This is a genomic window from Shewanella electrodiphila, from assembly GCF_023283985.1.
Lineage (GTDB): Bacteria > Pseudomonadota > Gammaproteobacteria > Enterobacterales > Shewanellaceae > Shewanella > Shewanella electrodiphila.
In genome coordinates, this window is the sequence record NZ_JAKIKU010000012.1 from 1 (window position 1) to 115,343 (window position 115,343).

At 42.1% G+C, this 115,343-nt stretch carries 107 protein-coding genes, 1 tRNA gene, 1 pseudogene and 1 riboswitch (1 of these 110 running past the window's edge); of the genes and pseudogenes, 78 read left to right on the forward strand and 31 right to left on the reverse strand.

Annotated features, from left to right (window positions below):
* Nucleotides 1-28 precede the first annotated feature (28 nt).
* The 3 genes from L2737_RS17850 to L2737_RS17860 all read left to right on the forward strand — a co-directional run bounded on the left by L2737_RS17850 (nucleotide 29) and on the right by L2737_RS17860 (nucleotide 1,152).
* Nucleotides 29-105 (forward strand) — tRNA-Asp (locus L2737_RS17850).
* Between the two features lie 309 nt (nucleotides 106-414).
* Nucleotides 415-666, forward strand: a complete 252-nt coding sequence (locus L2737_RS17855) for a YkgJ family cysteine cluster protein (RefSeq protein ID WP_248956642.1) — start codon at nucleotides 415-417, stop codon at nucleotides 664-666.
* A gap of 30 nt (nucleotides 667-696) precedes the next feature.
* Entirely contained in the window at nucleotides 697-1,152 is a 456-nt protein-coding gene (locus tag L2737_RS17860) for an Rrf2 family transcriptional regulator (protein WP_248956643.1), read from the forward strand.
* Here L2737_RS17860 and L2737_RS17865 read toward each other — a convergent pair.
* From L2737_RS17865 to gpmM, 4 genes are all read right to left on the reverse strand, one after another.
* Nucleotides 1,127-1,879 carry a divergent polysaccharide deacetylase family protein gene (locus L2737_RS17865; RefSeq protein ID WP_248956644.1) on the reverse strand — a complete coding sequence of 251 codons (753 nt, stop codon included), beginning with the start codon at nucleotides 1,877-1,879 and terminating at the stop codon, nucleotides 1,127-1,129. The two genes, L2737_RS17860 and L2737_RS17865, sit on opposite strands and share 26 nt — an antisense overlap.
* A gap of 12 nt (nucleotides 1,880-1,891) precedes the next feature.
* Nucleotides 1,892-3,094, reverse strand: a complete 1,203-nt coding sequence (locus L2737_RS17870) for a S41 family peptidase (RefSeq protein ID WP_248956645.1) — start codon at nucleotides 3,092-3,094, stop codon at nucleotides 1,892-1,894.
* A 76-nt stretch (nucleotides 3,095-3,170) separates the two neighbouring features.
* Nucleotides 3,171-4,304: a murein hydrolase activator EnvC family protein gene (locus L2737_RS17875; RefSeq protein WP_102528885.1), complete on the reverse strand. Its 1,134-nt coding sequence runs from the start codon at nucleotides 4,302-4,304 to the stop codon at nucleotides 3,171-3,173.
* 10 nt (nucleotides 4,305-4,314) lie between these two features.
* Nucleotides 4,315-5,847, reverse strand: a complete 1,533-nt coding sequence (gene gpmM, locus L2737_RS17880) for a 2,3-bisphosphoglycerate-independent phosphoglycerate mutase (RefSeq protein WP_248956646.1) — start codon at nucleotides 5,845-5,847, stop codon at nucleotides 4,315-4,317.
* 363 nt (nucleotides 5,848-6,210) lie between these two features.
* Here gpmM and L2737_RS17885 point away from each other — a divergent pair, with 363 nt between their 5' ends.
* The 6 genes from L2737_RS17885 (at nucleotide 6,211) to L2737_RS17910 (ending at nucleotide 11,570) form a co-directional block, all read left to right on the forward strand.
* A complete protein-coding gene (locus tag L2737_RS17885) occupies nucleotides 6,211-6,645 on the forward strand; it encodes a rhodanese-like domain-containing protein (RefSeq protein WP_229370138.1) in 435 nt (144 codons plus the stop codon).
* 209 nt (nucleotides 6,646-6,854) lie between these two features.
* Nucleotides 6,855-7,343: a protein-export chaperone SecB gene (gene secB, locus L2737_RS17890; RefSeq protein WP_102528888.1), complete on the forward strand. Its 489-nt coding sequence runs from the start codon at nucleotides 6,855-6,857 to the stop codon at nucleotides 7,341-7,343.
* 5 nt (nucleotides 7,344-7,348) lie between these two features.
* Entirely contained in the window at nucleotides 7,349-8,365 is a 1,017-nt protein-coding gene (gpsA, locus tag L2737_RS17895; RefSeq protein ID WP_102528889.1) for an NAD(P)H-dependent glycerol-3-phosphate dehydrogenase, read from the forward strand.
* A gap of 125 nt (nucleotides 8,366-8,490) precedes the next feature.
* The gene (locus tag L2737_RS17900) at nucleotides 8,491-9,675 is read left to right on the forward strand and encodes a BaiN/RdsA family NAD(P)/FAD-dependent oxidoreductase (RefSeq protein ID WP_248956647.1); all 1,185 of its coding nucleotides are present in this window, start codon (nucleotides 8,491-8,493) and stop codon (nucleotides 9,673-9,675) included.
* 285 nt (nucleotides 9,676-9,960) lie between these two features.
* On the forward strand, nucleotides 9,961-10,761 hold the full coding sequence (locus L2737_RS17905; RefSeq protein ID WP_248956648.1) for a PhzF family phenazine biosynthesis protein: 801 nt from the start codon (nucleotides 9,961-9,963) through the stop codon (nucleotides 10,759-10,761).
* A 77-nt stretch (nucleotides 10,762-10,838) separates the two neighbouring features.
* Nucleotides 10,839-11,570, forward strand: a complete 732-nt coding sequence (locus L2737_RS17910) for an SDR family oxidoreductase (RefSeq protein WP_248956649.1) — start codon at nucleotides 10,839-10,841, stop codon at nucleotides 11,568-11,570.
* On the opposite strand, the gene L2737_RS17915 is transcribed toward L2737_RS17910, so the two are convergent.
* Both L2737_RS17915 and L2737_RS17920 read right to left on the reverse strand, forming a co-directional pair.
* The gene (locus tag L2737_RS17915) at nucleotides 11,528-14,578 is read right to left on the reverse strand and encodes an efflux RND transporter permease subunit (protein ID WP_248956650.1); all 3,051 of its coding nucleotides are present in this window, start codon (nucleotides 14,576-14,578) and stop codon (nucleotides 11,528-11,530) included. The genes L2737_RS17910 and L2737_RS17915 overlap by 43 nt on opposite strands.
* The gene (locus L2737_RS17920; protein WP_248956651.1) at nucleotides 14,575-15,342 is read right to left on the reverse strand and encodes an efflux RND transporter periplasmic adaptor subunit; all 768 of its coding nucleotides are present in this window, start codon (nucleotides 15,340-15,342) and stop codon (nucleotides 14,575-14,577) included. Before L2737_RS17920 ends, L2737_RS17915 begins: the two co-directional genes overlap by 4 nt.
* A gap of 402 nt (nucleotides 15,343-15,744) precedes the next feature.
* On the opposite strand from L2737_RS17920, the gene L2737_RS17925 reads away from it, so the two are divergent.
* Nucleotides 15,745-17,364, forward strand: coding sequence for a methyl-accepting chemotaxis protein (locus L2737_RS17925; RefSeq protein ID WP_248956652.1), 1,620 nt, complete (start codon nucleotides 15,745-15,747; stop codon nucleotides 17,362-17,364).
* 84 nt (nucleotides 17,365-17,448) lie between these two features.
* Here the strand turns inward: L2737_RS17925 and gltS are convergent, their stop codons facing one another.
* The 3 genes from gltS to L2737_RS17940 all read right to left on the reverse strand — a co-directional run bounded on the left by gltS (nucleotide 17,449) and on the right by L2737_RS17940 (nucleotide 21,663).
* On the reverse strand, nucleotides 17,449-18,678 hold the full coding sequence (gene gltS / locus L2737_RS17930) for a sodium/glutamate symporter (protein WP_248956653.1): 1,230 nt from the start codon (nucleotides 18,676-18,678) through the stop codon (nucleotides 17,449-17,451).
* A 329-nt stretch (nucleotides 18,679-19,007) separates the two neighbouring features.
* Nucleotides 19,008-20,021 carry a helix-turn-helix domain-containing protein gene (locus tag L2737_RS17935; RefSeq protein WP_248956654.1) on the reverse strand — a complete coding sequence of 338 codons (1,014 nt, stop codon included), beginning with the start codon at nucleotides 20,019-20,021 and terminating at the stop codon, nucleotides 19,008-19,010.
* A gap of 40 nt (nucleotides 20,022-20,061) precedes the next feature.
* Complete coding sequence (locus L2737_RS17940; protein ID WP_248956655.1) at nucleotides 20,062-21,663, reverse strand: SLC13 family permease; 1,602 nt, start codon at nucleotides 21,661-21,663, stop codon at nucleotides 20,062-20,064.
* 321 nt (nucleotides 21,664-21,984) lie between these two features.
* Between L2737_RS17940 and L2737_RS17945 the strand changes: the two genes are divergently transcribed.
* From L2737_RS17945 to L2737_RS17990, 10 genes are all read left to right on the forward strand, one after another.
* Nucleotides 21,985-22,620, forward strand: a complete 636-nt coding sequence (locus L2737_RS17945) for a hypothetical protein (protein ID WP_248956656.1) — start codon at nucleotides 21,985-21,987, stop codon at nucleotides 22,618-22,620.
* Between the two features lie 53 nt (nucleotides 22,621-22,673).
* The gene (locus tag L2737_RS17950; protein WP_102527542.1) at nucleotides 22,674-23,144 is read left to right on the forward strand and encodes a CYTH domain-containing protein; all 471 of its coding nucleotides are present in this window, start codon (nucleotides 22,674-22,676) and stop codon (nucleotides 23,142-23,144) included.
* A 9-nt stretch (nucleotides 23,145-23,153) separates the two neighbouring features.
* Nucleotides 23,154-24,476, forward strand: a complete 1,323-nt coding sequence (locus tag L2737_RS17955) for a hypothetical protein (RefSeq protein WP_102527543.1) — start codon at nucleotides 23,154-23,156, stop codon at nucleotides 24,474-24,476.
* Between the two features lie 329 nt (nucleotides 24,477-24,805).
* Nucleotides 24,806-26,152: an OprO/OprP family phosphate-selective porin gene (locus L2737_RS17960; protein ID WP_248956657.1), complete on the forward strand. Its 1,347-nt coding sequence runs from the start codon at nucleotides 24,806-24,808 to the stop codon at nucleotides 26,150-26,152.
* Nucleotides 26,153-26,168: 16 nt separating this feature from the next.
* The gene (locus L2737_RS17965) at nucleotides 26,169-26,996 is read left to right on the forward strand and encodes a hypothetical protein (RefSeq protein WP_248956658.1); all 828 of its coding nucleotides are present in this window, start codon (nucleotides 26,169-26,171) and stop codon (nucleotides 26,994-26,996) included.
* 115 nt (nucleotides 26,997-27,111) lie between these two features.
* Nucleotides 27,112-27,780 carry a DUF47 domain-containing protein gene (locus L2737_RS17970; protein WP_248956659.1) on the forward strand — a complete coding sequence of 223 codons (669 nt, stop codon included), beginning with the start codon at nucleotides 27,112-27,114 and terminating at the stop codon, nucleotides 27,778-27,780.
* An 11-nt stretch (nucleotides 27,781-27,791) separates the two neighbouring features.
* On the forward strand, nucleotides 27,792-28,835 hold the full coding sequence (locus L2737_RS17975) for an inorganic phosphate transporter (protein WP_248956660.1): 1,044 nt from the start codon (nucleotides 27,792-27,794) through the stop codon (nucleotides 28,833-28,835).
* Nucleotides 28,836-29,195: 360 nt separating this feature from the next.
* Nucleotides 29,196-29,678 (forward strand): C40 family peptidase, encoded by a 483-nt coding sequence (locus tag L2737_RS17980; protein WP_248956661.1) that lies wholly within the window; start codon nucleotides 29,196-29,198, stop codon nucleotides 29,676-29,678.
* Nucleotides 29,679-29,857: 179 nt separating this feature from the next.
* Nucleotides 29,858-30,391, forward strand: a complete 534-nt coding sequence (gene mog, locus L2737_RS17985; RefSeq protein WP_153912954.1) for a molybdopterin adenylyltransferase — start codon at nucleotides 29,858-29,860, stop codon at nucleotides 30,389-30,391.
* A 400-nt stretch (nucleotides 30,392-30,791) separates the two neighbouring features.
* Nucleotides 30,792-31,799: a GlxA family transcriptional regulator gene (locus L2737_RS17990; protein ID WP_248956662.1), complete on the forward strand. Its 1,008-nt coding sequence runs from the start codon at nucleotides 30,792-30,794 to the stop codon at nucleotides 31,797-31,799.
* Nucleotides 31,800-31,873: 74 nt separating this feature from the next.
* Here L2737_RS17990 and L2737_RS17995 read toward each other — a convergent pair whose 3' ends face one another.
* The 4 genes from L2737_RS17995 to L2737_RS18010 form a co-directional block, all read right to left on the reverse strand.
* The gene (locus tag L2737_RS17995) at nucleotides 31,874-32,110 is read right to left on the reverse strand and encodes a hypothetical protein (protein WP_102531649.1); all 237 of its coding nucleotides are present in this window, start codon (nucleotides 32,108-32,110) and stop codon (nucleotides 31,874-31,876) included.
* Between the two features lie 103 nt (nucleotides 32,111-32,213).
* Complete coding sequence (locus L2737_RS18000) at nucleotides 32,214-33,362, reverse strand: ABC transporter permease (RefSeq protein ID WP_102531648.1); 1,149 nt, start codon at nucleotides 33,360-33,362, stop codon at nucleotides 32,214-32,216.
* Nucleotides 33,362-34,096, reverse strand: coding sequence for an ABC transporter ATP-binding protein (locus L2737_RS18005; RefSeq protein ID WP_248956663.1), 735 nt, complete (start codon nucleotides 34,094-34,096; stop codon nucleotides 33,362-33,364). The genes L2737_RS18000 and L2737_RS18005 overlap by 1 nt, the downstream gene beginning before the upstream one ends.
* A gap of 2 nt (nucleotides 34,097-34,098) precedes the next feature.
* Nucleotides 34,099-35,643 carry an alpha/beta hydrolase gene (locus tag L2737_RS18010; RefSeq protein WP_428848407.1) on the reverse strand — a complete coding sequence of 515 codons (1,545 nt, stop codon included), beginning with the start codon at nucleotides 35,641-35,643 and terminating at the stop codon, nucleotides 34,099-34,101.
* Nucleotides 35,644-35,735: 92 nt separating this feature from the next.
* Between L2737_RS18010 and L2737_RS18015 the strand changes: the two genes are divergently transcribed.
* The 6 genes from L2737_RS18015 (at nucleotide 35,736) to L2737_RS18040 (ending at nucleotide 41,713) form a co-directional block, all read left to right on the forward strand.
* Nucleotides 35,736-36,110 (forward strand): GntR family transcriptional regulator, encoded by a 375-nt coding sequence (locus L2737_RS18015; RefSeq protein WP_229370157.1) that lies wholly within the window; start codon nucleotides 35,736-35,738, stop codon nucleotides 36,108-36,110.
* A gap of 73 nt (nucleotides 36,111-36,183) precedes the next feature.
* Nucleotides 36,184-37,026, forward strand: coding sequence for an ABC transporter ATP-binding protein (locus L2737_RS18020; RefSeq protein WP_229370160.1), 843 nt, complete (start codon nucleotides 36,184-36,186; stop codon nucleotides 37,024-37,026).
* The gene (locus L2737_RS18025) at nucleotides 37,023-38,348 is read left to right on the forward strand and encodes a hypothetical protein (RefSeq protein ID WP_248956664.1); all 1,326 of its coding nucleotides are present in this window, start codon (nucleotides 37,023-37,025) and stop codon (nucleotides 38,346-38,348) included. Before L2737_RS18020 ends, L2737_RS18025 begins: the two co-directional genes overlap by 4 nt.
* A gap of 117 nt (nucleotides 38,349-38,465) precedes the next feature.
* Nucleotides 38,466-40,259, forward strand: a complete 1,794-nt coding sequence (locus tag L2737_RS18030) for an AMP-dependent synthetase/ligase (RefSeq protein ID WP_248956665.1) — start codon at nucleotides 38,466-38,468, stop codon at nucleotides 40,257-40,259.
* A 150-nt stretch (nucleotides 40,260-40,409) separates the two neighbouring features.
* The gene (locus L2737_RS18035) at nucleotides 40,410-41,198 is read left to right on the forward strand and encodes a lipase family protein (protein ID WP_248956666.1); all 789 of its coding nucleotides are present in this window, start codon (nucleotides 40,410-40,412) and stop codon (nucleotides 41,196-41,198) included.
* Nucleotides 41,199-41,302: 104 nt separating this feature from the next.
* Nucleotides 41,303-41,713, forward strand: coding sequence for an acyl-CoA thioesterase (locus L2737_RS18040; protein WP_102527561.1), 411 nt, complete (start codon nucleotides 41,303-41,305; stop codon nucleotides 41,711-41,713).
* Nucleotides 41,714-41,790: 77 nt separating this feature from the next.
* On the opposite strand, the gene L2737_RS18045 is transcribed toward L2737_RS18040, so the two are convergent.
* Nucleotides 41,791-42,222, reverse strand: a complete 432-nt coding sequence (locus L2737_RS18045; protein WP_229370166.1) for an acyl-CoA thioesterase — start codon at nucleotides 42,220-42,222, stop codon at nucleotides 41,791-41,793.
* Between the two features lie 153 nt (nucleotides 42,223-42,375).
* Between L2737_RS18045 and L2737_RS18050 the strand changes: the two genes are divergently transcribed.
* Together L2737_RS18050 and L2737_RS18055 are read left to right on the forward strand one after the other, a co-directional pair.
* Nucleotides 42,376-43,623, forward strand: a complete 1,248-nt coding sequence (locus L2737_RS18050) for a hypothetical protein (protein WP_248956667.1) — start codon at nucleotides 42,376-42,378, stop codon at nucleotides 43,621-43,623.
* The gene (locus L2737_RS18055; protein WP_248956668.1) at nucleotides 43,620-44,603 is read left to right on the forward strand and encodes a Solitary outer membrane autotransporter beta-barrel domain; all 984 of its coding nucleotides are present in this window, start codon (nucleotides 43,620-43,622) and stop codon (nucleotides 44,601-44,603) included. Before L2737_RS18050 ends, L2737_RS18055 begins: the two co-directional genes overlap by 4 nt.
* Nucleotides 44,604-44,759: 156 nt before the next feature.
* On the opposite strand, the gene mtnC is transcribed toward L2737_RS18055, so the two are convergent.
* Nucleotides 44,760-45,443 (reverse strand): acireductone synthase, encoded by a 684-nt coding sequence (mtnC, locus tag L2737_RS18060; RefSeq protein ID WP_248956669.1) that lies wholly within the window; start codon nucleotides 45,441-45,443, stop codon nucleotides 44,760-44,762.
* Nucleotides 45,444-45,648: 205 nt separating this feature from the next.
* Here mtnC and L2737_RS18065 point away from each other — a divergent pair, with 205 nt between their 5' ends.
* Nucleotides 45,649-46,092: a dCMP deaminase family protein gene (locus tag L2737_RS18065; RefSeq protein ID WP_102527566.1), complete on the forward strand. Its 444-nt coding sequence runs from the start codon at nucleotides 45,649-45,651 to the stop codon at nucleotides 46,090-46,092.
* 114 nt (nucleotides 46,093-46,206) lie between these two features.
* Here L2737_RS18065 and hutI read toward each other — a convergent pair whose 3' ends face one another.
* A complete protein-coding gene (gene hutI, locus L2737_RS18070) occupies nucleotides 46,207-47,433 on the reverse strand; it encodes an imidazolonepropionase (protein WP_248956670.1) in 1,227 nt (408 codons plus the stop codon).
* 217 nt (nucleotides 47,434-47,650) lie between these two features.
* On the opposite strand from hutI, the gene hutC reads away from it, so the two are divergent.
* From hutC to hutH, 3 genes are all read left to right on the forward strand, one after another.
* Entirely contained in the window at nucleotides 47,651-48,358 is a 708-nt protein-coding gene (hutC, locus tag L2737_RS18075; RefSeq protein WP_229370170.1) for a histidine utilization transcriptional repressor HutC, read from the forward strand.
* Between the two features lie 68 nt (nucleotides 48,359-48,426).
* Nucleotides 48,427-50,100, forward strand: coding sequence for a urocanate hydratase (gene hutU / locus L2737_RS18080; RefSeq protein WP_248956671.1), 1,674 nt, complete (start codon nucleotides 48,427-48,429; stop codon nucleotides 50,098-50,100).
* Nucleotides 50,100-51,644, forward strand: a complete 1,545-nt coding sequence (hutH, locus tag L2737_RS18085; RefSeq protein ID WP_248956672.1) for a histidine ammonia-lyase — start codon at nucleotides 50,100-50,102, stop codon at nucleotides 51,642-51,644. The genes hutU and hutH overlap by 1 nt, the downstream gene beginning before the upstream one ends.
* Nucleotides 51,645-51,747: 103 nt before the next feature.
* On the opposite strand, the gene L2737_RS18090 is transcribed toward hutH, so the two are convergent.
* Complete coding sequence (locus L2737_RS18090) at nucleotides 51,748-52,290, reverse strand: TonB-dependent receptor (RefSeq protein WP_102527571.1); 543 nt, start codon at nucleotides 52,288-52,290, stop codon at nucleotides 51,748-51,750.
* 231 nt (nucleotides 52,291-52,521) lie between these two features.
* On the opposite strand from L2737_RS18090, the gene L2737_RS18095 reads away from it, so the two are divergent.
* On the forward strand, nucleotides 52,522-53,790 hold the full coding sequence (locus L2737_RS18095) for a mechanosensitive ion channel family protein (protein ID WP_102527572.1): 1,269 nt from the start codon (nucleotides 52,522-52,524) through the stop codon (nucleotides 53,788-53,790).
* A 59-nt stretch (nucleotides 53,791-53,849) separates the two neighbouring features.
* Here L2737_RS18095 and L2737_RS18100 read toward each other — a convergent pair whose 3' ends face one another.
* Nucleotides 53,850-54,422 (reverse strand): lysophospholipid acyltransferase family protein, encoded by a 573-nt coding sequence (locus tag L2737_RS18100; RefSeq protein ID WP_102527573.1) that lies wholly within the window; start codon nucleotides 54,420-54,422, stop codon nucleotides 53,850-53,852.
* A 666-nt stretch (nucleotides 54,423-55,088) separates the two neighbouring features.
* On the opposite strand from L2737_RS18100, the gene L2737_RS18105 reads away from it, so the two are divergent.
* Nucleotides 55,089-55,511 carry a YybH family protein gene (locus tag L2737_RS18105; RefSeq protein WP_229370270.1) on the forward strand — a complete coding sequence of 141 codons (423 nt, stop codon included), beginning with the start codon at nucleotides 55,089-55,091 and terminating at the stop codon, nucleotides 55,509-55,511.
* Nucleotides 55,512-55,536: 25 nt separating this feature from the next.
* Here L2737_RS18105 and L2737_RS18110 read toward each other — a convergent pair whose 3' ends face one another.
* Nucleotides 55,537-56,328: an NRDE family protein gene (locus L2737_RS18110; RefSeq protein WP_248956673.1), complete on the reverse strand. Its 792-nt coding sequence runs from the start codon at nucleotides 56,326-56,328 to the stop codon at nucleotides 55,537-55,539.
* Between the two features lie 177 nt (nucleotides 56,329-56,505).
* On the reverse strand, nucleotides 56,506-58,056 hold the full coding sequence (locus tag L2737_RS18115; RefSeq protein ID WP_248956674.1) for a metal transporter: 1,551 nt from the start codon (nucleotides 58,054-58,056) through the stop codon (nucleotides 56,506-56,508).
* A 225-nt stretch (nucleotides 58,057-58,281) separates the two neighbouring features.
* Between L2737_RS18115 and L2737_RS18120 the strand changes: the two genes are divergently transcribed.
* The 3 genes from L2737_RS18120 to L2737_RS18130 all read left to right on the forward strand — a co-directional run bounded on the left by L2737_RS18120 (nucleotide 58,282) and on the right by L2737_RS18130 (nucleotide 62,247).
* Nucleotides 58,282-58,875: a YhgN family NAAT transporter gene (locus L2737_RS18120; protein WP_102527576.1), complete on the forward strand. Its 594-nt coding sequence runs from the start codon at nucleotides 58,282-58,284 to the stop codon at nucleotides 58,873-58,875.
* A 235-nt stretch (nucleotides 58,876-59,110) separates the two neighbouring features.
* On the forward strand, nucleotides 59,111-59,380 hold the full coding sequence (locus L2737_RS18125) for a hypothetical protein (RefSeq protein ID WP_248956675.1): 270 nt from the start codon (nucleotides 59,111-59,113) through the stop codon (nucleotides 59,378-59,380).
* Between the two features lie 2 nt (nucleotides 59,381-59,382).
* Nucleotides 59,383-62,247, forward strand: coding sequence for an immune inhibitor A domain-containing protein (locus L2737_RS18130; protein ID WP_248956676.1), 2,865 nt, complete (start codon nucleotides 59,383-59,385; stop codon nucleotides 62,245-62,247).
* 81 nt (nucleotides 62,248-62,328) lie between these two features.
* Here L2737_RS18130 and L2737_RS18135 read toward each other — a convergent pair whose 3' ends face one another.
* Nucleotides 62,329-62,895, reverse strand: a complete 567-nt coding sequence (locus L2737_RS18135; RefSeq protein ID WP_248956677.1) for a chorismate--pyruvate lyase family protein — start codon at nucleotides 62,893-62,895, stop codon at nucleotides 62,329-62,331.
* A 78-nt stretch (nucleotides 62,896-62,973) separates the two neighbouring features.
* Here L2737_RS18135 and L2737_RS18140 point away from each other — a divergent pair, with 78 nt between their 5' ends.
* Complete coding sequence (locus tag L2737_RS18140) at nucleotides 62,974-63,375, forward strand: flagellar basal body-associated protein FliL (RefSeq protein WP_102527578.1); 402 nt, start codon at nucleotides 62,974-62,976, stop codon at nucleotides 63,373-63,375.
* Entirely contained in the window at nucleotides 63,375-64,514 is a 1,140-nt protein-coding gene (gene rlmF / locus L2737_RS18145) for a 23S rRNA (adenine(1618)-N(6))-methyltransferase RlmF (protein ID WP_248956678.1), read from the forward strand. Before L2737_RS18140 ends, rlmF begins: the two co-directional genes overlap by 1 nt.
* Nucleotides 64,515-64,594: 80 nt before the next feature.
* Here the strand turns inward: rlmF and L2737_RS18150 are convergent, their stop codons facing one another.
* Nucleotides 64,595-65,443 (reverse strand): formate dehydrogenase accessory sulfurtransferase FdhD, encoded by an 849-nt coding sequence (locus L2737_RS18150; protein WP_229370273.1) that lies wholly within the window; start codon nucleotides 65,441-65,443, stop codon nucleotides 64,595-64,597.
* Nucleotides 65,444-65,857: 414 nt separating this feature from the next.
* On the opposite strand from L2737_RS18150, the gene L2737_RS18155 reads away from it, so the two are divergent.
* The 16 genes from L2737_RS18155 (at nucleotide 65,858) to L2737_RS18230 (ending at nucleotide 85,272) form a co-directional block, all read left to right on the forward strand.
* Nucleotides 65,858-66,322, forward strand: coding sequence for a DUF3305 domain-containing protein (locus L2737_RS18155; protein ID WP_102527581.1), 465 nt, complete (start codon nucleotides 65,858-65,860; stop codon nucleotides 66,320-66,322).
* Nucleotides 66,322-66,951, forward strand: coding sequence for a DUF3306 domain-containing protein (locus L2737_RS18160; protein ID WP_229370185.1), 630 nt, complete (start codon nucleotides 66,322-66,324; stop codon nucleotides 66,949-66,951). The genes L2737_RS18155 and L2737_RS18160 overlap by 1 nt, the downstream gene beginning before the upstream one ends.
* A 160-nt stretch (nucleotides 66,952-67,111) precedes the next feature.
* A complete protein-coding gene (locus L2737_RS18165; protein ID WP_248956679.1) occupies nucleotides 67,112-68,785 on the forward strand; it encodes a 4Fe-4S binding protein in 1,674 nt (557 codons plus the stop codon).
* A 10-nt stretch (nucleotides 68,786-68,795) separates the two neighbouring features.
* Nucleotides 68,796-69,485 carry a TorD/DmsD family molecular chaperone gene (locus L2737_RS18170; protein ID WP_102527584.1) on the forward strand — a complete coding sequence of 230 codons (690 nt, stop codon included), beginning with the start codon at nucleotides 68,796-68,798 and terminating at the stop codon, nucleotides 69,483-69,485.
* A 138-nt stretch (nucleotides 69,486-69,623) separates the two neighbouring features.
* Nucleotides 69,624-69,824: a twin-arginine translocation signal domain-containing protein gene (locus L2737_RS18175; RefSeq protein WP_102527585.1), complete on the forward strand. Its 201-nt coding sequence runs from the start codon at nucleotides 69,624-69,626 to the stop codon at nucleotides 69,822-69,824.
* 17 nt (nucleotides 69,825-69,841) lie between these two features.
* Nucleotides 69,842-72,691 (forward strand): formate dehydrogenase subunit alpha, encoded by a 2,850-nt coding sequence (locus L2737_RS18180; RefSeq protein ID WP_102527586.1) that lies wholly within the window; start codon nucleotides 69,842-69,844, stop codon nucleotides 72,689-72,691.
* Nucleotides 72,692-72,717: 26 nt separating this feature from the next.
* A complete protein-coding gene (gene fdh3B, locus L2737_RS18185) occupies nucleotides 72,718-73,314 on the forward strand; it encodes a formate dehydrogenase FDH3 subunit beta (protein WP_102527587.1) in 597 nt (198 codons plus the stop codon).
* A gap of 50 nt (nucleotides 73,315-73,364) precedes the next feature.
* Nucleotides 73,365-74,375 carry a formate dehydrogenase subunit gamma gene (locus L2737_RS18190; RefSeq protein WP_102527588.1) on the forward strand — a complete coding sequence of 337 codons (1,011 nt, stop codon included), beginning with the start codon at nucleotides 73,365-73,367 and terminating at the stop codon, nucleotides 74,373-74,375.
* Between the two features lie 808 nt (nucleotides 74,376-75,183).
* On the forward strand, nucleotides 75,184-75,381 hold the full coding sequence (locus L2737_RS18195; protein WP_102527589.1) for a twin-arginine translocation signal domain-containing protein: 198 nt from the start codon (nucleotides 75,184-75,186) through the stop codon (nucleotides 75,379-75,381).
* Between the two features lie 17 nt (nucleotides 75,382-75,398).
* Nucleotides 75,399-78,254, forward strand: a complete 2,856-nt coding sequence (locus L2737_RS18200) for a molybdopterin-dependent oxidoreductase (RefSeq protein ID WP_102527590.1) — start codon at nucleotides 75,399-75,401, stop codon at nucleotides 78,252-78,254.
* 28 nt (nucleotides 78,255-78,282) lie between these two features.
* The gene (fdh3B, locus tag L2737_RS18205; RefSeq protein ID WP_102527591.1) at nucleotides 78,283-78,852 is read left to right on the forward strand and encodes a formate dehydrogenase FDH3 subunit beta; all 570 of its coding nucleotides are present in this window, start codon (nucleotides 78,283-78,285) and stop codon (nucleotides 78,850-78,852) included.
* Nucleotides 78,853-78,926: 74 nt separating this feature from the next.
* Nucleotides 78,927-79,916 (forward strand): formate dehydrogenase subunit gamma, encoded by a 990-nt coding sequence (locus tag L2737_RS18210; protein ID WP_102527592.1) that lies wholly within the window; start codon nucleotides 78,927-78,929, stop codon nucleotides 79,914-79,916.
* A gap of 310 nt (nucleotides 79,917-80,226) precedes the next feature.
* On the forward strand, nucleotides 80,227-81,564 hold the full coding sequence (locus L2737_RS18215) for a coproporphyrinogen III oxidase family protein (protein WP_102527593.1): 1,338 nt from the start codon (nucleotides 80,227-80,229) through the stop codon (nucleotides 81,562-81,564).
* A gap of 171 nt (nucleotides 81,565-81,735) precedes the next feature.
* Nucleotides 81,736-82,575, forward strand: a complete 840-nt coding sequence (locus tag L2737_RS18220) for a PfkB family carbohydrate kinase (protein ID WP_229370193.1) — start codon at nucleotides 81,736-81,738, stop codon at nucleotides 82,573-82,575.
* A gap of 483 nt (nucleotides 82,576-83,058) precedes the next feature.
* Nucleotides 83,059-84,516: a sensor domain-containing diguanylate cyclase gene (locus tag L2737_RS18225; protein ID WP_248956680.1), complete on the forward strand. Its 1,458-nt coding sequence runs from the start codon at nucleotides 83,059-83,061 to the stop codon at nucleotides 84,514-84,516.
* Between the two features lie 51 nt (nucleotides 84,517-84,567).
* The gene (locus L2737_RS18230) at nucleotides 84,568-85,272 is read left to right on the forward strand and encodes an MOSC domain-containing protein (protein WP_248956681.1); all 705 of its coding nucleotides are present in this window, start codon (nucleotides 84,568-84,570) and stop codon (nucleotides 85,270-85,272) included.
* An 83-nt stretch (nucleotides 85,273-85,355) separates the two neighbouring features.
* Here L2737_RS18230 and L2737_RS18235 read toward each other — a convergent pair whose 3' ends face one another.
* Nucleotides 85,356-87,005, reverse strand: a complete 1,650-nt coding sequence (locus L2737_RS18235; RefSeq protein WP_248956682.1) for an electron transfer flavoprotein-ubiquinone oxidoreductase — start codon at nucleotides 87,003-87,005, stop codon at nucleotides 85,356-85,358.
* A gap of 211 nt (nucleotides 87,006-87,216) precedes the next feature.
* Nucleotides 87,217-87,350: riboswitch (molybdenum cofactor riboswitch) on the forward strand.
* Here L2737_RS18235 and moaA point away from each other — a divergent pair.
* The 11 genes from moaA to L2737_RS18290 all read left to right on the forward strand — a co-directional run bounded on the left by moaA (nucleotide 87,338) and on the right by L2737_RS18290 (nucleotide 95,932).
* Nucleotides 87,338-88,318, forward strand: a complete 981-nt coding sequence (gene moaA, locus L2737_RS18240) for a GTP 3',8-cyclase MoaA (RefSeq protein WP_248956683.1) — start codon at nucleotides 87,338-87,340, stop codon at nucleotides 88,316-88,318. Its footprint overlaps the riboswitch before it by 13 nt.
* Nucleotides 88,319-88,414: 96 nt before the next feature.
* Nucleotides 88,415-88,897, forward strand: a complete 483-nt coding sequence (gene moaC, locus L2737_RS18245) for a cyclic pyranopterin monophosphate synthase MoaC (protein WP_229370206.1) — start codon at nucleotides 88,415-88,417, stop codon at nucleotides 88,895-88,897.
* A gap of 86 nt (nucleotides 88,898-88,983) precedes the next feature.
* Nucleotides 88,984-89,232, forward strand: a complete 249-nt coding sequence (gene moaD, locus L2737_RS18250) for a molybdopterin synthase sulfur carrier subunit (protein ID WP_102527601.1) — start codon at nucleotides 88,984-88,986, stop codon at nucleotides 89,230-89,232.
* A 1-nt stretch (nucleotide 89,233) separates the two neighbouring features.
* Complete coding sequence (gene moaE, locus L2737_RS18255; protein ID WP_102527602.1) at nucleotides 89,234-89,719, forward strand: molybdopterin synthase catalytic subunit MoaE; 486 nt, start codon at nucleotides 89,234-89,236, stop codon at nucleotides 89,717-89,719.
* 16 nt (nucleotides 89,720-89,735) lie between these two features.
* Complete coding sequence (gene modA / locus L2737_RS18260; protein ID WP_248956684.1) at nucleotides 89,736-90,611, forward strand: molybdate ABC transporter substrate-binding protein; 876 nt, start codon at nucleotides 89,736-89,738, stop codon at nucleotides 90,609-90,611.
* Nucleotides 90,612-90,614: 3 nt separating this feature from the next.
* A complete protein-coding gene (gene modB, locus L2737_RS18265; protein WP_102527604.1) occupies nucleotides 90,615-91,295 on the forward strand; it encodes a molybdate ABC transporter permease subunit in 681 nt (226 codons plus the stop codon).
* Nucleotides 91,276-92,394, forward strand: a complete 1,119-nt coding sequence (locus tag L2737_RS18270) for an ABC transporter ATP-binding protein (RefSeq protein ID WP_248956685.1) — start codon at nucleotides 91,276-91,278, stop codon at nucleotides 92,392-92,394. Before modB ends, L2737_RS18270 begins: the two co-directional genes overlap by 20 nt.
* Before the next feature lie 83 nt (nucleotides 92,395-92,477).
* On the forward strand, nucleotides 92,478-93,002 hold the full coding sequence (locus tag L2737_RS18275; protein WP_102527606.1) for a PepSY domain-containing protein: 525 nt from the start codon (nucleotides 92,478-92,480) through the stop codon (nucleotides 93,000-93,002).
* Between the two features lie 58 nt (nucleotides 93,003-93,060).
* Nucleotides 93,061-93,738: a response regulator transcription factor gene (locus tag L2737_RS18280; protein WP_102527607.1), complete on the forward strand. Its 678-nt coding sequence runs from the start codon at nucleotides 93,061-93,063 to the stop codon at nucleotides 93,736-93,738.
* Between the two features lie 67 nt (nucleotides 93,739-93,805).
* Nucleotides 93,806-95,044, forward strand: coding sequence for a sensor histidine kinase (locus L2737_RS18285; RefSeq protein WP_229370279.1), 1,239 nt, complete (start codon nucleotides 93,806-93,808; stop codon nucleotides 95,042-95,044).
* A gap of 210 nt (nucleotides 95,045-95,254) precedes the next feature.
* Nucleotides 95,255-95,932: a TIGR01621 family pseudouridine synthase gene (locus tag L2737_RS18290; protein WP_248956686.1), complete on the forward strand. Its 678-nt coding sequence runs from the start codon at nucleotides 95,255-95,257 to the stop codon at nucleotides 95,930-95,932.
* Nucleotides 95,933-95,953: 21 nt separating this feature from the next.
* Here the strand turns inward: L2737_RS18290 and L2737_RS18295 are convergent, their stop codons facing one another.
* A complete protein-coding gene (locus L2737_RS18295) occupies nucleotides 95,954-97,144 on the reverse strand; it encodes a GGDEF domain-containing protein (protein WP_248956687.1) in 1,191 nt (396 codons plus the stop codon).
* Between the two features lie 144 nt (nucleotides 97,145-97,288).
* Between L2737_RS18295 and L2737_RS18300 the strand changes: the two genes are divergently transcribed.
* Together L2737_RS18300 and L2737_RS18305 are read left to right on the forward strand one after the other, a co-directional pair.
* Nucleotides 97,289-97,456, forward strand: coding sequence for a YqaE/Pmp3 family membrane protein (locus L2737_RS18300; RefSeq protein WP_102527610.1), 168 nt, complete (start codon nucleotides 97,289-97,291; stop codon nucleotides 97,454-97,456).
* Nucleotides 97,457-97,619: 163 nt separating this feature from the next.
* Entirely contained in the window at nucleotides 97,620-97,820 is a 201-nt protein-coding gene (locus L2737_RS18305; RefSeq protein ID WP_248956689.1) for a DUF2986 domain-containing protein, read from the forward strand.
* Nucleotides 97,821-97,858: 38 nt separating this feature from the next.
* Here L2737_RS18305 and L2737_RS18310 read toward each other — a convergent pair whose 3' ends face one another.
* The 3 genes and pseudogenes from L2737_RS18310 to moeA form a co-directional block, all read right to left on the reverse strand.
* Complete coding sequence (locus L2737_RS18310) at nucleotides 97,859-98,206, reverse strand: putative hemolysin (protein WP_248956690.1); 348 nt, start codon at nucleotides 98,204-98,206, stop codon at nucleotides 97,859-97,861.
* Nucleotides 98,207-98,343: 137 nt separating this feature from the next.
* The gene (moeB, locus tag L2737_RS18315; protein WP_248956691.1) at nucleotides 98,344-99,132 is read right to left on the reverse strand and encodes a molybdopterin-synthase adenylyltransferase MoeB; all 789 of its coding nucleotides are present in this window, start codon (nucleotides 99,130-99,132) and stop codon (nucleotides 98,344-98,346) included.
* A gap of 16 nt (nucleotides 99,133-99,148) precedes the next feature.
* A pseudogene (moeA, locus tag L2737_RS18320) lies at nucleotides 99,149-100,400 on the reverse strand (molybdopterin molybdotransferase MoeA).
* 134 nt (nucleotides 100,401-100,534) lie between these two features.
* Between moeA and L2737_RS18325 the strand changes: the two are divergent.
* A complete protein-coding gene (locus tag L2737_RS18325) occupies nucleotides 100,535-100,888 on the forward strand; it encodes a GIY-YIG nuclease family protein (RefSeq protein WP_248956692.1) in 354 nt (117 codons plus the stop codon).
* 86 nt (nucleotides 100,889-100,974) lie between these two features.
* Here L2737_RS18325 and L2737_RS18330 read toward each other — a convergent pair whose 3' ends face one another.
* From L2737_RS18330 to hslR, 4 genes are all read right to left on the reverse strand, one after another.
* The gene (locus tag L2737_RS18330) at nucleotides 100,975-102,822 is read right to left on the reverse strand and encodes a M14 family metallopeptidase (protein ID WP_428848408.1); all 1,848 of its coding nucleotides are present in this window, start codon (nucleotides 102,820-102,822) and stop codon (nucleotides 100,975-100,977) included.
* Nucleotides 102,823-103,030: 208 nt separating this feature from the next.
* On the reverse strand, nucleotides 103,031-104,572 hold the full coding sequence (locus tag L2737_RS18335; RefSeq protein WP_248956693.1) for a phosphoenolpyruvate carboxykinase: 1,542 nt from the start codon (nucleotides 104,570-104,572) through the stop codon (nucleotides 103,031-103,033).
* 253 nt (nucleotides 104,573-104,825) lie between these two features.
* The gene (gene hslO, locus L2737_RS18340) at nucleotides 104,826-105,689 is read right to left on the reverse strand and encodes an Hsp33 family molecular chaperone HslO (protein WP_229370234.1); all 864 of its coding nucleotides are present in this window, start codon (nucleotides 105,687-105,689) and stop codon (nucleotides 104,826-104,828) included.
* A 32-nt stretch (nucleotides 105,690-105,721) separates the two neighbouring features.
* Nucleotides 105,722-106,120 (reverse strand): ribosome-associated heat shock protein Hsp15, encoded by a 399-nt coding sequence (gene hslR / locus L2737_RS18345; RefSeq protein ID WP_102527619.1) that lies wholly within the window; start codon nucleotides 106,118-106,120, stop codon nucleotides 105,722-105,724.
* A gap of 247 nt (nucleotides 106,121-106,367) precedes the next feature.
* On the opposite strand from hslR, the gene gspC reads away from it, so the two are divergent.
* From gspC to gspK, 9 genes are all read left to right on the forward strand, one after another.
* Nucleotides 106,368-107,288 carry a type II secretion system protein GspC gene (gspC, locus tag L2737_RS18350; protein WP_102527620.1) on the forward strand — a complete coding sequence of 307 codons (921 nt, stop codon included), beginning with the start codon at nucleotides 106,368-106,370 and terminating at the stop codon, nucleotides 107,286-107,288.
* Between the two features lie 24 nt (nucleotides 107,289-107,312).
* The gene (gene gspD / locus L2737_RS18355; RefSeq protein WP_248956694.1) at nucleotides 107,313-109,496 is read left to right on the forward strand and encodes a type II secretion system secretin GspD; all 2,184 of its coding nucleotides are present in this window, start codon (nucleotides 107,313-107,315) and stop codon (nucleotides 109,494-109,496) included.
* Between the two features lie 7 nt (nucleotides 109,497-109,503).
* Entirely contained in the window at nucleotides 109,504-111,051 is a 1,548-nt protein-coding gene (gene gspE / locus L2737_RS18360) for a type II secretion system ATPase GspE (protein ID WP_371997041.1), read from the forward strand.
* A gap of 3 nt (nucleotides 111,052-111,054) precedes the next feature.
* Nucleotides 111,055-112,278 carry a type II secretion system inner membrane protein GspF gene (gspF, locus tag L2737_RS18365; protein WP_102527623.1) on the forward strand — a complete coding sequence of 408 codons (1,224 nt, stop codon included), beginning with the start codon at nucleotides 111,055-111,057 and terminating at the stop codon, nucleotides 112,276-112,278.
* A gap of 64 nt (nucleotides 112,279-112,342) precedes the next feature.
* On the forward strand, nucleotides 112,343-112,777 hold the full coding sequence (gspG, locus tag L2737_RS18370; RefSeq protein ID WP_102527624.1) for a type II secretion system major pseudopilin GspG: 435 nt from the start codon (nucleotides 112,343-112,345) through the stop codon (nucleotides 112,775-112,777).
* Nucleotides 112,778-112,802: 25 nt separating this feature from the next.
* Complete coding sequence (gspH, locus tag L2737_RS18375) at nucleotides 112,803-113,378, forward strand: type II secretion system minor pseudopilin GspH (protein ID WP_102527625.1); 576 nt, start codon at nucleotides 112,803-112,805, stop codon at nucleotides 113,376-113,378.
* Nucleotides 113,365-113,733, forward strand: coding sequence for a type II secretion system minor pseudopilin GspI (gene gspI / locus L2737_RS18380; protein ID WP_102527626.1), 369 nt, complete (start codon nucleotides 113,365-113,367; stop codon nucleotides 113,731-113,733). The genes gspH and gspI overlap by 14 nt, the downstream gene beginning before the upstream one ends.
* Nucleotides 113,714-114,487, forward strand: coding sequence for a type II secretion system minor pseudopilin GspJ (gspJ, locus tag L2737_RS18385; RefSeq protein WP_248956695.1), 774 nt, complete (start codon nucleotides 113,714-113,716; stop codon nucleotides 114,485-114,487). The genes gspI and gspJ overlap by 20 nt, the downstream gene beginning before the upstream one ends.
* A protein-coding gene (gene gspK / locus L2737_RS18390; RefSeq protein WP_248956706.1) for a type II secretion system minor pseudopilin GspK crosses the window boundary here: on the forward strand, nucleotides 114,487-115,343 show its 5' portion. 145 nt of this gene lie beyond the right edge of the window; 857 of the gene's 1,002 nt are visible here — the first part of the coding sequence; it begins with the start codon at nucleotides 114,487-114,489; the stop codon falls past the right edge of the window. Before gspJ ends, gspK begins: the two co-directional genes overlap by 1 nt.

The window sequence follows — 115,343 nt, forward strand, 5'->3', positions numbered from 1 at the left end:
TAGTATACTGCGCAAGCAATTTACTAAAGGAGCGGTAGTTCAGTTGGTTAGAATACCGGCCTGTCACGCCGGGGGTCGCGGGTTCGAGTCCCGTCCGCTCCGCCAACATTAACGATAAGCCCTAACAGCAATGTTAGGGCTTTTTCGTGTCTGAAGTTTATAGCTCTGTGAACTTTTGATGATGTAGGTTAATGTAATTTACCTAACTAGATTGATAAAATGCATAAAAGTAGTGCGTTTATAAGCGATGAATGACTGAGCTCATAGCAATGATTGTCAGATGTTTATCAGATAAAATTGTACAGAACTCCCACTTTAAACTTAAAGATGTATTTTATGTGCTTTTTATACAAAAGATATTTTTATATTAGGCATTAGTAAGATATATTGCTGCTTTAACGCTTAGGTAGAATTATGGATTGTCGTCTCGGCTGCGGTGCTTGTTGCATTGCGCCCTCTATTACTAGTCCGATCCCTGGCATGCCAAAGGGTAAACCTGCTGGTGAGCGTTGTATTCAATTAAATAACGATAACTTATGTAAGCTGTTTGGCGACCCATCTAGGCCAAAGGTTTGTGCTGAGTTTACAGCCACAATTGACGTGTGCAGTACGACGAATGAACAAGCTTTATGGTTGATCACTGAACTTGAATCATCAACATCTTAAGCAGATAAATTTTAAGCCTGGAATTAACTTATGCAACTAACACGATATACAGACTATGGCATTCGTATTTTAATGTACGTCGCTGCCCAGCCACAAAGAGAAACGTTATTTCGTATTGCGGAAGTCACGACTGTCTTTGACCTGTCGTCGAATCACGTTGCAAAAATTATTCATCATCTAGGCAAGCTTGGCTATATCCAAACCATTAGAGGAAAAAGCGGTGGGTTTAAGTTGGCGGTAAAGCCTGCTGAGATAAATCTGGGTAAATTAGTGGGTGAACTTGAGCCATCATTAGCCCCAGTTAACTGTACTGAACCTTATTGCCGCTTTACGCCTGCTTGTAGCTTAAAGGGCATATTAGCTAAGGCTGTTGCTGCTTATATGGAAGTATTAAATCAGTGTACTCTAGCTGATATAGTAAAAAATTCAGACGAGTTAATGGAAACGCTGCCAGATCTGTCTATCTCAGTACTTGAGCTGAACTAGTTCCTTCGTTCTTAGCCATTGAAACTGGCAAAAGTTTTGAGGTATGGACTAAGTCGATACCTTTACCTTCCAATCTATGTAGATTTTTATTTAAAAAGCGCACTGTTTCCGGATAAGGGTGCGCAATTACAACAATACTCCCTTCGGTTTTTGCTTTCTTAATGATTTGAGTGAATTGTTTCTCTAACGCTTGTTCACTGACATCGTTATCTAAAAAGATTTCTCTTCTGAGTAACGGCACTCCATATTGCAGGGCTTTATCGCTCGCTTTGCTGTAACGAGTGGTGACGCTATCAACAAAATACAAATCCTTTTTCTTTAAGCTTTCCATTAACCAGTTCATTGGATTATCTAACTGAGTTAATAGGCTGCCCATATGGTTATTGGCACCTTTGGCGTAAGGGATATTTTCGAGAGATGCTTTAAGCTGACGCTTTAATTGCTGCTCATCCATATCATTAGTTAAACCACCGCTTCCCAATTTTTTACCATTTAATGCCTGCATTGGAATATGCAGCATGATTTCATTACCTTGATTATGCCCTTGTTGAGCCAATGTTTGGCCTAAAGGGGTATGAGGTAACACTGATAAGGTGACTGTATTAGGGAGCGTCAGCACAGCCTCATCTGATTGACGATAACCTATATCGTCAATGATGATAGCGATGTTTGCGGCTTGTACGTGTCCAGTAATGAGTAGAGCTAATCCAAAAAATATTTTGCGCACAGAGTCTGCTTTTTAGTTATGAGTAGTTATCCATGCAATAGCTGAAGAAATCTGACCATCCTGTGGTTCATCATATTGCGCAGTTGTTTGCTCAATTATATCCAGATAATCAGAATTTAGAATAGCTTCGTTTGAAATTTTAATATCGGGTTCAATACCTTTACTGTGAATGTCATTGCCATCAGGCGTGCTGTACTTTGCAATGGTTAGCTTTATCGCATTACCCATCTCTAACATGGGTATTAGGCTTTGTACTGTACCTTTACCAAAGCTTGTTTCGCCTACAAGTGTTGCTCGTTTGTTTTCTTGCAGTGCAGCTGCCAGCACTTCTGATGCTGAGGCTGAGCCTTTATTGATTAATACCACCATTGGGATATCTTCGAAAATAGTTGGTTGAGATGCGTAATAAACTTCATTGGCATCAAAAAAACGCCCTTCAGTTGAGACTATTAACCCTTTTTTCAAGAACAGATCCGCAATACTAATTGCTTGACCCAATAAGCCACCCGGATTGTTCCTAACATCCAAAATAATTCCACTTAATGATTCATTTTGCCAAAGCTTAGCTTGTTTGATAATGGCGCTAGTCGCATCATGTTGAAACGAATTTAACTGTATATAGCCGATATTACCTTTAATAATTTTAGCGTTGATAGACTCAATATGAATAAGCTCTGGATCTAATGAAAGCTTGAATGGTGAGTCAGTTTCACGTTCAATGGTTAAGTTAATTGTCTGTTTATTATTACTATTTTGTTTTATGTCCATCAGTACGTCAGTTAAGTTGCTGCTATCAATAATGGTATCGTTTAGCTGTAGTACTTTATCGCCTGGTTGTAAGTTTGCTCTTGCTGCAGGTGAATTGGGGTAAGGAGTAATGATAGTGATTTGATCGTCGTCGGTTGCCACTTCAAAACCATAGCCGAAATACTGCCCACTATTACTATCGTTAATGCTTTGGTAGTCTTCAGAATCCAAAAAGCCGGAATATGGGTCAAGGTTTGTAAAAATGCCATCGATGGCGAATTCGATTAAATCTTCGCGATCAACATCGTTGAAATAGTAGGTGTGAATTGTGTCGATAACATCTAATAGCAGCGTGTAACTGTATTCAGATTCATATTTATAATGTTGCTCTGAACTTGATAAGCTCATTGATAAAGCAACTGAAATACCCAATAGAAAACATAATAAATAGCGTGCAAATTGCATCATAATCGCCCCTTAATACCGTTTAGGTATATTCAGGGCGTCGGTTATTTCAGCGAGTTAGGCTTTTCTAGCCTGATGATTATCGACAATATTTCGCTGGGTTAACGGCTTGCCCTTTGTGTCGTATTTCAAAGTATAGGCCAGATTCTGTTTGTCCGCCTGAACTCCCGACAAGGGCAATTGATTCACCTTTCTGCACCGTTTCACCTGGTTGGATTAATAACGCCTGTGCGTGGCCATAAAGGCTCATATAACCTTCACCATGATCAACGACCATCACCATACCAAACCCGCGTAACCAATCGGCGTAAATTACAGTGCCTGGGGCAACGGCTGTGATGTTACGTCCTTCAGGTGCGGCTATTACCACTCCTTTCCAACGGATTTGACCTGAACGACGACTGCCAAACTTTGAGGCTAAGTGGCCTTTTGTTGGCCAATTTAATTGTCCACGTTTTTTAGCTAAGCCATCCATTTGAGGGTTGTCTTTAGCGGCAAGTAACGCTTGCTCAATGAGGCGCTTCAAGCTGGCCTCTTCAATTTGCATTTGTTCCAGTTCCGCACCTTTACTGGTAAGGGTGCGCTGGATCTGCGCTAAGGTTTGCTGACGTTGGCTTTGTTCTTTATTGAGTTGCTCAGCTTGTTGCTTTTGCTCAATGATTAATGCATTCAGCTTTTGCTGTTCTTCAACTTGTTGAGTCTTAACGGTATCTAATTGCTCTATGGTGCTCTTTAGATTTGTAATAGCGGCAATTCTGGCGTTATTTAGGTATTGATAATAAGCCAGCATTCTTTCAACTGTTGCGGGATTTTGCTGGTTCAGCATCATTTTTGAGTAGTCATGATTACCGGCTAAATAGGCACTTGAAAGTTGTTTAGATAAGGTTTTTTGTTGTGTTGTACGGCGTTTATCTAGTTGAATTTTTTCTACATCTAGCTCACTGAGTTTGCTATTAACTTGACTGAGAGACGCTTGAGTTAAATTTACTTTTTGTGCAGCACTAGAAATAGCTTGCTCATCTCGTTTGAGTAACGAAATGAGCTTTTCTCGTTGGCGGCTGCTGTCTTTCAAAGAGCTTTGTTGTTGGTTAATCTGTGCTTGAATAGCTTTAAGCTCAGACTGACGCTTGTTCAGATCGGCACTTTGAACTGATGATGAAAGTATCAGAAAGCCAGCAAGTATGCTGGCTTTAAACAATAGTCGTTTTTTCACGAGTGGCTATTTACTCTTTGAGTTTAATGATTGAGTGGCCTGTCATTTCTGATGGCACTTCTTGTTCCATCAAGGTTAACATAGTTGGCGCTATATCGCTCAATCGGCCGCCCTCTTCGATAGTGGCATCACGACCAACATAAATGAATGGGACTAATTCACTGGTATGGGCGGTATGTGCTTGACCTGTTTCTTCATTGGTCATTTGCTCAGCATTACCATGATCGGCGGTAATTAAACATTCGCCGCCCACTTTCTGTAACGCTTCAACCACACGGCCAATGCATGCATCCACAGCTTCACATGCTTTTACTGCGGCATCGAAGTTTCCTGTGTGACCAACCATATCACCGTTAGGGTAATTACAAATGATCACGTCATAGTCTGTTGACTCAATTGCAGCAACCAGCTTATCGGTTAGCTCTGTTGAGTTCATTTCAGGTTGAAGATCATAAGTTGCTACATCTGGAGATTTAATCAGTTCGCGGCTTTCACCTTCAAATGGTTGCTCTTTACCGCCATTAAAGAAGAAGGTTACGTGAGCATATTTTTCAGTTTCTGAAATGCGTAACTGAGTTTTACCTTGGTTTTGTAAAGTCTCACCTAAGGTATTAACCAAATCTGTTGATGGGAATGCCACAGGGACTTTAATGTCGTTGGCATAGTTTGTCAGCATCACAAAATTGACGTCAGGCGTCGCTTTACGCTCAAAGCCATCGAAGTCAGCATTTACAAAACTGCGAGTAATTTGGCGTGCACGGTCAGCGCGGAAGTTCATGAAAATAAGTGCATCACCGTCAGATAAATGAGCAGCTTCGCCAATAGTGGTTGCAGCAACAAACTCATCATTTTCATCACGGGCGTATGCAGCTTCTAATGCTTCAACGGCATTAGAGTAGTTAAATTCAGCTTCACCTTGAGTGATGAGGTTATAGGTTTTTTGTACGCGATCCCAACGGTTATCACGATCCATTGCGTAGTAACGGCCAATTAATGAAACGATTTTACCGTGCCCTAAACTGTTAAATAACTCATCAAAATGCGCTAGAGAGTTTTTTGCACTGCGAGGAGGTGTATCTCGGCCATCTAGGAAAGCGTGTAAGTACACTTTAGTTGCGCCACGTTCAACAGCCATACGACACATAGCTTCAATGTGATCTTCATGACTATGGACACCACCTGGAGACATCAGCCCCATGATGTGCACTGCGCCATTATTGCTAATTGCTTTGTCGATAGATTCACATAAAGCAGCGTTTTGAGTGAATTCATTATCTGCAATCGACTTAGTAATACGTGTCAGTTCTTGATAGACAATACGGCCAGAACCAATATTGATATGACCCACTTCAGAGTTACCCATCTGACCATCTGGTAAACCTACATCTAAACCTGAGCCTGAAATTAAACTGTGTGGATAAGTAGCATTCAATTTATCTAAAACGGGAGTGTTAGCGTGAAAAATAGCATTTTGATGCGTATTTTCGCGGTAACCCCAACCATCTAAGATAAGGAGTGCCAATGGACGCTTTTGAGTCGCCATGGAAATACCTCTATTTGAAAGTTAAAAGTTGATGAGAAAGTTAAAATTTTAATGGTATCGATATTACTACTTATGCAGGCGCTGAAAAAGTAATTTACTTACAGCTTTGCTCTAAGAGAGGTTATTTCAATAGCCATGGCGTTGTCTGAGTGGCTGGGAGGCTTGATGAATTATTTGCAATAAAAGCATAATTACTGCGGATTTGACCTTTGCTTGTTAACTAAATGCAATCTTTCTTAGGTAAAGTGGCACTAATAAATCATTGGAGTCGAGTAATAGGCTTGAACTTGCTGCATTATAAAGACGCAATCGGTATACTCTGTGGCTTATTAATTTTAGCCATTTTTAAAGTAGGCAGAGAAGATGCAAGAATATATTGAATTTTTTCAAGCAAACCCAGTATTGAGTATTGCGTGGGTTGGTTTGTTCATTGCGGTAGTCGTGACTACGATTAAAGCTGCAACCTCTAAAGTCGTTAATATCAATACGCAACAATTGACCATGTTAATGAACAAACAAGACGGTAAAGTCATTGATGTTCGTTCTCAAGAAGAGTTTCGTAAAGGCCACATCGTAGATGCGTTAAATGTGCCTTTGTCTGAAATTAAAAATAATAAAGCGACAAGCCTTGAAAAGTATAAAAGCAGTCCCATTATTACTGTATGTAATGCTGGTATGACTTCTGCGCAAGCAGCTCAACTTCTTGTTACGCAAGGCTTTGAAAATGTCAGTAACCTAAAAGGCGGTATGGGTGACTGGACTGCGGCTAACTTACCGACTGTTAAAGGTAAGAAGTAAAAGGTAACCAGCTACTCGCTGATGACAATATTAGCGAGTAGAACAAGATCCTACTTGTATAAAGGGCTTACAGGCGTTTTGTTAACTAGTTAGATCAACTTTAATCGGGATGGACTAAAATATGGCATCAGCTGCATTTTAGTAATAAAAGCCCAAATCTAAAATTAGCTTCATAGAAGAGCTAAAACACAATTTGAAGGTAGAAAATCATGGCTGAAGTAGCTAACAACGAAGAACAAGCACCACAATTCAACATTCAACGCGTATTCACTAAAGACGTTTCATTTGAAACGCCAAACAGCCCAGCTGTTTTCCAAAAAGAATGGAACCCAGAAGTTAAGCTAGACCTTGACACTCGTAGCAACAAACTTTCTGATGACGTGTATGAAGTGATTCTTTCTTTAACTGTTACAGCTCAAAACGGTGAAGAAACTGCATTCTTATGTGAAGTTCAACAAGCTGGTATTTTCTCTATCACTGGTTTAACTGAACAACAACTTGCTCATTCATTAGGTGCTTACTGCCCTAACGTACTATTCCCATACGCACGTGAAACTGTAGGCAACTTAGTTGCTCGTGGTACTTTCCCACAGCTTAACCTTGCACCTGTTAACTTTGATGCGTTATTTGCACAGTACGTTCAACAACGTCAGCAAGACGCTGCTGCAGCTCCTGCTGCTGAAGAAGCAAACGCTTAATCAATATGGATAATACTACCGAAATTACGGTATTAGGAGCAGGGTCTTACGGCACTGCTCTTGCCATTTCCCTCGCAAGCAGCGGTCATAAGACCTTGCTATGGGGCCATGAGCCTGAGCACATGGAAACCCTAGCCAAAGAACGCGCTAATAATGCATTTCTGCCAGGAATTACCTTTCCTGACACACTTGAATTAGAAACCGACTTAGGCAAAGCACTTGCTGCGAGTAAAAATGTTTTGGTTGTAGTACCAAGCCATGTATTTGGTTTAGTACTGAAACAGGCCAAACCTTTACTACGAGATGATGCGCGCATTGTCTGGGCCACTAAAGGATTAGAGCCTGAAACAGGTCGATTACTGCAAGATGTTGCTCGTGAGCAACTTGGTGAGAAATTTCCATTAGCAGTATTATCAGGACCAACGTTTGCCAAAGAACTTGCTGCCGGTATGCCGACAGCTATTTCGGTAGCGGGAACATGTACCGACTTTACTCATGATTTGGTAGAGTTATTACATAGCCCGAAACGTTTACGTGTTTACGCAAATGATGACTTTACTGGCTTACAATTGGGTGGCGCTGTTAAAAACGTTATCGCAATTGGCGCGGGTATGTCAGATGGCATTGGCTTTGGCGCTAATGCTCGTACTGCATTGATCACCCGTGGTTTAGTTGAACTAACACGTTTAGGCGTCGCATTAAATGCGGATGCTAATACCTTTATGGGTATGGCTGGCCTAGGTGATTTAGTGCTGACTTGTACAGATAATCAATCACGGAATCGTCGATTTGGCTTGGCACTAGGTAAAGGCAGCGATGTCGATACCGCCCAAGAAGAAATTGGCCAAGTGGTTGAAGGTTATCGCAATACCAAAGAGGTTTACACTTTAGCTAAACGTCTTGGTGTTGAAATGCCAATCACTGAGCAAATCTATCAAGTGCTTTATAAAGGTAAAGCCCCTGTAGATGCAGCCAAAGAGCTACTAGGACGCGAACAGAAGTCTGAAACACTCTCAAGCTAGTGCAAGTGTGAATACAACGAAAAGGGTGCTAATATAGCGCCCTTTTTTGTGGCTGATGAAAAATTCGCCACTAAAATATGCTAATCGATTGCCGTAAGGCGCTTAACGAATAAGAGAGTAAACCTGTGAAACATCACGACGTAATTATTATTGGCGCAGGCGCAGCAGGATTAATGTGTGCATCAACTGCAGGCTATCGAGGTCGTAATGTACTGGTGTTAGATAACGCCAAACAGGCAGGTAAAAAAATTCTTATCAGCGGTGGCGGTCGTTGTAACTTTACCAACCAAAAAGTAGAGCCGCATAACTTCTTATGTGGCAATAGCCATTTTGTTAAGTCTGCACTAGCCCGCTATCGTTCACAGGATTTTATCGAGTTAGTTGAACGTCATGGTATTAACTACCATGAACGTGACCACGGGCAGTTATTCTGTGACGATTCAGCCAAAGAGATCGTCACCATGTTGATGACTGAATGTGATTGGGCGGGCGCTACAGTACAGCTGCGCACTGAGATCATGAGTGTGGCGAAAAATGCCCAAGGACAGTTTGAAGTGCAAACCTCCAATGGTGAATTTAGCTGTGATTCATTAGTGATTGCTACAGGCGGCTTATCCATGCCAAAACTTGGCGCATCACCTTACGGTTACAAACTTGCAGAACAATTTGGACTCAAGGTGTTACCTACCACAGCTGGCTTAGTGCCATTTACATGGCATAGTGAACAAAAAGCGCGTTTTGAGCCGCTGTCAGGCATTGCAGTGCCGTCAACCATAACCGCTGAAGATGGTACCCAATTTAGTGAAGCACTATTGTTTACTCATCGTGGTTTATCTGGCCCAGCTATTTTGCAGATCTCAAATTACTGGCAAGCAGGCCAAGCAATTAGTATTAACTTATTGCCCAATGAAAGTGCCAAAGAAAAAATTGAAACTGCGCTGGCTAATCATCCTAAACAAAGCTTAAGAAATACGGTTAGTCAGTGGCTACCAAAGCGTCTTGTTGAAACGTTGTTTGATGCAACTGATCTGGATAAAGCCTTAAATCAATTAGGGCACGGTGAACGAGACCAAATTGCTAAAGACTTAAATGAGTGGTCAATCGTGATGAATGGCACCGAAGGTTACCGCACTGCAGAAGTAACGCTTGGTGGTGTTGATACCAACGAGTTGTCATCTAAAACCATGGAAGCGAAAAGTGTCACGGGCTTATACTTTATCGGTGAAGTGATGGACGTCAGTGGCTGGCTCGGCGGGTTCAACTTCCAGTGGGCATGGTCATCAGGGGTGGCTGCAGGAATGGCCGTTTAGGCTTTTTTATGACAGTTTATTGAGCTCATTTATTTCATTTATACATAGAGTGATGTTCATCAATTCACTCTATGCTTTTTCGTTATTCCCAATTATTCTCTTGTATTGCTCTCTCTAATTCTATTGGCCGACGCTTCATTGGCTAAGCGCTGTTTAAGCTAATAAATACGAAAATATTTTGATAGCCTTATAGTCTTAAATCCGTTTAAATTAAGTTGGTATGCGTGATCTGAAATTATCATTAGGTCATCGAGTTGATGTTACTCAAGGATTTGGAGCAAACTCATGGAATTAGAGATATATGTGGTGGATGCATTCACCGATACAAACTTTAAGGGCAATTCTGCCGCTGTTATTCCTATCAATGACTGGCTTGATGATGAGTTAATGCAAAATATTGCTGCTGAAAATAACTTATCTGAAACCGCTTTTATTAAAGCAATTGGTATTAACCAATATGAGATCCGCTGGTTCTCACCCCTCACTGAAATAGATTTTTGTGGCCATGCAACTTTGGCAGCATCATTTGTGTTGTTTAACCATTTAGGTTGTGATGGTGAGCTTGAGTTTTTGAACACAAAGGTCGGCAAGCTTCAGGTTACTCAATTAACTGACATGCGTATTCAAATGAGCTTTCCTAATCTCGCTCCTTCACCAATTGAAGTGGTACCAGAAGACTTATATGAGGGCTTATCCATTAAGCCGCAAAGCGTCCTAAAAAGCGAGCAAGCCTACTTTGCTGTTATGGCGTCAGTTGATGAAGTCAAAGACATACAATATCAGTCGGAAACGCTCAAACGGCTTGCACCTTTTGATGTGGTCGTAACAGCAAAAGCCGATGATGACAGTAAACATGACTTTATCTCTCGCTATTTCTGGCCTGCCAATGGCGGTGACGAAGATCCGGTTACAGGATCTATTCATGCGGGGTTAGCACCTTATTGGTCTAGCATATTAAATAAAACCGCACTTGTTGCTCAGCAGGCCTCTGCGAGAAGCGGGGTTTTATATTGTCAGATAGACAATGACCGTGTGTTGGTTTCAGGCTATGGCACTTTGTATCTGTTAGGGACGATTTATGTTTAAGTCGATAACGCTTAGCTTAAGCGTGCCAAGGTGTCTTTATCTACTCAAGACTCGTGACATCATACGGAAGTGAATATATGGAAAAAGTAGCCTTAGTAACAGGTTCAAGTAGAGGAATTGGTGCTGCGACGGCAAAGTTACTCGCACGCCAAGGGTATGCTGTGTGTGTTAATTATCGAAGTCAGAAAAATGCAGCGGATGATGTTGTAGCAGCAATTAAGGCTGAAGGTGGTAAAGCCATTGCGATACAAGCAGATGTGTCCGTAGAAACAGAAGTGATACAACTCTTTTTATCAATTGAGCAAGCTTTAGGGCAAGTGACACATTTGGTTAATAACGTTGGCATCTTATATCAACAATCAAACTTAGTCGATATGAGTCTTGAGCGATTCAATAGCGTTCTCATCGCTAATGTCTCTAGTTGTTTTTTGTGTTGTCGTGAAGCCCTAAAAGTGATGCAGCAAGGTTGTGCAATCGTCAATGTATCTTCTGCGGCATCTCGTCTTGGTGCGCCATTTGAGTATATTGATTATGCTGCCTCAAAAGGTGCGATAGATTCATTAACTAAGGGCTTATCATTGGAAGTTGCAGGCAAAGGCATACGGGTTAATGCTGTTCGTCCTGGGCTAATCGATACCAGTATTCATGCTGATGGCGGAGAGCCAGAACGTGCACAACGATTGGGGGCTACCACCCCGTTACAGCGCTGCGGCACAGCTGAAGAGGTGGCGAATGCTATTTCGTGGTTATTATCGGATGAGGCTAGCTATGTCACAGGCTCATTTGTTGACATCGCTGGTGGTAAGTAATGATTAATCATTGGCTTCTTTTGCCACTTCATGACCGCTAGATAAATTGACGGAATAATGGTTAAAGTCACGACAAGAGAGATAACACACCCCCAACCTACAACCAGTGCCATTGGTGACATGTAATTATCATATCCACCTAAGCCATATGCTAAAGGTATTAGCCCTGCAACTGTGGTTATTGTTGTGAGGCTGATTGCTCTTACACGGCTTTGGGTTCCTTTTATGACAAATTCAACAGCGCCGAGCTTAGCCATATCTTCTTGATTCTCTTTTAAGTGCCAAACAAGCACTAAGCTGTTATTAACCATAATACCAATCAGTGCGATCATACCGATGATTGAGAAAAAACTGAGGACTTGGTTATGCATGAATAAGATAAATAATGCACCACCAATGCCGAAAGGGATCACTGAAATAACGATTAAAGATTCAACAACATTATCGAATAATAACAATAAGATGACTGCAATACCGACTAAGGCAATAATAACGGCCATGGTAAACCCTGTTTGCGCTTGCTGTGTTTCTAATATTTGTCCCGTCGGGATAATGCGTGCACCATGATAATCTTTATTGGCAAACTGATTTTGAACAAGCTTATATATAGTAATGGGATCCGTTACTGAGGCATCGACACTCGATGAAACCCGAATGACTCTTTCACTATTGAAGTGATTCAATTTTGCGGTGGAGTCACTAAATTCCCAACGAACAAGTTCTTTCAATGGGACTAAGCGGCCATCGCTTGCTCTTAGGGCGATATTGTCGAGTTCTTGTAGTGACTTATCATTGTCTTCAAGTGTGACTCGAAAATACACTTCCTCTTTGCCATTAAAAATACGTGTTACACGCTGACCTTCAACAGCATATTTGATTAGATCCCCGACTTGTGTCGCACTGATCCCGTAGTAATTGAGCCAACGGTGTTGCAATACGGCTTCAATTTGTGGTGTTGGCTCATTTACATCTCGTTTGACACGTACTGTGCCATCAATGGAAGTTAAGTATTCAGTAATATCATTGGCTAATTTCTCTCTACCTGTGCCTGAACCGCCGACGATGCGTAAATCAATAGGCCTACCCACAGGAGGGCCACCGCCATCGATATCAAACTCAACTTGGCTTAACCCTTCAATATCAATAATTTTTTCTTCCCATGCTGCAACTATGTCCTCAGCGAGTCGAGTTCGATCATTGGGTGGGCTGAGGGATATCTCCCATGTACTGTTAGGAGAGCCCACTTCACCATACCAGTAACTCACTTCAGGGGTTGCCTCTAAAATGGCTTCAAGTTGCTGTGTTTGTTGCCATACCTCATCCAGTGAAAGCTCTGGATTGGCTTCTGCACTCATTTCAATAAGGTACGCACCATCGGTAGGGAAAAATAAGTAACTGATGTTTTTGAAAGACAATGTACTTATAGCAATGATTAACGCTAATGCGACAGGTAATACAAGCCTGTAATGTGAAATTATAAATCTAATCAAATTATTGATCAGATTGAAATTGATGGTTTTTTCTTGCTGAAAACTGCCGTTTTTTCTTAGTACTCCCTTTAAATGGGCAGGGATAAAAAATAAGGCATCTAAAAATGAAAATAACAGTGCGATGACGACAGTAAGAGGGATGACATACATAAGCTTGCCACTGTTACCAGGAAAAAAGAGTAACGGAATAAATGCAATCATCGTAGATAGAATACTAGCGAGTACCGCTGGGAAAACGCTTTTTACCCCAAGTACTACGGCGGTGTCGACATCGTGACCTTGCTCAACTAATGATACGATTTTATCACTCACAACCACCGCATCATCAACGATTATCCCGATAATAAGGATTAATGCAGAAAGGGTAAATACATCTAAAATTTGTCCAAAAGAAGCCAATACGGTGAGAGTCCCGAAAATACACACAGGAATGGAGACAGCAACCCACAGTGCAATGCGTTTGTTTAAGAATAAGGCGAGCACTGCCAAAACTAGCGCCAAGCCTATCAGGCCATTACTTTGGACTATATTGGCTTTTTCTTGAATATCAGCAGAAAGATCAGAGCCTATTGCTAAGGTGTATTTATCCCCCAGTTTGATTTCTTCTCGGCCAAGTAAGGCTTTAACTGCATTAGATGTTGTGATGACATCGGCGCTTTCGTTAGTCCGTAAATCAAAAAGAATACTCTGTTTACCGTTAATTGTGCCGTAAGACGAGCCTTTCTCGTAACCACTCACAATGTCACTGGCCAAGTCTTTGAGTTGTAAATTTGGATTAAATGAAACGAACACCTCTTGCAGGGCTTGCAAACTATTCAGCTCTGCGGTGGTAATCAGTTCAGGATTATTTTGTAATTCTTCTAAACGGCCGCCACTAATCAGTGCATTTCGCTGTGAAATAATCGTAGCAATTTCATCAATCGTTAATCCGTATCGTTTTAAGGAGATAGGCTCTAGTTGAACAATAAACTCAGGATCTCGCAAATCTATAGGATGTACTTCGCCAATTCCATCAAGCTTTCTAAGTGCTAATTCAAGGTTTTTTGCCTTGTCTCGTAACGTTGAGTAAGGCACATCTCCTGCAATGCCAATGACCATAAAATCTAGACTAAAAGACTTTTTGATGGTTAAAGTTGGCGCTTCAGTAATACCTGAGGGTAAGTCGACAACGCGAGCAATCGCATCACGAAGATCTTGATATACAAGCTCTGAGTTAGCGACATCACTGTGTAATTCAAAACTAATATTTGACAGTCCATTTTCAGACTTTGATGTGAACTGCTTAAGTCCTGAAACGGATAATAGCTCCTTTTCAATCTTGCTGGTGACATTACTTTCAATATCTAATGCAGTGGCACCAGGGTAAGTCGTAATGATATTTCCTTTTCCCATATCAAAGCGTGGTTTCTCAGCTAGAGGCAACTTATATGCAGTCCAGGCACCAATACTGATGATAAGTAAGGTAAGTATTTTAGCGGCAAACTTTCGCTTTAATAGCAAAGATAGCATGGTATTCATTGAGGCGACTCCTCATTAAAGTGTACGTATACTTCCATGCTCGGATGGAGCTGATTATCGGCATTCTCTAATGTCACTTCGACCGCAAACCCCGGGGCATTCTCCTGCATCACTGGTGAGAATAATGAAATTTTGCCGGTTACCTGCAGCGGTATAGAAGGAATAGTAACTTTGACACTGTCCCCTTTTACGAACTGATCAAAATCGCTTTCTAGAAGGTGAAAACTGACTTTTAGTTTGCTGAAGTCGGCAATGGAATAAAGTGAGTCACCCACTGAAATAAATTGACCTACTTCAATTGAACGCTGCGTTACAACACCATCAAATGGTGCCTGTGGGGCTGCTTTAGCCAAGGTACGTTGGGATATTTCATACTCTGTCTTACTCATGTTATGTTCTGCGCGACTGATATTGGTCAGGCGAAGTTGATTTTCAAAAGTACCTTCTGAGATACCTTTACTTTTTAATAATGATTGATAGCGTTTAAGTTGATTTTCTTGTGCTTCAAGTTCAGAACGTTTCACATCGATATTATATCTAGCCAAGTCAACGTTTAAGCCATAGTCAATGTGAGAAATAGACAGTAACGGTGTATTAAGTGATACCGGATCACCGCTATCAACTTGAAATGAGTCGACTACGCCGCTGACTTCACTACGTATGATGACGCTCTTTTCTGGAATCAATTTACCCACAATATAGTTACTGGCAAAAGAGTATGTAGAAAATAGACATAGGTATAAAAATACTGCTGTTTTTATCATCGTTATTTCATTGGTGTTTATCATGACTTTTAGTGGCTCTATAAATGTATGTTTATGAATGACTTAAGCGTGGCTACTGCGTTGTTTTTCATCATTTGAGATAAAATTAACATGGAGGATGTCGAAAAAAAGTCACAGAGGGTTAATACGAAATACTACAGAGCTGTTCACTAATAAGCCTCGAGCCACATAATGGTCAGCCTGCGAGGGCACAGGAGAACTAAAACTAGTCAGTGCTTAGGCCTTTAATTTTTCAATGTATTTGTAAAAACAAACACAATAAATGACAGCGATGTCATTTATTGCTTGCATCTTTTACTGAAAACTCTTTATGTTAGTAAAAGAGAGTGTTTTGTATACAGCGCTTGAGCGAATAACAATAAGAATAAACAAGGATGCTGCATGCGTTTGAAAAGTAAAATCGTTGTATTTTCGTCGGTCATTTTTTGTGCTTTTATCAGTATTGCGCTTTGGGGGTTACATGCGCTTTCTGATGCCAGTGAGCGCGACAACATTGCCCGAATAAATCAACTGATGAAAAGCACGGTTAACATAGTTGAGCAATTTGAACAGTTAGCAAGTACAGGCACTTTGTCAGAAGAGCAAGCCAAAAAGTTTGCCAGCCAACTACTTCGAGAAAACAAATATCATGACTCAGAGTATGTCTATGTCGTTGACGAAAAACTAGATTTTGTTGCTGCACCACATGATCCCCAACTACATGGAACAAGTTTTAATGATTTCCGTGATGCATCAGGACACAGTATCGGCGAAATGGTTGAGCAATTAGTGGGACAAAAAACAGCAACCATTATAACTTATCATTGGGAGTCACAGCGTGATGGCGATATCGTCGACATGACTTCAGTGGTGCAAAAAACACCAGGATGGCATTGGTATATAGGTACAGGCATTAGCTACGCAGAAGCGGATAGTCGTTATTGGGCGGTGGCCAAATGGTTATTAACTTTTTCGCTGACGATAGCCATTATTATCACCTTATTATTAATACGATTTGGGCTGAACTTACAAGGCTCGTTAGGGGCTGAAATTGAAGATGTGCGTCGTTTTGTTATGCGGGTATCACGTGGTGACTTAAAACAAGAAAACAGCTTTGTTAGTACTAACGATAACAGTGTTGTGGGGGCAATGAACTATATGCAAGTGGGGCTTCAGGGAGTGGTTAGTGCAATCGGTGAAGTGACAAATATACTTAACTCACAAACCCACGATTCGGAGCAACGCTCTGCAGAGTTGGATGATTTAACCAATGCACTTAGCGAAGAAGCGCAAATCGTCGCGTCATCAATTACTCAACTTACAGCAAGTTCAGCCAGCGTAGCAGAACTTGCCAAACAAGCAGCCGATTCAGTTACAGCTGCTGAAAAGCAAGGCTTACAAGCTCATCAGTTAACCCAATCCTCAGCAGAGACAATCTCCTTACTTGAAAACCAAATTGACAGCGCAGGGCAGAATATCCAAATTTTGGATGATGAAGTGAATAACATCGCTAGTGTGCTATCAGTGATCCAAGGCATTGCTGAACAAACCAACTTACTTGCACTGAATGCAGCCATTGAAGCGGCTAGGGCAGGCGATCAAGGTCGTGGCTTTGCAGTAGTGGCAGATGAGGTGAGGCAGTTAGCGCAGCGTACTCAAACAAGCACGGAGCAAATTCAACTCACTATTGTTAAACTGCAAAGTGCAACACAAGACGCCAAGTTATCCGTATCGCAAAGTGTGTCGACGAGTGCGGATACCGTGGCTAAGTCTCAAGATGTCGCCTTAGCATTAAGCCATATTGCGCAGTCGTTATCGGCCATTTCGTCAATGAGTCATCAAATATCTCAAGCTGCTGTTGAGCAATTAACTGCGGGGGAAGATGCTGCAACACGCATTGCTACTATTGCCGATACTGCGCGAAATACCTCTGCTGTCTCTGTCCAAGTACACGCAGGGACAGATCAAACCCAAAAATTAATCCAGACACTTGAATCTGAAATTACTAAGTTTTCTGTATAGGCTGCATTTGTTTATGGCAATTAAAAAGGGAAGCAACTGCTTCCCTTTTTAATGAGTGATTGATTTCAGTAAGTCGCTAGCAGATTACTGCATTAGACCAATAAAGTAAGGGATGATTAACGCATTGGCTAAGTCGATAAAGAAGGCGCAAACCAACGGCACAATAATGAAGGCTTGAGCAGAGTATCCATAGCGCATTGAGACTGCTGACATGTTAGCCATCGCTGTTGGTGTTGAGCCCAGTGAGATACCACCAAAGCCTGAACAAATCACAGCGGCATCATAATTCTTGCCCATTGCAGGAAACACGATGAATAAGTTGATCACAATAGCCACAATAAATTGCATCCCAAGAATGGCAAAGATAGGTCCAGCTAAATCCACTAATGTCCATAATTGCATGCTCATTAATGACATCGCTAAGAACGTTCCTAGTGACATATCTGCAATGAGATCAATCGCTGCAGTACGGCTAGGCCAAGCAGTGCCAGTAATACGTGGGTAGCTTTTAGGAATTAAATTGCTTATTACAATACCAGCGAATAGGCAAGTCACGAACAAGGGTAAGTCTAGCCCTAAATTGCTGACCACTTCATTTAACAGAAACCCTAAAATCACACAGATATGAATCGCTAATAGGGCGTCTAAGAAATCAAACGAAGTCATTTTGACAGCTGTTTCGGTTTCTTTACCTTGCGTATTTGCAGCTTCTAAATCAACTGAAGGTTTTAATTGATGTTTATTGATCAAGTATTTGGCAATGGGCCCGCCCATTAAGCTGGCAAGAATTAACCCGAATGTGGCACTAGCAATACCAATTTCCATGGCGCTGGATAAACCAAATTGTTCTTGGATTTTTGGTGCCCAGGCAATGGCGGTACCATGGCCGCCAATCAATGACACGCTGCCACCGAGTAAACCGACAATCGGTTCTTGACCAAACAAGGTTGCTACACCTATACCGGTAAGGTTTTGCAAAATCATGTAACCAATAGTGACAATGAGCAAAATGACTAAGGGCTTACCACCTTTGAGTAAATCGCCTAAGCTGGCATTAATACCGATAGTGGTAAAAAAGTACACCAGTAAGACATCTCTGGCCATTAGATCAAAGTTAATTTCAATGCTGGTGGCTGCATAAATAAGGGTGAATAAAATAGAAAAGATGATCCCGCCAGAAACGGGCTCAGGAATACTAAATTCTTTTAAAAAGCCCACAACCTGATTTAAACGTCTACCAATAAACAGCACGATAATCCCTACCGTGACAGTAAAGAAAGAGTTTAACTGCACAATGCCGTCAGCAAATTCCATAATACTTCCTTGTTAACTTTAAGAATACTGTGTGATTAATCGCAATAGTTTGACATACATACTCAAACCATTGATAGCAGCAATCACCACTAAGCCCTAAAAACAGCGTTGTGAGATTAAGACTGTGTTTTGCGTTACTGATTTTAGGTTACAACTGCGGGGGAGGCTTTATCGCTAAAACCACATTGGATATCTCATAAAATGATCATCTTGATGTGATAGCAGAACTTTGTCTGAAGAGGTTACATAAAAAACCACCGAAATAGGGTGGTTTTGGGAGTCAGCTTAGATAGCAGTGTATTTAGTTAGCTGTGCATTTAGTTAGGTGATCACTTAGTTAAGTGTTTGCTTAATTTCAGGACTTCAACGGCGGTTTTACCTAAGGTATAGCGGCCAGCAATGGCATATTGATGATTATAGCGGTCTAACCATTTTTGTAATTGTTGGTTGAGTTCTTCAATAGTCGTAATGCGATGATTCTTTAAAAATGGCGCATAAAATTCATCGTAGGTTAGCTGTTGAAAACGAGCAGCTAAGCCGTTAACCACAGGGCCATTATAGGCACGCATTTGAATGTGGTTGATATCAGCGTGGTCGAGTAAATCTTTAAATGGCGCACTTTGTTTACCAGAGAATTCAGCCCCTCTATCGGTCAGTAGGCTGTTAATTTTGATCTGTTGCTGCATGTACCATGGCTGAACCGTAGATTGCAAAAAGTTCGCTGCAGTACTTGAGTCTTTATTATCACTGATAATCGCAATGGCATACTGACTATAAGCATCAATGAAAGTGTGCTGATAGAGCTGACCCATAGGATCAACATTGCCAATACTAAAGGTATCTTGCACACAAACATCACCTGGGTATTTACAATCTAACGCTGATTCATTTTGCTCGAGTTTATAAAGCTGCTCCATATCATGCTGGCTTTTAAAGCTAAGTTGGTTTTGCTGACGTAAACGGCTATTAAGCGCCACTAGGCGGTTTTTCTTGGTTTCAAGATTGTGCCTCACCCAAATGGTACGCACACCGCTGGCGGAAATAGTACAACCACGGGCAGTCAGAAGTTCTGCAGCTTTCGCTTGACCATAATTAGGGTAATCGAGTGCGATTTCGATGACTTGGTCTTCAACTTCTTGTGATACACGGTTTTTAAGCGCAGGTTTCTTGCGTGAAAGGTTTTTAAGCCCGCGTTCACCTGCTTCTTCATATTGCTTTTTAAAGCGGTAATAGCTGTCACGGCTATAACCCATAATGTCGCAGGCTTTACTGATGCTACCCAGTTCAGTTGCTAACTGAAGCAGAGCGAGTTTACTGCGAATTTCATTTTTATTTGAATTCATATCTGCTTATTATCGTTAAGTTATTACCACAAAATCCATCTTACCAAAAAACACCGTTAGGGGCATATCCTAACCACTTAAACCAAGTCTCACCCATTAAAATACTGGTAGCCCAACCAATCATCAACATGGTAAAACCAAACTTAAAGCTGTCACTTAAGCTGTATTGATCGGTTGAGTAAAGCAGCAAAGCTGGCTTACTGTTAAATGGCAGCACATAAACGTGCTCGATTAACAGCGCCACAGGTAGAGCTAAGCTCATAATTGGAAAATCAAAACGTTGAGCAATACCAATGGCAATGGGCACAAATAGCATAGTGCGCATGGTTTTAGATTGGAATACCAGTGAGCTTAATAGCATCGCGCCTGTCAGCATAATATAGAACACGCTAAATGGTGTTGATTCATCTAAGCCAAAGTATTCAAGGCTAAAGTTAACCGCAAGGTTAGGTAAGTCAGTTTGCTTAAAGCCTGCACCTAGAGTGTATGCACCTGCAGAGAACAGTAATAAATGCCAAGGCACATCGACTTGGTTCCAGTTCACAACCCCAATACGCGGGCTTAATGCGACAATCGCCCCAATGAATGCAATCGCAGTTGCACTGACGCCGTGGTATTTGTCGGTGGCCCAAAAAACTAAAATAGTCACAAAAATCACGATAGATTTAATCTCACGGAACGAGACTTTACCCATTTTATCTAATTCTTGTTGTAAGCGTTCCATCCCCCCTTCGATTTGTGGCAGGCGCTCTTCAGGTGACAGTGGGAAAAAGACCTTCGTTGCCAGTAACCAGCCAATCACAATCATGCAGATGACAATTGGCATGGCGACTATCATCCAGTCGGCAAAGAAGAAACTGCTGCCAATAGCACCAGCTATCAGACTTGCAGCTAATAGGTTAGCACCTGAGCCTGTGACAAACGCACCAGCACATAAGTTAATCTGTAATAGGTTTTGCAGGACTAAATTTCGGCCGAAGTTGTTTTTATTTTCTCCGCCTCTTGCGCCATAGACCGCAGCAATCACCATAAAAATAGGCATCAAAATCGCAGCCTTTGCTGTGGTCGCAGAAATAAAGGCAGACAAGGCTAAGTTAATCACCATAAAACTGTAAAAAATCGGTGTCGCACTGGTACCAAAACGGCAGATAAACCATAAGGCAAAGCGTTTTGCAGCACCCGAAGACACCAACATGGAAGCTAGGATGAAAGATAGAATGTTTAACCACATAATTGGATGCCCAAGCTGGGCGTAGGCTTGGCGTTCAGGCAGTACACCGGTCAGAACTAAGGCAATAATGACCATTAATGAGGTGAGATAATTGGGGATTGGTTCAGTAATCCATAAAATAACCGCAGTGCAGAAAATGGCTAACATCGCCTGCCCATGCCAGCTAAATTCTGTCAGGCCGACATTGTGAAAATGTTCTGCAGCTGACTTGCTTAACATTGATGAGTCAAAATCTGTCAAAAAAGAGGCTGGGTTGCCCGTCAGTAAAAAGATAAATGCCGCCAACGCTATCCATATACCACTTTTAGCTAACCATAACTCGAAGTTAGTTTTTGATCTGACAGGTAGCCGTTCCATTTTGTATTGGTTCATATCAAGTGGATCAATCTTATCAGTTATCTCTTTGCTCATCTTGTTGTGACCTTAAGCTATATTCCATTTGCAATAACCATAACCGTTAAAGCCGTAATAAAAATGGATCAAGATCAATAAATTATCTTAATAGTTTTTAATTAATATTTTAACTAACTGTCGGTGTGGTTTTTTACTTGTTATATTTGATTGTTTTTAAAGGTTTTTTGATTTGGTAGTAATTGTTTTTATTTATATCGTGTAAGATTAGGTTGAGACTAAAATTAATAAAACATGATCTAGATCTGTTTTTTTTACTCAACACAGGAGTACTGTAAATGGGTACTTAATAACAAACGAAATAAATTTAAAGGAAACAGTATGTCTGAATTAACAATTGGTGAAATTTCTAAACCACGCTTTGAGTTCCGTACTTTTGGGCAAGACTTTACTGAAGCCGCAGAGCGTATGGCGCGCCTATCTGTTCCGGTTCCTGAAAAGGTATGGCGTCGTGAAAGTGACGAAATTTATATTATGTCTCGCACTAATGATTTGAATAACACTAAGATTCGCGATGGCAAAATGGACGTTAAAAGTTACGTACAAACCGTAGATGGTTTAGAGCAGTGGGATCCAAAATTAAAAGCGGAATTTCCGATCAGTAAAGTTCAGTTAGAACAAGAAATCTTCCCTGCGTTCATGGTGGAGCAACCTGCATTAGCCAAAGATAGCTATAGCTTCGAAGAATTTATCGCTATCATCGACGCCCATCCTGATTTACAAGCCGTTAAGATTCATAAAGAACGTTTTGGTTATATGGTCAATAACACCATCTGTGAAGTGGCAAATGTGTTAGTCAATGGCGCAAGACTTGTCAGCGTAAACAGTGAATCAACAGAATTAGATGACATTCACACCACAGTTAAAGACTTACACTTAGCGGGTGTTGAAAACATTAATTACCTTCAAGCGATTAAGCGCGTTATCGGTATGAAGAACCTACCACTAGCTAATTAAGCTTGCATGAGCATTACATCATCATACTTTTTTATAAATAGGGCATAGCTATCATGGCACAAGAAATTGAACGCAAGTATTTAGTATCAAGTGAAGAATTTAAAGCACAAGCGGGTAAGTCGGTTCGTATTATCCAAGGTTACTTAAGTAGCGTGCCTGAGCGCACAGTGCGAGTGCGTGTAAAAGGTGACAAAGGGTTTTTAACGATTAAAGGTATTGGTAATGAGTCAGGTGCGTCGCGTTATGAATGGGAAAAAGAGATCTCTGTTGAAGAGGCGCAAGAACTACTGAAAATCTGCGAACCAGGTGTTATCGATAAAACCCGATACCTCGTTGATCATCAAGGACACATCTTTGAAGTCGACGAGTTCTACGGCAGTAACCAAGGATTGACCGTTGCTGAAGTCGAATTAACTGACGAAGCACAAACGGTCAATAAGCCAAGCTGGTTAGCAGAAGAAGTGACGGGTGATGCACGTTATTACAACTCTATGCTTATGAAGCAACCATTTACGCAATGGTAGGCTGAAACCATGTTGTCGCTATCGATAGCTGATCAGTACCACTTAACAATTCAGGTGGATATTCCGCCTGAATTAAGTCGAGTACAATTGCAGGCCTATTTTTTCTTTCCTGCCAAACTAGCTGACAATAGCGACGTCATGAATAAAAGCAGCTTTTATCACAATTTGTTGCAACAACAACAATTGGTCAAAGTCGAGCCCATTAGTTGTCACACCATTGACCGTGATTTACTCATTATTAAGCAAACTGCTTATGCTTCCGCCCAAGCTAATCAGAGTCGCTATGTACTAGCGTTGTCTGAATTTGTCAGTGGTATTGTTGATTTACAAGAGAATGCTAGCTTAGCGCAGTTGGCCTATATCGGTGATCAAATAGAGCAATTTTCACGGATCCACGATAACGAACAATTACTCACCCAAGGTCAGCTATTTAAGTTGGCACTACATTTATTAATGTATCACTATCATCAATCTCTGTTACAGGCTAAACACCAGGCCAGTAAAGAAGATAAGCTTTGGCTGACTGTTCAAATACAACGGCTTTGCGTAGATGCCGATATACTGAAGATTAAGTTATCTCCTACCTCAGAAGCTGGAAGAGAGAAATTACTTAATCGATTACACATCGCTAAACGGGTGATCCATCGTCCACACCAATTAACTCGTAAGAAACTTAAAGATGGTGAAGTGGCTGAACAATTGATCTTTGGTTTTGCAGCCGCATTAGCAATGGCATTTGCTACAGGTATCGCCTTTGCGACTCAAAAAGCTTTTGGCAATTTTTCTACACCATTTTTTTTCTCTCTGGTGTTGTCGTATATCTTCAAAGACCGGATTAAAGAGTTGGGGCGTAATTACTTAATGGAGAAATATTTCTCTAAGTATTCACAGCATCATTATCGGTTCTATCAACACGGTTCCAGCCAATTAGTGTATGACGCTAAAGAGGCGGTATACCGACAAAAACCTGCTGAGCTACCTGAAAAAGTAAATGCATTACGTAAACGCTTTTATCGGGCAGAAAGCCATAGTTTTAAAGAAGCGCTCGTCTATAAGCGAAGTTATACATCGCATACCCATTCACAACCAAATTCCCAATTTAAGTTTAAAGATAAACTTACAGTTAATTTAAGTAAGCGTTTACGGTTACTGCCAAGAATGGTGCGATCACATTGGGAGGAAACGGAGAGTAATATTAAGCTCCACAATGTGCATAGTGTCTATCCTATCAACATTGTTTTAGTCACTAAAACTGACAGTGGTTGTAGTTATTATCGATATAAATTAACCACAAGTCGCAAAGGTATTCATAGATTAGAGCAAGTCGAATAAGCACTTGTTGAGTTTAGTATAGGTTTTTAATTGACAAAAACTTTCAATAATTAATATATAAATAAGCATTTAAATCAACAGCATGCAAAAAGAGTGGCTTATGAGAATATGATTTTCATAAGTCGCTTTCGGCTGACTTAAAAAAATCTGCAATTGGATTATTTTACATTTCGTCTTAGATCACTTTTTACGCAAGATTGTAAGATTAAGTTGTAATTAGTTGATGTTGATCATGTTTTTTTTACAGCCGTAGTTCTACTCTATGGCTAACGAGATAGAAACATTTTTGTTCCAAATTAAGTAATAAAAATAATCTAAGGAAGATGAAGATGAGCAAAGAAAATGTGTTGTCAGTTTCAGGAGTTGCTAAAGCAGTAGCAATATCATTATTTTGTTTTTCAGGTGCCACTATGGCGGCTGATACCGATCGCGTTACAGAGTTAGAAGAACGCTTAGATGCGTTAGAAATGGAGCTGATTGAAGCCCAAGATGCTGCTAACAAAAAAGATAGATTAAAATTCTCTAGCAGCAGCCCGTCACCAGAGTTCATTTCTCAAGATGGTAAATCTACCATGGAGTTTTCTGGTCGAATTCAATTGGACTATGTTAACTACGATGATTTTTACACTGGAAGTAAGCGTGAGTTTGAAGGTGGAGCCAATACGGTCGATTTTCGTCGTGTTCGATTTGGGGTCGAAGGCTACTTTTCAAATGTATGGAAATACTCGTTAGAATTTGATTTTGATGGCGAGTCTGAAGTTGAAGTGAAAGATGCGAACGTGACTTATCGCGGCTGGGGAAATTCAGAGTTGACCATGGGTTTCCAGAAATATGGTTTTGGTCTTGAAGCCACGAACAGTTCGGCACATTTAGCTTTCTTAGAACGTGCAAGTACAGATACATTTGCACCTGATCGTAATGTCGGCGTGCAGTGGCTTTATAAAGGTAATGATTACAACTTGGTGTTGGGCTACGGTACTACTGCCAATATTAATGACGACGACTTAAACTTTAAGCAAGATGTCTATAACGGCCGTTTTACCATGGCGCCGATTAATAACAGTGACCATTTACTACATCTTGGTGTCAGTGGTATGTACACCAACAATAACAGTGAAGCTGTAGAAACGCGCTACCGTGCTCGTCCTAGCAGCAAGCCTGTCAGCCGCACCATTGATACTGGTAAATTTGATGCCGAATCAGTACAAAGCTATGGTTTAGAGGTGGCTTATCAGCACAGAAACTTATTAATTCAAGGTGAATATGTCACTTCAATGGCTGATCAGATTGATGATGAATCTGTGACAGTTGATGCTTACTACTTACAAGCGGTTTATACCTTAACGGGTGAACAATGGAATTACAGTGGTAAGAAAGGGAAATTTAAATCGATTAAACCTGCCAATGCAATTTCTGCTGGTGGCTATGGCGCATGGGAATTAGCAGCTCGTGTTGATGTGGCAAACTTTGATGATACAGATGCTGGTATCACTGGCGGTGAAAAAACGGATTATATCCTTGGTGTGAATTGGTACTTAGAAAACAACCTCAAAGCGCAGTTTAACTATGTGCATACTCAAGCTGATTACCAAAAACCATACACAGATATTAATGGCGTAGAAATGTACGACCAAGATGGCAATATCTTCCAAGCAAGATTGCAGTTTGCATTTTAACTGAAGGATAATTCTGATGAGAAATAATCTATTTTTAATCGGCCTAGTGAATGTATGTTTAAGTTCGAGTGCCTATGCGCTATCGCCTGATGCATTCACTTCACTTGAGTATCATGTGAATACTGGCACGGCTAAAACACTGCCTTATGCGGCTTCGAAACAAACTGATGATTTTAAACAAGCTTTTAATTTCATTGATTTAGAAGAACGCTTAAAAGTAAAGTTGGTGACTTATATTGATACGCCTAACCGAGCTTTTAAAGCTAAATCGATCAATATTCGAGTACGTGAAGATTTAAGTAAACCACGTAAGAGTAAAATCACAGTCAAGTTACGCGCTGCCGATCCACAAAGCTTTGGTGATGTATCGAATTACCGTAAAGCTGAGATTGACTATACCGAAGGTAAAGCGGCTTACAGTGTGAGCTATGATATTCCTTATTCACCTGCTGACATTGATGTGAAAAATGTCGATATGGAAGCGGTATTTGCCATCTTAAAACGCAATACCGCTATGTGGGAGATTGTTGGTGATATTTATGAAGCAAATAAAGCCGACTTAATCCAAACCATGGTTATGCGAACTCATGGTTGGGAAGGCACGGTAAAAGACAAACGGTTTGATGATGTTGAAGTCGATTTTCAAGTCTGGACGCCATATTACCGCAAGCCACGTATCAGCTTTAATGAATTTTCATTTAAGGGCCATGTGAAAGATAAAGCGCGCTTAGAGGAGATGTACCAACATTTATATCAACAAATTGAAGCTGTTGGATATGAACATGGTCATAGCGGCTCGAAAACCAGCTCTACCTTTAAAATGAGTAAAGGATTTACTAAGTAAGTTCCACTGAGTTCATCCAATGACCAGGTACTGCGCCCCCATCACTCCCTGATGTAGTGCTTGGTCATTTCTCATCTTAATTCCCCCCTTAATTAACCCTAACAAAGGAGATGCCATGTTTGGCTTTTCTCGGATCACTACGCTTCTTTCTCAGAGTCAGTCTACCGAAACCAATGTGTATTTATTCCTCGATCAAGTCACACTCGGCCAACATAAGTTTGTTTATATGTGGCAAATGTATTTAGCTCACGGAGCTAATAGCGAGGAGTTTGAAAATGCATTAACAGAGCTTCAGTCTATTGAACATGAAGCTGATGTCCTCAAGCGTGAAATTGAACAGACGCTATATCGAAAAACCCTGATCCCTGATTTACGCAGTGATGTGGCCTCGCTGATTGATTTAACCGACCGGATTATCAATAAACAGGAAACCATAGGCTTACATTTAAAAATCGAGAAGCCACTTATTCCTCAAGCGGTTGAGGCTGACCTCATGGTGCTACTGAATGCGGTAGGCAATACCATAGATCACACTATATTGTGCGCCAAAAGTTTTTTTACCGACTTACAGCGCGTACAGGAATATCACCAGAAAGTGATAATGTTTGAAAGTGATGCGGATAAAGCCTGTACGCGGGCGAAAACTATCTTGTTCGATACAGATTTACCGCTGATTAATAAAGTCCAGTTGCGATACTTTTTTGACCGCATAGATCAAGTGGCGAATTTAGCTGAAGACATCAGTGATCGGGTTGCCATATTTACTCTCAAACGGGTTCAGTAGGAGGGAATAATATGGATATTGCGATTTGGGTATTTTTATCGAGTGGTTTGTTTTTAGGTTGGTCGTTAGGGGCCAATGATGCTGCTAATGTTTTCGGCACTGCTGTCGGTTCTAAAATGGTTAAGTTCTCCACGGCGGCAATGATTTGTTCAGTGATGGTGATTCTGGGCGCAGTGATCAGTGGTGCTGGTGCATCGCATACGTTAGGTGCCTTAGGTAAAGTCTCTGCCATTGGCGGCGCATTTACTGTGGCTTTGTCGGCTGCGACAACTGTATATCTGATGACAAAGTCAGGTTTACCCGTATCGACAGGTCAAGCGATTGTCGGGGCTATTATCGGCTGGAACCTCTTTAGTGGCATGGCAACTGACCCTGAAGTATTGACTAAAATCTTAAGTACGTGGGTGATGTGTCCAATTCTTGCTGCCATCACCGCAGTTATTTTATATAAAGCTGTGACACGCGCGATTGATTGGTGGCGACCTGGTTTATTTCAATTAGATCAGTGGACACGTATTGGTTTGATATTAGCAGGTGCATTTGGTGCTTATAGTTTAGGTGCTAATAACATTGCTAATGTGATGGGCGTATTTGTGCTCAGCGCACCTATTGATGCCTTTGAATTTGCGGGTATTGAGTTTAGCGGTGCAATGCAGCTGTTCTTTTTAGGTGCTGTTGCCATTAGTGTCGGGGTATTTACTTACTCTAAAAAAGTGATGATGACGGTGGGTGGCAATTTAATCTCGATGACACCAGTGACAGCATGGGTGGTAGTAATGGCGCACTCTATTGTGTTGTTTATCTTCTCTTCTCAGTCGCTGTCTAATGCTTTTGTGAACATGGGTTTACCTGCAATACCTCTAGTGCCAGTGTCGAGTTCTCAGGCGGTCATTGGTGCTGTTATTGGTATTGCCTTCTTAAAGCGGTTACCGATTCAATGGCCTGTTCTAGGTAAAATACTGGTGGGGTGGGTGATTACGCCGATTTTATCAGCCATTGCCTGCTTCATTGGCTTATTCATTGTCCAAAACCTGTTTAAGCAAGTGGTAGTGTAATCAATCATGCTAGATGTCTGACTCATTATTAGGATAAGCTGAGATGACGAAATCATGGTGGTATAAGAGGCGACTTTATAATGAGACATGTTAATTTAGGAGGCATGTTAGTCGTTTCAATGTCATTTGGTTGCTTACTCAGTTCATATAAGAATACTGAAGGAGCCCCACACAGAACGTCATAATCAACAATGTGCTCAAAGCTTGTATCGGTGATTAATTATTAATGATTTGTAGGTTTGTTTAGACCTTGTCCGGTTTAACTCACGCTTTAATTCGTTTAGCCTACATGGGAATTGGTCGTGTTATTTTAATACAAATCTATACTGATTTTGAGCTAAATACTGGGTGGATATTGTTATGTCACGATTAATTTTACTGCTCATTATGAGTGTTCTTCTGACAGCTTGTGCCAGCAATCATATTACAGTTCCTGATAACGCCGCTGCAGCATCATTAGATGATGTTGATTCAAGATTGTGGAACGAAGCGCGTTTATTACAATTTCACCAGCAGTGGCAGGGGACGCCATACCGTTTAGGTGGATTAACTAAGAAGGGTTTGGACTGCTCTGGTTTAGTGTATGTGGCCTATCAAGATCTTGTTGGCCCAAGTATTCCAAGAACTGTGCAAGGGCAAACGAGTTTGGGAACCCGAGTGGCTAAAAGTGATTTACAAAGTGGAGATTTAGTGTTTTTCAAAACCACAGGTAGTGGGCGTCATGTTGGGGTGTATTTATCTGGGCATCGCTTTTTGCACGTGTCGACGAAAAAAGGCGTCATAATTTCAAGCATGGATAACGTTTATTGGAAACCGCGATACTGGTTTGCGAGTCGTTTATAACCTCAGCGAATTACGTTGTCTTATTTTTGAACAAGGCATAGCTGCAGTGACCCATGTTTTGCAACTCTTGATCAATCTCTCCGTCTCTGCTTGAAAATTGTGGTATTTTAGCCACATCTAAAGTCTATAGTGTTATGTAGACTTACAGCCATTAAATGATCAAGTTTAAGGATTTTGTCATGACCAAAGCTAAAATCGGCATTGTTACGGTAAGCGATCGTGCGAGTGCAGGTATCTACGAAGATATTTCAGGTAAAGCCATTATTGATGTGCTAAATGAGTATTTAACATCTGAATGGGAACCTGTTTATAAGGTCATTCCTGATGAAACGGCTGATATTGAAGCTACGTTAATTGATATGGCTGATGTGCAAAACTGTAGCTTGATCGTGACAACTGGCGGCACTGGGCCAGCTAAGCGTGATGTGACTCCAGAAGCGACTGAAGCTGTGTGTGATCGCATGATGCCTGGCTTTGGCGAGTTAATGCGCGCCGAGTCATTAAAGTTTGTACCAACGGCTATTCTGTCTCGTCAAACAGCTGGTTTACGTGGTGACTCATTAATCGTTAACTTACCTGGCAAGCCTAAGTCTATTCGTGAATGTTTAGATGCAGTATTTCCTGCGATCCCTTACTGCATCGATTTAATGGACGGTCCATTCTTAGAGTGTGACGAGTCAGTCATCAAGCCATTTAGACCGAAAGCGAAGTAATCTGAATTCAGATTAATTAAGCTTACAGCAGTTAAAATCTGTGAATATTAAAACCAGCTACGGCTGGTTTTTTTGTGGCCAGTACTTTGTATCGCAGAGTTAAACTCCCTTCCTCAGGATCAAGCTAGCGCTATAGCCTGTGAATAGCACTAAACTTGGAATTGCTATCAAGTGCGCAAATATACTGGGCTCAGTACTGAAATTTAGCCAAAGTAATAAGCCCCAACTTACCAACAAATAGCTTACGCTGATTAACCAATTTGAACTGATACTTTTCATTGCTCGTTTCCTTACTGAGTACCTCAATGATGAATAAGCCCAGTATAAAAACTAGACAAATGAGTTGTAAGTGTCATTATTGACAAATATAAGGTCAAAATTGACATTTGAGGTGCGATAGATGAAAACGATCTACATTATGGCTGCGGGTAATGTTGTCGCCAGTGGCTTAATGAGTTTTCTAGATGTGTTTAGTTTCTGCAATAGTTACTGGCGCAGAATGAATCCAGATGCCACTGAGAACTTGTTTCATTGCCATGTTATTTCTGCCCATGGTGGGCCAGTAATGACGAATCAGGGCATAGAAGTACCCGCTAAGGGCCTTAAGTATGAAGAAGATATTCTCGCAGCTGATGCGGTGATATTGGCATCGGCCTTTGTGACTAATCGAGATGAGTTTCAGCATTTTTTGAGTGATTTCGAGCCATTATTTGCGCCATTACGACAGTTTTCTGAAACAGGAAAACCTGTGGCGGCTTATTGTTCGGGGACATTATTGTTAGCCGCATCAGGGTTATTAAACCAGCGCCGTGCAACCACTGTGTGGTGGCTAAGTGAAATGTTTGAACGTAACTTTAAAGATGTTCAGTTATGCATGGATTCATTGGTGGTTTCAGATGGCCATATACATACCGCTGGAGCAACCACATCCAGTTTAAGCTTGGCTTTGCACTTGATTTCGATTTTGGTGGGTGAGCAAATGGCACAGCAAATGTCGAAAATCTTATTGATTGATCCTAATCGGAGTTCACAACAACCTTTTATGACAATGAGTATTAACCCTGAGCAACATAAAGATGAATTGGTTCATAAAGTGCAGCAATGGATGCAAGTGCACTTAGATCAACATTGGTTGTTGGATGACATTGCCGATAAATTTGCGGTAGGTAAACGCACGTTAATAAGACGCTTTAAAAAGGCCGTTAATGAAACACCTGCGAGCTATATGCAACGTTTACGAGTTGATGAGGCCAAGCGATTACTTGAAACCACGGAACTGGGGATTGAACAAATTGTTGAACGAGTGGGCTATGAAGATAGCAGCTCATTTAGGAAGTTATTTATTCAGTTAACTAGCTTGTCGCCAAGAGCATATCGACAAAAATTTAATACCCATACTTGCTGCTGATTTAAAATATAGATAAACAAAAAGCCAATAAAATCGGTGGTTTTATTGGCTTTTTAAATCGTGTTGGCAAGGTTTTACAATCCATTGATAGTTTGCTTTAAATCATAACCTGGCTCAGTGACAATGGTTTCTAGCGTAGCGATCCGCGTTTGCAGTTCTTTATTTTGCTGGCGAAGCATGCTGATTTCAGCATTATTATCTTTGTCATGTTTTGTCGATTTTATCTTGACGTAATGCTTAAACATTTCCGTGGCAGTTGTGCCCAGGGTAATGATGATAACTAAGGCCACAATGGCGTATTCTTGTTCCATAATAAACTCCTTCTATTTGATGAACCCAAGTTTGGGTTAATAACAATGACGATTGAGGCCATTTGCTGATAAAACTCAGCAAAATGACCTGTGTTATCGACGCTTATAAACCAAAAACCACTTTCTCGCTTTTCAGCAGTTTCTCTAGTCCTAATGCAAGTGCAACTGACAAGACTAATGTGGCACCTGAAGACACCAATAACTGCAGCATTGGGATTTCTCGCCCTTTAATAAAGGCCATTAGTGCTTGTTGTTGACCTGATACAGGCAGCCACTCCAATACATCTGGTGCAATGTTATAGCTGGCAGCCATGGATAAGGCTAATGGGACAAATAGCACCATGGTTAAATAAGACTGGGCCTCTTTAAAGCTTTTGGCCATGAAAGACACAAACAGCTGTAACGTTGCCGCCATGATGGCGAGTGGAATGCCGATAAATAGCATCAGTCCCATAAAGTCAGGCGAGATGTTGACGCTAAAGCCGAGTTCCTGCCAAGGGACAAAGGTGTAAGCGAATTTAGACACCAGCAAGATCAGCAGCAAGCCCAGTAAAGCAAAGCAGGTGACCGCAATGATTTTACCTAACACTAACTGTCTGGTGCTGATGGGGTGACTGAGTAACAATGCCAATGAGTTACGCTCACGTTCACCGGCACTGGTATCAATGGCCAAGTTCATGCCAGAGATAAACACCGAATAAATCATGGTGAAAATCGCGATACCCAAGATAAAGCCACCTTTAGAGTCAGGTGTCGCCTGATCTTCTACAATCACTTTAACTGGCTGCACTACCGCTGGATTAATTCCGCGTGCAATTAAGCGTAAACTGCCCATTTCACTGCTGTAAGCTTGCAACTGTAGCTCAACTCTACGAATTGATTTTTGTAGCTTTTCATTAGAGTTATCTGCAATTAAGGTCACTTCAGCAGGTTTAGCTTTAGCCATATTCTCGGCGTAATCGTCACTAATAATAAGCTCAATGTCTTTGACATCTTTTACGCTGACGCCTTCATCTGTCGAGGCATTGATGCCGCGATTATTGAGAAAACGGACTAAATCAGGCGCATTGTCACTGTTAGTAATATTAATGTTTAAATCTTCTGGGCTTGATAACTGTCCGATTAACACCATAAACATGCCGCACATTAATAGCGGTGTGCCGATAGCATAATAAAGTCCAGCCATGACAGAGCGTTTGTCGCGCATGGCGTCGATGAGTTCTTTGCGAACCATTGCAATAACTGTTTTCATTAGGCTGCGATCCCTTCGTCAGTTCCAATTAATTGTATAAATGCATCTTCAAGTGAATCCTTGCCTGTTTGTTGGCAAAGCTCTTCTGGGCTGCCTGTGGCAACGACTTTACCGTCTGCCATCACAATCACTTGGTCACAAAGTGCGGCAACTTCTTGCATAACATGACTTGAAAACAGCACGCAGTGTCCAGCGGCCTTGAGCGAGAGCAAAATGTCACGCAGTAAGCGTGTACTCATCACATCCAAACCACGAGTCGGTTCATCCAAAATAATATTGGTTGGCTTGTGCACAATAGCCTGAGCTAATGCGGTTTTCATTCGCTGGCCTTGAGAAAACCCTTTGCAGCGTCTATCGGCAATATCTTCAAGTTTGAGCTGAGCAATCACATTTTGGGTTGCTTGCTTAGCGTCATTTTTTGACATGCCACTGAGCTCGGCAAAGTAGCTGATGTATTCTCTAGGCGATAAACGCTCATAGAGGCCAAATGGATCTGGGAATAAGCCCAGTTGTGCTTTGGCTTTAGTTGGCTCTTTAGCGACATCAATGCCGTCAATTTCTGCATGACCTTCATCGGCGGCAAGTAAACCAAATACAGTGCGTAGACAGGTGGTTTTACCTGCGCCATTAGGACCAAGCAAACCCGTGATATGACCGTCATGTGCGCTGAAGCTGAGGTTATCAAGTGCTTGCACGTCACCAATTTTTTTAGATAGATTCGTTACAGTAATCATGATTATTCTTCCTCAGTTGTCGTTGGAATAACTTCAACGGTGTTGGCATTTAAGTAAAAACTACGGCTCACATCTTTTTCTAAACATTCGCCATCGATATTGTCCAGCGAGCCACTCGTGACTAAATCTGCCATTAACTCATTGCCGCAACTTTGATATGCGACCCCGTGAGTGGCGAATTTGGAGATAAAGTGTTTTGCATTGCTGAGCTTTTCGGTGGCCATTTCGCCCCAGCTTGGTGGGGTGGCAGGATCTAATTCGCCAGATAACAATAAGGTGGGGATGTCGCTTTCGATGGCATCACTAAAACTGCTATCAACTTGCGGCATATTCCATACGCTACAGGTGGCTTCTAACCCTTCAATCATGGTGGTTGCCATGTATGAGCCTTTGGCTCGTTGGCGAATGTCATCAGTAAGGCGGTGTATGTCTTCTCCACACACCACAGATGCATGCATTCCCATTGCAATCCCAGTGCTGTCGGCAGTAAGGGTATAAATACCTAAAATGGGTTGATAGTTACCGATAGATGCTTGATGAATCGCATGGGGAATTAAGGCGCGAATATTGGGCATATACAAGGCCATACGAATTGCGCCGTTAAACTTGCCACGGGTTAAAGTAAAATCAGCGATTTCATCGGTTTGTGGATTGCGGGTTTGCGTGACGATAGCCGCTTCAGCTAATGCGTTATCCACCTGTTGAAAATCTTGCTCAAGCGTAGGGAACTGCTGCTGACATTGGCTGTTTTTCTGACAATCTTTAAATAATAAGGCGTAGCCTCTATCAATAGCACTTCCTATTGCAATCACACTTTGCTGCATTGGCACTACACCATCTAAAGTAACTGTGGCGAGCGCTTGTGGATATTCGCGCATATAAAGTTGCGCCATACGCGTGCCATAAGACACGCCGTATAAATGGAATTTGTCGTAGTTTAAGTGTTCACGTACAGCTTCAAAGTCTTTAAGTGCCGTTAAACTGCCGTACTGGCTCACATCAGCATCAATCTTATCGAGACACTTTTGCGTGTCTGCAACATAGTCCATGTCATCGTCATTAAAAGATAAGGCTGACATATTGTCGTCATCACAAGCCAAAATACTGGATTGTCCAGTACCACGTTGGTCAATTAATAGAATGTCTCTATCTTGGCGCACTTTCGCCAGCACGCGATTAAAGCCTGCCGCATTTTCAATAGCTGACTGACCTGGACCACCTGCAATGGCTAACAAAGCTTGTTTTTTAAAGCTGGGTTTAATCGCAGGTAATACTGCGTAATGAATCGCAATTTGCTTGCCATCTGGTATCGCTGGATTTTCTGCCACCATTAATGAACCGCATTGAACTTGCTCTGATAGGCCATCAACATAACAAGCTGATAGTGGTGCGTGACTTGACGTGGTCTCTTCTGCTGTTACTGACAAGCTAAGCATAGAGAGCAAACCAACTTGAATTGCGCTGATTAATTTTGATTGGCGAGCCAATAGCTTTGGCTTACGAACCTTATTAAACGTTCCTTGCAACATAACTTTTCCGATGTTCATAACATCTTTCCTTTTTGCATTTCAGGATGATTGTGGTAACTTAACATTAGTGTATCGGTGTATCAATGTATTAATACAGTAAGTAAAGGCTAATGCTAGAACTAATAAAAGTCAACCCCAGTAGTGGTGAACCTATTTATCGACAATTGCATGAACAAATCGTGCGATTGATTGTGGGCGGCCAACTGCAGGTAGATCAAGTACTGCCATCAGTGAGGCAACTTGCTGAACATTTAGCGGTTAACCCGATGACAGTATCCCGTGCCATTCAGCAATTAGTTGAACAAGGCTGGCTAGAGCGCCGCCGTGGGCAACCTACTCGTGTTGCTAATAAGCAAGATGCGCCTACGACGACAAGTTTGCAGTTATTAGAATCTCAAGCCAATGATTTAATAACTAAAGCTAAGCAATTAGGCATTTGTTTGGATGATCTAAAGTCGTTGATGGAGCAGCAGTGGGATAAGTAGTCCTAGTTTAATTTAATCTTTTTAAATACTGATAACAGCAAGCAGTAAGCGCAAGATAACAAGGAACAAGTTGATGGAACACTCTGAAGTGATTCTCGAGTTTCAACAAGTCGATAAACGATTTGATGACCAAGCTGTATTAACCCAACTGAGCTTTAGCTTATCGGCTGGCATGGTTGTGGGCTTATTGGGGCAAAACGGGGCGGGTAAATCGACCTTAATGCGTGCAGCCTTAGGCATTTTAGAAATTGATGCAGGTAATATTACTACTCTAGGTGAAACCGCCACTGACCTGTCTATCGATGCGAAGGCTAAAATTGGCTATGTGCCACAACAGCCGTTTGGCTATGAAGGTTTCACTATTGCCAGTGCACTTGAATTACACAGTAGTTTTTACCCGCAATGGGATAAAGCACTTGAAACTGATTGGTTGGCTCGTTTTGGGCTTGATAGTAAACAACAAGTGCAAAAGTTATCAGTAGGGCAGCGTCAATCTTTAGCGCTAATTATGGCGATGGCGTATCGTCCCCAGTTACTGATCCTTGATGAACCTGTTGCCAGTTTAGACCCTATTGTGCGTCGTCAGTTTATGGGTGACTTATTTGAGTTAGCGCTTGAGTCTGGCTCTGCAGTGCTATTCTCATCTCACATTACCTCCGATCTTGAACGTGTTGCCAGCCATGTCGCGCTGCTCAAACAAGGTGAATTAGTCTTGTTTAAAGAAATTGATGCCTTACGGGAAGAGGTTGTTTTAGTGCAACTCGCAGATAACCAAGATTTACCCGAGGGGTTAACGGTGTTAAATCGCAATCAGCAACAAGTGTTAGTGGATAATGCCGATCAAATCGACATTGCTGGCGTGGTCAATACTACCTCATTAAATCTTGAACAACTATTCATGGAACTTCACCGATGAATAGCCCGTCACCCTCAACACAACCTAGCGCTAAAGTGGCTAAAAATGCTTTTCGCAACCCTTTTAAAGGGTTCTACTCACTATGGCTAAGAGACTTTGGCAGTCTGAGCTTTTTGATGGTCGCTTTGCTGGGTTGTGGCCTGACAATACTCACCATAATAACTAAGCCTGAAAAAATTGACGTCATCAATCTTGCTTTAGGCATGACTATTTTATCGATGTCTTGCGCAGTAGCCTGGCAATTCATTAAATTGTCGGCCAATGAATGCGCAATGCTTATCCCTCATTATCGACAGCAGGTATTAATACAAGCTAGCAGTATATGGGCGGTGAGCTTATTTCTGAGTTTCGTGGCTATTGAGCTAAGTGAATTGACCAGTATCGCGACATTGATGCTTTTTGTCAGTATTGGTACTGGGTTTATTTATGCGTGTTTAATCAAACCGCAGCGATTTAATTATGCCATGCTGGTGTTTTTAGTCTTACCGATTACACCGCAATTAATTAACTATATTCCGCAATTACTGGCTGAGTATATTGTATTGATCCCGGTGTTATTAGGGTTCTTAATTGATCGGAAGCTAAAACGTTTCAGCTGGAATCAAGATGCTCGTGCCATATATTTAAATGGCCTAGAAACGGGGTGGATGGTTGGCCCAATAGTGGGACAAAACCCTTGGTTTATTAAGCTAAGTCGCTACCTACATCCTGCCAGTTTTTTTATTGGCCCAATGCTCGGCATGGTGTTGATTGCATCATTGGTATTAAGTGCTGTTGGGGTGTTATTTGCAGCTTATATAGATGCAGACTTTCCCATTTTAATGGTGCTTTCTCAGTTAATGATTATGGTATGCGCATTAATTCACTGGACACGTGTTCAGCGTTGGCGCGCAGCCGAGACGCTATATATGCTACCAAGCTTTAGCGGTAAAGCTGGCTTGGTAGAGCAGTTTTTTAAGTCGCAATTACGTTTGATGGGTATCGTGATAATGATTATGTCACTGATAACCCTGTTATCTGCTTTGTTTAACTCACAGATAACCCTGATGGTGGGCTTACATATCGTCGCAACGACGACTTGGGCATCTGGTTTGGCATTAGCGTTCGGTGCAATGAGTCGATCTACTCTGCACGTTAGCTTATCTATGATGCTTGTCTTTAGTAGTGCTATATGGCTTTCAACTTCATTAGTTGGCTTACGGGAGCAAGGTTCTATAAACGTTGGCTATTATTGGGGAGATTTAGGTTTACTCCTGTTAATGGGAGTTTTACTCGTTATCAGCAGAAACAAATTATGGAAAAATGGTGTTGCTGGTTTGTAAAAAACGACCTTATTCTGTGAATTGACGCTAATTTAGACTAAAAACTCTTATTTTTATGGGAGGCATACAGTAGAATGCCAAAAAGCGGAACACTTGTAAGCTAAAAGGTAATTATTAATGTCTCTCGAAAAATTTCATATAGTCAGACTTCTGCAAGAGCAAAGTAAAGCGCTAGAAGATAACATTGCACTCGAAGGATTTGAGATGGCAGCTCCTTGGAACAAAGTTTCATGGAGTCAGTTTGATACTATTACTAATAAAGTGGCACAGCTGTTAATCAACTTTGGTTTAGCTGTTCAAGATAAAGTGGTAATTGTGGCGCAAAACAGCCCACAGTGGAGCTGCGCTGACATTGGTGCGCTAAAAGCACGTACTGTTGTGGTACCTGTTTATCCAACTAGCCCAATGGAACAAGCTGTTTTTATCGTTAATGATGCTCGCGCTAAAGTGATTTTTGCCGGTGACGAAAGCCAATATGCCACAGCTTGTAAGATCCAAGCTCAATGTCCTACTGTTGAACACATTGTGGTGTTTGATAGCCAAGTAAAATTAGCCTCAGATGAACATTTTCATTTCGATGACATCTTAATTGCTGAGACAACGCCAGCAAGTGCAACCGAGCTAGAGTCTCGTTTATCGCAAACCAACCTTGATGACTTACTTACCCTCATCTACACATCTGGCACCACGGGCGATCCTAAAGGCGTCATGCTTGATTATCGTAATATTGCGTCAATGGTAGAGCAGCATGATGATGAAATTGCTTTTAAAGCGGGTGATGTATCGCTTGCTTTCTTGCCATTAAGCCATGTGTTTGAACGCGGTTGGAGCTTCTATGTTCTGTGCCGTGGTGGTAATAATGTTTATTTAAGTGACACTAACCGTGTAAAAGAAGCCATTGCAGAAGTACGCCCGCACACCTTATGTGTCGTACCGCGCTTTTTAGAAAAAGTGTATAGCGCCGTGCATGACAAAGTCAGTACAGCACCAGCGATCCGCCAGAAGCTATTTAATTGGGCTATTGGTGTGGGTTCGCGTCAATTTGAAGTGACTCAAGGGCGCAAACGACCAAGCACACGTTTATCATTGCAGTGGAAATTAGCCAACAAGCTGGTATTCAGCAAATTACAAAATGTATTAGGTGGCCGCCTTAAGTTTATGCCGGTAGGCGGCGCGGCATTAGATGTTAATGTTGGTGGTTTCTTCCATAGTATTGGCGTACCAATCTTGTGTGGTTACGGTATGACTGAAACTTGTGCAACTGTCACCTGTAATACCTTAGATAACCGAGTATCGGGTTCTAACGGTAAACCATTACATGCGATGGAAGTGAAAATTGGCAGTAATAATGAGATTTTAGTTCGCGGCGAAACGGTGATGCGTGGTTATTACAATCGTCCAGAAGATACGGCTGAAGCATTCGAAGATGGCTGGTTAAAAACCGGCGATGCAGGCATGTTAGATGCCGAAGGTAATCTATATATTACCGATCGCATTAAAGAGTTGATGAAAACATCAAATGGTAAATACATTGCGCCGCAGCGTGTTGAAGGTAAAGTCAGTTGTTGTCCGTTCATTGAACAAGTCGCGATTGTGGCTGACGCGCGTAACTATGTATCAGCGCTTATTGTCCCCGCGTTCGAGTCACTAGAATCTTGGGCGAAAGAGCATGAGATTAAGTTTGAAAATCCAATGGAATTATTACGCCACAGCCAAGTTGTTGAACACTTTGAACAACGTTTAAAAGAGCTACAACATGAATTAGCAGGGTTTGAAAAAATTAAAAAATTCACCTTACTGCCTGAAGCATTTTCAATGGAATCAGGGTTAATTACCCCCACGATGAAGCTGCGCCGTAAGAAGATTTACTCTAAGTATGATCGTGAAATTAATGCGATGTACGCTAAGTAATTTTTTCTGAGCATATTATAAAGGACGCATTAGCGTCCTTTTTTGTGTCTGTTGTTTTTGTCTCAATTATTTTTGTATAAATGATCATCACATAAGTGTCATAAAAGCCGACTATTCTCTGGTTAGTTTATTCCTGTGAATATGTAACTTTTGAAAAAACTTAAACGCTATCAATACGAACGTTATGCCGTGTTATGTAAGGTCACTTACCGTGCTGACTTTGAGCCAGAAAAGCTCGGGTTTTCTAGGGGTAATTATCGTGAAATTGCCAATCGCTGGGGCAATATATGCGCCCGAGTTATGTGGCGTGATAATAAAAAAGAAGTGCTGGTGGTATTTCGTGGTTCGCAAACTATGAACGAATGGCTACTCAATTGTCAGTGCTGGCCGAAAGCGAAGCAGTTTAAAGGGTGTCGTTACAATGTGCATTCTGGCTATGACTACTTATTGGAGCAAAGTACTAACCCGATAGCACCGCATTATGAGGCTGATATTAGTCTTTTCACTCAGTTACAAAGGATCCTCAACCCGTTGATTCTGGCTGGTAAGCGTATTTCACTAACTGGCCACTCATCAGGTGGCTCAATGGCAATATTAGCCGCAGATAGATTAGAGCGATTATACCCAAACTCAATTAAGCGGGTGGTGACTTTTGGCCAACCATCACCAGGGTTTAAAAGCTTTCAAAAAGCGTATTTATTACATCGACGTACTTATCGTATTTGCTGTGATATTGATGTGGTGACTTTTTTGCCACCACTGCCAGGTATTTACTTTCATGTGGGGAAAATGCTGTGGCTGCATAACGAACGGATTTATGAAAACATATCGCCGGTAAAGCGATTCTTATTAAGTTTTTTTAGTTGGATAGTGTCGCCTTTTGCCTTTCATTACATGCACAAATACATCCGTAATAAAGACTTCTTTGATGACATTTGAGCTTGAAAAATCAGAATAGGGTGACTCACTTTTAAAGCTGTCATACACTGCCTGCTGTTTTATTTATCATTACTGAACGCACAAAATAAAAATAAGAGGCTTGCATGTCAGATAATCAATTCAGTTTAAATCTCACGCCACGATTTTGTGAAACCGATGCATTAGGGCATATCAATAATACGGTGATCCCTGTGTGGTTTGAGGCTGCGCGCGATCCAGTGTTTGATATTGTGAACCCAGGACAAGATTTGTCGAAGTGGAACATGATTATTGCAGGCTTTAATATTGTCTTTAATGCACCAACCTTTTATGGCGCAGAAGTGACGGTTAAAACCTATATCAGCCGTGTGGGCAACAGTAGTTTTGAGATTGCACAAAGCTGCTGGCAAAACGGCCGTCAAACCGCAGAAGCCAAAACGACGATGGTGCATTACAACTATCAAACTGAAAAAAGTCAGCCGATGTCTGATGAAGTAAAAGCGCAACTTGCTGCACTGACCGGTGAGATTGAGTAGATTATAGAGGTAGGTTTCTTATCTTTTTTAAAGCCCTGTATTTTGAATACACAAAATACAGGGCTTTTTTTGAGTGGCTATTCGGCTACTTTATGCTGTTCCAGCGCTGCGAGTAGTTCAGGTGTCAGCTTGGCTTTTTGGCCTGTCTTAAAATTAAACATCACCACATTGGCGGTGCCTGTGGTTGTCACAGCTTGTTGGGCTTTACTGAAAATTCGGTAATGCATGATAAAGCGGTCTTCTTTTACGTCACTAATATTGACGCTGACTAATAATGTATCAGGGAATGTCACTGGTCGTTTATAGCGCGCGTGGGTTTCACTTAACACAGGGCCTACAGCGGTTTCTTTAAGATCGGCCATCATGTTTATCTGGCTAAAAAAATCGATCCGAGCGGTTTCAAAGTAGCGAAAATACACCACATTATTGACGTGATTGAGTGCGTCCATTTCACCCCATGCCACTGGAATCTCGGTAATAATCGCATGCTGCTGAATAAACTGGTCCATATAAATCTTGCTCCTTAATAAAGTTAAACGCTTGTTTGATTTTTATTCAGGTTAACAGGCAAAACCTAGTTCAACAAGCATGGAATGCTTTGCTATCAATTGGGCAATATGTTTTGATAATGTTAAACCACTATTTGCTATGGAATGCGTCGTTTGAACTCTTTTAACTACCCACGATTACAGCAGTTACTTTATCGCCCTGTTGAGAGTGTATCGGCCTTGCCTCGAGTGATACTCAATTATATTAAGACCATCATCGGTAAGCTGACCGTGGCGCAAAAGTTGTATTTCATCGCCTTTCTTTTGATGTTTACCACTGATGGGGTGACGATGGTGGGGATCATTGCCATGATTGCAATGATGATTGAATTTTGGCCATTGTTTACTAAAACTTGGCATAGCTTAGCGGGTAAAGCATTTCTGCTGTTGTTTTACGCCATTATTGCTAACTTTTCGTTGGTGTGGGCTGCCTCTGTAGTTAATGAAGTTTCAGGCGTTGATGCAGATCATTTAACCTATACCCACAATCTCGTTATTCTGCTTTATATGCCGGTATGGTTCGTACTGGTTAGCGGAGTGGCTTTAATGTTGCTGCAAGCCGTCATCCCAATTTACTTTGTATTGATGCCACTACTTAACTTGCTTGGCGTTAAATCAATACGTTTTACTAATAGTGAGCATTACCGAAAACGTACTATATTGCTGCGAATGATATTGGCTTACGTGGTGTTAGCTAACCTGTATTTATTAAGTGATATTGAGAACACCTTTGAAACCAGTGATCCCAGAGCCAAAATGATCAAATTGTTAGAAGAGGAAACGGGTGAAAAAACTGAAGATATTGAAGCTGGTTTGCAGAAGCTCTCAGCCGTCGGTGCGAAAATTGCCGAAGCTAATGTAGAGACTAAGACTAAGACTAAGACTAAGACTAAGACTAAGACAGTTGTAGCTGCTGAGAACATAGAAAACCTTAGCTCTACTGAGTCAATGCCAGCGCCTGAACCTGTGACTTCGAGTGTTAGCGAAGTGACTCCTCCAGATATCGCCGCGAGTACTCAAAAGGTGATTGAGGATGCCGTTCAACAATCAATTAAACAAGTACAACAAAACGAGGTTACACGTCTGGATATGGGGGCGGATGAAGCGGCTGAGCGACGTTACGATATTATTCGAGAGAGTTATCGCTTGATGGTAAGAATGACGATTGCCAATTTTATCTATTATTTTGAGGGTAACCAGTATTCTCGTTGTGAATCTGAACCCAATAGTAAAGTGGTTGAACTCAATGACTATGAGATCTTACAAGTATTGCCCACGGCAAAAGATGAAAGCCGATATGGTTATTCATTTGATGTGAAAGCATGCGTGTCACCGGCTTTTCCTGCTAAAGAGGAGTCATGATCCGTAATAGCATCTTTATCGGCTTATCTATGTTGCTGGCAAAGGCTTCAATGTCGGCACCTGTAATTGAACAAAGTATCAGCGATATTGCTAAAGGTAATATCGCTTCAGCTATCGTGTTATCTGATGCAAGTTTAATCTCACTGGGCGTAGTCAATTTTGACCCTAACAATATTGTCAGTCTTGACCGATTCGATGCAGGATCGGAGACTTCAATACAGCGTAGAAAAGAACTTAGCGTTTATTCAGTACCTTGGGAAAGTGACTGGCAGGGTAAAGAAGATGAATGGCAGCGAGCGACATTTGCAAAATTTTCTTATATCAATTCTAAGCAATCATTACAGCTATCGGACGATATAGCACTGGTTGATAAACTAAATGAGAAAAGTTATTTACTGTTTGCTGAGCAGCGCTGGAAGTATCTGCTATCAGACAAGTGGTGGTTACAATTAGCCGTGGGTGCGCATTTGATTCGCTATGAAAATGACTTTGACTATCGCAGCGATTTTGGTGATTTTCAAGATGAGCTAGATGGCAGCTTGTTTAATACCTCATATGCAGCTTGGATGCTCGACCCTACCATTGAGTTGCATTATCAAGATACGCTGTGGGGTAATAAGTGGCAATTCATCAGCCGTTATAACTATGCTTTTGGGCAACTGTTTGACACCGATTCTCCCCAGCAAGATGGCTCGCCTAATGTCGGTCGTTTCAGTAATGCTTTTATTTTTCATTATGCACTTCCGCCAATGATGAACCTGCGCAATGAAATGCGCTTCCTATTCAAACGCATAGATTTAACGGGTGATGCAGTGGCAACAATGAACACAAATCACTATTACGAAACCGGTCTAGGCTGGATAGTTGAAACCCCTTCATTGTCATCTTGGCTGACCAATGTAGGAATTGGCGTCACGGTCAATATTGATAGTGCCCTAAGTGGTGGCAGTGTGGTGCTACTGTTTAATGAGGATATTTAGCTGTGTTAAAGCGTCACTCTAGTTTTAGTTCTAGATTTAGTTCTAGATTTAGTTCTAGATTTAGTTCTAGATTTAGCTCTAGATGTCACTGCCGACGTTACAACAGGCAATAAAAAACGGCCACAGAGGCCGTTTTTTATATTAGGACAGACATCTTTATGCGTCGATATCTAATCCTGAGAAGTCGCTGATTTGCGCAAATTGAGCCGTTTTTTGATTATCAAAACGTACCATTTGGCGAGTATGTAATCCTGCCGCTTCTGCCGCTTTTAATTCTTCAACAACATCAGAAACGAATAGCACTTGTTTAGGGCTTAAGCTGATGGTGTTTAAGATATTACAGTAAGCTTGCTTATCTAATTTGTTACCCGTACGCGTATCGAAATGACCACTAAATTTAGGGGTTAAATCACCCGCATCACTATGGCTGAAAAGCATTTTTTGTGCTTCAGCAGAGCCAGACGAGAAGCTATAGATTCGCATGTTAGCGGCTTCAAATCGTGGGATCGCGTCGATGAAATCGGGGTAGATATGACCGGTGAACTCGCCAGATGCATAACCTTGTTTCCAAATAAGACCTTGAAGGGTTTTAAGTGGTGTTGCTTTGCGGTCTTCATCAATCCATTGTGCAAGGATTTCTGTTACGCGTTCAACAGAGGCGTCTTGTTCTAGTGCAAGGTCGCGTACGTCACTAATACAGTATTCAACCAATGGGTTGTGCTGATTCTTATTCAGAAAGTCGCCCATGGCTTTTTTTGAATAAGGAAATAGTACATCGTGAATAAAATCTAGATCAGTCGTGGTGCCAGCTGTATCTACGATAATCGCTCTAATACCCATAGTGTCTACGTACTCCAATCCTTAAATTTGCTTGTTCAAGATCCTAAGCTTTATTGGGTCTGATGGCTAGTCAAATTGGTGTCTAGAATAGCAGTTATCTTCAAATCAATGATATTCCATGTATTTAGCTGCCAATACGGTGAAGTTTAGGTATTATGAATAGACATATAACAGGTGTTTTATTTCAACTTTTGAGGCTGTCACTATGATTTCAAAATGGGCAAAACGATTTTTTCAGATGGCTGAGCTAGTTGGATCATGGAGTAAAGATCCATCAACGCAAGTTGGCGCGGTGATCACTAAGCATAACCGTATTGTTTCAGTCGGTTTTAACGGTTATCCCCACGGGATTTCTGATAGTGCTGAAACCGATGACCGTGAAATGAAATTACTGAAAACATTGCACGCAGAAGAAAATGCCATTTTGTTCGCCAAGCGTGATTTAGGTGACTGTGATATCTGGGTGACGCATTTTCCTTGTCCTAATTGCGCTGCAAAAATTATTCAAACTGGGATCACTGGTGTTTATTGCCCCGAGCAAAGTGAAGATTTTCTTTCTCGTTGGGGTGACAAAATTAAAGTCAGCCAAGATATGTTCTTGCAAGCGGGTGTGAAGGTGAACTGGCTTCCAGTGAGTGAACTTGAATAAATAGGCTGTTTTTTCAATCGACAGCTTTAGTCATTAGAATCGCAAATTATGCCGACATAACTAAGTAAAAAAGTTTGTCGGCTTTTTTGTGTTGAAATCAGACTCTGGTCCGCATTATTGATGAACTAACACGCCATTTTTAACCACATCTTTGCATGGGTTAACGCCGTATGAGTAGGCAAGTTGCGCAGGGGTGGTGATATCCCACAAGCAAAAGTCAGCCTGCATGCCTTGGGCTAAAACACCGACCTTTTCTTCTATTCCCAGCGCTTTTGCTGCGTTGGCGGTAATACCTTTGAGTGCTTCTTCAGGGGTTAATCTAAACAGTGTACAGGCCATATTAAGCATTAATAAGGTTGAGCAAATTGGTGATGAACCTGGGTTAAAGTCACTGGCAACCACAATCGGCACTTGATGTTTGCGCAGCAACTCTATCGGTGGCATCTGAGTTTCACGTAAGAAGTAATAGGCACCAGGCAGTAATGTGGCACAAGTGCCACTGGCCGCGAGTGCTTTAACTCCGTCTTCATCAAGGTATTCGATGTGATCGACAGATTTAGCGCCAAGCTTAGCGGCTAACGCAGAGCCGCCCATATTGGATAACTGCTCAGCATGGAGTTTGATATCCAGTCCAGCTTGTTGAGCTGCGGTAAGTACTTTTTCTGTTTGGGCTAAATTAAAGGCAATATTCTCACAAAATACGTCTGCAGCATCAGCAAGACCTTGCTCAATAACCTTTGGCAGCATGTTATTGACGACCAAATCCACATAGCCCTCAACATCGTCTTTGTACTCTGGTGGAATTGCATGAGCGCCAAGGAAAGTGGTTTTGACATCTACATGATGATTACGGCCAAGCTCGCGAGCCACTTTTAGTAGTTTGACCTCGGTTTCAGTATCTAGGCCATAACCTGATTTGATTTCAACGGTCGTAACACCTTCTTTGGCTAGGGCATTTAAGCGTTGACGGCCAAGCTCGAATAACTCTGACTCTTCAGCTTTTCGACAAGCGTTAACCGTTGATATGATGCCGCCGCCAGCGCGGGCGATATCTTCATAACTTGCTCCTTCAAGGCGCATTTCAAATTCATTGGCGCGACTACCAGCAAACACTAAGTGGGTGTGAGCATCAATAAGACCAGGGGTTATCCATCCGCCTCTGCCGCGGTATACCGGCATCGAAAACACATCGAAATCAGGCAATTCTTTTCGAGGCCCAAGCCATGCAATTTTGCCATCTTTAACTGCAATAGCGGCATCGGTAATGGCACCGTAAGCGGCTGAATTGTTTGGATCCATTGTAGCTAAATTAACGTCTATCCAAACATGATCCCACGACATGGCAACTCCAGCATTAGCAATAAATTGAAAGAATAATAGCAAAACAATACTTGTTTTTACTTGTATATACAAGGTAAGGTTGGTGCTGAGTTTTTAGCCATTAAGTGGCTTTCATCACCCATTATTCCATGATATCGGTGTTGTTTGCAGCAATAAAGCCCTGATGGCAATAGACCTAATAACCACGACTGACCAGATAACCAGATTGGATAACACGATGGCATTAGCAAAATTTGAGCAAATCAAGCAGCACATTTTAGCCCGTATTGAGTCGGGCGAATGGAAAGAAAATGATCGAGTGCCATCAGAAAACCAGTTAACTGAATTAATGGACTGTAGTCGTATGACCGCCCGCAGAGCATTAACTGAGTTAGTTGCATCTGGTGTGTTAGAAAGAAGCCAAGGTCTAGGTACCTTTGTCGCTGGGCTGAAGTCTCAATCATCGCTGCTGAATATTCGTAATATTGCCGATGAAATTAAAGAGCGCGGCCATGGCTATAGCGTTAAACAGTTAGCCTTGTCGCAAGTTCGCGCAGAAGGTGCGGTGGCGATCTCGCTGGGCTTAGAAGAAGGTAGCCCTGTGTTTTATTCTGTGTTGGTTCATTGCGAACAAGAGCAACCCCTGCAGGTAGAAGAGCGTTATGTGAACCCACAAATGATCCCTGATTATTTACAGCAAGATTTTAATCAGCTGACGCCCCATGAGTATTTATCTCGAGTTGCGCCTTTAACTGAGGCTCGTCATACCGTTGAAGCCGTGATTGCCAATGAGCAAACCCAGCAGCTGCTTGCCATTACTGCAGCTGAACCTTGTTTACAAATTATACGTCGCACCTGGTCTCGTAAAGGTGTGGTGAGTTTTGCCCGTTTAACCCACCCAGGCAGCAAATTTAGCCTAGGTGGTCATTTAACTTTTAGTCAGTAAATTAATAATAAAGCCAAATCGTTAGCGCAGTCAGTGCGAAACGATTGAAGATAATTGAAGGAAGTACAATGAATAACAGACACGACCCTAGTCGCAATATTATTGCGCCTCATGGCACTACGCTCGCATGTAAAAGCTGGCTAACAGAAGCTGCCATGCGCATGTTAATGAATAACCTTCATCCTGATGTCGCCGAGCGCCCTGAAGACTTAGTCGTATACGGTGGTATCGGCCGCGCAGCTCGTGATTGGCAGTGTTATGACAAGATCATTGAAGTGCTTCAACGTCTTGAAGACGATGAAACCTTATTAGTGCAGTCAGGTAAACCAGTTGGCGTGTTTAAAACCCATAGCAATGCCCCGCGCGTGATTATCGCAAACTCAAACCTAGTGCCGCATTGGGCTAACTGGGAACATTTTAATGAGCTCGATAAAAAAGGCCTGGCCATGTATGGCCAAATGACCGCAGGTTCATGGATTTATATTGGTACCCAAGGCATTGTTCAGGGGACTTACGAAACTTTCGTTGCCATGGCAAAACAACATTTTAATGGCAGTGCTGCAGGTAAATGGATTTTAACAGGCGGCCTTGGTGGTATGGGTGGTGCGCAGCCTCTTGCTGGCACTATGGCAGGTTACTCAGTACTGGCATGTGAAGTCGACGAAACCCGCATCGATTTTCGCTTACGTACTCGTTATGTCGACAAAAAAGCCACTTCACTGGATGAAGCATTAGCCATGATTGAGCAAGCGAATGCATCAGGTACTCCTGTCTCTGTAGGATTACTGGGTAATGCAGCGGATATTTTTGCTGAGTTAGTTGAGCGTGGTGTTACGCCTGATGTAGTAACCGATCAAACTTCGGCACATGATCCGTTAAACGGCTATTTACCTCAAGGTTGGACGTTAGCCCAAGCTGCTGAAATGCGTCTAAAAGATGAAGCTGCAGTGGTTAAAGCGGCGAAACAATCAATGGCGGTACAAGTCAAAGCCATGTTAGCGCTGCAAGCTGCAGGCGCGGCTACAACCGATTACGGTAATAACATTCGTCAGATGGCACTTGAAGAAGGCGTAGAAAACGCGTTTGATTTCCCTGGCTTTGTTCCTGCTTACGTGCGTCCATTATTCTGTGAAGGAATTGGTCCTTTCCGCTGGGTAGCATTATCGGGTGACCCAGAAGATATTTATAAAACCGATGCCAAGGTAAAAGAGCTTATTCCTGATAACCCGCATTTACATAATTGGCTTGATATGGCCCGCGAACGCATTGAGTTCCAAGGCTTACCTGCTCGTATTTGTTGGGTCGGACTGAAAGACCGTGCTCGCTTAGCGTTAGCGTTTAACGAAATGGTCAAGAATGGCGAACTGTCGGCGCCGATCGTGATTGGTCGTGACCATTTAGATTCTGGCTCTGTTGCTAGTCCAAACCGTGAAACTGAATCTATGCTTGATGGTTCAGATGCAGTGTCTGATTGGCCATTAATGAATGCGTTATTAAATACGGCAAGTGGCGCGACATGGGTATCGCTTCACCATGGTGGTGGGGTTGGTATGGGCTTTAGTCAGCATTCTGGTGTGGTGATTGTGGCTGATGGTAGCGATGATGCAGCAGAGCGTTTAGGTCGTGTTTTATGGAATGATCCTGCCACTGGTGTCATGCGCCATGCTGATGCTGGATACGATATTGCGATTGACTGCGCTGAAGAGCAAGGTCTTGATTTACCGATGCAAGGAGTCAAGTAATGACTGCAACACAACATAGATTATTGCTGAGTCCTGGCACGCTATCATTAGCCCAGCTGCGTAAAATTAGCCGCAGTGCTGTCCATGTAACACTCGCTGAAGAAGCGAAAGCTGATATTAATACGAGTGCAGGTTTAGTGCAGCAAGTACTTGATGAAGGCCGCACAGTGTATGGTATTAATACCGGTTTCGGCTTATTGGCGAACACCAAAATTGCGCCTGAAGATTTACAGCTGCTGCAGCGCTCAATTGTGTTGTCCCATGCTGCAGGTATTGGTCAATACATGCAAGATGCAACCGTACGTTTAATGATGGTGTTAAAAATTAACTCGTTAAGCCGTGGTTTTTCAGGTATTCGCTTAGAGGTGATTAACTTCCTTATTCAATTGGTAAATGCAGGAGTTTATCCGTGTATTCCTGAAAAGGGTTCAGTGGGTGCATCTGGTGATTTAGCGCCACTGTCACACATGTGTTTGCCGTTATTGGGCGAAGGTGAAATGAGCTATCAAGGGCAAATTATCACTGCAGCAGAAGGACTGGAAATTGCAGGTCTTGAGCCGATTGAATTAGCGGCCAAAGAAGGCTTAGCATTATTGAATGGCACGCAAGCGTCAACAGCTTTAGCCCTTGAAGGTTTATTTCATGCAGAAGACTTATTTGCGGCGAGTTCGGTCATCGGTGCAATGAGTGTTGAAGCGGCAATGGGCAGTCGTAGTCCGTTTGATGCACGTATTCATGCGGCACGAGGTCAAAAAGGTCAGATTGATTCTGCCGCGATTTTCCGTAACTTATTGGGTGATGAATCTGAAGTCAGTGTCAGTCACGTGGATTGTGAAAAGGTACAAGATCCTTATTCATTGCGTTGTCAGCCACAGGTATTAGGTGCGTGTTTAACTCAAATTCGCCATGCTGCTGAAGTATTAGGTGTCGAATCAAATGGCGTGACGGATAACCCATTAGTTTTCCAAGACACTGGTGATATTATTTCAGGTGGTAATTTCCATGCTGAGCCAGTGGCAATGGCGGCGGATAATTTAGCGATTGCGATTGCTGAATTAGGCTCAATTGCTGAACGCCGCATTGCGCTATTAATCGATTCTAGTTTATCTAAACTGCCACCCTTTTTAGTGGAAAATGGCGGGGTTAACTCAGGATTTATGATTGCGCAAGTGACGGCGGCTGCATTGGCATCTGAAAACAAAACTTATGCTCACCCAGCTTCAGTAGACAGTTTACCGACTTCAGCAAACCAAGAAGACCATGTTTCGATGGCCACGTTTGCAGCGCGCCGTTTACGCGATATGTCGGAAAATACCCGAGGTGTGTTAGCGGTTGAGCTACTTGCTGCTGCACAGGGGCTGGATTTCCGTAAGCCATTAGCGCCAAGTGATGCAGTTGCTAGTGCTAAAGCTGAGTTACGTGAAGTGGTGGCTTATTATGATAAAGATCGCTTCTTTGCACCTGACATTGAGAACGCGACAGACTTGCTTTATACCGCGAGCTTTAATCGCTATTTACCTGCTGGAATGTTAGCGAGCTTTTAATTTTTCGCTTATCGTTTAAAGCGAAGAATCAAGCATTAAAAAAGGACCTTAGGGTCCTTTTTTATGTTTAATATTGCTTGCAGATCATCAAGTCTCAATCTGCTTACATGGTTACACCAATAGAGAAAATGGCAGCATCAGCACTCGTATCGTAACCAGCACCAATAACAAAGCCTTTGGTGACGTTATATCTCACGCCAAACTCAGCGCCCCATTCTTTGTTGCGGCTGCGTTCCCACACAGGCTCACCGCCGACAATGAAAGGCACAATATTATCAGTGGTGTTTTCTTCATAAATGTAGGCTGTTGCGCCACCATAGACACTTAAGTCTTGGGTTAGGCTGTAACTTAGACCAAAGCGCCACATGTATTCTTTAGCATAACCTTCGCCAGGCTCAGGCACATCAAGATCGTATTTATCGCCCCAAGCATAACCAATGTAATAGCCCCAATCGGCATAATCTGGGTCGAAATGTTTTGCAGCAATCGTGACACCAAACATATCACCACGGCTATCAACATAATCTACCAGCAAGGCTACTGACGGAGTGTATTGTTGACCTTCTTCTGTCGTGTTTGCTTGAGCTTGTTGGCTAAAAGCAACTAAGCTAATAGAGAATGTAATGGCAAGCCAGATTTTTTTCATGAATACCTCTACCTGATTGGATGGCGCTATTGTTAGGGTTTGCCAATCTGAGGTCAATATTTGCCCGTATTTTTGCGGCCGATATCGTTGAATAGGCCATTAGTGTTAACAATTTGTTTTATGTCAGTGGAAAGCTTACTGATGTTTTGTCATATATTTGATTGCCATCGTTTCAAAGCAGAAATATGGTATGTTAGCCAATGATTTTTTGGTCATTAAGGAATGAAAGTAGTGGATAACGAGTTACGCGCAGATATTGCCCAGTGGTTACTGGAAGCAGGGGTGAATAGTCAGCCTTCCGATAGCGTGGCGACATCAATTCTATTGTTTGTCAGCTTTTTAGTCGCAACGATTGCTTACTACATTACTAAAAAAGTCTTTGTTAAGGCGGTTAATGCTGTTATTCGCAAATCTGCAGTGACCTGGGATGACATCTTCATGCGCTATGGCGTGCTTGAAAAGTTAGCCTTGTTAGTACCTGCATTTATCCTCGACCTATTCGTACCTATCGTGTTGACTCATCAGGATTTATTAGGCGTCATACTTGATCGCGGTTTAAGCGTACTGGTGGTAATTTTTATTATTCGTGCGATTTATGCAGGTCTTGATGCCTTAAATGAAATTGCCGATGTAAAGCTTATTAGCCGTCGCTTGCCTGTAAAAAGTTTTGTGCAGCTGTTTAAACTGTTCTTATTTTTCATTGGCGTCATTATTTCAGTTTCAGTGCTTGCTGATCAGTCACCCGTCTATTTCTTAAGTGGTTTAGGTGTGGCGACGGGTTTAGTCATGTTGGTGTTTAGAGATACGATTCTAGGCTTTGTTGCGGGTATTCAGCTTGCGGCCAACCGCATGGTGAGTAAAGGCGATTGGATCCAAATGGATAAATACGGCGCAGATGGCGCAGTAGATGAGGTGTCGCTGAATACAGTAAAAGTACGTAATTGGGATAATACCATTACGATGATCCCAGCTTATGCGTTGGTATCAGATGCATTTAAAAACTGGCGTGGCATGTCTGAAAAAGGTGGCCGTCGTATCAAGCGCGCAATTAATCTTGATGTGAATAGTATTCATTTTTTATCTGAACAAGAAATAGAACGATTATCAAAAGTGAATTATCTCAAAGATTACTTTCCTAAAGTCGTATCAGAAATCAATCACTCAAATGAACAGGTTAATGATTTTGATATGCCAGTTAATGGTCGTCGCTTAACGAATGTAGGCACCTTTAGAGCTTACTTAGATGCGTATCTTCGCCATAATAATAAGCTTCATAAAGACATGACCTTAATGGTGCGCCAACTTGCACCAACCACTGAAGGTTTACCTATTGAATTGTATGTCTTCACTAACGATACACGTTGGGCATTTTATGAAGGGATCCAAGCTGATATCTTTGACCATATCTTTGCCATCCTGCCTGAGTTTGGTTTAAAAGCATTTCAAAACCCAACGGGTAACGATATTCGCAGTATTAAACCTGACACTAAAGTGCATTAGCACTTTAGTTATTAGCTTTTTGATTAAAGTGACAGAAACAAAAGCCGAACTAACCTTGTCTAGTTCGGCTTTTGTGTTTTTGAAGGCTGATAATCAGGGATCACCTTAGGGTGATGTCCCGTTATACCGCGAAAAAAATCCAGTATCTGATTCATGTCCGCTGACATATCATCACTGGTATCCATCGGCTTATTGAGCACTATCGATTTACGTGAAAAGTCCAGTCCCACAGTAATAATGGGCACCTTCGCTTTTACCGCAATATGGTAAAATCCTGTTTTCCAACGGGTAACCGCACTGCGTGTTCCTTCAGGGGCTAATGCTAGTTTGTATTGATTATCGGCTTCAAAATGCTGCACTGCTGCATCGACCATGTTGTTATTCTTACGGCGATCAACAGGGCTGCCACCGAGCCATTTGAAGAACCAGCCCCAAGGTGGAATAAACAATTGGTGTTTACCTAAGAAGTGGATGTTTATCCCCAGCGCAGATCGCGCAATGATTCCGATAATAAAATCCCAATTACTGGTATGCGGGCCAACGACCATAATGAACTGGCCATCATGAGGCGCGCTCCCCTCAAACTGCCAACCACATATTGTGAGTAGCGATAAACTAATTTTGCGAAACATGGACTATTTTCCAGTTTATTTGTATCTGATACGCTAGAATCTAACGATAAGATAATGAAATATTTTACGAATATTATTTGGGTTATGATTTGTTTACCAAACAATACCGGCCTGATTACAGTGTCGATTGAGTCGGTAAAATGCCAGATTACAAACCCATTTTAAGCGTCAATGCTGTGATAGTTAACTAACCTATCGTATTCATTGTCGTAATACAAAAGGACTAATTCTTTTTTTCTTCTGGAGAAATCAAGCATATCCAATCAGCGAGGAGAGTGTGTGAAGCACCTTACAATAATCAGTAGCAGCGTTTTTTGTGTGCTGTTTTCAATGGTGAGTATCGCGACTGAAAAAGTCTCGATGGACACCTTACCGGCTGCAGAAAATAACACGGCAGTTCAAACAGTAGCAGAAGCTGACACGGTTACTGAAACACCGACTGAGCAAGCTCTCAAATCAGTTCCATTAAAGCCAACAACCACTGAAAAAGTGCAAGTGGGCTCAATTAAAGCTGTAGATATTGCTGAAACAAAAACTGCTGTAGAAGACGCTGTTACAGACATCAGTGAAGTGATACCTGATGAACCGGCTAATGTGGCTGATAATGATGACAAGCCAAAGCAGCCTGAAGCTTTTACACCAGTAACCCCCGTTGCTGCTGTTGATATAAACCCAGAAGATGCTGCACCTATTTCTTTAGATGAAGTGAATTCAGACAGTGCAATTCCAACGGATCGCATTCGCTCTGTTATTTCTAACCAAGAAAAAGCCTGGAATAGCGGTGATATTGACGCTTACATGCAAGGTTACTGGAAAAGCGACAAGCTGCGTTTTGTGTCTAATGGTAAGTACAACTATGGCTGGGATTCAATATTAGCCAGTTACAAGCGTAGCTATCCAACCTCTGCCAGAATGGGCAAGCTCAACTTTAAAGTGCGAGAAATTAAAATGCTCAGTAACTATGCGGCACTCGTCGTTGGGCGCTGGACATTAGAACGCGCTAAGGACAAACCAAGTGGTGTGTTTACCTTATTGATTGAACGTATTGATGATAAGTGGGTTATTACCCATGATCATTCATCAGACTAGCGGCTTATTTTATAAAATGGGCAAGCTATTCAGTGCTTATACTGAATCGTTGTTGCCCTAGATTTCTGGATTTACCGTCGTAACGTACTTCGGTAAATTCAATATTACCTTTACTGTCCTGCATCACCACGCTGGTGGAACGAGTGCCATATTCTGGGTGCTTAATAAATATCGCTGAAAGTAATCTTTCCCACTCAAGATCAATACCAGTGTTTGGCAAACTGGTGTCATCTGCCTCAGATTCATCGCGCATGAATGATAGCATTTGTGCTATATCTGGCTCGTCATGGCTCAATACATGTTGCTCTAACGCCTGTTGCCCTTTAGCCATTTTCGGCCAAACATCGTCTAACGCGCCATTACTGACCGCATGAAATCCTTTGCTCAATGGTAAATTTTCCGCTGTAGCGCTATTAAAACACCATAGCTGGTTATCTTGCTGATAAACCAAATTAAATGGGCTGTAGTTGTCACTATGCTGCTGTAACCATTGTTGATTCAATAAGCCGTCACCCGATAGGGCTTTAAGCACTAACTCGCCACGACTACGCATGCCTTCATGTTCAGATTGGAGGCGTATATTGGTTAAGGCTGAAAATTGCCCGAGTTTATTGACGCCTAGCCAAGTGCCACCTGCTTGTAAGTCTTTGCCTGCTAGGATTTGAGCGGCTGAGGATGTGGCTTGGTTAGTTGAACTGGCAGCAATTGGCCAAAAGTGCGCAGGTTCAGTAGGGCGGTGATGAAACTCATCTCGATTAGCACAAACAATCAAAGGCCATTTGGGATGCATGTCGACAGCGATAAATAAAATGCACATAAGCTCTACCTAAAGAAGATGATAAAACATCATAACCTAAAATTTACAGGTGAAGCATTAGTAAAGCAGTATGGGTGAAATAAACGGATTAAATTAAGACGTTACCGTTATATCCTGCTGCGCGATTGTCGCAGCAAGCGCTACGACAATGCTTGGCTAGAATAAGCTGGCATAAGTTTAGTGATGATGACCGTGATTGTGCTCATGGCCGTCTTTATGACTGTGATCATGACTGTGGCTGTTAAACTTAATCAGCAAACGACTGAGGAATTTTCTTGGGCCTAAACGCAATAAGCTGGCGCTAAAGATTAACCCTACTACCACAGCAGCAGTAATGTTGATGCTATCTGGCAAGGTTAATAATTGGTGCCAATCGACAAGATAGTGATGTGCAAATAACAAAGCTACAACTAACACTGTCGATAAAGCGGCGCGCATTCCCCAACTCATCAGTTTAAGCTGACTAATACTGAGTACGGGCGCAGCGATTAAGGCAAACGCAACAGCCACATTACTCCAGCCGCTATAGGCTAGTGAAAGGGCTAATACCGCAGCACCTAGATTACAGAAACGCATTGGTAAAAATACCGCTAACAGAATCAATACTTGCAGCGCTGGGTGCTCAAGGTGTATCGATGGGTGACCAATTAAGTTCGCCAAAATAAGGCTTAAAGCAATCCAAGGGGCGCTTCTATCTACCAAGTGTGCAAAACCAAAACGCCATGCTGATTGCGGTAGGTTTTCATGGGGATCAGTAAGCTCAACGTTACCTAAACTCAATAATGTACCAATAACCAATAAACCAATGGCTTGATATATTGCAAACCATGGACCGAGTAATAATAGGGTAATTATCAATGCTTCAGGGCCCGCTAAACGTTGTAGCCAGCGACTAGCTAACCCTTCGTTTAAAGGCGATAAACCCGCTTTAAATCGTGCCGTCGCGATCACATAGCTTAGAATCAGAATTGGTGAGATTGTGAGTAACCAAGTCATAAATTGATCTGAGCCGTGGCTATGGTGATTATGACCACCTGTATCAACAAGTAATAACAATGCTAGTAATCCAACACCCAGTAAGCTGCCAATACCCGCTTGATATTGGTAACGACCTTGGACATCATCATTTTGATTGCCATGGGGTTGATGTAGCACCACATGCAAAATAGAACCAGTAACAAATGCTTGGAGGTAAACAGTATTGTCGATGCTTAAATGCTGTAGTAGTTGCTCACCGGCAAAATAACCCACAGAGGTTAATGCCATCATTGCCACAAGCACTGCACTCGCCCACTTTGTGCCTACTTGCGGCTTTAATAACCACCAAATAGCCACACCAACAGGCAGTCGATGCATGATGACTCCAAGAGCAAGTAAAGTTGAATTACCTTCTTGCTGAGCCAATACCATTGCACCGCCATCAGTAATGGTGTGCAACAATAAACCACCAATCCCTAGGGTTAAGGTGACGTTATGAGTGATTTCAGAATATCGATGAAATAGTCGTTCGCTTGCTGTAGGCCCCCAAAGGCCAAGCACGACAAATAATAATGTGAGGATCCCGCCGTGTTCGAGCAGTTCAGGCAAAATATGAATAAGCACTAGCCCGCCTAAAGAGACGAAGATAAATCCGTCCAAGCCTTTTTGTAGCCCACTTCCCGATGAGAAGTAGCGATAAAAAAGTGGTCCGAATAAAAGTGCAATACAACTAGCGACAAGATAGAGCATGGAATCCAAAAGAATCAAAGAGACGAAAAAAACAATCAAGTATATCCTAGTATTTCATTTAACTTAATACTTGCTTAGCTTGATTATTCATCATCTTTAGAATTTACACGGTAAACATCCACGAAAACCGACAAATATAAACAAATCTTACTGTTCATACCTCCAAAACAGCCTCATTAAGTATACAATGGCGCTTCTTTGTTAATTAATAATAGAATATTTGTAATGGACATATTTTCAGCTGCTGTGATGCTATTTTTGATCATGGATCCTTTAGGGAATTTACCGATTTTCGCCTCAATTTTGCGACATATCGAACCTAAAAAACGTCGTCGGGTGCTTATTCGTGAGTTGTTGATTGCGTTAGCCATCATGCTGCTGTTTTTATTTGCTGGCGAAGCGATACTTAATTTCCTCAACTTACGCCAAGAGTCGGTGAGTATTGCTGGCGGTATTATTTTATTTTTAATTGCGATTAAAATGATATTTCCGCAGCCGGGCGGAGTCGTCGGGCTTGCTGCAGGCGAAGAGCCTTTTATTGTACCAATGGCAATCCCACTAATGGCAGGCCCTTCTGTATTGGCGGCATTAATTCTACTTGCCCATAGTGATAGCTCCCGAATGACTGACTGGACTATTGCGTTGCTTGCAGCTTGGGGCGTGAGTGCGGTGATTTTACTATTTTATAAAGTATTCACCCGACTACTGGGCGAAAAAGGACTCACTGCGGTTGAGCGACTGATGGGAATGGTATTGGTGATGATTTCAGTACAAATGTTCTTAGATGGTGTTTCGAGTTATTTGAAAAGCACTGCATAAGCGCTCAACCTTTTAAATAAAAGATGTATACCTAGGCCGCAATTGCGGCCTTTTTTGTTGTCATTGTTCAAGGCTAACAAGCTGAAAAAATTCAGTTTATTTATCTTGCTTAACCACTGTCTATTTATGTAAACACTGGCTATGTAAATGGGGTTAAAATTCTGTGGATTTAATTTGTGATCGCGCGGTAACAACTGTTAATGTTCGGTTAATCTACAATGTTGTAAGTTGACTTATGAAACGGATTTTAGCAGTACTTTTAAGCGGTTCTTTACTGGCATGCAGCCACCAAACTGCAGTTCAAAATACCCATGCAGAAATTAAGCCTCCTAAAGTTCAATGCGGTGCGACGCCGCCTCCGCTGGACACTCAAGGAATTAGAAACAATTTACTAAAGCGAGGAGATATTACTTCTGAGATGACAGAAGCTGAGCAGCAAGCTGTTGTTAATAAGTATATCGCTAAGCGCAATAATGCTTACAAGAAATGTAATCAAGGGAAGTAGTTATGGTTAATATATTAAAGCACCGCAAATCATCTTTTATCACTCCTTTAGCATTGACCTTGGCGGCAATTTTGAGTGCTCCTTCCTTGGCGGCTCCAGTAAAGCACACATCACCTGCCGATGCAGGGGTGATAAATCCGCAACAAATTGTTTATTGGTTAACGAAACGGGGTGAGCTGAGCGTTGATGCTTCTGATGCTGAAAAGCAAATTGCAGTTGCTAATTTTACGCGTAAAGCTCGCGCAAACAATCACGCGGTACCATTAGCGCAAACTAAACGTGTGAATCAAATCGCGCGAACTAAGTTGCAAAATGCGGCCTCTGTTGTTGCTTTTGCTGATAGTGACATAAAGAAAAGCGTAAATGTGCTTGCTGTTCTAGTCGATTTTCCTGATTTGCCATACAACGACAATCGGCTGACAGCGGCCGATACCGGTATGTATTACAATGATTATTCAGTGGCACATTATGAAGACATTTTGTTTTCTACCACTGGCTTTACTGGTCCAAATGGTGAAAACCTAGAAACTGCATATCAGTATTTTGAACAAGCATCCGGTGATACTTTTACCTTTAACGGCGAAGTTAAAGGCTGGGTTACAGCAGATAATAATGCCGCGCATTATGGTGGCAATGACACAGATAATGATGACAATGATATGGCGGCTCCGGATTTAGTCATGGAAGCGGTGACCAAAGCTGTTGCTGGCATGACGAGTGCTGAGCTAGCCCAGTTTGATATTGAAGATCCTTATGACGTGAACAACAACGGTAATTTGGATGAAGCTGATGGCATTATTGATCATATTGTTATTTTTCACTCTAGTGTCGGTGAAGAGGCGGGAGGCGGCGCCTTAGGTACTGATGCTATTTGGTCGCATCGATTCTTTGTCGGTGCCAGCTCTTTTGGGAGCACCATTCCTGGCACATCAATGAAGGTTTTTGGTTACACAGTGCAGCCTATTGATTCGGCAACGGGAGTTATCACCCATGAATTTGGTCATGATTTAGGTTTACCAGATGAGTATGACACTGCTTATAGTGGTGATGGTTCGCCTGTCGGGAGCTGGTCATTAATGTCTGGCGGTTCTTGGGTCGGGCAATCGGCTAGTGGAACTTATATTGCAGGGACCAGGCCTTCAGGTTTTAGCCCGTATGCCCGTTCATATTTACAAGAGCGTTATAAAGGCAAGTGGGTTAACGAACAATCAATTAGTTGGGACGATATTGACCAGTCAGGACTTAGCGCTGATTTAGTGTCAGCAGTGAACGCTGATGATATTAACCAACTCTCCATTGCTATTCCAACCTCAGGAGTCGACTTTAAACAGCCATTGACAGGTGAGTATCAGTATCACTCAGGCAAAGGTCATTTAATGTCTAATAGCATGAGCTTTGATGCTGATTTACCTGCTGGCACGCCGTTATCTCTGTCTTTTCAAGCGCATTGGAATATCGAGGTAGACTACGATTACACACAAGTATTGGTTGATGGGGTTGCCATTGAAGGTAATCATACCGTGGCTAGTAATCCACTTTATAGTGGTGTTAATCACTATATTTCCGGCTTATCGAGTGATAATAGCAGTGCTATTGGTTCTGATTCCTGGGTTGAACTCACCTATGATTTAACCAGTTTTGCAGGGCAGAATGTACAAATCCAAATCAATTATATTACCGACGAGGCTGTAGGTGGTTATGGTATTGCTATTGATGATATTGAAATAAATCATCAAGAAAGTGTGATACTTCAAGATGGTGCTGAAGTTGCTGGGGCTGTCACTCTCAATGGTTTTGACCGAATTGAAGATACCTTACCCGGTTTGCCTCAGCGATATATTGTCCAGCTGCGTAACTATCAAGGCATTGACCAAGGTCTTGAAAATATCGGTTACGAGGCCGGTGTGCTGCTTTGGCTTGAAAACAGTAATTATGAAGATAATAACGTTGGTGAGCATGCAGGTTACGGCTTAATTGGTGTTGTTGATGCGGATCAAAACCTTATTGGCAATAACAGCACGGATGTACAGATCCGTGACGCGAGTTTCAGTTTATATCCACAATCAGCTTATGCATCAGATACTCATTTGAGTAACAGCAGTTTGTTTGATGACAGTCGAGATTATAGTGCGCCATTAAAACCTCAATCAGGCTTGGTATTGCAAGAGCTAGGTTTAACCATGAGTGTGATAGCTCAATCATCAAATAGTGACACCGCGACAGTAGAGTTTAAGCGAAATGCGGTGGTTACAAATCCGGACGAGTCGACTCTTGAAGCCAGTTTTGAGGTTGTCGTTACTGATTATACCGCTGACTTTAGTGCTGTAATCCAAGGTGGTAGTGCTGATTACACATACTTATGGAACTTTGGTGAGTCTAATGCAACCAGTACTTTGACTAGCCCAACGCACACCTATAGTTCATCAGATGCCTTTGTGGTCTCACTGACGGTGACTGACTCAGAAGGGGCAACTGTGACTCACAATCAGATTGTTGAAGTGATCATTGAGTTGAACGCCAATTTTGAGATTGCAGTTGTTGGCGATGACAGTATGACGGTTAAGTTAACTAATACCACGACGGGTGGCTTTGGTGAGTTGAATTATTCATGGGATATGGGTGATGGCAATACGATAGTGGGTATGAGCCCTGAGAATTATACCTATGCCTTAGCTGGGTCTTATACTATCGTGCTGAGCGTCACTGATGAAAAGGGCACTGAAAAGCGACATGCATGGAGTTTAACTTTGCCAGCTGAGATAGCAGAAGAAAAAGTGGAGCCATCAAGCAGCAGTGGCGGTAGCCTTGGTTGGTTATCGATTGTTTTATTGGGTCTGTTTGCCTCTGGAAGACAAAAGCGCTGTTAACGCTGTTTTAGCGAAGACACAAGACATGTAAAAAGGCTGGGCGAAATCCCTGCCTTTTTATTGTTAGGCGTTGTTCTAGAATTAAATAGATTGATTAATCTTAGCTACAGCAGCTGGTAAGAATATTTCGCTGACGATAATGTCTTGGTTAGCTAAATTGAAATAACGGCGACGCCCCCATAAAGGCGCGTTCACCTCTTGAGATAAGCTGGTGGCCAGTTGGGCTAGCTTACTGCAACTTTCAAATTCAGCGACTTCAATTTTTCCTGGGACAATATCATTACTTGAAAATAGCAATTCACCTAAGGGTCTAGTGCCGAGTGCTTTGAAGTTATGTTGGTGAAAAGTGGTTAATACTTCGGGGATTAATGTCCGTGCAAAAACCCAAGGTTCGCCATCGAGGCATAATAAAACTTCTCGAACCCAAACGCGGTGTTGATGAGGACATTCGCCAGCTAACGGGGTCGTTAGATGCTCCCCAAGTACTTTGACTTCAAAATGTTGGCAACAGCTTCTTAATTTTTGCGTTAAACTGCCTGTGGCAAGTAACCATTCTTTTAGCGCTGTTTTTGGCATAGAATTGAAATTCTCAGGTGAAAACCATTGGATTGATTCACCATAAGGGAAGCTAAGGCTGGTCACTTTCATTCATTACTCGTTACAATGTACACAACGAGTGCAGTTTATCACGACAGAGCTTATATAAATAATGGAGTTTGTTTAACTATGGCAAAGTATGTATACGCAATTTTACTTTCAATGATGTTATCGATGAATGTATATAGTGCCGATGAAAAAACGGTAGAAAACTTTGCTTATTATGGGTTTGAACCTGACATAGTGACGAATTACATTTCAAATCGTAAGAAGTTAGGCTTTGTTAAAATCAGTGTAGAATTGATGGTAAAAGATCCTGATCACCTTTTGCTTATTGAGCATCATGATCCATTGTTACGCTCAGCAATTGTTGAGGTATTAGGTAACCAAGCGGAAGACAAAGTGAAATCATTAACGGGCCGTGAAGACATTCGACGTGAGTGCTACGAAACCGTTAATAGGCTTCTAGAAGAAGAAACTGGGCAACAGATAGTCGTTAATTTATTGTTTACTAAGTACTTATACGATTAATGAAACATAAAAATCAATCGACATCAGCAGACAAAGCATCAAGCAAAGGCACTGCACGTAAATCTAATCTCAATACGAAAAGTGCCAAGCAAACTCAAAAGGTGAATAAACCTTCTCAATCGTCGAAGGTTAAAGTTGCTAAACCGATATCAAAGACCTTACATCCTCGTAATAAGCATAACCAAGGTTATGATTTTGAAGAGCTTATTTTAGAGTGCCCCAAATTGTCCCACTTTGTTAAGCCTAATCCTTATGGCAACTTATCAATCGATTTTTCTGATCCTCAAGCGGTTAAAACATTAAATGCGGCAATCCTAAAAACTGATTATCAGATTGAGCATTGGGATATTCCCCAAGGCTTTTTATGCCCACCTGTTCCAGGTAGAGTTGATTACTTACACTACATTGCGGACTTATTAAGTGACAAAGGCAAAGTGCCGAAAGGTCAGGAAGTCATTGCGTTAGATATTGGTACTGGCGCGAACGGTATTTACCCATTACTTGGGATTCAGTCATACGGTTGGCAATTTGTTGCCAGTGATATTGATCCTATATCGATTGCCAATGTTGCTAGTATTGCTGATAAAAATCAGGCGATTAAAAGAAAGCTTTCTTTACGTCAGCAACATAACCCCAATCACATCTTTAGCGGTATCATTGCTGAGAATGAACGCTTTGATATCACATTGTGTAATCCGCCTTTTCATCGCTCTCTCGAAGAGGCAAGCCAAGGTAGTGCAAAGAAAAACGCCAATTTAGCTGCTAACAGAGCAAAGAAGGGGACAGCTAAAAGTGCTGCATCTGGAACTTTAACCACTAAAAAACCAGATAATGCAGCAAGTGGTTTGAACTTCGGTGGACAAAAAGCCGAGTTATGGTGTGAAGGTGGTGAGCAGCAGTTTTTAGCCAATATGATTACTGAAAGTCAGCAATTTGCTTCACAGTGCTTGTGGTTTAGTTCGTTAGTGTCTAAATCAGAAAACCTTAAGCCGTGTTATGCCTTGTTAGAGAAACTATCAGCAGATAGTGTCAAAACCATTGAAATGCAACAGGGAAATAAGATTACTCGAGTATTGGTATGGAGCTTTTTAACCAAAGCGCAGCGGCTTCAATGGGCAAAATTTAGAAATATGCAATAAAAATGGCTCCTTGTTTGGAGCCATTTTTTAGTAGACTTTTTTGCTAAAACACACTTATGAGTCAGCGTGAATAAATGTTGTTATTTCTCTTTATTAGCATCAAATTCAATGTTTTCAGCGCCATGGTAAACCAAGAAGTGGCGCCCTTTAGCTCGCGCAATAATGGTAATGCCCATCTTTTGTGCTAATTCAAGTCCCATTTGGGTTACACCACTACGAGAAAGCAATACTGGAATCCCCATCTTGGCAACCTTAATCACCATCTCACTGGTTAAACGACCGGTGGTATAAAAGATCTTATCATTGCCGTTCTCACCTTCAAGCCACATATCACCCGCTAGAGTATCAACAGCATTGTGACGCCCGACATCTTCAATAAAGGCCTGAATGGTATCGTCTTTACAAATACCGCAACCATGTACCGCGCCAGCATTCTTATAGGTCTCGTTATAAGCGTTGATATTTTTTAGCAAGCTATACAAGGTAGATTGCTTGAGTTCTGGTGTCGGTAAGTTGATATCATCTAACCCTTGCATGAAACCGCCATACACCGTGCCTTGTCCACAACCTGAGGTCACTGTTTTTTCAGAGAGCTTTGCATCTAAATCGGCGGTTTGTTCTTGCGTCAGAATAGCTGCCGAATTGACATCCCAATCGACAATAATTGATTCGAGTAAATTCGCATCATTCACAAACCCCTGGTTTTTCAAATAGCCAAGGGCAAGAGACTCAGGCTTAGCGCCCAAAGTCATTAAGGTCACAATGGGTTGCCAATTCAAGTAAACCGTCAGTGGTCGCTCGCAGGCGACAAATTTATCAATGCTCTCGCCTAATTCATTTATGGCTTTAACTGGCAAGGTTAAAGGCACTTCTGCTTGAGTTTTGACGAGTTTCAGTGGGGCTTTAGCACGTGTATTGGATTGCGTCATTGATATTGAGGCCTCTGACTGTGTCATCCATTGCCGTCATCGGCTTTAAGATGAGTATCGTGATTAAAGTAACTGCGTATCAGCATAGCAACTTTTGTTCCCGTAACAGCAAGTAGATTGTAAATGCGTGATCTAACACAAAAGTTAATCAGGAACAGCTAATTAACGTAGCCTTATGTCCTAGTAAAATTAGCAATATGGACAAATTGTCCTACTCTTAATGTTGATTAAGAGATCTAGGTCAAATTTTTGGTTTGATTTTATTTGGCACTATTATTGCAGATTAATGACTATATAGAGGAATAAGGCCATATTTCGTATTTGAAAAGGTCACGCAATTGTTAATTAAGTTTATGTATTTATTATTCTTTTGTTTATTCCTCGTTGATTCATGTTTTTAAGGGCACAGCTTTTATGCAACACACTGAAAATGTTTGGCCTATGTACGTATCACTCAAGAAAGTTGAGAAAATGATAGGTCGGTGGCCATCGGTGACGTGGGAAGTCGATCAAATGCTTCCTGCGACTCACGAAGCTCCCGAGGGCGCGAAGTTAGTGTTATTTGAATTACATAAAGATGAGCGCGGAAGTTACCGTATCAATTTAGATATGGACAACACCATGCTTTATATCGTGTGTGATGAGCTAGCGGATGGTACCTATGTTCCTGCCGTTATTTCATGTGACCAAAATGTCGCTGCAGGTTGCTTAGAGTCAGAAACTCCGGTGTTAAATATGCCGATGCCAGAAGCATTAGCATGTTGGGTTGAAGCATTTATCACGCGTCATGGAGAAGTTGAAATTTCAGCTAAACGACGTAAACACGTTAATCGCCGCAAGGATCAAGGCCCAAGTACAGATCACCTTCGGAGTCATTAATGAGCGATAAACCTAGAGGATTTTTCTCTCGCTGGACAGAGCGTCGCGAACAAGTTGAAGCAGAAACTGCTGAGTTAGCTCAACAAGAGCAACAAGCACAAGCTTTACAGGCGCAAGCTGATAACGAAGAAATCCCAAGTAATGATGCTCAAGCTGAGTCGGCAGAAGCAGACCAACCTGAGAAGATACTTGAAGCTGAAGATTTACCTGACCCAGAAAAAATCGAAGTTGGCGGTAGTTTTGCTTCGTTTATGGGAGCGAATGTCTCTCCTGAGGCAAAATCGGCAGCGTTAAAAGCGTTATGGAAACAACCACAGTATAACGAAATTGATGGCTTACTTGAGTATGCCTTAGATTACAGCAACCAACCCAAACTGAGCCCAGAAGTCTCTGCTGAGTTGGCCAAAAAAGTTTTCCGAAACGTCATGAAAGACGAGGAAGAAACAGCTGAAGATGAAGAGTTATTAGCCAGTGAGGGAGATGACACAGTTGGTGATGCAGCTGATGCCCCACAAGGTATAAATGAGAAGAGTGAATTAGTCGCAGAGACTGACTTAATTAATCAGAATGATGATCTGATTCTGGCGCAGGAAGTGGAACAACCGCTTCAAAGCCAAGTAAAAGTCTAGTTCGACGCAATAATTTTATGTCCACTATTTTGGCGTGTTAGGTGTTTTACTTATTGTTTTAGCTGATGTAATTAACGCGAGTAGATGACGCATTGATTATGAATGGATTGAACAGCGTAATAAGTATTCCCCGCAGCTGAAAACTGTTCAGGAACGCAATGTGAGCAATAGTCAAACCCCGCTTGAACTACAACAAGTTCGCCAGCAGGTATTAGCACAGACTCAAGTGATCCAAAACTTGATCCCACCAACAGTCAGTTATACGACTGAAGGCAATGTGTTAGTCATCGGCCCAGAAGATTTGGCTCGATTAGCTGCAGACAAACTGTCTACTATGGCCAATACCGTAATTTTGGCTAACGAAGCCATTACTAGCCAAGATGAAGCGCATCTTGAAGCGGTAATGAATGCTGCTGTGAATAGTGAAAGCTATTACAACAAACTTATCTCTGTTAAAGGCTTTTTAGGCCAATTCCAAGTAACAGTAGAAAGTGACGGACAAGACAGTAAAGCAGCTGAATTAAGCTTAGTCGCCATCCGTAAGCCGCATTTTGATATCGTTTTAGATTTGAGCATGGAGCCATGTTTAAACCTTGAAATGCTGCCACCGGGTTACTTTTACGTCGGCCAAGATGCTGAAAAACTCGCTGATGCATTAGAGCAAATTCCAGACCTTGTTGGTGAGTTTGATAAGCCACGCTATGTGAAAGTGAACAGTGATATCTGTGCACATAACCGTAATGGCGTTAATGGCTGTAACCGTTGTTTGAATTTCTGTCCTGCAGATGCGATTAGCAGTATCGAGCAGAAAATTGAAATCGATCCATACCTTTGTCATGGTGCTGGCAGTTGTACCAATGCTTGTCCAACTGGTGCAATCGCATTTGATTTACCGACGCCACAAGCACTTCATAGTTACATTCAAAAGTTAATTAGCCGCTACCTTGAGCAAGCTCAAGCTGCACCTGTCATCTTATTCCATGACAGTGCCGTTGGTGCTGAATTAATTACTGCAGATTTGGTCGGTGACATTATTCCGGTTGAGCTGGAAGAAATTACCGTTGCCAGTATTGATCATTGGATGTCAGCGTTAGCTTGGGGCGCACGTCAGGTATTAATTTTAAATACAGATGCAACTGCACCGACATTGACGCAAATGTTGAACGGTGAATTGTCGCTGGCGAATACTATTTTAGATGAAATGGGTCAGCCTCAACGTATTAGTTTAATTGATACAGAGACCTTAGCGTCACTTAATGACAAATTGGCTATAAGTTTAGATTGGCCATTAACTGTGCCAGCAGCTTTCACGCAAACAACCAAGCGTGAAACATTATATGCAGCTATTGATCATCTTAATCAACAAGCTGCAGCAAGTGACACCTGTATTGCTATTCACAATGTGCCTTACGGTAAAGTCGAAGTTAATCAAGACAAATGTACTTTATGTATGTCTTGTGTGGCGACTTGCCCTACTCAAGCATTGACTGATGGCGGTGATAAACCTGCACTACATTTTGTTGAACAAGACTGTGTTCAGTGTGGGTTATGTGAAAGCTCTTGTCCTGAGAATGTGATTACGATTACTTCGCAAGTCAACTTAGACCAAGCGTCACGTCAGCAGCGCCAAACCTTAAAAGAAGAACCTCCATTTGAATGTATTCGCTGTGGTACAGCGTTTGCAACTCAATCAATGGTTCATCGCATGATTGATATGATTGGAGGTCACTCAGCATTTAACGCCAATATTGAGCGTTTAAAAATGTGTGGTGATTGCCGCGTAAAAGATATGTTTGAAGACATTCTTGAAGACCCTGAGAAGCAACTTCGATAAGAGACCCGATATGACCGAATTAGTTAGAGAAATTTCAGAAAACGATCAGCTACGGGCAGATATTTACCAAATATTAGCAGCCTTATTACGCCGTGAGCCAAGTGCTGAATTGCTAGCGTTTTTAGCTGAGCTTGAAATCGATGCTGAAGAAGAAAATGACATGACAGCGGCTTGGGCTGCATTGAAAGTTGCTGCAACTCAGTACACCGAAAAAGAACTCGAAGAAGAATACTTCAACATTTTTTACGGTGTTGGTCGTGGTGAAGTATTGCCTTATGCAAGTTGGTTTATGACAGGTTCATTGATGGATAAGCCTTTGGCTTTATTGCGTCAAGACCTACTGCAACTGGGTTTTGCTCGCGAAGATGAAGTGAAAGAGCCTGAAGATCATGTTGCTGCATTATGTGAAGTGATGGGGACTCTGATTTTAGAAGCACCCGGTTATCGTCAGTTAGCGTTTTACCAACGCCATATTGGCAGCTGGATAGCTCGTTTTTGTGACACATTAGAAAAAACACCTAGTGCTGCATTTTACGCTCCAGTTGCATTACTAGCTAAAGCATTTTTTGAAGTAGAAGCAAATGAATTTGAGCAATTAAGCTTAGATATCCCTGTGAACTGCCCAGGCAGTGAAGCAGAAGCTTCTGCATCAGAATCTGCAGAAAAAATTGAACCTTCAACCAATGAATTGGCATCTTAATTAGCCTACATTGTTGTTGGTACAAAGATTTATGCCACTGAATGTAAATTCAGTGGCATAGACCGAAACGGGAGGTTACTCCCACTCAATCTAGGGTGTATTTACCCTTTTATTTTAAGCGTTTATTAAGGAGAGACTATGAAGAAGCAAGCTTCCGACATGGGTCGTCGTCAAATGCTAAAAGCATTGGCTGTCGGCAGTGCCGCTGGCGCAGTTGCTACTGTTAGCGGACAAGCTCTAGCTGCCTCACCAGAAGCCACACCAGTTGTGGGTAAAAGTGATGGTTATAGAGAAACAAGCCATGTACGTAGTTACTACGACACGTTACGTAGTAAGTAATTTAAGGAGAATATGTGATGCGATTAACCCGCAAAACAGAGACAGTTGAAGTGGCAGATAAGCCTGCACTTGGACTGAATCGTCGCCAATTTTTAAAGTCAGCAACATTCGCAACAGGTGGTATCGCCGCTGCATCAATGCTTGGTGCTGGAATGATGCGTAAAGCAGAAGCTAAAGACGTACCACATGATGCACCAACTGAAGTAAAACGTACTATTTGTTCTCACTGTTCAGTGGGCTGTGGTATTTACGCTGAAGTACAAAATGGTGTGTGGACAGGTCAAGAACCTGCATTCGATCACCCATTTAACGCTGGTGGTCACTGTGCTAAAGGTGCTGCACTACGTGAGCACGGCCATGGTGAGAAACGTCTTAAGTACCCAATGAAGCTGGAAGGCGGAAAGTGGAAGAAACTTTCTTGGGAACAAGCGATTGAAGAAGTAGGTCAAAAAGCCCTCGACATTCGTCAAGAGTCAGGCCCTGATTCAGTGTTCTTCATGGGTAGTGCTAAATTCTCAAACGAACAAGCTTATATGTACCGCAAATTAGCGGCAATGTGGGGCACGAACAACGTCGACCACTCTGCACGTATTTGTCACTCTACCACTGTAGCCGGTGTTGCAAACACTTGGGGTTACGGTGCGCAAACGAACTCATTTAATGACATTCGTAAATCGAAAGCGATGATGTTTATCGGTTCGAACCCTTGTGAAGCTCACCCAGTTTCAATGCAACACATCCTTGAAGGTAAAGAGCGCGGCGCGAAAATTATCGTAGTCGACCCTCGTTTCACCCGAACTGCAGCTAAGTCTGACGAGTTCGTGCATATTCGTCCTGGTACGGATATTCCTTACATTTATGGTTTGTTGTGGCACATTTTTGAAAACGGCTGGGAAGACCAAACTTTCATCGACCAACGTGTATACGGTATGGAACGTATCCGTGAGGAAGTGAAGAAGTGGAACCCTGCGGAAGTTGAAAATGTTGCTGGTGTACCAGAAAAGCAAATGCATCGCGTGGCTAAATTACTCGCAGAGACTAAGCCTGGTACTGTGGTTTGGTGTATGGGTGGTACTCAGCATCACGTCGGTAATGCGAACACTCGTGCATACTGTATCCTCCAATTAGCCCTTGGTAACATGGGTGTTGAAGGTGGTGGTACTAACATTTTCCGTGGTCATGATAACGTTCAAGGTGCAACTGACTTTGGCTTATTGTTCGATACATTACCTGGTTACTACGGCCTGAAAACGGGTTCTTGGAAGCATTGGTGTAATGTATGGGATCTTGATTTCGATTGGGTTAAAAGCCGTTTCGACCAAGCTCAACATTTAGGCCAAGACCCAATGACTTCAACGGGTATCCCATGTTCACGTTGGCATGATGGTGTACTTGAAGACAAATCTAAGATTGCTCAGAACGACAACATCCGTATGTCATTCTTCTGGGGTCAATCAGTTAACACTGAAACTCGTGGCCGTGAAGTGCGTGAAGCATTGAACAAAATGGACACAGTAGTTGTTGTGGATCCTTTCCCTACAATGGCTGGTGTCATGCACGAACGTACTGATGGTGTGTATTTACTGCCAGCAGCGACACAGTTTGAAACTTACGGTTCTGTATCGGCTTCAAACCGTTCACTACAGTGGCGTACACAGGTTATCGATCCTTTATTTGAGTCAAAAGCTGACCACATTATTATGTACAAGCTGGCGAAAAAATGGGGCATCGAAGCTGAATTCTGTAAGCATATTAAAGTGAATGGCGATGAGCCATTAATCGAAGATATGACGCGCGAGTTCAACAAAGGTATGTGGACTATTGGTTACACAGGCCAAAGCCCTGAGCGTTTGAAAATGCACCAAGAAAACTGGGGCACTTTCGATATTGAAAGCTTAGAAGCACCAGGTGGTCCAGCTAAAGGTGAGACTTATGGTTTACCTTGGCCTTGTTGGGGCACACCAGAAAACAAACATCCAGGTACACAAATTCTGTACCGTACTGGACGTGAAGTTAAGTATGGTGGTGGTAACTTCCGTGCACGTTATGGTGTAGAGCATGAAGGTAACAACATTCTTGCTGAAGGTTCTTACTCTAAAGGCAGTGAAATTCAAGACGGTTATCCTGAATTTACCGCAGACATGCTTAAACAGCTTGGCTGGTGGGATGATTTAACCGCTGAAGAAAAAGTTCATGCTGAAGGGAAAAACTGGAAAACAGATATTTCTGGTGGTATCCAACGTGTTGCGATTAATCACGGTTGTATCCCTTACGGTAACGCGAAAGCGCGTGTTATTGTTTGGAACTTCCCAGATGATATCCCAATCCATCGCGAGCCATTATATACCCCTCGTCGTGACTTAGTGTCTAAGTACCCAACCTACGAAGATCGTATGGTTGCACGTCTTCCTACTCTGTATAAGTCTATTCAAGATAAAGACTTTGCAAAAGACTTCCCATTAGCAGTAACGACGGGTCGTTTAGTTGAGTATGAAGGTGGTGGTGAAGAAACGCGCTCAAATCCATGGCTTGCAGAATTACAGCAAGAAATGTTTATTGAGATTAACCCTGCTGATGCAGCAGATCGCGGCTTACGTGATGGTGATGACGTATTCGTTCACAGTCCAGAAGGCGCTAAAATCACAGTTAAAGCAATGGTGACTCCACGAGTCATTGCTGGTGAATGTTTCATGCCATACCACTTCGCAGGTGTTTTCGAAGGCAAGAGCCTAGAGAAAAACTACCCAGAAGGCACGGTTCCTTATGTTATTGGTGAAGCTGCCAATACAGTAATGACCTATGGTTATGACGTTGTGACTCAGATGCAAGAGACGAAGTCTAGCTTGTGTCAGATCAGCAAAGCCTAATTAACTTGATGAGGAGATAAGCCACTATGGCAGTCATGAAATTTTTGTGTGACACAAAACGCTGCATCGAGTGTAACGGTTGCGTCACAGCTTGTAAGAACGAAAACGATTCCGCTTTAGAGTGGGGTATTCAACGTCGTCGCGTGGTTACTATCAATGATGGTGAACCAGGCGAAGCATCAATTTCAGTTGCATGTATGCACTGTACAGATGCACCTTGTATGGCCGTTTGTCCGGCGGATTGTTTTTATCAAACCGACGACGGCATTGTACTGCATGATAAAGATACTTGTATCGGTTGTGGTTACTGTTTCTATGCTTGTCCTTTCGGTGCACCTCAGTTCCCGAAAAAGACAGCATTTGGCAGTCGCGGCAAAATGGATAAGTGTACTTTCTGTGCCGGTGGCCCAGAAGAGAACCATTCAGAAGCCGAGCGTCAGAAGTATGGTGCAAACCGTATTGCTGAAGGTAAATTACCTATGTGTGCAGAGCTTTGTTCAACCAAAGCATTGTTAGCTGGTGATGCAGATATCGTATCGACTATTTACCGCGAACGTATGGCGAAACGTGGTAACCCGGATGCAATTTGGGGTTACGACCCTAAAACGGGTGATATGGTTTAGGCAGAGCAAAAGGTTACGGGCTTTTGTCCGTAACCAAGCAAGGAGTGACAATGTTAAACAAACAGTTAAACAAATCACTGCGTAGCTTGTTTGCTCTGTTGGTTCTGGTGATGGGGTTGGGTTTTTCAACCACAACCTTAGCAGCAGATGAACAATCAAGTAAGCAGCAGGCAGCAAAAGATAACCCAGCTGAATTATGGCGGGCTGTAAAAGGCGGTGAAACTGGTCGCACTACAGCACAAGGCATTGAACCTGGAGTATTAATCAATGTTGGTGGCAATGAAGGTAGAATTATTAGGGATGACTATATTACCCCTGCAGTAGCGTTAGCGCTTGTAGGTGTATTTGGTGCATTTTTAGTGTTCTATTTTGTCAATGGTCCAGCAAAATTAACCAAAGGTTTTTCAGGCAAGATGGTTGAACGATGGTCTAAAGCAGATATTTTACTGCATTGGATTATGGCAATTGCTTGTTTAATCTTAATGCTGACAGGTTTGATGATCATATTAGGTAAATTTGCTATTCAACCTTATGTGAGTGCCAGCATTTGGGCCGGGGTCATTGCTTTCAGTAAGTTTGTGCATGATTGGACTGGTCCTGTTTTCATCGTATCTTGGTTGGTATGTATTGTTAAATGGATGCCACTACAAACCATTAAAATGTACGATTTAAAATGGTTCCTTGTGGTCGGTGGTTACATCAACTTTGGTCCATTCAAAGGAAAGCATCCAGACAGTGGCTTTGCCAATGCTGGTGAAAAGATGTGGTTTTGGACCTTAGTATTCTTTGGTCTATTTATCAGCGTATCAGGCATGATGTTAGTGCTTCCTGGCTTAGATTTACCGCGAGAAGCTTCAATGCTTGCGTTACTTGTTCATGGTGTTAGTGCTGCAATTTTAATTGCATTCACGATAGTACACATTTGGATGGCAACAGCATTAAGTGAAGGTGGTATGGAATCGATGGTTTCAGGTTATTGTGATGAGAACTGGGCAATCCAGCATCACAATCTTTGGTACGATGAAATCAAAGCTAACGGTACCTTGAAATACCAAGAGTAATTGAACTAAGCCAATAAGGCTAAAGCAGTGAAAAACACCTCAACTGAGCTTATCTCGTTGGGGTGTTTTTATTGGTAGAGGTTTTATTTTTGTAAAGACGCTATGGAAAAATGTTGCCTCTGTTTATCAAACTACCAGTCTAATTTCCCAGCTTACATTTAAAAATTACTTCAAACTAACCCGAGTTTGAAGGTCATTCAAAGTGCCTCGATTTTGGGGCTGATTGTTTGTCTTTTGGTTTTGTCATTATCCCTTTAATTGTCCCTTTAACTGTCACTCAATTTAAGCATTGTTCGTAGAATCATTTAGCGTAAGAAGTCACTTGATTGTTAATGAGTCGATAAACATTATTTAGGCCGTGACTTGGGCATCGTTAATAGCTAAGAGTACTATCTCAGTTAGTTTTAAGTCATAAATGCTATAAGTGAATAATAAGGATTCTCAATAACAAGGATAGCTTATCAACTATCTAACTGCATGAGATGTTAAGGTTTTTAACAAATGTAGCTTTGCGGATTAAGCTGCAGATTTGTTCATTTCAAAAGCAAACCTTTCTAAAATATGACCCAGTTAACGCTTTGTTGATTCCATCGCTTTTTTTGGAATGTGAACTGGTGCTAGATCAATTTTTTTAGACCACTCTCCCTATATATTAGCGGCGTAAAATTTTTAACATTATTCATTTAGAAGTGTTTTTACCTTTTGGATTCACTTTTATTAACTTGTTGTTAACAACAGGTTTTGAGGAATCGAGAAGGCCTATTAGGGCATCAACCGATGAGTTGGTGTGATTTAACCGGGAGTAAAGATGAAGAAGCAACAGCCTGATCTGAACCGCAGATCTTTGCTGAAAGCCATCACCGTAGGTAGCGCTGCTACTGCAGCAATTGCTGTTTCAGGTGTGAGTGTGGCCCAAGCAACCGAGAGTAACGTTAGCAGCAAAAATGCTAAAGGTTACAAAGAAACTGCGCATATTCGTAGCTACTACGATAGCTTACGCGGCTAATTCAGGAGAAATAAGCGATGAAGTTAACTCGCAAGTCTACCGCAGCACCTAAAGCTGCATCAAAGTCGCTCGGTATTAACCGTCGTCAATTTATGAAGAATGCAGGTATTGCAACAGGTGGTATCGCCGCTGCTTCATTAATGGGCACTGGTATGATGCGTAGAGCTGAAGCGCATGATGTACCGCATGATGCACCAACTGAAATCAAACGTACTGTATGTTCTGCATGTGCTGTTGGTTGTGGTTTATACGCTGAAGTACAAAATGGTGTGTGGACAGGTCAAGAACCTGCATTCGATCATCCATTTAACGCTGGTGGTCACTGTGCAAAAGGTGCTGCTATCCGTGAACATGGTCATGGCGAAAAGCGTCTTAAATACCCAATGAAATTGGTTGACGGCAAGTGGAAGAAACTATCTTGGGAGCAGGCTTACAACGAAGTCGGCGACAAGATGATGGATATCCGTGAAGAATCAGGTCCTGATTCAGTTTACTTTATGGGTAGTGCTAAGTTCTCGAACGAAGGCTGCTACATGTACCGTAAATTTGCGGCAATGTGGGGCACGAACAACGTCGATCACTCTGCTCGTATTTGTCACTCTACCACGGTAGCCGGTGTTGCTAACACTTGGGGCTACGGTGCGCAAACTAACTCTTTCAATGATATCCAGAATGCAAATGCAATCTTCTTCATCGGTGCAAACCCGGCTGAAGCGCATCCAGTTGCAATGCAGCATATACTTATTGCTAAAGAGAAAAACAACGCAAAAATTATTGTTGTTGACCCACGTTTCTCACGTACTGCTGCACACTCTGATCTTCATTGTGCACTACGTCCAGGTACGGATATCCCTTTCATCTACGGTATGCTTTGGCACATCTTTGAAAACGGTTGGGAAGACAAAACGTTCATCAAAGAACGTGTTTTCGAAATGGAATCAATTCTCGAAGAAGTGAAGAAGTTCCCACCGAAAGAAGTTGCAGACATCACTGGTTGTAGCGAAGAAGAAGTTTACCAAGCTGCGAAAATGATGGCAGATAACCGTCCAGGTACTGTTGTTTGGTGTATGGGTGGTACTCAGCATCACGTAGGTAACGCGAATACACGTGCTTACTGTATCCTTCAATTAGCACTGGGTAATATGGGTGTTTCTGGTGGCGGTACTAACATTTTCCGTGGTCACGATAACGTTCAAGGCGCGACTGATTTAGGTTTGTTATTCGATAACTTACCTGGTTACTACGGCTTAACTTCTGGCGCATGGGATCACTGGACAAACGTGTGGGACATCGAGCTAGACTGGGTGAAAAACCGTTTCGACCAAAATGAATACCTTGGTCGCGTACCAATGAATACTCCTGGTATTCCTTGTTCACGCTGGCATGACGGTGTTTTAGAAACACCTGAAAAATTAGCACAAAAAGACCGTGTACGCATGGGCTTCTTCTGGGGTCAATCAGTTAACACTGAAACGCGTCAAGATGATGTTCGTGACGCACTAGACAAGATGGACACTGTAGTTGTTGTGGATCCATTCCCAACAATGGCTGGTGTAATGCATCGTCGTCAAAACGGCGTTTACTTGCTACCAGCTTGTACTCAGTTCGAAACTGAAGGTTCAGTATCTAACTCTGGTCGTTCACAACAATGGCGTGAAAAAGTTGTTGAGCCATTATTTGAATCAAAAACTGACCTTGAGATTATGTACCGTTTATCTCAAAAGCTTGGTTTTGCAGACGAGTACACTAAGCGTATCGCTAAAGATGCCAATGACGTGCTTGTTATCGAAGACATTACTCGCGAAATTAACCGCGGTATGTGGACCATTGGTATGTCAGGTCAAAGCCCTGAGCGTATCAAAGAGCACACCCAAAACTGGGGCACGTTCAGCAACAAGACACTTGAAGCTGCTGGCGGACCTGCTAAAGGCGAAACTTACGGTTTACCTTGGCCTTGTTGGGGAACTCCTGAGCAGAAGCATCCAGGTACTCAAATTCTTTATAACACAAGCAAGCATGTTCTTGATGGTGGTGGTAATTTCCGTGCACGTTACGGTACCGAATACCAAGGTAAGAACTTGTTAGCTGAAGGCAGCTTCTCTAAAGGTGCTGAAATCACTGACGGTTACCCAGAGTTCACTGCAGACATGCTTAAACAGCTTGGCTGGTTTGACGAGCTAACTGCTGAAGAAAAAGTTCATGCAGAAGGTAAAAACTGGAAAACTGATATCTCAGGTGGTATCCAACGCGTTGCAATGAAGCACGGCTGTATCCCTTACGGTAACGCTAAAGCTCGTTGTATTGTTTGGACATTCCCTGACCAAGTACCTGTTCACCGTGAGCCGTTATACACGCCTCGTCGTGACTTAGTATCTAAGTACCCAACGTACGCAGATATGCAAGTACATCGTCTACCAACACTTTACAAGTCAATTCAAGACAATGACAACAGCGCTAAGTACCCATTAGCACTGACTTCTGGTCGTCTGGTTGAGTATGAAGGTGGTGGTGAAGAATCTCGTTCTAACCCTTGGCTTGCAGAGCTTCAACAAGAAATGTTTGTTGAAATTAACCCTGCTGATGCTGCTGACCGTGGTCTTCGTGACGGCGACACAGTGTGGTTAGAAGGTGCTGAAGGCGGACGTATTAAGATTAAGGCAATGGTTACTCCACGCGTTAAGCCTGGTGTTACTTGGATGCCTTACCACTTCGCTGGTGAGATGCATGGTGAGAGTCTTGAGGCTAATTACCCAGAAGGCACAGTACCTTACGTACTAGGTGAATCATGTAACACTGCATTGACCTACGGTTATGACCCTGTGACGCAAATGCAGGAAACCAAAGCATCGCTTTGTCAAATTGAAAAAGCGTAACTGCAGCTATAGCTAGGAGAATTGCCAAATGGCTACAATGAAATTTTTATGTGATACCAAGCGCTGCATTGAATGTAATGGTTGTGTCACAGCTTGTAAAAACGAAAACGACTCTGCTTTAGAGTGGGGTATCCAACGTCGTCGTGTTGTCACTATCAATGATGGTGTGCGCGGTGAAGCGTCAATCTCAGTTGCATGTATGCACTGTAGTGATGCACCTTGTATGGCAGTATGTCCTGCAGATTGTTTCTACAAAACAGAAGACGGCATCGTACTTCACGACAAAGATACTTGTATCGGTTGTGGTTACTGTTTATATGCATGTCCTTTCGGTGCTCCACAGTTCCCTCAGTCAGGCGCTTTCGGCAGCCGTGGCAAGATGGACAAGTGTACTTTCTGTGCTGGTGGCCCTGAAGAAGATCATTCACACGCTGAGCGTGAGAAGTACGGTGCTAACCGTGTCGCTGAAGGTAAACTTCCAATGTGTGCTGAGCTTTGTTCAACCAAAGCACTGCTTGCAGGTGATGCAGAAATCGTTTCTGCTATCTTCCGCGAGCGTGTTGCATACCGCGGAGCTAACAAAGGTGTTTGGGGTTAATCTCCAAGCGTGTTAGTCAGCTTAGCTATGATGCCTAGGGCAACCTAGGCATCGAATAGCATAGAGGATGTAATATGAACAAGTGGTTCAAACAAATTGGCGTTGTTATCGCACTGATGTTCAGTGTCATGACCTTCGCCCACGCAAGTGGAAATGTTGAAGAGTCTCTAACCGTTCAAGATGGCAATGCACAATTATGGGCACAGCTTAAAGACGGTGCTGAAGGACGTACGACTTCAACAAGTGAGTTCCATAAACAACCAATCAATACCTATGATTTACGTGTATTTGATTTGCGTAGTGACTGGCTTGCTCCTGCTTTAGCTTTATCGCTATTTGGCATGATCATCATTTTCGTACTGTTTATGAAAATTAACGGTATTTCGAAATTACACGGTGGTTTCACTGGTAAGATGGTATATCGCTGGTCTAAATTTGACGTATCAATTCACTGGCTAGGTGCGATTCCTTGCATGTTATTGATTTTGACAGGTTTAGTACTACTTGCTGGCCGTTACTTCCTTCAGCCATACATTGGTGAAGGTATGTGGGCTGGATTGGTAAATGCTTCTAAAGTTATCCATGATTACATGGCTATCCCATTCATGTTGGGTTGGGCGTTAATGGTAGTACTTTGGGCTAAAAACCAAATGCCAAAAATGTATGACATTAAATGGATGATGGTGGTTGGTGGTTACATTAACTTCGGTCCATTTAAAGGCAAGCACCCTGACGCTGGTTTTGCTAACGCAGGTGAAAAACTATGGTTCTGGGCATTTGCTCTATTCGGTCTAATCATCTCAGTATCAGGAATGTTATTACTGTTCCCGAACTTATTTGAACCAAGCCGTACCTTAAGTTTGATTGCACTAGTTACTCACTCAGTGAGCGCTATCGTAATCTGTGCTTTCTCTATCGTGCATATCTTCATGGCAACCGCTATGTCTGAAGGTGGTATGGATTGTATGGTGTCTGGCTACTGTGATGAGCAGTGGGCTAAACAGCATCACAACCTTTGGTATGATGAAATCAAAGAAAAAGGCGAGCTTAAATATAAAGACTAATTAGTCTCTATATTGAATCGTAAACACCCTCAATAGCTTTGCTTTGAGGGTGTTTTTGTATCTGAATTTTAACGTTCAAAATTACAACATAAAGCTTTGTTATATTTAACATACGGATAGTGTACATTAGGTATTGGTTATTTAATGAGTGCTAATCTGTGATCTCTATGGTAAAAATCAATTGAATCAGTTGTGATTACCTCCTAAGTTATAGATAGTTCACATAATGGTTACTCGATTGAGAGTACTCTGCTCAATCAGCAATCGTTTAGCATTGCGAGTATGTACATATTTTAAGATAGGAAGTGCTATGTCATCAATAATTAAACCATCAGATAAAATTATCCAATCACCTTACCAGGCCAATATTACTACGCCAGATTGGATGATCAGTGCGATGGAAAAAGTGATGCAATTTTACGTTGACCGTAATTTGCGCTTAGATACTGTATCTGCAGAAATGATGCCGAATCCAGTGGAAGGCAAAAAGTATATGCTCTATGCGCACGTGCCTTTTTGTCATACCTTGTGTTCTTACTGTACTTTTCATCGCTTCTTATTTAATGAAGACAAGGCTCGTCGCTATTTCGTTTCTTTACGTAAAGAAATGGATATGGTTAAAAACCTCGGTTACGATTTCGAATCTATGTACATCGGTGGTGGCACCACAACAGTGCTTGAAGATGAACTTGCTCGCACTATTGAACATGCTAAAAAGCTGTTCCCAAGTATTAAAGAAGTGTCATGTGAATCAGATCCTCAACATTTAGACAGTGAAGGCTTTAAGCAATTAGAAGGCTTAGTCGATCGTATGTCTATTGGTGTACAGAGCTTTAACGATGACATTTTGACCATGACTGACCGTATTGAAAAGTTCGGCACTGGTCAGCAGACTTTTGACCGCATTATGGCGGCTAAAGAATTATTCCCAATTATTAATGTTGATTTGATTTTCGGTTTCCGTGGTCAAACCGATGAAGTTATCCAACATGATTTGGATATGGCTTCAAAATTAGACCCTCGCCAAATCACCACTTATCCATTGATGATTACCCATCAAACCCGTAAGAGTGTGAAAGGCAAGCTAGCCGCACCTCATGGCGACATGGCGCGTCAATACCGTCAAATTCTAAATAGCTTAAATGGCCAGTACACTCAACTTTCTGGTTGGGCTTTTGGTAAAGCCAATAATGAAGGCTTTGATGAATACGTTATCGATTTTGATGAATACTTAGGAGTCGGTTCTGGTTCATTTAGTTTCTTAGATGACACCTTATACGTGAACACTTTCTCGTTGAAGAAATACCAAGAACGTATTGCCAGTGGCAAGATGGGTGTTGAGCAACAAAAGCAATACGGCAAGAAAGAAGTGATGCAATACCGCTTCTTGCTAGGTATGTTCTCAGGCCGTTTGTCACGTAAATACTTCCGCGACACATTTGGTGTTAACTTAGATACCGCATTATTTAAAGAAATGGCTTCAATGAGAGCCATTGGTGCGATTAAGAATGACCCGAATGACCCAGACAACTTGATTTGGACTGATAACGGCAAAATGATGGGCTTGTTAATGATGAAAGAATTTTATTCAGGAATGGATAATGTTCGTGCGCAATTACGTAAACCATTACAAGCCGCTGATATGTAAGTATCTAACGTTTAAGAAATAAGTTAATGAAAGGTAGTGACCATAGTCACTGCCTTTTTTGTTATTTGCAGTATACTGAATTTGAATGCATCATCTCTATTCCCACCATTTCGTCATTTCTATCATAATGATGTTGGTGCATTGAACATTGAATAGTTAAAAGAGATTGCTATGGCCAATATTTTACTGCTTGCCAATATTAACTGTGACCGACTACTTCAGTTAGACAAACCATTACAAACCGGTGGACGTTTTCATTACCAAGATGGTGGTTTACGGCTGGGTGGTGGTGGCGCCAATACAGGGATCGGTCTTGTTTGGGCAGGTCATTCAGTATCTTTAGTGAGCCAAGTTGGCAATGATAAAATTGGTAACTGGATTTTAGCTCAAGCCAGTACCCAAGGTTTAGATTGTCGATTAGTAGAACGTTTTCAGGGCAACACCTGTGAAATGCTATTGGTGATGACGCCAGACGGTGAGCGAACCATTATTCGCCCAGAACGTCCAATATTTGCATTATCCTCTCCACCTAATTGGCAGCAATTTGATGCTCTCTATACTAATTCTTCTGCAAAAGGTATCAGTGGTTGGACCGAGTCAGCTTTAGACTCCTGCCTTGTCGTGTCGCAACTAGCCAAAGATGAACGAGTGCGCCCATGTCATATTCTCATTGCCTCTATTACCGATATGGAGGGGCGCTGCAATGAAGAAAAATGGCGCTTTGCGACTCAAATAGCCGGTGAGTCATTACGTTACTTTGTGGTAACCGATGGTGAAAATGGAGCTATCGCTTATAGTGAGGATGATCAAGTACATGTACCTGCTGTTCTATCTGAGGTGGTGGATACCACAGGCGCAGGTGATGCATACGCAGCAGGTTTAATTCACTTCCTGTGTGAGCAAAAAAGCATTACTGAAGCGATGGAAGAAGGGGCGAGATGGGCAGCTTTTGCTGTTGCGACGCCAAGCTCTGTTCCTGGTGACGACTTAAAACACTATTTAGCTAACTGAATAGGAAAATAAATAGTTAAGTAAGTGAAGTTGTCTTTTGGTGGATAGCTTCATTTTTCTGTCACATAACTGTCGCGATTATGTCATGTAGTAAATCTATAATTTCGCCGTAATTTGTTGAAAGCCAATTCTTTTCCGCAAAAGATTTAGTTTGATATAGGCCTTCCACTTCCTGGGAGTTAATTACAACCCTATTTAATTTTTTGTTTGAATTTACGACCCTGTATCCCCCCATTTACAGGGTCTTTTTTTATCTCGGTAAAAATAAAGGATTTGCAATACCTGATAAATACAGAGTTTTGGCTCAAAAATCCGATGCGCCTTCATTGCTTTTCAGTTAGTATTTACATTGGTTTAACATGTTCGCATATACCAGTTCTTATCAAGCTAATAATAGATTGCCACTTGCCTATGTAGTCACATACATCAGTAACCACTTGCATCCATTACTACTTTGAAGAGCTCAGTTTTAGTAGGGGCGTTATGGGAAATAAAGTTTGGAACGATAAAAAGCGTTTTATTTGGATGTTATCCATACTGCTTTTAGCTGCATTTATTGTCACAAGTGGAATTAGCTACCAAGTTGCACATGAATCATTAAGCGAGCAAATAGAAGATAATACATTGCCGCTGACCAGTGACAATATCTATTCTGAAATTCAACAAGACCTTCTACGACCTATCTTTATATCCTCGTTAATGGCGCAAGATACCTTTGTTCGGGACTGGACCATTAATGATGAGCAAGACCCTGAAAAACTGATCCGATACCTTAACGAAATCCAGCAAAAATATAATACGGTAACCAGTTTTTTCATCTCTGAATCGAGTCGGAATTACTATCATTCCAGTGGTGTGCTAAAAAAAATTGAAGATGTTTCAAGTGAAGATGCTTGGTATTTTCGAGTACGTTCATTACCTAAGTCAGAAGACTATGAAATTAACATTGATACCGATACCGCCGATAAAAATCGTACGGTCATTTATGTTAATTATAAGGTGTATGACTTTGAAGGTAATTTCATTGGTGTCACCGGTGTAGGTTTGGCCGTTGAAAGCGTGAAAAAGATGATTGAGCTATACCAGACACGTTATAACCGCAAAGTTTATTTCTCTGATAGACAAGGCAATATTACTTTGCGCAGCAAAGGGTTTGATGGTGCGACTACTTTACAATCGACAGCAGGGTTAGAGAAGTTAGCAACCCGTATTTTAACCAGCCCAAGTGCATCTTTTTCCTATAGGCGAGATAACAGAACGATTTATTTGAATAGCCGTTTGGTTGAAGAGTTTCAATGGTATTTGATGGTTGAGCAAGATGAAGTGTTGGCAGAAAAGAAATTGCTCACAACATTTTGGCTCAACATTGGTTTGAGTTTAGTGGTGACCTTTGGGATTTTATTGATTGCCAATATGACTTTGGGTAAATACCAAAGAAAATTGGAAATGATGGCGTCGACAGATAAATTAACCGGTGCAGCCAACAGGCAAGCGTTTGAAGAATACTTTACCCCAGCTTTATCTCGATCTTTGGTCGAGTCAACACCGATGGCTGTGCTCATTATCGATATCGATCACTTCAAACAAGTGAATGATAAATTTGGGCATAATATCGGAGATCTGGTGATTCAGTCTGCAGCCAATGTACTCAAGTCAAACCTTAAAGAAGCGGATTTACTTTGTCGCTGGGGTGGGGAGGAGTTTTTGGTATTATTACCTAATATGAATATCAGTCAGGCGCATGAATTAGCTGATCGCATGCGTGAAACTGTCGCTGCTAGAAGTATCAAAGTGAATGGCAATGATATTAATATCACCATTAGCAGCGGCGTTGCTGAGTATCGTAAAACTGAGACACCTGAAGAACTCATTAACCGCGCAGATATCGCCTTGTATCAAGCAAAGGAGCAAGGTCGAAATCAGGTGGTGTTGTCTTATTAATTCACAGTTAATAAATTCTATATTTGTTCATATCATGACGAGAGCGTATTAATGGCAGGCTATGTGTTAGCAAAAAAGATCTCAGGATTATTCCGTGGAGATAAAATTGATACCTTAGAAAGTATTGATAGTGGTATGAATAATAAACTCCCGGTGCAAAGTCTTAGTGTGACGCAACATGGTGTGGAAGGTGATAAGCAAGCCGATCCGATTCATCATGGCGGTGAAGAACGTGTATTACACCATTTTCCGCGTGAGCATTATGGTCAGTATCGTCGTTGGGATTTAATCACTAACTTTAAAGATGTCCCAGCCATGGGGGAAAACATCAGTACTGTAGGTTTAGATGAGTCACAAGTGAATATTGGTGACATTATTCAAATAGGTGAAGTCTTATTGCAAGTGACTCAACCACGCTCACCGTGTTTCAAGCTTAATCTGCAATTTGGCCATCCTAAATTTGCATTAGCAATGCAAGAAAGTCGCATGTGTGGTTGGTTTTATAAAGTGCTGCAAGCGGGAGAAATTAACGCAAATGACAGCATAGTGTTGATTGAACGAAAAACTGACATCAGTATTGCCCAGGCGATGAAGATTTACTTCTTACCTGAAGTCGACCCTGAACAATATCAGCAATTGATGCAATGTGAAGGTTTGGCACAAAACTGGGTGGCGAGTATGCAAAGACGTATTGATACTCAACAAATCGAAAACTGGCAATATCGATTATATGGCCCTGCTGGTGAACCGGATTAACAACTGAGAAGTAAATAATGTAGCTTCATAAAAAAACGCACTGATAAGTGCGTTTTTTATTGTCTGCTGACAAAATCCTATAACTACATATTCGGGTAGTTAGGTCCGCCGCCGCCTTCAGGTGTTACCCAAGTGATATTTTGGCTTGGGTCTTTAATGTCACAAGTTTTGCAGTGAATACAGTTTTGCGCATTAATCACAAACTTATTCTCAGCGCCTTCAGCGACCACTTCATAAACTCCCGCAGGGCAATAACGCTGCGCGGGTTCATTGTATTTAATTAAGTTAACAGCAATGGGGATAGACGCGTCCTTGAGTTGCAGGTGACACTTCTGATCTTCTTCATGGAAGGTATTCGATAGATAAACCGATGATAATTTATCAAAACTGAGCTTACCATCAGGCTTGGGGTACTCAGTCGGGGTGAAGTCTTTAGCCAGTCCCATATCAGCATGATCAGGGGTTTCATCGCGAAGCGTTATCGGGAACTTACCGCCAAACCAATTTTGGTCAATAAAGTTAAACGCACCGCCTAAGTAGGTGCCAAACTTATGTAATGCAGGGCCAAAGTTGCGCGATTGAAATAGCTCTTCATGTAACCAGCTTTGCTCAATACGAGTTTGGAAACAGTCTAAATCTTTACCAGCTTCAACACCTGCTATGAGTGCTTCGCCTAAGGTTTGAGCGGCGACAATACCGCTCTTCATTGCTGTATGTGTGCCTTTGATTTTGGCGAAGTTCAATGTCCCGGCATCACAACCAATAAGTAATCCACCAGGGAAGCTCATTTTAGGTAATGAATTCAATCCACCTTTAGCGATAGCGCGAGCGCCGTAGGTTAAGCGCTCACCACCAGTTAATGTTTGCGCAATAACCGGATGTTGCTTATAACGCTGAAATTCATCGAACGGGCTGACATGTGGGTTTTTATAATTCAAATCAATAATCAAGCCGACAGCGACTTGGTTATCTTCCATGTGATAAAGGAAGCCACCACCAGAAGTCCCTTGATTAAGCGGCCAGCCACCGGTGTGAACCACTTTACCTTCTTGATGTTGTTCTGCTGGGATTTTCCAAATTTCTTTAAAGCCAAGGCCGTAATGCTGTGGTGTTTTACCATTATCGAGATGATATTTCGCGATAAGTTCTTTACCTAGATGGCCGCGACAACCCTCAGAAAATACAGTGTATTTAGCATGTAACTCCATACCTGGCATATAGCTGTCTTTTTCTTCGCCATTAGCGCCAACACCCATGTCACCAATTAAAATACCTTTCACACTGTTATCTTGATTAAACAGCACTTCACTTGCAGCAAAACCTGGGAAGATTTCAACACCTAAACCTTCAGCTTTTTCTGCTAACCAGCGTGTTAGGTTACCGACACTAATAATGTAGTTACCATCATTATGCATGGTTTTAGGCACTAAACTGTTCGACATTAATTGAGATTTGGAGTCTGAACTTAGCAGGTAAATCTCATCGTGAGTCACTTTAGTATTCAGTGGGATATCGGAATCACGCCAATCGGAGAACAATTCATCCAATACTTTAGGCTCAAAAACCGCACCAGATAATATGTGCGCTCCAACCTCAGAGCCTTTTTCAACAACACAGACAGTCATTTCTTTGTCTGCGTCTTGTGATATTTGCATTAATCGACATGCAGTAGCGAGTCCGGCAGGTCCTGCACCGACAATTACTACATCGAATTCCATAGATTCGCGTTCCATCATCTCACCTTTGATCTTCATTCCCCGGTTTATGGCGGGTTTGTTGTTATTTTTTTGTTTTACTCACCTTACCTCAAAAATGAGCTAGGTCACAGTAGCAAGTGCGATTTTGAGCTCGTGAGCTAGCTCGCAATTCTTTACAGATTTTGTACAAACCGGGACAAAATGTCATAAAAAGGTACTGATTAGAGCGAATTTAGGCCTATAATCAAGGTTGACGGTTCTCCGAGCTTTATATCCTACGTCCACAGATACGGGTATTTAGCCGTGGTAATAATGCCACCGGGGTGAGTAAAGAAATGCGCTTACCTCCCACACTTGGAAAGGTTAACATGTCCCAACTACAAGACAGTTTTGGTCGAAGATTTCACTATCTGCGGATGTCAGTCACTGACGTTTGTAATTTCAAATGTACCTATTGCCTACCTGACGGTTACAGACCTGATGGCAAGCCAAAGTTCCTCGCGCTAAATGAAATTGAAAATTTAGTGGCGGCTTTTGGTGAGGTAGGTACTCAAAAAATCCGCATTACCGGTGGTGAGCCGACCCTTAGAAAAGATTTCACCGATATCATTCGCGTTGTTGCTGATAATGACAACATTAATACCGTTGCCACAACAACCAATGGTTATCGCCTCGAAAAGCACGCTAAAGAATGGTACGACGCGGGTTTGCGCCGAATAAATGTTTCGGTTGATAGCTTAGATCCGAAAATGTTCTACCAAATCACAGGCGAAAATAAGTTTGATCAAGTGATGCGTGGTATTGATGCAGCACTTGAGGCGGGCTTTGAGCGGATTAAAATAAACGCGGTACTGCTTAAAGGCTTAAATGACAAAGATTTGCCACGTTTCTTACACTGGATTAAAAGCACACCGATAGATTTGCGCTTTATCGAGTTGATGGAAACGGGTTTAGGCCATGATTACTTTAACGCCCATCATTTGGCGGGTCTTGATATCAAGCTAAAGCTTGAATCAGAAGGTTGGTTATATGATCTGCCGAGTGTTGATGATGGCCCTGCGCAAAACTTTAGTCACCCAGATTACCAAGGTCGTATTGGCTTGATTATGCCTTACGCTAAAAACTTTTGTGCCAGCTGTAACCGTTTGCGTGTATCAGCTAAAGGCAAACTGCATTTATGTCTGTTTACTGAAAATGGTCTCGATTTACGTGACTTATTACAACATGAATCTCAGCGAGCGGAATTAATTGAACGTCTGCACAGTCAATTAGCACAGAAAGAAGAAACTCATTACTTACATCAAGGGATCACAGGTGTGACCAAACATTTAGCCTCTATTGGTGGTTAATATAGAGCGATGTTAGGTGGCTAAGGTGTTGCGGCGTCGCTGTTAAACAGTATTCCTTTTCCATACTGAAATTAAGATCTAATAAGGCAAGTTAGCATGAGCAATTGTTTTACCCATATTAATGCCGATGGCAACGCTCACATGGTCGATGTGACTGAAAAAAATATTACCGAGCGTGAAGCACGCGCTGAAGCATTCATCGAAATGGCGCCTAGTACGCTTGAGATGATCATGAGCGGCAGTCATCACAAAGGAGATGTGTTCGCTACAGCGCGTATTGCAGGCATTCAAGCTGCGAAAAAAACCTCTGATTTAATTCCTTTATGTCACCCATTAATGTTGACTAAAGTTGAAGTGGATCTACAAGCTCAGCCTGAGTTTAACCGTGTTCGAATTACCAGCTTGTGTAAACTTTCTGGCAAAACTGGCGTGGAAATGGAAGCATTAACTGCCGCTTCAACAGCAGCACTTACCATTTACGACATGTGTAAAGCGGTTCAAAAAGACATGATTATCTCCCAAGTACGTTTACTCGAAAAACGTGGCGGCAAGTCAGGTCATTTTCAAGCTGAAGATTAATCAGTTTGGTGCGATTGTTGGCAGCAAGAATTGCTGACAATCAGTAAAACGTTATTTGTTAGACCCAATCAATACGAGACATCGACATGATCCAAGTTCTATTTTTTGCACAAGTTAGAGAGTTACTCGGTACCGCTAAAGTTGAAGTTGCCGCTGAAGGTATTACTAATACTGAGCAGCTACGTGAAGCATTAGCCGCTAAAGATGATAAGTGGGCAAAAGTATTGTCATCAGACAAATTACTGGTAGCGGTTAATCAAACGATGAGTGCATGGGATGCGGCTGTTGTTGATGGTGATGAAGTTGCCTTTTTCCCACCAGTAACAGGTGGTTAATATGACCGTTAGTTCTGAAAAAAATCCTAGGCAAGTTGTGCGCGTGCAAACCGCTGACTTCAATGTTGCTGATGAATACAATGCGATTGCAAATGATAACAGTGATGGCGCAGTAGTAACATTTGCAGGGAAAGTACGTGATTTCAATGATGGCAGCGCTGTTACTGATCTTACTTTAGAACATTACCCAGGAATGACAGAAGCTGTATTAGTGCAATTAGCTGAACAAGCTTATGAACGCTGGCCATTAAATTATGTCACGATTATTCATCGTGTTGGCCGCATGGAACTGGGCGAACAAATCGTATTTATCGGCGTTACTAGCATGCATCGCAAAGCGGCATTTGCAGCGTGTGAATTCCTTATCGATTTCTTAAAAACCAAAGCACCTTTTTGGAAACTTGAAGCTGGCGAAGAAGGCAATAACTGGGTCGAAGCGCGTGATTCAGATGAACAGGCAGCGTCAATGTGGAACGAAACCAAATAGCAAAGGATGCTTACCAATGACATTTAGCCGTCGAGTTGCATTAAAGGTTCAAAGTCTTTTACTTGCGAGTTTGTTAGGACTTTCTTCTTTGTTTTCGCTTTCTGCATTGGCGGCTAAACCGCCAGCCATTGCAGCTGCGGCTAATGTTAAGTTTGCCTTAGATGAAATTGTGGCAAACTTTAGTGCAGAAACGGGCTTAGTGTTACGCGTTTCATATGGGTCTTCTGGCAATTTTGTCGCACAGATCCAGCATGGTGCACCGTTTGAAATGCTATTAAGCGCCGATGAGTTTTATGTACAACAGCTACATAAGGCAGGTAAAACTGATTCAGATGGTGATATCTACGCCATTGGTAAGTTAGCCCTAGTGGCGCCAAATAATTCCAAATTAGCATTAGATCCCCAATTAACAGGCCTAGCTGAAGCCGTCTCTGAAGGTGAAATCAAGCGATTTGTTATCGCCAACCCAGCTCATGCTCCATATGGTGAGCGCGCTCAAGCCTTACTTGAGAGCAAAGATTTATGGTCTGCGCTGCAACCTAAGATCATTATGGGCGAGAATGTTTCCCAAGCCGCTCAGTTTGCTTTAAGTGGTTCAGCACAAGGTGGGATTGTGGCATTGTCGCTAGCATCAGCACCGCAGTTTACCAAAATGGGCCGCTACATAGAGATCCCCCAGTCATTATATCAACCCATTAATCAACGTATGGTACTGACTCCGCGAGCGGGGGATACCACTAAACAGTTTTATCAGTACATGCAGTCAACTGCTGCTCAGCAAGTACTAGAGAATTATGGTTTTGGCTTCCCTGCCAACGTCAGCGATAAACATCATTTACACCAGCCTAAACTTCGTGCACCAAGACCAAGACAGCAAGTGGCGGAGCAGTAATTTATGGATTGGCAGTCGTTGTGGTTATCTGCAAAATTAAGTTCTGTAACCGTATTAATTCTGATCCCAATGGCCATTTTTGTCGGTCGCTTTCTGGCGTACAAACAATTTCGTGGTAAATCGTGGGTAGAAGCACTGATTATGGTGCCATTAGTGTTGCCACCGACGGTGATTGGTTATTACTTGCTTGTCGGTTTAGGTAGTCAAAGTCTTATTGGACAATGGGTCGAGCAGTTTACTGGCGCCCAGTTAGTGTTTAATTTTTCAGGCTTAGTAATTGCCTCTATTCTGGTTAATATCCCTTTTGCTGTGCAGCCGATTCAGCGCGCCTTTGAAACCATACCCCATGATATTCCTGATGCAGCAGCATGTTGTGGCATGAGCTGGTGGCGTATTTTCATTAAAATTGAATTACCTATGATATGGCCTGGAATATTGACCGCTGTGGTGTTGTGTTTTTCACATGTTTTAGGTGAGTTTGGCGTGGTGTTAATGCTTGGTGGCAATATTGCTGGCGAAACTAAAACTATCTCGATTGCTATTTATGACAGTGTGCAAGCCTTTGACTTTGAAGCGGCGGGTACGATGTCGTTAGTCCTCTTGGTATTTGCTGTGAGTGTATTGGCAATAACGACAAGTTTATCAAGACGCTTAGGGGGGCAGCATGCCAACCCGCAACGTTGATTTAGAGACTCATTTACATTGCCAAATTGAGCAAGTATCACCCATCCCATTAATTGCTAACTTTAGCTGTAAAGCGGGCGAAGTCCTGGCGGTTGTTGGGCCTTCTGGTGGCGGTAAAACCACTTTGTTACGCATGATTGCAGGCTTAAGTGTACCTGAGAAAGGCCGGATTCAGTGTGGCGAACAGCAATGGTTTGATGACGAGCTGCGGATTAAGTTATCCCCTCAACAACGTCACATTGGTTATGTCCCACAACACTTTGGTTTATTTCCGCATCTTACCGCGCTAGAAAATGTGATTTCTGGCTTGGACCACATTCCTAAAAGTGAACGCAAAGCAAGGGCTCTAGACTGGCTTGAGCGAGTTAACTTACATGGGCTACCTGCTAGGTTGCCTGCACAGTTATCTGGCGGTCAGCGTCAACGTGTGGCTTTAGCAAGGGCATTAGCACGTGAGCCTTCGGTATTATTGCTCGATGAACCGTTTTCTGCGGTGGATAGAGAAACCCGTGAACGTTTATACATTGAGTTAGCCAGATTAAAATCACAGTTATCAATTCCTGTGATCATGGTGACCCATGATATGAACGAAGCCTTGTTATTGGCCGATAAAATGATCCTAATCAGCCAAGGTAACATGCTGCAGCAGGGCGAACCTTTTGAGGTATTGTCTCATCCTCGTAATGAAACCGTGGCTAGGCAGATGGGCCTTAGAAACATTTTCAATGCCGAGGTCAGTGGCCGAGATGCAGAGGCAAACATCACATGGCTTAAAATGGGCGAGCAAATCATTGCCAGTGACAGTGCACCTGAATTGGCAATTGGTCAGCAAGTGCGTTGGGTGATCCCAAACCAAGGCATTCGATTTAATGCGATTTCCAGTGGCCGTTTGTGTCGTAGTATCAATAAACTCGATATTGTTATCGAGTCAATGCTAGTCATGGGTGAGTCTGTGCGTGTGAAAGCGCGAATGGCGGATGTGGACGAGGTGTTCAATATGGATATTCCTTCGCATTTGGCTGAAAAACTCTCATTAAAAACCGGATTGGCAACAACGATTGCACTGAAATCAGAGCAAGTCCATATTCTAGAATCATGATCAATTATTAATCTTACAATGCTTGGGTCTTTTGCTGGGCTTAGGTAAAGTAACACTACTCCAATTCTCATTATGAGGCTTTCATGTTCCGTATCGTTCTGTCGTTGTTAGTCGTATTTCCATCAATGGTAATGGCTACCCCGACTATGCATACCTTGCTCTCAGAGGGTGAATACGTCCAACCACTTGTCGTGGTTGAACAAATTGAAACTGAATATAGCGGTGTCGTTTCATCGTTCGATATGGATGTTGAAAATGGTCAACTCATTTATGAAATAGACTTACTCAATCTAGATGACAGTGAAATTACCGAATTCTCATTTGATGCAAGTGACGGCAGCTTAATCACCAAAAAATTATCCGCTTTTGAAGCCGATGATTTAGACCAAGTTAAAGCCGCACGAGTACTCATCAAGCAAAAAATGACTTTTACTGAGCTCGTCACAATGGCGCAAAAAGGTCAAACGGGATATTTAATCGAAGCTGAGTTAGACCATGACTTAGCCATCAGCTATCTAGAATTAAAATTACTCAATGTTTCAAGCAAGCATACGATTGCTTTTGATATTGAAGAATTACGTCCGCTGCCATTACTGCAGTGGGACTAATATGACTTGGCAATTAGCACCTTTACAGTCAAACGCTGTAGAACTAAGGAATAGCACTATGCGAGTATTAATCGTTGAAGACGATGCAACCACACTACAATACGTTGCTGAAGGTTTTACCGCACAGCAATATCAAGTTGATACTGCGACCAATGGCCATGATGGCTTACACCAAGCAAAGCATAATCAATATGACATTATCATTTTAGATCGTATGTTACCTCAGTTAGACGGCCTAACCTTGCTGACTGCACTGCGCAATAATGGTAACCAAACACCTGTGTTAATCCTTTCTGCGCTCAGTCATGTCGACGAGCGAGTAAAAGGATTACGTGCTGGTGGCGATGATTACATGACCAAACCGTTTGCTTTTGCTGAGTTGCAAGTGCGCGCAGAAAAGCTGATTCAACGTAATGCGCCAGCTGCGGCAAATACCGATCTTGAAGTCGGCAACTTAAAAATGGAATTGCTGACCCGCAAAGTCACATTAGATGAGCATGAATTAATGCTACAGCCTAAAGAGTTTCAATTGCTGAAATATCTAATGGAGCATCCAAATCAAGTCATTAGCCGTACATTATTGTTTGAAGCAGTATGGGATTATCACTTTGACCCGCGCACCAATGTGATTGATGTGCATATTGCTAAACTGCGTCGTAAATTTGAAGAGCTAGGCCACCCAGAGATCATTGAAACTGTTCGAGGGGCTGGATATCGCCTTTGCAAAGGGAATTAAACCCTACCAAAGCAGTGCTTGGCGGATAACGCTAATTTTCTCGACCTTGGTTACCTTGTTGATTGTGATGTTGGTATTTGGTTTATACCGTCAACTCGTTATTGAGCAAGAAAATCAGGTTGAGCAACATCTTGCCACTGAAATGCAGCGTTATCAGCAATTGGCATTAACGGTTGATCGCCGCAGTTTTGCTGCGCAAATTCGCGCTGCAGATCCTAAAACAGCCTTGATTGCTTGGCGAAACAGCGTTGATATGGTTGGGGCACTGAGTTTTGTGCCTGACAACATGCCTTTATTGCCAAAAACCCGCGAATTTCCTATTTTAACCGGTGGCCCAGATAAGCTTCATATTCTCACCGGTGGCATTGTGATGACCCATTATGGGCCGGTGCTTATAGCGACTCGTACTGATAATTTAGCCGCATTAATTGATAAATTTATTAATGCTGCATTTTGGGCGGTGGCATTCACGTTAGGGATTACCTTAGCGGTTGGTTTTGTGTTCTCTAAAGCGATTTTAAGACGCTTGGTACAATACAATTTACTGTGTAAAAAGATTGAGCAAGGTGAGTACAACACCCGTTTGCCAGTGAGTCATAATCAAGACGAATTTGATATGCTTGCTGGTCAGTTTAATCGGGTACTCGATACCTTAGAACATAACTTAATGTCTGTTCGTGGGGTGACCGATAATATTGCCCATGACTTAAGAACGCCTTTGTCTCACTTACGCATTGGTATTGAGCAATTACCCAGTAAACCGACAGAGCATGTGCCAGAATTGACCGCCATGTTGCTAGAAGAACTGGACCATTGTTTAGCGACTTTTGATGCCATGTTATCTCTCACTCGAATAGAAGAAGGTCAGCAAACCTTAGATATGCAGCCTGTGAGTCTACAACTTTTATGTGAAGACTTATTTGAAATGGCTGAAGTGGTTGCTGAGTCGAAACAACAAACTTTGACCTTGTCAGCAGACAAAGATGTGACAATCTCTGGCGATAAATACCTATTGTTCCAAGCCTTATTTAACTTAGTTGATAATGCGATTAAATATGCCCCTGAAGATGCCACCATTGAGATAGTGCAAAAAGGCAGAAAGATCCAAATTATTGATAATGGCCCAGGTATTAGTGATGAAGATAAAGAAAGGGTATTTGATCGTTTAGTGCGATTAGACCCTAGCCGACATCACAAAGGCACTGGGTTGGGCTTATCAATGGTGAAAGCGATTTTATCCCGTCATCATGCTAAAATTGAGCTTAAGGATAATCATCCAGGGCTGATTGTCGACATTCGATTCTAGTCCTGTTTAGGTATATTCCTAGCTCATGTTAATCATTGGTATAAAGCCGATATATCAGGCTTGTACCAGTGATGTTTAGCACGCTTATTTCAGTGCTCTTATTCCAAAACGCTTATTTCAGAACTCTTAGTTCAGAAATTTAGTTCAGAAATTTAGTTCAGAAATTTAGTTCAGAGCTTGTATTTCAGTACTCTCATTAGAATCGAGACTATGTATCAAATTTTAGAACAACACCCAGACTTTATTGTTATCAATAAGTCTCCTAAGGTTCATTTTCATAGCCAAGATGGCACTGCAGGGGTTGTTGCGCAAGTTGAAGCAGATTTAGGTATTAAACTGTTTGCGGTACACCGTTTAGATACTCCGACTTCTGGGTTACTTATATTAGCTAAAACCCCACAGGCAGCGGCAGAGTTTACTGAATTGTTCAGTGAGCATAAAATTCAAAAGTTTTATCTGGCTATTGCCAAAGGAAAGCCTAAAAAGAAGCAAGGTGGGATTATAGGCGACATGGCCAAATCTCGACGCAGCATGTATAAACTGCTGCGCACTAAGTCCAATCCTGCAATAACCCAGTTTTTCTCTCAATCTATTGGTGATGGCTTAAGATTATATTTGCTCAAACCATTAAGTGGGAAAACTCACCAATTACGTGTCGCGTTAAGCAGTATCGGTGTGCCGATCTTGGGGGATGAACTATATGGAGGCGAAGTGGCAGACCGTTGTTACTTGCATGCCATGGCATTGGACTTTGAGTATCAAGATAAACGATATCAGTTTATACAACTTCCTGAGATAGGGGATGCGTTTCAAGCACCATCAGTCACCGACATTTTACAACAAGATTGGCAAGCGCCAGAAATGCTTGCTTGGCCCAAGCATACTTAAGCGTAGGTCATTCTCTTTTATTTAGAACTTGTCGTTTAGGGCTGGATTGGCACTTTTAATGCAGTTACGGCCACTGGCTTTAGCTTCATACATGGCTTTATCTGCTAATTGAAGTAACGCTTCAGCAGGTAAGCTCTCATTAATCGTCGAGAAACCAATACTGGCTTCAATGGCAATGGGTGTTCCTTGCCACTCAAAGTTCACTTTCGCTAAGGCCAGTTGTAGTTTTTTCGCCACACAAAGAGCTTTTTGCTCCGACGTCAGCGGTAAGATGAGAACAAACTCTTCACCACCATAACGGCATAAATAGTCTATTTCTCGAGTGATACTATTCAGTTGCTTAGCAGCAATTTTAAGAACCTCATCGCCTGCAGTGTGGCCATGGACATCGTTGATTTGTTTAAAATGGTCTAAATCAATCAAAATCACACTGTAGCTGACCTTGTCGCGTAGCCATCGAGCATGTTCTAGGGCTAACTTGCTTTGTAGTGCATTTCGATTCCAAAGCCCAGTTAATGTATCTTTATTCGCTAGGGTCATTATTTTCACCACAAGACGATTAATGGTGTTTCCTATGATGAGGATATTAACTAATAAAATTAATACGATATAGACCCATAAAATTGGCACTGATTCCTCAGTGTTAAACGCCGCGTAGGTAGCGACCTTTTCGGGATAAAGTATCAAAATACATGCCCTGGCTAAGAACATAATGCCAATGATTAAAATCGGAATAACTAACCAGTAAGTGGCGAAAGCAGTAAAATTCTTCTTAAAGGCGACATAATGATCTTTTGCTAGCATAAAGAAACAAACAGCGGCAGCTAAAGATAAAATAATCATTAAATATGCCGAGCTACTGTTTTGTGGTTTGGCGAGTAACATGCTGCCGATGGAAACAAGAACTAATGTAATATCAAATTGGTGGCTAGATTTTAAATGATAAAGTCGCTGCGCGCCCCAGCGTAAAAAGCAAAAACCTACTAATATAATATTGTCAGCTACTAGCCAATGCAGGTAACTTGGTTCATGGGTACGTTGAGTATAAAGCAACATGCCTAGTAACACGCAGAAGTTGGCTAACGCAAAACGCCAGCTAGCACTGGGTGCGACTCGCATAGGAATAACCATGACAGTCCATGCGATTGTTCCTGCGAAACACAAGATACAAATCACTTGAATTAGAATGAGGCTGCTACTAGTTTCTATCATTGAACCTGCACTAAATGATTAAAAATTGAGGATAAGTTGATTGTGTTGAATATCATAATAATATTTGATCTGTTTCACAAATTGTTGCAATTATGAACATTTTGGTTGATTAATTTTTACAATTTTAAAGGGAAAGAAATAATTATGGATACAAATAAACTGCTGCTAATTGTCATTGCAATTTTACTACCGCCGGTGGCTGTGTTTTTGAAAAAAGGCATGGGAAAAGATTTACTGATTAATATTATTCTCTGTTTACTGTTCTTTGTTCCTGGCTTGATCCATGCTATTTGGGTGGTGATACAAGATTAACCTGCTGGGTTTATTGAACGATGAGAATGCCAATTCTGATAATATTTGGAATTGGTATTTTTGTATTTAGGGTTGTAGAATCGCACTCCGATTTATATCGCTTGTATCGAATATGTGCTTTATAGCAAAGCTGTTGTTTCAGAGAGTTTAAGGTGAAATTAGTATGAATAGACGTAAAAAGATTAACCAAACGCTCAAAGGGAAAGCGAAAAAAGCCAATGCGAAAAAAGCTGGTAGTAATAAACCTAAGTATGTTTCTAAAGCTGAGCGAGAATTAGTACAACAGGCTGAGCAACAAGAGGCGAGTCAATTGGCTGTATTGAGCGACGACAATCAAGAAGTTACAGCAGAGCAAGTCGGTTAATTGATATCACTTAACATCGCCAAGGTGGTATCAAGCTATTAGCTTTGTTGATGATCACGCCTAAATAACTCCCACTGCTCAATCACTTCACCATCAGGCAGAGTGCAAAGCGACACATCGCCATTAATGTGCTTAATGGTTTCTAAGGTGCCATCTTTATCTACGCAATAATCAGCTGCAGGGTTACTCATGTGTAGCGGCTTGATTTCATCGCCTGAACAGGCGCTTAAACCACAGAGTATTACGACGTATGATAACAGCTTACAATTATTGAGCTTACTAGTGGGTGTTCGAGCAAATAGCGCAGTAAACGGGTACCACAGATAAATGCGGGCTAACTTGTTAGTGCAGTATGCAATATTGACTATAGTTAATTGTTCGAACATAGTAGATCCCTATGACAGATTTCTATGAATGAGCGTTATAAAAGAGCTGATAATTAAGCCGTTTTCTTTTATCAACTATAGCCAAGATTGTGACTTTTAGTAAAACTTTGATTGTTAATGCTTGCTGATTAAGAACCTTATACAGGTGCAGAGCACACAGAGCAGTTAGCTTGCTTCGGTAGTTTCATTTCACGAAACTCCATCGTCATCGCATCTATCATTAAAATACGACCATTTAAGCCTTGGCCCATTTGGCTGATGGCCTTAATGGCTTCAGTCGCCTGAATACAACCTACTAAACCAACAACTGGCGCCAAGATACCGGACTCGACACAGGTTAATTGTTGTTCGCCAAACAAGCTGCTGTAGCAATGGTAGCAAGGCGAAGATGACTGATAATCGAATACCGTTACCGTGCCTTCCATACGTATTGCCGCCGCTGAGATAAAGCTGATTTTATGCTTATAACAGCTTTGGTTAAGTTGTTCTCTAACTTGAACATTATCAGTGCAGTCTAGTACTAACATATGCTCAGATACCAAGTGTTCAATACGCGCTTCATCAAGGAATTCGTTGATAGTATTGATGGTAATTAATGGGTTTAATTGCGCCAATGTCTGCTTGGCAGAGTCCACTTTGGCTTGACCAATATTTTCATCGTGGTGCAATACTTGGCGTTGTAAATTAGATAGTTCAACCGTATCAAAATCAACAAGGGTCATTTCACCCACACCGGCCACAGCTAAATATTGGGTTACAGTACAACCTAGGCCACCTGCGCCAATCACTAATACTTTTGCTTGCTTGAGTTTTTCTTGGCCTTCAATATCCATAGCTTTAATGGATATTTGGCGGCTATAACGCAGCATTTCATTGTCTGACAAAATGTCCAAATCATCAGCTGCGTTTAGGGATAAATCACTCATTAAACTTCCTTAGCAATTAACACAATACGCTGTTGAATGGTTCAACATTAACTTGAGCGCCAGAGGCAACATCGCCTTGTTCTTGCTCTAAGTTAATAAAGCAGTTAGCTAAACTCATCGAGGTAAGCATGCCTGAGCCTTGACCGCCAGTGGTTGATACGACGAGTTCACCGTTGTCATCACGGCTCAAAATACCACGTTGATATTCTGCTCGGCCAGGTTGTTTGCGAATGGCACTCGTAAGGGTCGCTTTAACGATTAATGGCTCTTTCACCGTTAAGCCTTGCATCTTATTGACGATTGGCCAAACAAGTTTGTAGAAGGTGACCATTGATGAAACAGGGTTACCTGGTAAGCCGCAAAAAACGGCCTTGCCTAATTTACCGAACGCAAATGGCTTACCGGGTTTAATCGCTAAGCGCCAGAAGGTAATTTCACCTTCCTCAGAGAGAATTTGCTTAGTGTAATCAGCATCACCAACAGAAACGCCGCCAGAGGTCAGCACCATATCCGCTTTTTTCGCTGCTTCTCTAAACGCACCACGAATCGCCTCTTTGTCATCTTCGATAACGCCTAAATCGATCCATTCAACATTAGCTTGGGTGAGTAGGCCTTTAATCGAGTAGCGATTAGAATCGTAAATCTGCCCAGGAGCAAGCTCGCTTCCTACTGGTCGCAGTTCATCTCCTGTTGAAAAGAAAGCGACTTTAAGACGGGCTTTTACTCTTATTTGGCTGATGCCGATTGTAGCTAATACGCCCATTTCTGCCGCGCGAATTTGAGTGCCACTTTTGAGTACATTGGTGCCAGCGGTAAGTTCTTCACCACAGTAGCGAATGCTATTGCCTTTGGCATTTGGGTGTTCAATGGTGATCTTGTCACCGTCAGCAGAGGTTTTCTCCTGCATTTGTACCGTGTCATAACCTGCAGGAACTGGCGCACCAGTCATAATCCGAATGCAGCTGTTGGCTGGGATCTTGCCTTTGTAAGGGTTGTCCTGCAAATGAGGTTCCGACCAAGGTTAACGTGGTTGCTGTTTCACCTGTCAGTTCATCGAACTTAAAGGCATAACCGTCCATTGATGAGTTATCGAAAGGAGGGAGGTCGATACAAGATGCCAAATCTTCAGATAAAATACGGCCAACAGCCTCATTTAAGCTAACCATTTCGCTTTGTTCAATAACACTCACTTGATCAAGTAAAGCATTAATGGCGTCAGTTGGGTGCATTAAACCAGGCTGTGCACAGGCATCAGATTTTGTTGACATCGTAGCTCCTCGCATGACATTTGCCATGTTGTGGTTTATCTAAGGCTGGCTTAGATAATAAGATTCATTTTTGATACCGCATTATGCCATGATAGCGGCAGATAACTATGATCAGACCGAAGGTTTTTATATCTATGACCAGTAAAAGTGGCGCAATAATTAATAATGCCATTATTTCCGGAAAGGTTTCCGCAGAGGTTCCTGTCATCAAGCCTGTATCGAAAAAGAACGACTGGTTTCTTTATATGGTGAAATGCCATAACGGCCATTTATATACAGGCATTACCACAGATGTTAAAAGACGTTTTGCTGAGCATCAGGCTGGTGGCACAAAAGGAGCCAAATACCTTAAAGGCAAAGGGCCATTAACTCTGGTCTATCAAGAAAGTGTCGCAGACAGAAGCTTAGCGACAAAACGTGAGTTAGTGGTTAAAAAGCTCACTCGGGCTAAAAAACTCGCCTTGATCGCAGATTATCAGACGGATTAATTATCCTGTGAAGCTAAAGCTAATAAAAAGCCACCTTAAAGATTATCTTCAGGTGGCTTTTTAGTCATTTGGTCTTGTTTAGTTAATTATCGTGAACGTAGCACAGGGTATTTCATATATTGATTATCGTAATAAGGGCTTCTTTCATAAAACCAGCGCAGTCTTGCTTTTGAATCATTAGCAAAGCTTTCATCTTCTAATGCAGTTTTAAACTCTGCCGCTAAGGCTTCATCTTCTGCTAACATTTTTGCTGCGAGTGGCTCTACAGCATAATCTTCGATGTACTCAGTACGAGTGAAGATGCTATTGAAAAAGCCCCATTGGAAAAACGAATCGGCAGATTGTGGTTCAAGTAATAAAATTGCTAAATCACCTAATGGTTGATTGGTTGCAATTTGAATCGTGCCAATAGGTAATGTTGTTTCAATATTCACTTTGTTGCTGGTGGCTTTGACGCGTTGTCTGCCTTCATAATCTTTTTGATTAAATGTCGGCTCTGCAAATTGATACTGGCTTAGTTTGAGCGTTTTAGCTTCAGTCAGTGGCGTCATTCTGACGCCATGAATCGATAGGCGCTCAATCACTTGGTGCCACTGGGCAGGTACATAATAGTATTTAGGGCGTTGAGTCATAACATTCGCTTCGGTATTACCCATGACTGGTAAGTTAGGGTAAAGCTTAGGTTGCCCATTCCAGCGCACTACCTCAGTGCCACTAATTTCACTGGTTTCAAGCGAATAACCAATGCCTTTGAAATCCCAACCGGGCTGCTCAACTGTATTCCAGGTTAATGGGATCTGTTGTCGGCGTTGGTACTTATCTTCATAAATTGCCGCTTTTAATTTTGTGCCATGCTTTGCCACGGTTTTAAGGGTTTGCTCTAACATGACGTATGTGCCTAATACTCTTTGTTTAAAAGGTTTTAAGCTGTGGTTTTCAATTAAAATGGTGGGTAAGTGGCGTGCATCGCCATAACCATTTGAAAATCGAGGACTTGGATTCCAATAAGATAAGCCTTTTGACAAGTCAGTATTGTCTAACGCGAACACTAAAGGCCCAGGAACATGGCCATTATCTGTCAGTGCAGATTCAACTTCTGGGCGGTAATACTTTTCTAACCATTCAAAGCTTGCAGGGCTATAGCCTTGCTTTACGTTATAGCCAAAGGTGACATCGTACTGATAATCAATACCGTCAGTGACATGAACATCAAGATATAAGTCAGGTTGCCACACATTGATGGCACGGATCATATGCTGTAATTCTAGCGTATCTAGTTTGGCGTAATCACGGTTTAAATTTAGGTTTCTAGCATTGGTGCGCCAACCCATATCGACAGGGCCACGCTGGTTTACACGGTTGTACTCATCACTTCGCTCATGGGCGTCGACGCTTAAAATTGGAACAAATAACAGGTTCACTCTATCAAGCAAAGCTTGCTTATCGCCTTGAGTCATGTCCCGTAACAGCATCATCCCCGCATCTTTTCCGTCAATTTCACCAGAGTGAATACCAGCTTGGACTAAAATGGTGGGCTTATTACTTTCTGAGAGTGCCTCCGGTGTTGCCGCTCCTGATTCTGATGCCACGACCATCCAAATATCACGACCTTGAGGGCTTTTACCAATCGAGACTTGAGATAACAAATCACTACTATTAACAAGTTTATTTAGCCATTGATGGGTGGCTTCGTAATCAGGACTATGTGCTAAACCATTTTGCTCAAATGGCGTTGACCAAGGTGATGAGGCATCTAAAATGAGCGCTTCACTTTGGCCTTGCCACGATTGAATCGGCGGTAAAATCTCATCATTGATAAATGGGTGGGAAGCTAAAACGGGTGATTCTGTTAAGGCTTGCTCTGAGGTTTCGGCCATACTAGAAAAAGAAAATAGCGAATTGAACATTAAACTGGCAAGTATGGCGCGGCGCATAGATATCCCTATGTGTGAGCAAATAGAATGTCGTTTTATATTAAATCAAATAGGAAGTGAGACAAGGGCTTAGCGAGAGGTAATTGATAATATTACTGTTTAAAATGTAACAATTTTGAACAAAGGGATAAAATAAAAAAGCCTCAATGTCACTTGAGGCTTTGTGTTGACGTAATCATATATTGACGCGTATTACAGCATCAGTGTGCTAGCTATTAGGCCCAGCGGCTTTGATTGCATCCGATACCTGATATTTAGCAAAGTTCGCTGTGAACTCTTCGGCTAATTGCTGGGCGTATTTTGCGTACTCATTTTTGTCAGCCCAAGTATTTACTGGGTTGAGCAATTGAGTATCAACGCCTGAAACCGTTACAGGTACAGCGAGGTTCAGTTTATCAATATGCTGAGTTTCAACATCTTTTAGCTCGCCACTGACAATTGCATCAACAATTGCACGAGTGGTTGGAATATCAAAACGTTTACCAACGCCGTGAGGGCCGCCAGTCCAACCAGTATTTACTAGGTAAACACGACTACCAAATGACTCAATACGCTTCATTAATAGTTCTGCGTACACACCAGCAGGGCGTGGGAAGAAAGGCGCACCAAAGCAGGTTGAGAACGTTGATTGAATTGCTGAAGTTGAGCCCATTTCAGTAGAGCCCACTTTTGCTGTGTAACCCGACAAGAAGTGATAAGCCGCTTGCTCTTTAGTTAACACTGACACTGGTGGTAATACACCAGAGACATCACAAGTTAAAAACACCACTGAGTTGGGTTCAGCACCACGGTTTTCTTCTTTACGCTGAGCAATATGCTCTAACGGGTAAGCTGCGCGGCTATTCTCTGTTAATGTTGTATTCGTATAATCAGGCACTCGTTGTTCATCTAACATGACATTTTCAAGTACCGTACCAAAGCGAATCGCATCCCAAATCACCGGTTCGTTCTTCTGGCTTAAGTCGATACATTTTGCATAACAGCCGCCTTCGATATTGAATACACCGCCGGGAGCCCAACCATGCTCATCATCGCCAATAAGAAAACGTTTTGGATCAGCAGATAAGGTAGTTTTACCTGTACCTGATAAACCAAAGAATAATGTGGTATCACCATCATGACCGACATTGGCAGAGCAATGCATAGGAAGCACGCCCTTAGCTGGCAATAAGAAGTTTTGTACCGAGAACATCGACTTTTTCATTTCGCCGGCATACTTAAGTCCAGCTAGAAGGACTTTTTTGTCGGCAAAATTGATCATCACAACCGCATCAGAATGAGTGCCATCGCGGGCAGGATCACAAACAAAGTCAGGCGCATTCATTATTTGCCAAACGTCTTTATCGCCACGGTTAAACTGCTCTGGAGTGATAAATAAGTTACGCGCAAAAACTTGATGCCATGCATATTCTGTGGTGACTCGAACGGGAAGGTAGTGCGCATCGTCAGCACCTACTTCTAGTTCAGATACGAATATGTCTTTCTCAGATAGATAAGCTTCAACGCGGCCCCAAAGTGCATCAAAAGTATCTGCAGCAATACCTTTGTTGACTGAGCCCCAATCAATATCATCTTGAGTATTGGCTTCTTGAACAATAAAACGATCATTAGGGGAACGACCAGTACGTTCGCCTGTTTTTGCTACTAATGCGCCATTGGCGGTTAACTGCCCTTCATTACGTTGTAAAGCAAGTTCAATTAACTCAGCGCTAGTAAGGTTGAAGTGTACGCTGTTTGTTCCATCTGTCATCGGGTGCTTCTCCGTTGTAAATAGGTCGTTTATCGGTCTATATTGCCGATTTATAGTTGGGATGACTTACGTTTTCGCTTGCTTATGCTAAAACTAATTTAGCAAAGCCATTGTAACGTAATAAACAAAACAGGTAACCAACAGTTTGGTAACTTTTTTGTAATTTGAGCTGATTTTTTAGTTTTAAGATAGATTTTTTACATAAAAAAAGCGCCTAAGGCGCTTTTTTTTGAAAGTTGTTATGTAGGTTTGATCAGTTGCTACTGTTTCCGGCATCTAAGTTACCCGCATAAATTGCAGCAATATCGATGCTGTCGAAGGTATACATTTGCGGGCAATATTCACAGCCCATTTCGATTTTACCTTCTTCAGCTAGAATTTCTTCCACTTCAGTTTGCTCAATCGTAGCGAGTGCTTTAGCGCTTCGCTCTCTTGAGCAAGTACATTTAAAGCTAACGTCTACAGGATCAAACAGACGCACATCTTCTTGATGATAAAGGCGATGTAAAATGTCTTCAGCTTCTAACGTAAATAGCTCTTCTTGCTTAATGGTCTCAGTGAGCGCCAATAAGTGGTTGAAGTCTTCGTTTTCTTCAGTTTGAGTGGGTAACACTTGTAGCAACATACCCGCAGCTTGCTTACCATCAGCGAATAATGAAATGCGTGTTGGCAATTGCTCTGATTGGTTAAAGTACTCTTCTAAACAAGCGGCAAGATTATCGTGATCTAATGACACAATACCTTGGTAACGCTCGCCTTCATCAGGCGTCAGGGTAATCACCATCACACCTTTACCGAACAAATCACTTAAAGAGGCATCATCAGAAAACTCACCATTCCAGCGAGCAACACCACGAAGAGCTTGCAAGTTAGTGCCATTAATCACAGCAACAGAAACAGGCCCGTCACCTTGCAATTGCACACTGATGTCGCCAGTGAACTTGATGGTGGCAGTCAATAAAGAGGTTGCAGCCATAAGCTGTCCCATTATCAGTTGGAGTGCCTTTGGGTATTCATGTGCTGATAGGATTTCTTGATAACTTTTTTCAAGTTGAACCATTTCACCACGGACATCGGCATTATCAAATAAGTAGCGATGTAATATATCTTTGCTCATGTTTTATCTCGTTTGTTGTACTTTAACTATCGTTATAGATCTTTAAAGCGAATAAGTTGGCGACGTTGTTTTTTATCCGGCTTATTTTCTGGAGCGGGATTGTTCAATATATTCAAACGTCTGGCTTCGGCATTAAACGCTCTTTTGCTAATGCTCTCAGCTGTTTCTTCGTATAGCGTTTGCGCTACAGCAGCCCCTTGTCGGTGTTCCGACAACTGAGCAATAATTATTTCCCTATCATCATGGCCTTGACGTAAACGTATCTTGGCACCCACTTCAGCTTGTTTGCTGGATTTAGCGCGTTGACCGTTATAGTGCACTTTTCCGCCATTGATCATCTCTTTTGCTAATGAGCGTGTTTTATAAAAACGCGCCGCCCATAACCATTTGTCGAGTCGAACAGTCACTGTTTTAGATGGAGCTTGGCTCATCTAACACCCCCAAAAGTGGTACGAGTTCACACCGTTGACATTTTTAACGTGTAAAATGCAGGCGAGAGCCCAATATCGTGGCGTTTCTCACAGCCTTTTTAGGCGCGCAAATGTAGCATATTCGGTGCAATTTCGCCAATCCATATGCTATGGGCTTGTTGCAATAAGCTGGCTGGGTTAGCATGATGCAGTATTTCCTAAATTAACAGAATTAGAACAGCGACCTGCTAGAGGGTCAAAGCCGAATATGGATGTATTAGATAAAATTATAACTAAGGCTGCGGGAATCCCCCAAAAGCCATTAAGCACAGCTGTATTCTGGTTAGGATTAGTGATTGTGCTATTACTGACAGCGCAGATTACCTGGAAGCTAATGCCAGTAAATTCTCAGGCAGTTGCATGGCAACCTTCGCCAACTTCGGTAGCAAGCGCTAAACGGGTTGAGCTAAGTAGTGTCCAGCGATTGGCATTATTTGGCGAAAAAGACGCCAATGCAGATGGCCGCCCTAATAAACCTGCTCCAGTTGAACAAATTACTGATGCACCTAAAACTAACCTTTCTATTTTATTGACGGGGGTGGTGGCTTCTACTTCTGATACCAACGGTCTTGCTGTCATTGAATCAAAAGGTAATCAGGAAACTTACGGCTTAGGTGACAAAATTAAAGGCACTTCTGCTTCGCTGAAAGAAGTGTATGCCGACCGTATCATCATTACTAATGCTGGCCGTTATGAGACATTAATGTTGGATGGTTTAAATTATACCACCCAAAGCCAAGCTAACCAGTCATTACAGCAAGCCAAAAAAGACCGTCAAGTACAGCGTGACGATCGTCGTCAAAATGCCGAGGTTGCTCAGCAAATCAGTGATTCACGTGATGAACTATTAGCTGATCCAGGAAAGCTGACTGACTATCTAGCCATTTCTCCAGTGCGCGGCGCCGACGGTGTCAGCGGCTATCGCCTCAACCCAGGTAAAAATAAATCTTTATTTGCGGCTGCGGGATTTAAAGCAAATGATTTAGCCAAATCCATCAACGGCTATGATTTGACCGACATGGGACAATCATTAGAAGTTATGGCGCAATTACCAGAATTAACAGAAGTCGGCGTCATGGTTGAACGTGATGGACAGTTAGTAGAAATAATTTTTAGTTTGCCAGAATAGTTAGGCAGTAGAGGATTGAAAATAATGAAGAGTTATGGAATTCGACGCAAGTTATTAGCAGGGATGGTTGCTGGTATAGCAATGCTTGCTTCTCAAGCGGCTTGGTCGGAGCAATATGCTGCCAATTTTAAAGGCACAGATATTCAAGAATTCATTAATATTGTAGGTAAGAACCTCAATAAAACGATTATTGTCGATCCAACTGTCCGCGGCAAAATTAACGTCCGTAGTTACGACTTATTGGATGATGAACAGTATTACCAATTCTTCCTCAACGTATTGCAAGTTTATGGTTATGCCGTTGTCGAAATGGAAAACCGTGTTATTAAAGTCATCAAGGATAAAGATGCGAAAACCGCAGCTATCCGTGTGGCCGATGATGCTAAGCCTGGTTTAGGTGATGAAATGGTTACACGTATTGTGGCCCTTTATAATACCGAAGCTAAACAACTTGCGCCGTTATTACGTCAGCTAAATGATAATGCGGGTGGCGGTAACGTTGTAAATTATGACCCATCAAATGTATTGATGATTTCAGGTCGTGCTGCAGTCGTAAATAAACTAGTCGAAATTGTCCGCCGTGTAGATAAACAAGGTGATACGGAAGTACAGGTAGTATCGCTTGAGTTTGCATCAGCAGGCGAAATCGTTCGTATTATTGATACTTTGTACCGCTCAACAGCTAACCAAGCACAAATGCCAGGCCAAGCACCTAAAGTGGTTGCTGATGAACGAACCAATGCCGTGGTTGTGAGCGGTGATGAAAAAAGCCGTCAACGTGTAGTCGAATTGGTCCGCCGTCTTGATGCTGAGCAAGCTACAACAGGTAATACCAAAGTCCGTTACTTACGTTACGCTAAGGCTGAAGATTTAGTTGAAGTATTAACAGGTTTTGCTGAGCAACTACAAAGCGACCAGGATACTGGCCAGAGTGGCAGCAATAAGCGCCGTAAAGAAATTAATATCATGGCTCACGTTGATACTAATGCATTAGTTATCAGCGCTGAACCAGATCAAATGCGCACCATTGAAAGTGTCGTTAACCAATTAGATATTCGTCGTGCACAAGTCCTAGTCGAAGCCATTATTGTTGAAGTCTCAGAAGGTGATGATGTTGGTTTTGGTGTGCAGTGGGCAACTGCCGCAGGTGGTGGCACCCAGTTTAATAACTTAGGCCCTACCATCGGTGAAATTGGTGCGGGTATTTGGCAAGCTCAAGGCGAAGAAGGCACCACAGTCTGTACTGAAAATGGTACCTGTACCGAAAACCCTGATACCCGTGGTGACATTACCTTACTGGCGCAAGCGTTAGGCAAAGTGAATGGCATGGCGTGGGGCGTTACCGCTGGTGATTTTGGCGCATTAGTACAAGCAGTATCAAGTGATACTAAATCAAACGTACTTGCTACACCTTCTATCACAACACTAGATAACCAAGAAGCTTCATTTATTGTTGGTGATGAAGTGCCAATTCTAACGGGTAGCCAAAACTCAAGTAATGGTAACTCTAACCCTTTCCAAACGGTTGAACGTAAAGAAGTCGGTGTAAAACTTAAAGTGGTACCACAAGTCAACGAAGGTAATGCTGTTAAGTTAACCATTGAGCAGGAAGTCTCAGGGATTAACGGTAAAACGGGTGTCGATGTGACGTTTGCGACTCGTCGCTTAACCACTACTGTGATGGCCGATTCGGGGCAAATCGTTGTCTTAGGTGGTTTGATCAATGAAGAAACCCAAGAGTCGGTTCAAAAAGTACCATTCTTAGGTGATTTACCGATTATTGGCCATTTATTCAAGTCATCTTCAAGTGGCGTGAAAAAGAAAAACCTGATGGTATTTATCAAGCCTACGATTATTCGTGATGGTATTACTATGGAAGGTATTGCGGGACGTAAATATAACTACTTCCGCGCATTGCAAATCGAACAACAAGAACGTGGTGTTAACTTAATGCCAAATACTGATGTGCCAATACTTGATGAATGGGATCAAGAGGCTTACTTACCTGATGAAGTTAACGAAGTCTTAAATCGTTATAAAGAAGGTAAGAACTTAGAAACTAAGATGCGTGATTCGGATCCAGCATTGAAGCATATCAGCGAGAGCATGGAAAAAGATCGCGCTGCAACAGAAGCAGCCAGTCAAGCAGCTGAATCGGTTGAAGAAGACACAGAAGCAGAAGCATCAGAAGATAACGCCAATGAGTGAAGCAGAAATGACTGAACAATTGGCGAAAGTGTCAACAGACTTAGGTTTAGAAGCAGATGAACTCAATGATGAGGTGTTTGTTTCAACCAGTCGTGAGCGCTTACCTTTTGCTTTTTCACACAGGTTTAATTTGGCATTAGCCAAAGAAACTGATGCACTAAAATTGTATTACACCAGTGAAACACCATTAGATGCGATGCTCGAAGTGCGTCGTTATGCTGGTGAAGAACTCGTGCTAAGTAAATTACCGATTGATGAGTTTGAAGCTAAGTTAACTCAAACTTTCCAAGCAAATTCATCAGAAGCACAGCAGTTGATGGAAGACATTGGCAACGAGATGGACTTATTCACTCTAGCCGAAGAACTGCCGCAAACTGAAGATTTATTAGAAGGCGATGATGATGCACCAATTATTAAGTTAATTAATGCCTTGTTATCGGAAGCGATTAAAGAAGAAGCCTCAGATATTCACATCGAGACATATGAGAAGCAATTGATTGTCCGCTTCCGTATTGATGGTGTATTAAAAGAGGTGTTAAAACCAAATCGTAAACTGTCTTCGCTGCTGGTTTCGCGTATTAAAGTGATGGCGCGTTTAGATATTGCTGAAAAACGTGTGCCGCAAGATGGCCGTATTTCACTGCGTATTGCAGGTCGAGCGGTCGATGTGCGTGTATCAACCATGCCATCAAGTCATGGCGAGCGTGTTGTGCTACGTCTACTGGATAAAAATACCGGTAATCTCGATTTAAAATTACTGGGTATGACATTATCGATTCGTGAACAGTTCGATGCAATTATTCGTAAACCCCATGGCATTATCTTGGTAACTGGCCCGACAGGTTCTGGTAAAAGTACCACCTTGTATGCAGGCTTAACTGAGATCAATTCAAAAGATACCAACATTTTGACCGTTGAAGATCCTATCGAGTACGAGCTTGAAGGTATCGGCCAAACGCAAGTTAACATGAAAGCCGATATGAGCTTTGCTCGTGGTTTACGTGCAATATTACGTCAAGATCCTGATGTGGTGATGATTGGTGAAATCCGTGATTTAGAAACCGCGCAAATTGCGGTTCAAGCATCATTAACCGGTCACTTAGTGATATCAACACTGCATACCAACACCGCATCTGGCGCGATTACGCGTTTGCAAGATATGGGTGTTGAACCGTTCCTTGTTTCATCAAGTTTGTTGGGCGTATTAGCTCAGCGATTGATTCGAACTCTATGTAACGAATGTAAGATCCCCCATGAACCTGATGAGCGAGAGCGTGAATTATTAGGCGTGACCGCCAATGATACTCGCGTTATTTACCGCGCTAATGGCTGTAAAGAGTGTGGTAATAATGGCTATCGTGGCCGTACTGGTATTCATGAGTTACTCGTGGTTGATGACAATGTACGTGAGTTAATTCACGGCGGTCGTGGTGAGCTTGCAATTGAGAAATATGTTCGTCAAACCATCCCAAGTATTCGTCACGATGGCATGAGTAAAGTACTTGATGGTGTCACAACCTTAGAAGAAGTATTGCGCGTAACTCGCGAGGAATAATCAATGGCAGCGTTTGAATATAAAGCCCTTGATAGCAATGGCAAACAGCAAAAAGGTGTGATTGAAGCAGATACAGCGCGTCACGCGCGTAGTCAGCTGCGTGAACAACGCTTAATGCCACTTGAGTTACAACCTGTTGCCGAAAAAGAAGCGAAAGCGAAAACGGGTGGTCTGAAATTATTCCAACGTGGTATCTCGGTGGCAGAACTTGCCCTGATTACCCGTCAAATTGCGACCCTAGTTGCTGCGGGTTTGCCGATTGAAGAATCGCTTAAAGCGGTTGGACAGCAGTGTGAAAAAGACAGACTTGCTAGCTTAGTGATGGCTGTACGTTCACGGGTTGTTGAAGGTTATAGCTTAGCTGATTCACTCGCAGAATATCCCCATGTTTTTGATGATCTATACCGTGCAATGGTGGCGTCAGGCGAAAAGTCTGGTCATTTAGAAGTGGTATTGAATCGTCTTGCTGATTACACCGAACGTCGTCAACAGCTTAAGTCTAAGCTTACTCAGGCGATGATTTACCCGATTGTACTGACCGTTGTTGCTATCGGCGTTATTGCTGTTTTATTAGCGGCTGTAGTTCCAAAAGTTGTTGGCCAGTTTGAGCACATGGGCCAAGAGTTACCGGGCACTACGCAATTTTTGATTATTGCATCAGACTTTGTGCAGTCATATGGTTTAGTCGTCTTGGGACTGATGTTTGCCGCATTTGTGTTGTTCAAACAAATGCTGAAAAAACCTAATTTTAGAATGGTGTTCGATACTTGGCTGTTAAAAGCGCCAGTGCTCGGTAAAGTCAGTAAAGGGATTAACACTGCGCGTTTTGCACGAACTTTAAGTATTTTATCGGCAAGTTCAGTGCCGTTACTTGAAGGTATGCGAATTGCGAGTGAAGTATTAGTCAATGTGAAAGTGCGCGCGGCTGTTGATGATGCGACAGCAAGAGTACGCGAAGGTACAAGTTTAGGTGCTGCGCTGACAAATACTAAACTTTTTCCACCTATGATGCTCTATATGATTGCGTCGGGTGAAAAAAGTGGCCAGTTAGAGCAAATGCTGGAGCGCGCTGCTGATAACCAAGACAGTGAGTTTGAAGCGAATGTGAACATTGCTTTAGGTGTATTTGAACCTATGTTGGTTGTAAGTATGGCCTCGGTAGTGTTATTCATTGTGATGGCCATTTTACAACCTATTTTAGAATTGAATAACTTGATTAGCGGCTAGCGCAGCAAGTTTTTAGATATTATTTTTGTCACGCCAATGTGGTGTGCACTGGAGGAAGTCGTCAATGCAAGTCAATCGTAAACAACGTGGTTTTACCCTTTTAGAAGTCATGGTCGTTATCGTGATCTTAGGTATTTTAGCCTCAATGGTTGTACCTAACCTTATGGGTAACAAAGATAAAGCTGATTTACAAAAAGCAGTATCTGACATTGTTGCATTAGAGAATGCCCTAGATATGTATCGTCTTGATAACAGTGTTTATCCAACGACTGATCAAGGTTTAGATGCTTTAGTGCAAAAGCCAACGTCTTCACCTGAACCACGCAACTACCGTCCAGATGGTTACCTAAAACGTTTACCTCAGGATCCATGGCGCAATGATTACTTCTTATTGAGCCCAGGCGAAAATGGTCGAATCGATATTTTCAGTGCAGGTCCTGACGGACAAGTTGGTACTGAAGATGACATCGGTAACTGGAACCTACAAAACTTCCAGTAATGGAAGTTTAAGCTGATAACGCATAATGAACGTTAAACGCCAAGCTGGTTTTACACTGTTAGAAGTGTTACTTGTGGCGCTGCTGATGGGGTTAACCGCAGCAGCAGTGACCATGACGACTAGTACTGCAGGACCTGAGCAGGCGTTAACAAAAACGGCCAGAAAGTTTATTGCCACGACCGAATTAGTTATTGAAGAAACGATCCTTAGTGGCCAATTTCTAGGTATCGTCGTTGAAGAAGATGAATATCAGTTCGTCTACTACAAAGAAGGTCAGTGGGAGCCGTTAACAGGTGATAGACAGCTTGCACCGCAGCAGATGGAACAAGACGTCAGCATGAGTTTATTGCTCGATGGTTTGCCACTTGTGCAAGATGATGAAGAAGATGAATCTTGGTTCGATGAGCCACTGATAGATGAATCGAAAGAAGACAAAAAGAAAAATCCTGAACCACAAATATTACTTTTCCCAAGTGGGGAAATGTCGACATTTGAGCTGAGCTTTTTAACCGATGATGAAAACGGTAAAGAAGTGGAAGTCTTGGTTGTTGGTGATGCTATGGGTCGCTTGGCTATAGGAAGTTTCGATGAAGATCAGTAAAGGCATGACCTTACTTGAAGTCATCGTGGCATTAGCGGTGTTTTCTATTGCCGCTGTAGCTGTTACTAAAAGTATTGGCGACCAAATGGCGAACCTCCCCATATTGGAAGAACGTACCTTGGCGCAATGGGTGGCGAGTAATCAGATGGTTGAAGCTCGACTGCTGCAACAATTTCCTGAACTCGGGACTAAAAATGGTCAAGTTGAACTGGCAGGAAAAGATTGGTATTGGCGTCAAGAAGTGATTAAAACCACCGACGATAATTTTAGAATGATTCGCGTTTTAGTCAGTGATGAAGATAGGTTTAACCGCACCGTTGCCCAAGTGAGTAGTTATGTTCACAACGAAGGCTAAGCCACAACACAGTCAAGTAGGTTTTACCTTGCTTGAAATGCTCATCTCAATTGCTATTTTTGCCATGATAGGTTTGGCTGCAAACGCCGTGCTATCAACAGTAATGAAAAATGATGAAGCAACCAAAGAATTTTCAGTTCGACTTAAAGCCTTACAGCAAGGTTTTGGGATTATTGAACGAGATTTAGGCCAAATAGTCGCTAGAACACAGCGCGGTCTGGATGGTGAACGCACCACATCAGTATTTCAAACCGGCGACAACATGCTGGACTCAGAAACTGAAGCCTTAGTGTTTTTCCGCTTAGGCTGGCTGAATCCTGATGGCATGTTACCTCGTGGCAGCTTGCAGTCTGTTGCGTATATTGTTCAAGATGGTCGTTTAGAGCGTTGGTATTATCCATATCCTGAGCCTGAAGTCGGTGCAGAGCCGCTTAAAAGCTTGATCATTGAAGGTGTGATTTCGATTGAGTACTCATTTTTTACCGGCACAGAGTGGGAAAGAAAAGTTGATGCATCATCTTTACCTCAGGGCATTACGATGACACTTGAAATTGAAGGCTTAGGCATTATCGAAAGACGCTTCTTGTTACCTAAAGGTGGTAACAGTAGTGGTTCTGGTAACGACGGCAGCGATGGTAACGGTAATAACAACGGCAACAACAATAATGGTACCAATACTGGTAATGGTTCAGGTAACAGTGGTTCAGGCAATAATGGCTCAGGTGGCACGGGTAGCACAGGTAATGGCACATGATGAAGCAGCAATTACCTGGTATTCGTAACCAACGTGGCGTTGCTTTATTAGTGGTGTTATTGATTGTGGCATTGGTAGTGATTATTGCGACAAACATTACGAGTCGCAATCAACTGTCAATGCGACGCACCTTGAATTTGGCCCAATATGATCAAGCCTATTGGTATGCTATTTCGGCTGAAGAGTTAGCTAAAAAGATTTTAAAGCAAGACATGGAAGACAGCGATGGTACTGTGCATCGCCAACAATACTGGGCACTTGCCGATGTGATTTTTCCTGCCGATTACGGTGAAATCGGTGGTGAAATCATGGATATGCGTTCATGTTTTAATATCAATGCATTGTCGGTGGCATCTACAGAAGTTGAAAACGGACAGCCTAAATTAAGTTTAGCGGCGACTCAGTATAAATCCTTATTGGTGGCCTTAGGTATGGATGACTTTGGCGCAGAAAGGCTGACTCATACATTAGTTGATTATATCGACGACGATACCGTTTCAATGCCATATGGCGCAGAAGATGCTGAGTATGAATCACGAAATGTGCCATACCGCGCCGCGAATACATTAATGAATCATCGCAGCGAACTTAGAGCTGTGATGGGATACAACCAACAAGTGTATATGACGTTATTACCTTATATCTGTGCGATTCCAGGTAATAACCAACAGTTACTGAACGTCAATACTATTGAAGTTGAGCAGGCGGCATTGTTGGTGGGTATGCTAGAAAATAAAATTAGCCAAAGTGATGCTGAAAGCCTAATTAATCAAAGGCCAGCTGATGGTTTCGAAACTGCTGCTGAGTTTTGGGAAAATAATACCCTTGCGAGCTTAGCAACGGAAAGCAATATGAA

What these genes read in the sequence shown, in the direction of transcription:
- L2737_RS18225 (WP_248956680.1), top strand. Translation starts at nt 83,059, where the DNA reads ATGGGAAATAAAGTTTGGAACGATAAAAAGCGTTTTATTTGGATGTTA.
- L2737_RS18200 (WP_102527590.1), top strand. Translation starts at nt 75,399, where the DNA reads ATGAAGTTAACTCGCAAGTCTACCGCAGCACCTAAAGCTGCATCAAAG.
- L2737_RS18195 (WP_102527589.1), top strand. Translation starts at nt 75,184, where the DNA reads ATGAAGAAGCAACAGCCTGATCTGAACCGCAGATCTTTGCTGAAAGCC.
- L2737_RS17970 (WP_248956659.1), top strand. Translation starts at nt 27,112, where the DNA reads ATGTTTGGCTTTTCTCGGATCACTACGCTTCTTTCTCAGAGTCAGTCT.
- L2737_RS17885 (WP_229370138.1), top strand. Translation starts at nt 6,211, where the DNA reads ATGCAAGAATATATTGAATTTTTTCAAGCAAACCCAGTATTGAGTATT.
- L2737_RS18020 (WP_229370160.1), top strand. Translation starts at nt 36,184, where the DNA reads ATGGAACACTCTGAAGTGATTCTCGAGTTTCAACAAGTCGATAAACGA.
- L2737_RS18280 (WP_102527607.1), top strand. Translation starts at nt 93,061, where the DNA reads ATGCGAGTATTAATCGTTGAAGACGATGCAACCACACTACAATACGTT.
- L2737_RS18155 (WP_102527581.1), top strand. Translation starts at nt 65,858, where the DNA reads ATGCAACACACTGAAAATGTTTGGCCTATGTACGTATCACTCAAGAAA.
- gpmM (WP_248956646.1), bottom strand. Translation starts at nt 5,847, where the DNA reads ATGGCGACTCAAAAGCGTCCATTGGCACTCCTTATCTTAGATGGTTGG.
- L2737_RS17855 (WP_248956642.1), top strand. Translation starts at nt 415, where the DNA reads ATGGATTGTCGTCTCGGCTGCGGTGCTTGTTGCATTGCGCCCTCTATT.
- L2737_RS17935 (WP_248956654.1), bottom strand. Translation starts at nt 20,021, where the DNA reads ATGAATTCAAATAAAAATGAAATTCGCAGTAAACTCGCTCTGCTTCAG.
- L2737_RS18275 (WP_102527606.1), top strand. Translation starts at nt 92,478, where the DNA reads ATGTTCCGTATCGTTCTGTCGTTGTTAGTCGTATTTCCATCAATGGTA.
- L2737_RS18130 (WP_248956676.1), top strand. Translation starts at nt 59,383, where the DNA reads ATGGTTAATATATTAAAGCACCGCAAATCATCTTTTATCACTCCTTTA.
- L2737_RS18010 (WP_428848407.1), bottom strand. Translation starts at nt 35,643, where the DNA reads ATGAACATCGGAAAAGTTATGTTGCAAGGAACGTTTAATAAGGTTCGT.
- L2737_RS18100 (WP_102527573.1), bottom strand. Translation starts at nt 54,422, where the DNA reads ATGTTTCGCAAAATTAGTTTATCGCTACTCACAATATGTGGTTGGCAG.
- L2737_RS18325 (WP_248956692.1), top strand. Translation starts at nt 100,535, where the DNA reads ATGACCAGTAAAAGTGGCGCAATAATTAATAATGCCATTATTTCCGGA.
- L2737_RS18110 (WP_248956673.1), bottom strand. Translation starts at nt 56,328, where the DNA reads ATGTGCATTTTATTTATCGCTGTCGACATGCATCCCAAATGGCCTTTG.
- L2737_RS18170 (WP_102527584.1), top strand. Translation starts at nt 68,796, where the DNA reads ATGACCGAATTAGTTAGAGAAATTTCAGAAAACGATCAGCTACGGGCA.
- L2737_RS18160 (WP_229370185.1), top strand. Translation starts at nt 66,322, where the DNA reads ATGAGCGATAAACCTAGAGGATTTTTCTCTCGCTGGACAGAGCGTCGC.
- L2737_RS18175 (WP_102527585.1), top strand. Translation starts at nt 69,624, where the DNA reads ATGAAGAAGCAAGCTTCCGACATGGGTCGTCGTCAAATGCTAAAAGCA.
- moeB (WP_248956691.1), bottom strand. Translation starts at nt 99,132, where the DNA reads ATGAGTGATTTATCCCTAAACGCAGCTGATGATTTGGACATTTTGTCA.
- L2737_RS18005 (WP_248956663.1), bottom strand. Translation starts at nt 34,096, where the DNA reads ATGATTACTGTAACGAATCTATCTAAAAAAATTGGTGACGTGCAAGCA.
- L2737_RS18210 (WP_102527592.1), top strand. Translation starts at nt 78,927, where the DNA reads ATGAACAAGTGGTTCAAACAAATTGGCGTTGTTATCGCACTGATGTTC.
- L2737_RS17950 (WP_102527542.1), top strand. Translation starts at nt 22,674, where the DNA reads ATGGCACAAGAAATTGAACGCAAGTATTTAGTATCAAGTGAAGAATTT.
- L2737_RS18285 (WP_229370279.1), top strand. Translation starts at nt 93,806, where the DNA reads ATGTTGGTATTTGGTTTATACCGTCAACTCGTTATTGAGCAAGAAAAT.
- modA (WP_248956684.1), top strand. Translation starts at nt 89,736, where the DNA reads ATGACATTTAGCCGTCGAGTTGCATTAAAGGTTCAAAGTCTTTTACTT.
- L2737_RS18180 (WP_102527586.1), top strand. Translation starts at nt 69,842, where the DNA reads ATGCGATTAACCCGCAAAACAGAGACAGTTGAAGTGGCAGATAAGCCT.
- hslO (WP_229370234.1), bottom strand. Translation starts at nt 105,689, where the DNA reads ATGAGCAAAGATATATTACATCGCTACTTATTTGATAATGCCGATGTC.
- L2737_RS17980 (WP_248956661.1), top strand. Translation starts at nt 29,196, where the DNA reads ATGTCACGATTAATTTTACTGCTCATTATGAGTGTTCTTCTGACAGCT.
- L2737_RS18335 (WP_248956693.1), bottom strand. Translation starts at nt 104,572, where the DNA reads ATGACAGATGGAACAAACAGCGTACACTTCAACCTTACTAGCGCTGAG.
- L2737_RS18055 (WP_248956668.1), top strand. Translation starts at nt 43,620, where the DNA reads ATGATCCGTAATAGCATCTTTATCGGCTTATCTATGTTGCTGGCAAAG.
- L2737_RS18015 (WP_229370157.1), top strand. Translation starts at nt 35,736, where the DNA reads ATGCTAGAACTAATAAAAGTCAACCCCAGTAGTGGTGAACCTATTTAT.
- L2737_RS18140 (WP_102527578.1), top strand. Translation starts at nt 62,974, where the DNA reads ATGGCAAAGTATGTATACGCAATTTTACTTTCAATGATGTTATCGATG.
- L2737_RS18120 (WP_102527576.1), top strand. Translation starts at nt 58,282, where the DNA reads ATGGACATATTTTCAGCTGCTGTGATGCTATTTTTGATCATGGATCCT.
- L2737_RS18150 (WP_229370273.1), bottom strand. Translation starts at nt 65,443, where the DNA reads ATGACGCAATCCAATACACGTGCTAAAGCCCCACTGAAACTCGTCAAA.
- L2737_RS17965 (WP_248956658.1), top strand. Translation starts at nt 26,169, where the DNA reads ATGAGAAATAATCTATTTTTAATCGGCCTAGTGAATGTATGTTTAAGT.
- gspG (WP_102527624.1), top strand. Translation starts at nt 112,343, where the DNA reads ATGCAAGTCAATCGTAAACAACGTGGTTTTACCCTTTTAGAAGTCATG.
- secB (WP_102528888.1), top strand. Translation starts at nt 6,855, where the DNA reads ATGGCTGAAGTAGCTAACAACGAAGAACAAGCACCACAATTCAACATT.
- gspI (WP_102527626.1), top strand. Translation starts at nt 113,365, where the DNA reads ATGAAGATCAGTAAAGGCATGACCTTACTTGAAGTCATCGTGGCATTA.
- fdh3B (WP_102527587.1), top strand. Translation starts at nt 72,718, where the DNA reads ATGGCAGTCATGAAATTTTTGTGTGACACAAAACGCTGCATCGAGTGT.
- L2737_RS17995 (WP_102531649.1), bottom strand. Translation starts at nt 32,110, where the DNA reads ATGGAACAAGAATACGCCATTGTGGCCTTAGTTATCATCATTACCCTG.
- L2737_RS17860 (WP_248956643.1), top strand. Translation starts at nt 697, where the DNA reads ATGCAACTAACACGATATACAGACTATGGCATTCGTATTTTAATGTAC.
- hutI (WP_248956670.1), bottom strand. Translation starts at nt 47,433, where the DNA reads ATGTCGTGGGATCATGTTTGGATAGACGTTAATTTAGCTACAATGGAT.
- gspC (WP_102527620.1), top strand. Translation starts at nt 106,368, where the DNA reads ATGGATGTATTAGATAAAATTATAACTAAGGCTGCGGGAATCCCCCAA.
- L2737_RS18235 (WP_248956682.1), bottom strand. Translation starts at nt 87,005, where the DNA reads ATGGAACGCGAATCTATGGAATTCGATGTAGTAATTGTCGGTGCAGGA.
- L2737_RS17990 (WP_248956662.1), top strand. Translation starts at nt 30,792, where the DNA reads ATGAAAACGATCTACATTATGGCTGCGGGTAATGTTGTCGCCAGTGGC.
- L2737_RS18295 (WP_248956687.1), bottom strand. Translation starts at nt 97,144, where the DNA reads ATGATAGAAACTAGTAGCAGCCTCATTCTAATTCAAGTGATTTGTATC.
- gspJ (WP_248956695.1), top strand. Translation starts at nt 113,714, where the DNA reads ATGTTCACAACGAAGGCTAAGCCACAACACAGTCAAGTAGGTTTTACC.
- L2737_RS18030 (WP_248956665.1), top strand. Translation starts at nt 38,466, where the DNA reads ATGTCTCTCGAAAAATTTCATATAGTCAGACTTCTGCAAGAGCAAAGT.
- L2737_RS18065 (WP_102527566.1), top strand. Translation starts at nt 45,649, where the DNA reads ATGATTTCAAAATGGGCAAAACGATTTTTTCAGATGGCTGAGCTAGTT.
- hutU (WP_248956671.1), top strand. Translation starts at nt 48,427, where the DNA reads ATGAATAACAGACACGACCCTAGTCGCAATATTATTGCGCCTCATGGC.
- L2737_RS18305 (WP_248956689.1), top strand. Translation starts at nt 97,620, where the DNA reads ATGAATAGACGTAAAAAGATTAACCAAACGCTCAAAGGGAAAGCGAAA.
- L2737_RS18025 (WP_248956664.1), top strand. Translation starts at nt 37,023, where the DNA reads ATGAATAGCCCGTCACCCTCAACACAACCTAGCGCTAAAGTGGCTAAA.
- hslR (WP_102527619.1), bottom strand. Translation starts at nt 106,120, where the DNA reads ATGAGCCAAGCTCCATCTAAAACAGTGACTGTTCGACTCGACAAATGG.
- gspD (WP_248956694.1), top strand. Translation starts at nt 107,313, where the DNA reads ATGAAGAGTTATGGAATTCGACGCAAGTTATTAGCAGGGATGGTTGCT.
- L2737_RS18135 (WP_248956677.1), bottom strand. Translation starts at nt 62,895, where the DNA reads ATGAAAGTGACCAGCCTTAGCTTCCCTTATGGTGAATCAATCCAATGG.
- L2737_RS17975 (WP_248956660.1), top strand. Translation starts at nt 27,792, where the DNA reads ATGGATATTGCGATTTGGGTATTTTTATCGAGTGGTTTGTTTTTAGGT.
- moaD (WP_102527601.1), top strand. Translation starts at nt 88,984, where the DNA reads ATGATCCAAGTTCTATTTTTTGCACAAGTTAGAGAGTTACTCGGTACC.
- L2737_RS18000 (WP_102531648.1), bottom strand. Translation starts at nt 33,362, where the DNA reads ATGAAAACAGTTATTGCAATGGTTCGCAAAGAACTCATCGACGCCATG.
- L2737_RS17915 (WP_248956650.1), bottom strand. Translation starts at nt 14,578, where the DNA reads ATGAATACCATGCTATCTTTGCTATTAAAGCGAAAGTTTGCCGCTAAA.
- modB (WP_102527604.1), top strand. Translation starts at nt 90,615, where the DNA reads ATGGATTGGCAGTCGTTGTGGTTATCTGCAAAATTAAGTTCTGTAACC.
- L2737_RS18310 (WP_248956690.1), bottom strand. Translation starts at nt 98,206, where the DNA reads ATGTTCGAACAATTAACTATAGTCAATATTGCATACTGCACTAACAAG.
- moaA (WP_248956683.1), top strand. Translation starts at nt 87,338, where the DNA reads ATGTCCCAACTACAAGACAGTTTTGGTCGAAGATTTCACTATCTGCGG.
- L2737_RS18045 (WP_229370166.1), bottom strand. Translation starts at nt 42,222, where the DNA reads ATGGACCAGTTTATTCAGCAGCATGCGATTATTACCGAGATTCCAGTG.
- L2737_RS18125 (WP_248956675.1), top strand. Translation starts at nt 59,111, where the DNA reads ATGAAACGGATTTTAGCAGTACTTTTAAGCGGTTCTTTACTGGCATGC.
- L2737_RS18115 (WP_248956674.1), bottom strand. Translation starts at nt 58,056, where the DNA reads ATGCTCTATCTTGTCGCTAGTTGTATTGCACTTTTATTCGGACCACTT.
- L2737_RS18230 (WP_248956681.1), top strand. Translation starts at nt 84,568, where the DNA reads ATGGCAGGCTATGTGTTAGCAAAAAAGATCTCAGGATTATTCCGTGGA.
- L2737_RS17920 (WP_248956651.1), bottom strand. Translation starts at nt 15,342, where the DNA reads ATGATAAAAACAGCAGTATTTTTATACCTATGTCTATTTTCTACATAC.
- fdh3B (WP_102527591.1), top strand. Translation starts at nt 78,283, where the DNA reads ATGGCTACAATGAAATTTTTATGTGATACCAAGCGCTGCATTGAATGT.
- moaC (WP_229370206.1), top strand. Translation starts at nt 88,415, where the DNA reads ATGAGCAATTGTTTTACCCATATTAATGCCGATGGCAACGCTCACATG.
- L2737_RS18330 (WP_428848408.1), bottom strand. Translation starts at nt 102,822, where the DNA reads ATGCGCCGCGCCATACTTGCCAGTTTAATGTTCAATTCGCTATTTTCT.
- L2737_RS18190 (WP_102527588.1), top strand. Translation starts at nt 73,365, where the DNA reads ATGTTAAACAAACAGTTAAACAAATCACTGCGTAGCTTGTTTGCTCTG.
- L2737_RS17940 (WP_248956655.1), bottom strand. Translation starts at nt 21,663, where the DNA reads ATGAGCAAAGAGATAACTGATAAGATTGATCCACTTGATATGAACCAA.
- L2737_RS18270 (WP_248956685.1), top strand. Translation starts at nt 91,276, where the DNA reads ATGCCAACCCGCAACGTTGATTTAGAGACTCATTTACATTGCCAAATT.
- L2737_RS17870 (WP_248956645.1), bottom strand. Translation starts at nt 3,094, where the DNA reads ATGATGCAATTTGCACGCTATTTATTATGTTTTCTATTGGGTATTTCA.
- hutH (WP_248956672.1), top strand. Translation starts at nt 50,100, where the DNA reads ATGACTGCAACACAACATAGATTATTGCTGAGTCCTGGCACGCTATCA.
- L2737_RS18090 (WP_102527571.1), bottom strand. Translation starts at nt 52,290, where the DNA reads ATGAAAAAAATCTGGCTTGCCATTACATTCTCTATTAGCTTAGTTGCT.
- mtnC (WP_248956669.1), bottom strand. Translation starts at nt 45,443, where the DNA reads ATGGGTATTAGAGCGATTATCGTAGATACAGCTGGCACCACGACTGAT.
- L2737_RS17925 (WP_248956652.1), top strand. Translation starts at nt 15,745, where the DNA reads ATGCGTTTGAAAAGTAAAATCGTTGTATTTTCGTCGGTCATTTTTTGT.
- moaE (WP_102527602.1), top strand. Translation starts at nt 89,234, where the DNA reads ATGACCGTTAGTTCTGAAAAAAATCCTAGGCAAGTTGTGCGCGTGCAA.
- L2737_RS17955 (WP_102527543.1), top strand. Translation starts at nt 23,154, where the DNA reads ATGTTGTCGCTATCGATAGCTGATCAGTACCACTTAACAATTCAGGTG.
- gltS (WP_248956653.1), bottom strand. Translation starts at nt 18,678, where the DNA reads ATGGAATTTGCTGACGGCATTGTGCAGTTAAACTCTTTCTTTACTGTC.
- gspE (WP_371997041.1), top strand. Translation starts at nt 109,504, where the DNA reads ATGACTGAACAATTGGCGAAAGTGTCAACAGACTTAGGTTTAGAAGCA.
- mog (WP_153912954.1), top strand. Translation starts at nt 29,858, where the DNA reads ATGACCAAAGCTAAAATCGGCATTGTTACGGTAAGCGATCGTGCGAGT.
- hutC (WP_229370170.1), top strand. Translation starts at nt 47,651, where the DNA reads ATGGCATTAGCAAAATTTGAGCAAATCAAGCAGCACATTTTAGCCCGT.
- L2737_RS17960 (WP_248956657.1), top strand. Translation starts at nt 24,806, where the DNA reads ATGAGCAAAGAAAATGTGTTGTCAGTTTCAGGAGTTGCTAAAGCAGTA.
- gspH (WP_102527625.1), top strand. Translation starts at nt 112,803, where the DNA reads ATGAACGTTAAACGCCAAGCTGGTTTTACACTGTTAGAAGTGTTACTT.
- L2737_RS18215 (WP_102527593.1), top strand. Translation starts at nt 80,227, where the DNA reads ATGTCATCAATAATTAAACCATCAGATAAAATTATCCAATCACCTTAC.
- gpsA (WP_102528889.1), top strand. Translation starts at nt 7,349, where the DNA reads ATGGATAATACTACCGAAATTACGGTATTAGGAGCAGGGTCTTACGGC.
- L2737_RS17910 (WP_248956649.1), top strand. Translation starts at nt 10,839, where the DNA reads ATGGAAAAAGTAGCCTTAGTAACAGGTTCAAGTAGAGGAATTGGTGCT.
- rlmF (WP_248956678.1), top strand. Translation starts at nt 63,375, where the DNA reads ATGAAACATAAAAATCAATCGACATCAGCAGACAAAGCATCAAGCAAA.
- L2737_RS17905 (WP_248956648.1), top strand. Translation starts at nt 9,961, where the DNA reads ATGGAATTAGAGATATATGTGGTGGATGCATTCACCGATACAAACTTT.
- L2737_RS18220 (WP_229370193.1), top strand. Translation starts at nt 81,736, where the DNA reads ATGGCCAATATTTTACTGCTTGCCAATATTAACTGTGACCGACTACTT.
- L2737_RS18290 (WP_248956686.1), top strand. Translation starts at nt 95,255, where the DNA reads ATGTATCAAATTTTAGAACAACACCCAGACTTTATTGTTATCAATAAG.
- gspF (WP_102527623.1), top strand. Translation starts at nt 111,055, where the DNA reads ATGGCAGCGTTTGAATATAAAGCCCTTGATAGCAATGGCAAACAGCAA.
- L2737_RS18300 (WP_102527610.1), top strand. Translation starts at nt 97,289, where the DNA reads ATGGATACAAATAAACTGCTGCTAATTGTCATTGCAATTTTACTACCG.
- L2737_RS17945 (WP_248956656.1), top strand. Translation starts at nt 21,985, where the DNA reads ATGTCTGAATTAACAATTGGTGAAATTTCTAAACCACGCTTTGAGTTC.
- L2737_RS18040 (WP_102527561.1), top strand. Translation starts at nt 41,303, where the DNA reads ATGTCAGATAATCAATTCAGTTTAAATCTCACGCCACGATTTTGTGAA.